We start from the raw sequence: 115,343 nt of genomic DNA, 5'->3' as shown, positions 1-115,343 counted from the left end.
CTCGGGCCCGTCTTCGGCCGGTGCGGCGTTGCAGCGGGCGGCGAGCAGCCTGCCTTCGGCGATCAGCGCCTCGGACTCGGCAGGTGCCCGGTCCGCCAGCGCGGAACCCAGCGCGGTCAGCGCCTGCGCCAGCACCAGCTCGTCGGTGCCCGTGCGCAGCACCTGCACGGATTCGCGCAGCAGCCGGACGCCGCGGGAACCGCCGGTGACCGTCGCGAGCACCCGCAGCGCCAGGCCGAGCTGGGCGGGCGCGCCCCACTGCCGGGCCCGCTCGAGTTCCTGCTCGGCCAGCCCCGCGGCGGCGTGCCGCGCGCCGAGCCGGTGGTGCAGCAGCGCGGCGGTCGGGCGCCACGAGTACATCGCGGTGCCGTGCCAGCCGGACTGCTCCAGCCGCCTGCCGCAGTCGAGCACGTGCGCCAGCGCCGACTGCGGCTGCCCGTTCTGCAGCGCCATCGCGGACTGCAGGAGCCGCCTGGTCGCGAACAACCGCAGGTCGTGCGCAGCGCCGGGCAGCTGCAGCACCCGATCGGCCAGCTCGGGGTCGCGAAGTCGCCGAGCGACCGTGCCCAGCGCGCACACCGGCAGCACCATCGCCTCGTTGCGCGCCGGATCGGCCAGCTCGAACGCGGTGAGCGCGACGCTGCGGGCTGGTGCGAGCTGCCCGGAGCTCATCAGCAGCAGGCTCCGCTCGGCCGCCACTACCGCCTCGGTGCCGGTGGCGCCGCGTTGCCGCGCGTTCTCGCCCGCCAGCCCCAGCCACGACTCCAGTCCTTCCGGCGCGCCCGCCGCCAGCAGCAGCGGCGGCAGGTAGGCCAGCATCGAGTGCACCGCGGTCGAGGCGTTCGCCGGTTCCTGTTCCAGCAGTTCCCGCGCCATGCCTGCGACTTCGGCCGCCGGTGCCCGCCCGGACAGCGTTACCGCGGACAGCAGCACCACGCGCAATTCGCGTTCCGCGGCACTGCCCGCACCGGCACCGAGTTCGCCGAGCCGGGCGGCGGCGGCCGGATGCGTGGCGGCGTCTTCCAGCTCCGCGTACCGCGTCCGCGCCTCCAAGCGCAGCGCGAGCTGGCCATCGGCGTCGGAGGGCGGGCCGAGTTCCCCTTGGACCCGCTGCACCAGCTCCGCGACCTGCGGCAGCGCCCCGGCGGCGGTCAGCGGCAGCTGCGCGACCACTTCGGCCCGTTCGCGCACCCCGGGCAGCCTGGGAACGGCTTGGGTGATGTGCCGGACCGCGGAGCCGACGTCGAACGCCAGCTCCACCGACCCGAGCTCGGCCAGCAACCGCGCGCGATCCGCACCAGCGGGGTCCAGGTCCAGCAGGGCTCGGCGCAGGTAGCGAGCGGCCGTCTCCGGAACGCGCGGCCGCACCGCGGCCGCGGCCTCCCGCAGCCGCAGCACGCCCCGGTCCGGCAGCGCGGAGTTGACCAGCAGCAGCTGGTCGGCGACCGCCTCCGGTGGGCGGCCGTGGCCGTGCAGCAGCTCGGCGGCGCGCAGGTGCAGGTCGTCCTCGGCATCGGCCTGCTCGTCCACGACCGCGAGCACGTCGTCGGCGACTTCCGGACTGATCGCGGCGATGCGGTCCACCCGCACCTCGAACCACGGTTCCAGCGCGCGCAGCGCGTCGTCGTAGCGCACCGGGTCCAATTCGGACAGTTGTTGGACCAGCGCCGGATCCGCGTGCTCGCCCAGCGCGACCACCGAGCGGGCCACCAGCGCGGCCGGTGCGGTCAACTCCTTCGCCAACCGCCGCCTGCGATCGTCGCCTGCGAGCTCGTGCAGCCACGCCACCTGATCGGGCTCGGTGTGCACCGCGTGCGCCACCGCTTGGTCGAGCAGGCGCACCAGGTCGCGCGGATTGCCGCCGGTGAGCTCGTGGCAGCAGGCGGCGAACTCCGCATCGACGTCGAGCCGCGCGCGCACCAGGTCGCCGGTCGCCGCCGCCGACAGCGGACCGGGGCGCAACCGGTGCCCGGCTGCCGCGGTGAACTCGTGCATCAGCGCCGCGCGGTCGCGCTCGGGTTCCCGTCCGGCGCCGAGCACCGCCGCGATCAGCACTCGCATCCCGCGCAACCGCGCCACCAGGTGCACGAGACAACGCAGCGACGCGTCGTCGGCGAAGTGCAGATCGTCCACCACCAGCACGACCGGCCGGACGGCGCTGGTGCGCACCAGCAGTGCGTGCAGCGAATGCAGCACCGAGATCGGGACGGTGCCCGCCTGCGAGTCCGCGTCCTCGCCGGCGGGCGGCAGCGCGTCGCGCGGTCTGTCCGCTGTGGATGAAGCAACCGGAACGTCCGGAGCGTCGCCCGTCGCGGAGTCGCCACCAGTGTCTATTGTGGATGGTCGAGTTGCCGCTTCGACGCGGGCGGCCTCCGAGAGCCCGCGCAGCAGGCGGCGCGCGAGCCCGAACCGGAAGGTCCGCTCGCTCGCGGCACCGCTCGCGCTCAGCACCAGCGCACCGCTGTCGTCCGCCAAGCCGCGCAACCGCTCCAGCAGCGCCGACCGGCCGCTTCCGGGCGTCCCCTCGATGTGCACCAGCGCACCGGATCCCGCCAGGACCGAGTCCACCGCCCGGCTCAACGCGGCCAGTTCGGCCTCGCGCTCGACCAGCATCCGATCAGCTCCGCCCGTCCAGTTCGGCGGGCAGCTGGGCACGCCGCTGCACGCCGAGCTTGCGGTAGACCTTGGTGAGCCGCAGCTCGACCGCCCGCACGGTGACGCCCAATTCCGCCGCGATGTCGCCATTGGACAGTCCCCGCACCGCGAGGGCGGCGGTCCGGCGTTCCGCCGTCGTCAACGCGGTCGGCGTGGCGGTTTCCGGAACCCGGCTCGGCCCGCTCGTCGTTGCGGCCGCCGGGGCGTGCTCGTGCGGCAGAAGACCCGGCGCAGTCCAGTTCTCGGCGATTTCCCGTTCCTCGACGCCGAGCGCCGCGGCCGCACCGGTGCGTCCGAGCACGCCTTGGGCCGCCGCTGCCGACCGCCGCCACGGCAGCACCGCCGGGTTCAGCCTGCTCTTGGCGCGCATGATCCGGCCGCACTCCTGGAAATACCCCAACGCGGTCGCAGCGTCCCCGGCTGCCAGCCGCAATTCGCCGCGAGCGTGCAGCAGGTAGCTGAACGCCATGCCGCGCTCCGCGCCCAACGGCAGCTCCACCGCAGCGGCCCGCTCCGCCGCGTCGAAGTTGCCGCGCCGCAGCGCCAGGGTGATCTCCGCGGCGACCTGGTGCGGCTGGCTCATCGGATGCCGGGCGTGCAGCGGAAGTTCCTCGGCGGCCGCGGCCAGATCGGCCTGCGCGTCGGTCCAGCGTTCGTCCGCTGTGGCCACGATCGCGCGCTGCACCAGTGCGTTCGCGGCGGCCGCGAGGCAACCTTCGCGGCGCGCGTCGGAGAGCACATCGGTCAGCCCCGCGGCCGCTTCGGCCAGGTCCGCGCGGCAGGCGAGCGCCCGCGCCGCCGCGATCCGCGGCGTCAACGGCGACCTCCGGTCAGCCAGCGCCGCCCGCGCCAGCGTCCGCACCAGATCCGGATGTCTCCCGGCGCAGGCCAGCCGCCAGGCCAGCACCCCGGCTTGGGCCGCGTCGCCGGGTTCCTCCGGCAGCGCGGGCACTTCCGGCGCGGCCGATGCCGGTTCAGGGCCGCACCCGTCCGCTGCCAGCAACGCCAGAGCCTGCAGCGCGGGCTCGGAGATCTGCCCGCACACCCGGGAAAGTTCCCGCCACGCGAGCTCCGCGTCGCCACGAGCCAGCAGCAGGTCCGCGGCGCGCACCAGCACCGCCGGGTCCGCGGTTTCCGGCGCATCCGCCAGCACCTGCCGCAACCCGCCATCACCTGCCGCGGGATCGTGCATGACCTGGGAAGCGGCGAGCACCGTCCGCAACTGCGCCCGGTACGAGTCCGCGACCGGCTCGCGCAACGCGCGGCGCAGCAACACCGCGGCCCGCTCGTCGCGACCCGCCATCCGGTGCCGCGCGGCCGACTGCACCAGCGTGTCGACCACCCACCGGCTGTGCAGCGGCGGAGCGTGCACCAGCAGTTCGGCGAGCACGTCCGGTTCGACCGCGGCGGCCCGGTTGCCGACCTCGGCGGCCCGCGCGTGCAGCTGCTCGCGCCGCGCCGGGTCCATCTCGGCGAGCACGGCCGAAGCCGTGGCAGCGCCCGGTTCGAGCAGTCCGTGCCCGGCCAACGCATCGCCGGCCGCGGCCGCGGCGCCGGGCTGCATCCCGGCGATCGCGCCGACCAGCTCGAAGTCGAACCGGCCCGCGCACACGGCGATCGCCTGCAACAGCCGGGCCTGCTCGGCGGGCAGGCCGCGCACGGTCCGCTCGGCCAGCTCGCCTTCCGCCTCGGCGGCCAGTTGCCGGAACCGCGCCAGGTTCCGCGGGTGCGGGCTCAGCCCCTCCGCGCGGTATTCGCGCAACGCCGCGCTGAGCACCGCCGGGTTGCCCGCGGTGCTTTCCGCGGCGGCCACGGCGAACTCGCGCGGCCCGCGTTCCGGCAACATCCCCTCGACGTCGTCGGCGGACAGCGGTCCGAGGTGGATTTCCCGCACCGGTACCGGAATCGCGCCGTCGAACCGGTCGGGCACCTCGGCGGAACCACCGCGCACCGCGCGCACCATCAGGACCGCGGATCCGTCGGAGTGCTGGGCCACTTCCCGCCACCAACGCCGCGACCACGGGTCGGTCCACTGGTCGTCGTCGACCGCCACCAGCAGCGGTTCCTCCCGCGCCAGCGCCAGGAAACGCCCGCACATCTTGGGTTCGCAGGTTTCGCCCGCGCCCATCCAGCTGATCCGCGCGAGCTGCTCCGGCGGCAGCAGCACGCCCGCGAGCTGCGCGACGGTGCTGTAGGGCAACTCGGTCTCGATCGGCGAGCTGCGGGCCACGGCGGTCCGCACCCCCGCCGCGCGCGCCTGCTCGACGACGGCGGTCAGCAGTGCGCTGCGCCCGGCGCCGGGCGGGCCGGTCACCGTCACCAGCGCGGAACGACCGGCGCGCAGTTCGCCGACCAGGTGGGCGAGCACGCCGAGTTCCGCATCCCGCCCTGCGAGACCGCACCCGGAGAATCGCTGGACCTCGTTCGCCATCAGCGGCCCCTGCGCCGACCGGAGAACCGCATCATCAGCGAGCGAATATGAAAATCACTCAGGAATAACCCGGCGGAGTCAGCACCGCGCATTCCCTCACGAAACGTGCTCAACGGCGCTTACTCACCCGCATTACCGGATAGCGGCCGGGGAGAGTCCGCATTCGCCGGAAGCCGCTCGGCCACCGAAACCTCCCATGGCTCGCAATGCCGAATGCGCCGGAACGCCGAACGGCCCGAAACGCCGAACGAGCCGGAACATTGGCGGGGCAGCACATCGTTTCAACAACTCACCGGCCGGGCAGCGCACCGGCTGCCGCAGCCGAGCGGATCATACCATCGCCATCGCCCGATTCCGGCGGCGTGGCAACGGATTCCTGGATCGTGGAAGCCACCCGGAATGATCAGTCAAGCTGATACCGCGGTCGGCGAATTCTTCCGGACTCCGGCGAAAAACCCGCTCAACCCGCCTGCTCCACGAGCGCCGCAGGCAATGCCGCCCGCCCGCGCACCCCGAGCTTGCGATAAGCGCTGGTCAAATGCAGTTCCACGGTGCGCACGGTGAGGAACAGCGACTCCGCGATCTCCCGGTTCGTCGCCCCCTCCGCGGCCCGGTCCGCGACCCGGCGCTCGCTGCCGCTTAGCGCGTCAGCGGGCGAGCCGGTGCCGCGGCGCAACCGCCCGCCCGCGGCCAGCAGCGCGGCCGAGGACAGCGCCACCTGCCTGCGGTCCCGCCGCAGCACCGACATGTCCAGCGAAGATCGCAGGTGCCCGCGCGCCCCTTCCGCATCACCTTCCGCCAGCAGCCGCCGCCCCAGCAGGTATTCGGCTTCGGCGTGCGCCAGCTTGCCGGGCGAGTCGGCCAGCGTCCGCACCGCCGAGGACAGCAACCGCAGCCCTTCCTCCCCGGGCGTGACGACGCCGCGCGCGGTCAGCGCCATGCCCCGCGCACGCGACGTGCCCCACCGCGCCGCCAGCTCCGCGCCGTGCTCGGCGATCCGCTGACCTTCTTCGTGGCGCCCGAGTGCGGCGAGGATCCGCGCCGCGTCGTACCACCACGCCGCGAACACCGGGTTCGTGATGCCCGCTTCGCTCAGGCTTTCCCCGCAGTGCAGCAGGATTTCCAGCGCACCTGCCGTGTCGCCGAGCGCTTCCCGCGCCCACGCCCGGGCCATCAGGTACGGGTGGTATTCGAAGGTGAACTCCTCGAAGCGGGCGCGGTCGATCGCGCGCAGCAGCTCGTCGGCCCGCGCCGCCTCGCCCTGCCGGATCAGCGCCATCGCCAGCGAGGTCTGCGGCATCGTCATCGCCCCGACCCAGGACTCCTGGACCAGCACGTCGTAGCAGGACTGCCCGTCGGCGAGCGCTTCGGCGAGGTCGCCGGTCCAGTGCCGCACGATCGCGCGGGTGCTGGTGGCCAGGCAGTAGGTCCACGCCTGCCCGGTGGCCTGCGCGTGCTCGATGAGCAGCCCCAGCGCGGCGAGCGCGGACTCGTTGTCGTCGGCCATGTACAGCGACAGCGCCGAGCCCATCAGCGCCCAGCCGCCGCTTTCCACGTCGCTGATCCGCAGCACCCGGCGCGCCTGCTCGGCGGGTTCCTCGGCGTGCCGGAAGGTGCGCAGCGTCCCCAGCGAGGACAGCAACGCCAGCAGCTGCCGCTCCTCGGCGGTGACCCCGGCGGGATCGGGCCTGCCGCGGAACCGCTCACCCGCGCTGCGCACCGTGGACTTCTCGTCCATCCCGGACAGCAGCACCACCGCCTCGATCGCGGTGCGCAACGCCAGATCGGCGCCCGCGGGCTCCGGCCCGACCAGCGCGTCGAGCTCGTCGAGCACCCCGGAGGTCAGTTCGTAGGCGCGCACCGAGTTCTGCGCGGTCAGCGAGATCAGCGCGTACTGCGCCGCGACCGGCACCCGGCTGCGCGGCTCGTCGAGCAGTTCCAGCGCGCGTTCCAGCTGGCGCAGCGCGGTCTCCGGTTCGAGCTGGCCGAGCATCCGCGCGCACTGCACCAGCACCGCGACGTCGTCGCCGTCGAACTCGAGGACCCGCCGCAGGTAGCGGGCCGCCATTCCCGGCGCGCCGCGGTGTTCCGCGCAACCGGCGGCTTCCCGCAGCACATCGGTCATCCACGGCCGCGGCGCCGCGGGCAGCAGCAACAGCGGCACCGCCACCTCTTCGGCCGGGCGGCCCACGTCGTTGAGCAGCGTCGCCGCGCGTTCCCGCAGCCGCCGCAGCACCTCGTCCGGACTGTCGCGCAGCACCGCCTGGCGGACCGAGTCGTGCACGAACTCCGCGCAGCCGTCGGCCGCTTCGGTGACCAGGTCGCGGCGGCCGAGTTCGCGCACCGCCGCGGAAACCGTGCGCTGGTGGGTCCGCGCCAGCGCCGCGATCAGTTCGGGCTGCTCGCCCGGCAGCACCGCGATCGCGCGCGCAACCGCGAGGACCCGCGCGGGCAGTCCCTCCACAAGGGACGGCGCGACCACGGTCCGCCCGAGCTCTTCGAGCACCACCGGGTCCCAGCCTTCGCCGGGATGCTCGCGCAACCGCGCCGCGACCATGCCGAGCAGGAACGGGTTTCCGCCGGTCAGCTGCGCGCAACGGGCCGCGAAGTGCTCGTCCGGAGCGCTGCCCGCCGAGGCGGCGAGCAGCTCACCCGTTGCTCGCGCACCGAGCGCGGGCAGGTCCACGGTGCGGCACAGCGGCATCTCGGCGATCTCCCCGAGCATTTCCGGCCCCGCGCCGCCGTCGCCGGTGCGCTGGGTCAGCAGCACCAGCAGCGGCAGGTCCTCCGCGCGCCGCAGCAGGAAAGCCAGCCACCGCAACGAATTCTCGTCGCACCACTGCACGTCGTCCACGGCCAGCACCAGCAACCCGTCGGCGGTGAGTCCTGCGACGAGCCAGTGCAGCCCGTGCAGCACGGCGTAGGTGCTGCTCGGCGCGGGGGCGAGGCCGTCCGGCTGCAGCGCGGGCAGCGCGAGCCGGGCGCTGCCCCGCAACGCATCCGGCCGGGGCGCATCGGGCTGCGTTGCCTCGAGCCGGGGTGCATCGGTCTGCAGTGCTTCGGGCCGCGATGCATCAGTCCGAGATGCATCCACGGAGTCTTCGGCCGCGGTGCCGAATCCCAACGGCTGGAACAAATCGCGCACCGCGCCGTAAGCTCCCGACCCCGCATCCGGGCAGCGGGCGCGCAACGTGCGCGCGGCGACCGGCGCCAGCCGTCCGAGCGCGGCGTGCAGCAGCCCGGTCTTGCCGATGCCCGCGGGCCCGCGCAGCAGAACCGCCCGGCCGGAACCGCTCCCGGCTTGCTCCGCGATCCCGGTCAGCAGCTCCAGCTCGTCGTCCCGGCCGAACAATTCGGCAGGCCCGGCCCGGTCCGCACGGGCTGGTCCCGGGATGTTCCGGTGCCGTTGCTCGGCGTACATCGCACTGCTCCTGATCTCGGTGCGGCGGGAGGTTACCGGCGGTACACAGCGCGGCACAACGACGACCGGACCGCGGCACCGGGAAGGCATGAATTTCCCCGGTATATTCCGAGATTCTTGCTGAATCCTTTCCGGTGATCTTTTCACGGTGCGCACACGTCCGATCACTTTCCGTATAGCATCGCCCGGTGCCCGGAGAGGAGATCCCGCCGGAATTCTGGCGTTGCCCGCAGGTCCGCGACGCCTTGGCGGCCCACGACATCGGCTCGGTCTACCGCGCGCTGCGCACGCACGGCGTGCCGCAGATCCGCATCGCGGCGCTGACCGGGCAAGCCCAGAGCGAAGTCAGCGAAGTGCTCAGCGGCCGCGCGGTGCGCAGCTACGACCTGTTGTCCCGCATCGCCGAGGGACTCGGCGTGCCGCGCGGCTGGATGGGCCTCGCCTACGCCGGAGGCGACGAGCAGGCACCCGACGCGGAAGAAGAGGAGGAACAGGTGAAACGACGGAGTTTCCTGTCCTACGCGGGCTCCGTGGTGGTCGGTGGGCAAACCGACGCCGGCCCGCCGGGCGTGCGCGACCTCAACGCGCACAGCGCTGCGCCGACCAGGGTGGGCGCTTCGGACCTCGCCGCGATGCAGCGGATGATCACCGAGCTGCGCACGCTGGATCAGCGCTACGGCGGCGTCGGCCAGTACGGCACGATCGCCGCGTCGGCCCGGCAGGCCGAGGCGATGCGCGAGGCGTGCATGTCCGAGCAGGTACGCGCGGAGCTGATGGCCATGCTGTGCAACCTGCACGCCACCGCGGGCTGGATCGCGGCGGAGAACGGGTTGTTGCAAGCCGCGCACGGGCACTACGGGCGCGCGTTGTCGTTCGGCCGGGAAGGCACGGATCCGCTGGCGATCTCCCGCGCGCTCTACGCCGCCGGGCGCACCGAGCTGCACTTCGGCGATGCCGAGTCGGCGTTGAAGCTGTTCCAGCTCGGTTCGCTGCGCACCGACTCGTCACCGCTGGTGAGTTCGGTGCTGCAGCTCAACTGCGCGTGGGCGGCCGCGTTCGGGCAGCGCAAGAACACCGTGCAGCGCGCGCTGGAGCAGGGCCGCAGCCAGCACGCGGCCGCGTCGATCGACGACGACTACCCGCTGCTGCGGTGGTTCCGCGAAGCCGACCTGCTGGGCATGACCGGGTCGGTGCAGCTGGCGATGGGTGATCACGAAGGCGCCGCCGGGAACCTCTCGCGCGCGGTGGCCGCCCGCGCTCCGGGCGAGGTGCGTTCCACCGTGTTCGAGCTGGCGAGCCTCGGGGAGGCCAAGTTCGCGCTCGGCGACCACGCCGCCGGTTTCCGGCACGGCCGCCGCGCGGTGCTGCTGGCCTCCCGGGTGCGCAGCGCGCGCCTGCGCGGCCGGCTTTCCGGGTTGCGCGCGTGGTCGGCGCAGCTGGCGGACCGGCAGCACGCGGCCCGCGATGACGCCGCGGAGCTACTCACCCGCATCGACCGGCTCGCCGGCGTGCAGGGCTAGCGCCTCCTCCGGCGTGATTTCGCCGGCGATCACCCGGCGTGCCAACGCGTAGCTGACCGGTCGCGCGGTTCCTGCTCGCTCGGTCAGCAGCCACACGACGCAATCCAGCATCGCCCGGAAGTAGCCTTTCGCCCGGTCCCGCCCGCCCGGCGCGGTGCCCAGCGCCGCCCCGCCGCGGGCGCGCTGCGCGAGTGCGGCGCGCGCACCGGCGACGGTTTCCTGCAGCGCGTCCACCGGCTCACCCGGTGGCGGTGATCCGGTCCGCGGGCGGCGGCACGATGCCCGGGTGCGCGCCGAGGTATCCCAGCAGCGCGTCCAGATCGACCGGGCCACCGGTCACGTCGGTGCCCTCGGTGAAGCCGCTGAAGCCGTCGCCGCCGCCCGCCAGGAAGTTGTTCACCGCGACGCGGTAGGTCGCGCCCGGATCAACGGGTTCGCCCGCGATGGCCAGATCGGACACCTTGGACCCGGCGGGCGCGGATTCCGAGTAGGCGTAGTGCAAAGTGGACGAAATCTGCAGCACCGTCGCGCCGTCGCCCTGCCACTGCTGCTCCAGCACGTTCTTCAACTGCGCGCCGGTGAGCGTCATGGTCTGCATGGTGTTGCCGAACGGCTGCACGGCGAACGCTTCGCCGTAGGTGATCACGCCGTCACCTTCGCCGTTCGCCGACGACCGGTGCGGCAGGTCGGCGCGGATTCCGCCGGGGTTGGTCAGCGCCACCTGCGCGCCGGTCCCCTTGGTGGCTTCCAGCTGGGCGTCGGCGATGACGTCGCCGAGCGTGGTTTCCCCGGACGGCGCGGGATCGCGGCTCAAGTCGCCGGTGGCGGTGCCCACTTCGCGGTTCGCGATCGGGGCGGCTTTGGTCTTGGCTTCGTCGACCAGCGCGGCGGTTTCCGGGTCGGGTGCGATGTCGCGGCTGACGATTTCGTTGCGCGCCTTGGTCTTGTCCCGCACGACGTCGCCGGTTCGGTGGTCGATGCTCAGGTCCATCGTGGACAGCAGCCGCCCGTAGGAAGCGCCTTGCACGACCGGGCGCGGATCGCCGGCCGGGTCGTCGACGGTGCAGTTGTACTGCTGGTGGCTGTGCGCGGTGAACAGCGCGTCGACCTTCGGCGAGGCGGCCGCCGCGACGCGAGTGGCCGGTCCTTCCGGGGCCACCGCACAGGAATCCGGCCCGCCGCCTGCGGCTTCGTCGCCCTGGTGCATCAGCACGACCTGCGCTTTGACCCCGAGTCGGTCGAGCGCTTCGGCGGTGCGGTCGATGGCGGCGACCTCGTCGCCGAACTCCAGGCCCGCCACCGCGTCCGGGCTCACCGACTGCGGCAGGTCGTGCAGCGTCACGCCGATGATCCCGATGGGCACCCCGCCGGAGCGCTGCACGGTGAACGGCAGCAGCGCGGGCCTACCGTCCGCAAAGGACACATTCGCACCCAGGGTCGGGAAATCGGAACCGTCGAAGGAATCCCGGAACGCGCAGCCGTCCTCGGGGTGGCACCCGCCGCGCTGCATCCGCTGCAGCTCGGGGTAGCCCTCGTCGAATTCGTGGTTGCCGACGACTTGGGCGCGCACGTCCTGCGAGTTGAGGAATTCGACGGTCGGTTCGTCGTGGAACAGCGCGGATTCCACCGGCGATGCGCCCACGCTGTCCCCGGCCGAGAGCACCAGCGAGTTCGGAACCTCCGCGCGCAGCCGGTCGATGTGCGCGGCGAGGTAGGCGGCACCGCCCGCCGGGACGCTCGTCCCGTCCGCCAGCTCGACCTCGCCGGATGATCCGGACGGCGCCGCGAGGTTGCCGTGCAGGTCGTTGAACGTGATCAACCGCACCTCGGTGTCGGCGGGCGCTGCCTGCGCGGGCAGCGCCGTTCCGAAGGTGACCAAGCACGCGGCGACCGCGACGGCGGCGCTGCGCACACGACATGCGCGCATCCGATTGTCCTCCCACCCACCAGTGATCCACCGGACATTCTGCCGCCACCCCTCCCCCGAAACCACCCTCTCTTCTCCGAGTGAACGGCCTGTTCGTCCCACTAGATTGGTCGAGCGGTCCGTTCACTCCTCGCGAACCCGGCAGTTGCCGCGCGCCCGACACGCCCGCACATCCCCATTCCGAGCAGCTTCGATCCGGGTGAACGACCTGTTGGTCCGGCTAGATTGGTCGAGCGGTCCGTTCACTCGGAGATGTGCGGCGGATGGCCGGGCGTGTCGGGCAGGGTGCGGGCACCGCCCGGAGCAGGGTGCGGTGACCGCCGGGGCGGGCTGCCGGTCATCGGCGGCGGGCGGCGACACGCGGAGTCTTGGGGTGCGGGAAAGGACTCGGCCCAACATGTAGTGTGGCCGCGCTGATGGTCACCGGGGTGCCCGGTGGGACAACAGGGAACCCGGTGCGAATCCGGGACTGCCCCGCAGCGGTGAACGGGAACGACCGCCGTCACCACCTCCCCGGGTGGTGCAGCACTGGACGCCCGAGGCGTCCGGGAAGCGACGGCCAGTAGGTCCGGCGCGACGACGCCGGCTGCTCGTGAGTCCGAAGACCTGCCATCGGTGCGCGCACGAGGGGTGCGCGCTGTCCGGGACCTCGCGGGCGGGTCGCGCGGACGTGCGGTGCTGCGCGCCGCTGTCCCCGCGCGCTCGTCGCCGGCCCCGGGCTGGTGTCCGAGCTTGCGAGGAGACAGCCAGTGACCCGATCACCCATCGCCCCAGCATCCACACAGCACGCAGCATCCGCGCAGGCGGCAGCACCCGCGCAGGCCCCGGAACGGACCGCCGCCGCGCCGCCCGACCTCGAAGTGACCGGCCCGGACGGCACCCGGCACCGGCTGGACTGGTCCCGGGTCAGCACCGTCGTGGAGCAAGCCTGCACGGGATTGTCCGATGTGGACTCCGCACGAGTGCTGCGCGAGGTCCGCCGCACGCTCTACGACGGGATGCGCGCGGCCGAACTGGCCGAGTCGCTCACCATGTCCGCCCGCACTCTGGTCGAGAGCGAACCGAACTATTCCCTGGTCACCGCACGCCTGCTGCTGGACGAGCTGCGCCGCGAGGCGCTCAGCGCGCTGCACGGCGCGCCCCGGCAGGCCGACCAGGTCCAGATGCGCGAGCACTACCCGTCCTACTTCGCCGCGTACGTCGGCCGCGGTGTCGAGCTGGGGCAGCTGGACCCCGAGCTGGCGCGCTTCGACCTGGACCGGCTCGGCGCGGCGCTGGACGCCGACCGGGACACCACGTTCGGTTTCCTGGGCCTGCGCACGCTTTACGACCGCTACCTGCTGCACGACGGCGGCGTCCGCTTCGAGCTGCCGCAGGCGTTCTTCATGCGCGTCGCGATGGGTCTGGCGCTGCAGGAAGACGATCGCGAGGCGCGCGCCATCGAGTTCTACGACCTGCTGTCGTCGTTCGACTTCATGTGCTCCACGCCGACGCTGTTCAACGCGGGAACCACCCGCCCGCAGCTGTCCTCCTGCTTCCTGACCACTGTGGACGATGACCTGCCGGGGATCTTCCACTCCGTGAGCAACAACGCGCTGCTGTCGAAGTACGCGGGCGGGCTGGGCAACGACTGGACCCCGGTGCGCGGAACCGGCGCGCACATCAGGGGGACCAACGGCAGCTCGCAGGGCGTCGTGCCGTTCCTGAAGATCGCCAACGACACGGCGGTAGCGGTCAACCAGGGCGGCAAGCGCAAGGGCGCCGTCTGCGCCTACCTGGAGACCTGGCACATCGACATCGAGGAATTCCTCGACCTGCGCAAGAACACCGGCGACGACCGCCGCCGCACGCACGACATGAACACCGCCAACTGGGTGCCGGACGAGTTCATGCGCCGCGTGCACGCCGACGGCACCTGGACGTTGTTCTCCCCGGACGAGGTCCCGGACCTGCACGACCTCTACGGCGCGGAGTTCGCGCAGCGCTACCGCCACTACGAGGCCGCCGCCGAGCGCGGCGAGCTGAAGGTCTTCCGGCAGGTCGGCGCCATGGACCTGTGGCGGCGGATGCTGACGATGCTGTTCGAGACCGGGCACCCGTGGATCACCTTCAAGGACCCGTGCAACCTGCGCTCCCCGCAGCGGCACGCCGGCGTCGTGCACTCCTCCAACCTGTGCACCGAGATCACGCTCAACACCAGCTCGGACGAGGTCGCGGTGTGCAACCTCGGCTCGATCAACCTGGCCCGCCACGTCACCCCGGACGGCATCGACCACGAGCGGCTGCGCGGCACCACGCGCACGGCGGTGCGGATGCTGGACAACGTGATCGACGTGAACTTCTACACGATCCCGGAGGCGCGCAACTCGAACCTGCGGCACCGCCCGGTAGGGCTGGGGCTGATGGGCTTCTCGGACGCCCTGTTCGCCCAACGCATCCCGATGGCTTCGCAGCGGGCGGTGGAGTTCGCCGACCGCAGCATGGAGGAGATCAGCTTCCACGCCATCGCCGCCTCGAACGAGCTCGCCGTCGAGCGCGGTCGCTACGAGTCCTTCGACGGTTCCCTCTGGAGCCAGGGCCTGCTGCCGATCGACTCCCTGCGGCTGCTCGCGGAGTCCCGCGGTGACGCCGATTTCGATCATTCGTCCACGATGGACTGGGACGCGTTGCGGGAACGCGTCCGCACCGGCGGGATGCGCAACTCCAACGTGATGGCCATCGCGCCGACGGCGACGATCTCGAACATCTGCGGCGTGGGCCAATCCATCGAACCGCTCTACCGCAACCTGTACGTCAAGTCCAACATGTCCGGCGACTTCACGGTGCTCAACGAGGACTTGGTGCGAGACCTGAAGACGGCCGGGTTGTGGGACGAGCAGATGGTGCGCGACCTGAAGTACTTCGACGGCGACCTCAGCCCCGTCGAACGCGTCCCCGCCGAATTGCGGGCGCTCTACGCCACCGCCTTCGAGATCGAGCCGCGCTGGCTGGTCTCGGCCGCCGCGCGCAGGCAGAAGTGGCTCGACCAGGCGCAATCGCTGAACCTCTACTTGGCCGAACCCAGCGGCCGCAAGCTCGACGAGCTCTACCGCAGCGCGTGGCGAGCGGGACTGAAGACCACCTACTACCTGCGGTCGGCCAGCGCCACGCACGTGGAGAAGAGCACCTTGCGAGGCACCGACGGCCGGCTCAACGCCGTCTCCCCCGCAGCCGCCGAAAGTCCACAGTGCTCAGTCGAAGACCCGGAATGCGAGGCGTGCCAGTAAGGCATCCGCACCCCTCACCGAGCTGAACTCCTGGAGTGAGCATGACCTCCCTGCGAACCGACACCACCGGCCTCGGCGAGATCGACCGCGCCGCAGGCCGCGTCGACGCCGACGACAAGTCGATGATCAACGCGCGCGCCGACGTCAACCAGCTGCTACCGATGAAATACGGCTGGGCGTGGGAGAAATACCTCGCCGGCTGCAACAACCACTGGATGCCGACCGAGGTGTCCATGCACGCCGACATCGCGCTGTGGCGCTCCCGCGACGGGCTCACCGACGACGAGCGGCTGATGCTCAAGCGCAACCTCGGCTTCTTCGCCACCGCCGAATCCTTAGTGGCCAACAACATCGTGCTCGCCGTGTACCGGCACATCACCAATCCGGAGTGCCGCCAATACCTGCTGCGCCAGGCCTTCGAGGAAGCGGTGCACACGCACACCTTCCAGTACATCTGCGAAAGCCTCGGCCTCGACGAGGGCGAGCTGTTCAACGCCTACCGCGAGATCCCGTCCATTTCGGACAAGGACGCCTGGGCGCTGCGCTACACCCAGCACTTGGAAGACCCGCAGTTCGCCACCGGCGGCCAGCAGCGCGATCAGGCGTTCCTGCGCGACCTGATCGCCTTCTACGTGATCTTCGAAGGCATGTGGTTCTACACCGGCTTCGCGCAGATCCTCGCGCTGGGCAGGCGGAACAAGATGGTCGGCATCGCCGAGCAGTACCAGTACATCCTGCGCGACGAGTCGATCCACCTGAACTTCGGCATCGACTGCATCAACCAGATCAAGCTGGAGAACCCGCAGCTGTGGGCACCCGAGTTCCAGGCAGAGGTGCGCGGGATGCTCACCGAGGCCTGCGAGCTGGAGGTCGCCTACGGCCGCGACACGATGCCGCGCGGCATCCTCGGCCTCAACGCCGAGCTCTGCGAGCAGTACATGCATTTCATCACCAACCGCCGCTGCGTCCAATTGGGACTGGATCCGGTTTTCCCCGCGGCGGAGAACCCGTTCCCGTGGATGTCCGAGGCGATGGACCTCAAGAAGGAGAAGAACTTCTTCGAAACCCGAGTCACCGAGTACCAGTCCGGCGCCTCCCTGAGCTGGGACTGACGGGCTCCCTTCGAGCGCGACCCCGTCCCCGCACCGCAGGGGACGGGGCGCTCAACCCGGTGCGGCAGCTTCGAGCTGGTCGGCGAGTCCGGTCATGATGCCCGCATAGCTCGCGTAGCTGCACGGCGCGACCGCGTGCCATTCGACGAACCGGTCGTGCGCGGCGGCTTCCTGCGCGGCGAACACCGGATTGCGCTTCATCTCCGACGGCGGCAACGAAGCCGGTCTGGTGTCCCACATCAGCACATCCCCGCGGTAGGACCCGGCGTTCTCCCAGGACAACCGCTCGAAGTACCCGCCACCGCCGGTGTCCGGACGCGCGGGCGCCTGGATCGGCAGTCGGAGCTCCCGCACGTAGTAGTCCAGATCGGGGTTGCGCGCTGGCACCACGACGAAGAATTCCTGCTTGGTGCCACCGATCGCGAGGATGCTGCGGTGCTGCTCCCGCATCCGCACCCCGATCCTGCGCAACCGTTGCGCGGCCGCGTGGAATCGGGCCTCGTCCGCGCGCATCCGCTCCGAGTCCACATTGGACCCGAGTGCGCGAGCGAGTTCGCGGTAGGCCCCGATCGTCTCCGGCAGCGACCTGCCGGACTGCTCGATGCCGACGGTCGCCGCGATCGACCGCGCCTGCCGCTCCTGCTCGACGGTCAGGTGCCACAACCCCTCGAACTCCGCGTACTTGCCGCTGACCAGCAGGTCCGGCCGCAGCGCCGCGGTGCGTTCCATGTCCAGCTCGCCGTATCCGGGTCCGGTGACATCGGTGACCCGGCGCGGGTCGATGCTGCCCGCCTCCGGCTCGGTGCTGCCGTCGTCGCGCACCAGCGGGCCGAAGGTGCCCACCACCGGCACGCCGAAGTCGTTCAGCGCGCCCGCCGCGGAGACCTGTGCGATGATCCGCCGCGGCACGGCGCCGCTGGTAGCCCGCACACCCCGGTCGTCCACGAAGGACCATCCGGGCGCGCTGCCGCCGTCCGGTGCGGAGCAACCCGCCAGCGCACCCAGGGACAGCCCCAGCCCGAGCACGCGCCGCCGACTCACCATCACGTCCTCCAACCGTTGAGGTTAGGCTAGCCTACGTAGGCCCCGATAGGCGAAGGGTTTCCGGCGATGGCCCGACGGCAGGACGTCCCCCGTCCGCAGTACGTGGTGTTCCAGGCGCGCGTGGCGCGCGTGCGACGACTCGGCCCGAGCTTCACCCGCATCACGTTCACCGGCGACGACCTGCACAGATTCGGCATCGGCGGACTCGACCAGCGGATCAAGCTGATGCTGCCGCAGCCCGGCCGCACCATCGCCGACCTGCCGGACGGACCGGACTGGTACCCGCGCTGGCAGGCGATGCCGGACGAGGTGCGCCCCACGCTGCGCACCTACACCGTGCGCGCGCACCGGCCGGAGGCCGCCGAGCTGGACATCGACTTCGTGCTGCACGGAGTCGACGCCGGCCACGGCGGACCGGCCTCGACCTGGGCGGCGACGGCCGCGCCGGGCGACGAGGCCGGCCTGCTCGGACCGGACCGGCCCGGCAGCGGACCCATGTGGGGCTGCGAATGGTCCCCGCCGCGCTCCGCCCATCGGCTGGTGCTCGCCGGGGACGAGACCGCGGTGCCCGCGATGGCGGCCATCGTGGAGTCGCTGCCCGCCGACGCCCGCGGCGTGGTCTGCGCCGAAGTGCCCACCGTGGACGACATCCAGACCTGGGAGGGCCCGCGGAACGTGGAGATCCGCTGGCTGGTGCGGCGGCGCCCGACCGGCTGGCTGCCGCACGGCGCGCTGCTGGAGGACTCGGTTTCGGCCGCGCTGTCCGAGTTCAGCGCCAGCGGCGGGGACTGCGCCACCGCGCTCGAAGACGTCGACGTCGACTCCGCGACGCTGTGGGATGTGCCGCAGGAGACGACCGCGGCGACCGCCCGGCTCTACGGCTGGCTGGCCGGCGAAGCCTCCGTGATCAAGCGGCTGCGGCGGCTGATGGTGCAGGACCACCAGGTACCGCGGGGCGCGGTGGCGTTCATGGGCTACTGGCGCGCGGGGCGCAGCTGAGCCCGCATCACAACGACGACCTCTTGGCAGCCTCACCGGACGCATGTCAGGATCTTCTTGGTTTTGGTAAGGCTAACCTAACCACGGAGGTTCGAGTGTCACCCGCGCAGCAACCGGTCCGCAGTGATTTCGCCGGCCGCCTCCGGTCGGAGACCCGCACCGACCACGAACACGTCCAAACCCTGCCCTTCCTGCGCGCCCTGATCGCCGGCGAGCTGGAAGCCGACGCCTACGCGGTGATGCTCGCCCAGCACTACTTCGCCTACCAGGTCCTGGAATCGGCGGCCGACGTGATGCGCAGCGACGTCGTCGCCGGGCCGTTCGTCAGCGACCGGCTGCGCAGGCTGCCGCACCTGGAGACCGACCTGCACTACTACCTCGGCCCGGACTGGCGCGATGTGATCAGCGCCAGCGAGGCCACCGAGCGCTACTGCGAGCGGCTGCGCGAGGTGTGCTTCGACTGGCCCGGCGGGTTCGTGGCGCACCACTACACCCGTTGCCTGGCCGATCTCTCCGGCGGCGCCGTGATCCGCTCGGCGATGCAGCGCAGCCTGAACCCGCCGGACGGGCAGGGCTTCGCGTTCCTCACCTTCGACGACGTGCCCAGCCGCCCCCGGGTGCGCAACGCCTACCGGCTGCTGCTGGACACCGCAGGCTGGGACTCGCGGGAGCAGAAGCGGATCACCGCCGAGGTCCGGCTGGCGTACCACTTGAACACCGAGGTCTTCACCGACCTGGGACGCAGGCTGCCACCGCGGATCCCGCGGCAGCGCGGTGCGTGACCCGGGGTGCCGCAGCACGACGAGTGGTCCGGGGATGCGGGGAGCAACCCCGCGCGGGGGCCGGGGCGATGCGGGAGGCGAATCGGCATCGCCCCGGCCGGGGCCGGCGCCACGCGGGGACGGGGACGCGACGCAGGCCCGTCTTCGGACCGCCCGGCCGGGGAGGTCGGCCGGGTCACATCAGCCGGGCACCTCGGCAGGAGCCCGGTCGGAACCGGGTCGGAACGAGCCACGCGGGCGGCCGGGCCGGTTCATGCCGCCTCGCCGGTATGCCTTCCGGGTTCGGCGGAATTGTCCGGAAGACCGTTCCGGCCCGGCGGATTCCGCGGATCCTCCGGGTCGGCATCCGGCCACTCCGGTTGCCCCGGCCCGGTCGGCAGTTGCCCGGAGAAATACCCGCCACCGGAGTACGGCGCGCGCAATTCCCGGGTGCCGCGGAATGTGGCGAGAACAGCGGCGCACGCCGCGCAGGGAATTCGCCCGTCATCCGGCAGCGGGCCGATGAGCCTGCGGTGCACCGGTCCGCCGATGCGGTGCCCGCAAGCGGCGGCGGGCGCGGTCCCGCGCGCGGACACGGCCACCTTGTGCCAAGTCGCGGCGAACGCGGATGCCATCCAGGCGTGCGCGCTCACCGGACGCCTCCCGACCCCGCCGGCTCCCGGCCCGAGCCGGGTTTTTCCCCGCACGAGGCCGAATCCGCGCCGGACGCCGTGCGTCCGGGGTCCGCCCGGCCGACGGGGTCCTCCGCACCGCGCACCATTCCCCCTTCCAAATCAGAAACCGATTCACTTCATTCGATTCGCAGCATCGCTCCGCCCGGAACACCGGAGCACTTTTCGGTACCCGCACCCGCGGCCGCACCGGACGCCGCGCCGGTTCGCATCGGACCGGCCGTTCACCGCCGAGCGCGCCGCCGTCCGCGCGGAAATACCGGAAACAGGATGTCGGGTTCCGAGACCTATTGACAATAGCTCGTTCGGATGATCGCCGATCTTGTTGCAAATGACTAACATTCCTTCCATGAACGGAACCACTCCCCGGCCCCGCGCCTATGTGCTGGGCGCCGAAATGCGCGACGCACGCCAGAAAAGCGGTCTCGCGCTGCGCAGGCTGGCCGCGATCCTGGACGTCTCGCACTCGGTGCTGGTGCGCTGGGAGCGCGGGGACCGGGTGCCGTCGGCCGAGTCGGTCTCCGCGGTCTGCGCGGTGCTCGGCAGCAGCGCCACCGCGCGCAACCGGATGCTGAAGCTGGCCCGCGAGGCGGCCGCCGAGCCGCCACCGAGCACCCCGATAGGCGTTCCCGGGCAGTCCGACCAGCTCGCAACCCTGCTGGAGTTCGAGCGGACCGCCACCAGGATCACCGACGTGGCGACCAACGTGGTGCCCGGCCTGCTGCAGGCACCGGAGTACGCCCGCGCGATCATCCACGCGGGCGAGGCGGAGAACGCGGACAAGCGGGTCGCGCTGCGCCTCGGCCGCCGCGAGATCATCACCCGCCGCAGGTCACCGGTGCACTACCGCGCGCTCATCCTGGAAACGGCGCTGCACCAGCCGATCGGCGACCCGGGCACGCTGCTGGAGCAGCTGCGGCTGCTGCTGGAGCTGGGCGCGCAGGACACCGTCGAGATCCGGGTGATCCCGAACAGCGCGGGGTGGACTCCCGCGCACTCCGGGGATTTCTTCCTGCTGGAGTTCTCCAAGGCGGCGCCGGTGGTGCACCTCGAACACCACCGCGGTTCGGTTTTCCTGCAGTCCGAGTCGGACGTCGCGGCGTTCGTGCGAGCCCGGGACGAGGTCGAACGCGTGGCCATGAGCTGCGCCGACTCGGCCGAGCTGATCACCGGGATCATCGCGCGGGCGCGGGCGGCCTGAGTTCGCAGCCGTGCCATCTTCGGCCGGTACGACGCCGCGCACTTCGGCCACGCACGCTTGCTCCTTCGCGAGTCCGGCTCCGGGCGTCAGCGTTTTCGCGGCTCGGCGCGGATCACGCAGATTTCCGCATCAGCGCAGGCGACGTGGAACCCGGAGATCATCCGGGTAGCCACGGGGCATGCACACCGACGACACCAGCGGCACCGTGCGGAGCACGAACAGCGATACCGCGCGGAGCACGGAGCCTGGCACCGTGCGGAGCACGAACCCTGGCACCGTGCAGACCTTCCCGTTCCGGTTCTGGCGGCGGTACCAGGTGCTGGGCCTGCCGTTCGGCATCGCGCCGCCGACGGCGTGGGTGCGGGTCAGCGCGGCCGAGCTCGTCGTGCGGTTCGGGCCGTGGTGCGTGCGCAGCCCGCGCTCGAACATCGCCTCGACCACCGTCACCGGCCCGTACTGGCTGGTGAAGACGGCCGGTCCTGCGCACCTGTCGCTGGCCGACGGCGGGATCACCTGCGCGACCAACGGCGAGCGAGGGCTGTGCGTGCGGTTCGCCGAGCCGGTGCCGGGCATCGAGCCGCTGGGCGTGCTGCGGCATCCGGCGGTGACCGTCACCGTCGACGACTGCCCTCGGCTGGCGGCTCTGCTCGCCCAGCCCCCGGAGCGAACCGAGCCGGACCGGGACCGCCCGCAGCGGGCTGCCCGCGCGACGGGCCGGGCAGCGGCGGGCCGTTCCTCGCCGGATCGCTCAGCGCGGCCATCCGCAGGCAGGCGCCGCGGATGAAGCGCAGCTGGGTGCTCCGCCCGAACAGCTCGAATCCCAGCCGCACCACCGGGTTCGCGATCGGCGCCGCCCGCGAGTACGCCTGCACGCGGAATTCGACCGCGCCGCTGGTGAGGTCCTTGCGCACCGAGAAGCCCATCTGCCCCTGTTCCAGATGTCCTTGCAAGGTGCGGTAATTCCACCCCCACCGGCGCACCCCGGACGCGGTGTCGTCGACGACCTCGCCCACCCGGCACGGCAACCGGAAGGTTAGGCCGTAGAAGCGGGTCACCAGCAGCAGGTCCGATTCCGCGAGGGTGTCCGACGAGTGGTGCACGCGCTGCACCAGCGTGGGGTCGGCGAACTCGTAGTGCCGCACCAGCGAGCAGGCGACTTCCCAGGTGCCGCCGGGCAGCGGCTCGCCCGGCGGTTCGGCGCGCAGCTGCTGGCGGAAGTCGTCGATGTGCCAGTCCGCTGCTGCGGGGTTCTGGGGCACGTCGAAGTTCAACGGCAACTCGGCAAGCCGCTGCACTTGCTCGGCTCCTCGCCGGGGGAACACGCCCACCTCCTCGTTGTTGACGTCCCTTGCAAAGCCTGGAATGGAGAGCCTCATCCTTCCCGTCCGGTGTAGATCTCCACGCCTTGGACCATCTGCCCGCCTGCGGCGGCGCAAACCCGCGCGCAGCAGTGCACCCAGAGGTACGCCTGCATGAACTTGGACAGCTGGAGCCGGTCGTAGAGCAGATCGGCGGCCCAGCTGCCGCTGCGCGCCCAGGATTCGATCTCGAAGACCAGCTCCGTGCCGCGGTCTTCGGCGCGGAACTCGATCTGCCCGGCTTCCAGGTGCCCGCGCCGGGTGGCGAGCCGGAACGAGCGCGGGGTCTGCGCGACCACGCGCACCGGGCCGTTCCACGGGCCCGGCATCCGCACCACCAGGTCGTCGCCGAGCCGCAGGTCGCGGTGATCGCCTTCGGGCTCGAACCGCGCCACCTCGCTCGGGACCATCGAGTCCGGCGCCGCCATGAACGACGCCATCACCGTCTCGGCCTCCCGCAGGTGCACGTGCACGCGCACGCCGTAGCGGCGGTGGAACAGCGGACCGACTCCGTCTTCGATGCGTTGCAGGTCCGCTCCGGTGGCCAGTTCCGGCGAGCGCACCTGTTCGGCCTGTTCCACCTGGTGCACCGGGATGCCGGTGGTGAGGTGCCGCAGCGCGGCGAACGCGAGTCCGGGCGGCCAACGCCACAGCCAGGCGCCGATCACTCCGCGCCACCCTCCAGCTTCCGGCGGGCCCTGGCGCGTTCGGCGGCTCGGCGGCGGGCCTGATCGCGCATCACCAGCTGGGTCTGCTCCGGAGTGGGGTGGCCCTCGCCCATCGCCATCTCCGCCTCGCGGTACTGCTGTTGCTGCGCATCGGTTTCGCTCGCCTCGAAGTCGAGCTGTTCCTCCGGGTGCGGGCGGTTCTTGCGCATCGGGTGTTCCCGGCGATACGGGTTGTCCGGTGGCAACCCGCCGGACATCCGCCCGTAGAGCCCGGTGAACAGCAGGATCATCCCCACGATCAAGCTGAAGAACACGTTCGGCAGCCGGAACGCCAGGATGTTCAGGGAGGTGTGCAGGATCGCCAGGTGCACCAGCCCGGAAAGCAGGAAAACCCCGCCGAACCCGGTGGTGACGGTGGACGCCTGCCAACCGCCCCAGGCCGCGCAGCCGATCAGGATCACGCCCGCCACCAGGGAGATGATCGAGAGCAGGCCGTTGCTGGACAGTCCGAGGACCGGCTGACCGCTGGTGCTGAAGAACTGCAATCCGCGCGCCAGCCCGAGGATCGCGAAGACCAGCAGGAGCACGCCGAGCAGGACTGCGCCGATGCGGTGAACCGTGTGCACCGGATGAGGAGGAACCGGTTTACCGCGCGTCATCACCGACCTCCGGATCGAGTCGCACGCCTACGCATTCCGAATACCCGTCCGCCGGGCGCACTACACCGCGGACCCGCGCAGGTCGCCCGGTCGCCGGGTACCGGCCGGTGATCACGAGCCCTAAAGTTGGTGCGCACCGCGCCGGGGGACCCGGCGAGCACGTCGCCGTCGATGCGGGGATCTGGTGATGAGCCGCGACAACAAGATCCTGCTGGCCGCGCTGGCCGGCGGTTCCGTGCTGGTTCCTGCCGTGCTCGGCCTGGGCCTGTCCTGGCCGCCTTGGGCGTGGGGCCTGTTCGCCGCGCTGCTGCTGGCCGCGGTCGCCGCGTACGGCAGGCACGTGCTGCAGCGGCAGCGGCAAGATGCGTTGCACGAGGCGTTGCTGGCGCAGCGCCGGGCACCGGCCGCGCCGGAACCCGAGCCGGAGCCGTTCCAGCCGCGCCAGGTCCGGGACGTTCCGCTGCCCAGTTCCGAGGCCGACTACCGCTTCGTGTTCAGCGCGACGGTGTGGTGGCGCCGCCCGGCCGACGCGGTCGGCGTCGGGCACGAGAACCCGGCGGAGTTGGCGGTGGAGACGGTGCTCTCCCGCGCCCGGCTCATCACCGCGGGCGAGCACCCCGCCGGACGCGGCGCGATCGAGCACCGGCTCGCGGCCGCGCTGGGCGCGGTGACCCGCGACGAGCACCGGCACATCGAGGCGTGGGCCGCGGACTTGGCGCTGACCTTGCCGGAGGTCGACGCCGACCGGCTCCGCAGGCTCGCCGAGGTCCGCAAGGACGAGCAGGTCTGGCAGCTGGAACGCGACCACGAGCGCAACAAGCGCGCCTACCTCGCCGACGAGGTGCTGCGCGACACCGGCAGCGCCGTCGTGTGGTGGCTGGCGCGCCACGACGACGAAGTGGAACGCGCCGCCGAACTGATCGGCACGCTCGCGCAGCTGTCCGCGGCCGCGAACGGAACCGAGATCGCCGAGCAGTTCCGGCACCTGGTGCCCGCTTCGCGGCAGGCACCGTTCCAGAACGGGCGGCCGCTGCGCGCGGAGTCGCTGTCGTTCACCGGCTCGCTGGAGGGCGGGAGCTCGTACCTGTCCTACGGGGAACTCTCGGCAGGCGGGGAACTCTCGGCAGGCGCGTTGGCCCCCGGCGAGCCGACCGGCGACGCCGAGCGTGCCGCGATCGAGCAAGTCGACGGCCTGCTCCGCGAGCTCGACCCGGAAACGGCCGAACGGTCGGGGCTCGCGGACCGGCTGGCGGCGCTGTTCGACTCGGCCGGGCAGCACGAGTTCGCCGACTCGATCCGGCAGCGGTACGGCGATCCCGCGAACCCCGGAACCGCGGACGCCGACCAGCCGTGGGCCGACGTGCCCCCTCAGCCCAACCGTTCGTCCACGTAGCACCAGGACCACGACTCGCCCGGCTCGAACGAGCGGATCACCGGATGCCCGGTGTCGCGGTGGTGCCCGGTGGCGTGCCGGTCCGGGCTGGAATCGCAGCAGCCGACGTGCCCGCACTCGGTGCACAGCCGCAGGTGCGCCCACACCTGAAGGCCCTTGGCCAGGCAGTCCTCGCAGCCCCCGGGGGAACTCGGCACCGGCGACAGCGCGGCGGCGACCTCCAGGTGATCACATCCGGGCACGACTGCCCCCTTCCGGAACGCGCTGCTCGGGCGCTGTCCACCCTAGGGCCTCGCGAACGCTGCGCGGCCGGGTCGTTGTTCCCGGACGGCCCCGACCTGCGCGGTACGAGCGCGCAACGGGTACGACAGGGCGCATGCACGAGTTCCCGCAAGTGATGTTGCTGCTGGCAGGCGCGCTGGCGGTCACGGCGCTGGCCCGCCGCTGGGGGTTGTCGGAGCCGCTGGCGCTGGTGCTGGCCGGGCTGGCGGTGTCGTTCGTGCCCGGCGTGCCGGATTACGCGATCAACCCGGAAGTGATCCTGGTGCTGGTGCTGCCGCCGCTGCTGTACTCGGCGGCGCTGACCAGTTCCGCGCTGGGCCTGCGCGCGAACCTGCGGCCGATCGGTTCGCTCGCGGTCGGTGCCGTGCTGGTGACGACGGTCGCGGTGGGTTTCGCGGCGTGGGCGCTGGTGCCCGGGATGCCGCTCGGGCCCGCGCTGGTGCTGGGCGCGGTGGTGGCTCCGCCGGACGCGGTGGCGGCGACCTCGATCGGTCGCCGACTGGGGTTGCCGCGCAAGGTGATGACGATCCTGTCCGGGGAGAGCCTGGTCAACGACGCTTCGGCGCTGACGGTCTACCGCGTCGCCGTCGCCGGTGTGGTCGGCGCCGGTTACACGCTGCTGCAGGGCGTCGGCGTGTTCGTGCTCGCGGCCGCGGGCGGGCTGGTCGTCGGCTGCGCGGTGGGCTGGGCGGTGCACCGCCTCCGGCTGGCGCTGGCCGACGGGGTGTTGGAGAGCGCCGTGGGCCTGCTGGTCCCGTTCGCGACCTACCTGCTGGCCGAGGCGATCCACGCCTCCGGAGTGCTCGCCGTGGTCGTGGCGGGGCTGTACCTGGCGCAGCGGGCGCCTTCGGGCACCGCGGCACGGCGGCTGCAGGACCGCGCGGTGTGGCGCTCGGCGGACACGCTGCTGGAAGCGGTGGTGTTCGCGCTGATCGGGTTGCAGCTGCGCAGCGTCACCGAAGGCGTCGCCGGACGGCTTTGGCCGCTCGTGCTGGCCGGGCTCGCGCTGACCGCCGCGGTGGTGCTGGTGCGCGCGGTCTGGGTGTTCGGCACGTTGCTGCTGCCCGATCGGATCGCTCGCGGAGCGGATGCGGCGCCGTGGCAGCACGGCTTGGTGGTGGCCTGGGCGGGAATGCGCGGTGTGGTCTCGCTGGCCGCGGCCGCCGCGATCCCGGTGCTGGCGTTCCCGAACCGCGCGGAAGTCGTGTTCCTGGCGTTCTTCGTCACGCTGGGCACGTTGCTGCTGCACGGCGCGACGCTGCCGTGGGTGATCCGGTGGCTCGGAGTGCGCGGCCGGGAGAACTACACCGACGCGCTCGCCGAGGCCGAGGCCGCGCACAACGCCGCGCTCGCCGCCCGCGGGCGGCTGGACGCGCTCACCGCTGAGGCGGAACCACCCGCCGAGGTCGCCGAGCAGCTGCGTCGCGCGGCCGAACGCCGCAGCCACCGCGCGTGGGAACGGCTCGGCCGCCCCGATGCCGACTTGGGCGAAAGCCCCACCACCGCCTACCGGCGGCTGCGCATCGAAATGCTGGCCGCCGAGCGCGAGGTGTTCGTGCGTTTCCGCGACGAAGGCCGCATCGACGACGAGGTGCTGCGCCGGGTCTTGCACGAGCTAGACCTGGAAGACGTCATGCTGCAACGCGACTGATCGGCGTTTCACTACGGTTCTTGATCTTTGTCTTGTCAGCGGCGTAGCCGCTGAGCAGTGGCCATGCAAGCAACCGGCACCGCCGCGGGTTCTCAGCGGCTTCCTCGCGAGGACAGCGATTTCGCCGCGTATGGGCATACGTCAGAAATCGATCCCGGAGCGAGGAAGCCGCTGAGGTTCCGCTACCGGCACCGCCACGCAAATCATTCTGAAAAAGTCAGGTTTCCAGGAATCCCAGCTGCGCGGAGAGTTCTTTCGCCGCTACCGTCATCGCACCGATCACTTCGCGCATCCGCTTGCGGGAGAACCGGTACGACGGCCCGGAGGCGCTGAGCGCGGCCACCACCTCGCCGTCGTGCCGGTGCACCGCCACCGCCGCGGCGTTGAGCCCGAGCTCGAGCTCCTCGTAGCTGGTGGCGTACCCGTCCCGCACGATCAGGTCGAAGCCGTCGCGCAGTTCCCCGGGGTCGATGACGGTCCGCGTGGTGTACTGCGCCAGCTCCCCCGCCAGCAGCGCTTCCTGGTCGTCGTCGGGTGCGTGCGCCAGCAGCACCTTCCCGCTGGAAGTGGCGTGCAGCGGGGTGCGCTGGCCGACCCAGTTGTGCGCGGTCACCGACGCGGTGCCGCGGGCCTGGCTGATGTTGATCGCGACGTCCTCGTCGCGGACCGCGATGTTCACGGTCTCGCCGAGGTCGGCCGCCAGCGACTCGCAGTACGGGCCGCCCAGCCGGGGCAGGTCCAGCCGGTCGGTGGCCGCCCCGGCCAGCCGCACCACACCGAACCCGATCATGTACTTGCCGCGTTCGCCGAGCTGCTCCACCAGCCCGCGCGAGACCAGGACGCTGACCAGCCGGGAAGCGGTGGATTTGTGCACGCCGAGTTCCCCGGCGATTTCGGTGATGCCCGCTTCGCCGTTGCGGGCCAGCAGTTCCAGCACGCTCACCGCCCGGTCCACGGACTGCACGAGTGCGCCGGGCTTTTCGCGTTCGGCCGGTTGAGGAGCGTTGACCACGGTTGGACCCGAATCCCGTCGCTGGTGGTTTTCCTAGCGACCATACCCGGCGTTCCGCATCGCGCAACAGTGTCGAAGGGCGATTTCGCTGCGGACGATACCTCCCCGATCCCCGTCACCGGGCCGGGAACACGCCGCGCAGGCAGCAGCCGTTGCTCGGCGCCACGATCTTGAACGCAGCGCCCTAATCAGGCAGGCCCGCGCAGCGCGTCCAGCAGAAGATCGGCCAGGTAGCCGGCGAACGAATTCCGCACCAGGATCCGGTAGTCCGGCTCCGGTCCGAGCTGCCAGAGCACGGCCTGGGTGCGGCCGAGCAAGGTCTGCGCGCAGTACCCCGCGGCGAACGCGCGCGGGTGCAGGTCCAGCGAGCACACCTTCTCCAGCACGTCCCGGGCGGACCCGCCGCTGAGCCGCAGCGTGGTGCGGTTCGCGGACAGGTCGACGACCGACGCGGCACCGGCGGAACCGAGCGCGTCGCGCAGCGATGCGGCCTCGCCGTCCGGCGCCATCAGCAGCCATTCGTCCGGGCCGAGCCACAGCGCCGCCCGCTGGGCGTCGCCGCCCACGCGGTTCGCCTTGCGCGGCAACGGGATTCCCGCCGCGTTGCCGAGCCGCGCGAGCTGTTCGGGCGCGGCCCGCAGGTTCACCTGGGTCAGGAACGGTTCCTCGGCGAGCCGGGTGCCGCGCGGCCCCGCGGCCGCGGCCAGTTCGGCGGCGCGGTCGGCGAGCGGGCTGCGGCGCAGCCGTTCGACGCCTGCCGGGCCGGTGGTGCCGGGTTCAACCGGGCTGATGACCGTCACGGCGCGCTCCTTCCGGGTCGTAGAAGACGGGTTCGGTGACCTCGGCGGAAATGGCGGTGCCGCCGAGCGGGGCGTGCAGCACCTCGCCGACCCGGCCGCGTCCGCCGCGGATCAGCGCCAGGGCGAACGTCCGCCCCAGCGCGGCGCTGCGGTAGCTGGAGGTCACGTGCCCCAGCATCGGCACCGGCGGAGTCAGCGGCGTGCCCGGTTCGATGAGCTGGGCGCCTTCCGGCAACAACGCGTCGGAGTCCACCGGCAGCAGCCCGACCAGCTGCTTGCGATCGGAACGCGCGGTGTCCGGCCGGGCGAACGAGCGCTTGCCGATGCAGTCCTTGCGCTTGGAGACGACCCAGTCCATGCCGAGGTCCAGCGGGGTGACCGTGCCGTCGGTGTCCTGGCCGACGATGACGAACCCCTTCTCCGCGCGCAGCACGTGCATCGTCTCGGTGCCGTAGGGCGTGATCCCGAGATCCGCGCCGTCCTCGGTGACCGCGTCCCACGCCGCCTGGCCGTACCAGGACTCGACGTTGATCTCGAAGGCCAGCTCGCCGGAGAACGAGATCCGGCAGATCCGGGCCGGAATCCCGTTGCGCAGCAACGCTTCCCGGACCTCCATGAACCCGAAGCCGGCGGCCGAGACGTCCAGCTCCGGTGCGACGCGCGCCAGCACCGCGCGGGAATCCGGGCCTGCCACGGCGATCGTGGCCCACTGCTCGGTCACCGAGGTGCAGCGCACGTCCAGCTGCGGCCACTCGGTCTGCAGCCACTCCTCCAGCCAGTCCAGCACCGCGGCCGCGTTGCCGGTGGTGGTGCTCATCAGGTAGCGGTCCGCGGCCAGCCGCATCGTGACGCCGTCGTCGAAGACCATGCCGTCGGCGGTGCACATCATGCCGTAGCGGGCCTTGCCCACGGCGAGCTTCGCGAAACCGTTGGTGTAGACGCGGTTGAGGAATTCCGGCGCGTCCGGGCCGACCACTTCGATCTTGCCGAGGGTGCTGGCGTCCATCATCGCCACCCCGGTGCGCGCGGCCGCGCATTCGCGCAGCACCGCGGTTTCCATGTCCTCGCCCGGCTGCGGGTAGTACCAGGGACGCTTCCACTGGCCGACGTTCTCGAACTCCGCGCCCGCGCGGACGTGCCAGGCGTGCATCGGCGTGGTGCGCACCGGATCGTGCAGCTCGCCGCGGTCCCTACCGGCCATCAGCTCGAACCGCACCGGGCGCGTCGGCGGCCGCGCACCGGTCGGTCCCAGCGCCGCTGGCGAGTCCATCCCGAGCAGGGTCGCCAGCACGCCGAGCGCGACGATGCCGGAGGTCGCGCCCTGATCGCTGCCGGTGCCGATCGTGGTGTAGCGCTTCACGTGCTCCGGCGAGCTCAGACCGGCTTCGACCGCGCGGCGGACGTCGGCGACCGTCGCGTCCCGCGCCTGGTCGACGAAGATCTCCCGCTCGTCGCCATCGACCAGCCACAGCGGCCGGGGACGCGCGCACGTCAGGTCACCGCGCACCGCGGGCACCGGCGGCGGCACCACGCGGAACCCGCTCGCGGTCGCGGACGCGGCTCCGGCGGCGAACCCCTGCGCCAAGCAGCCGGCAAGGTCGTACGTGCCGCGCGCGGCACCGACGATCCGCCCGTCCTTGTCCGGATCAGCCTGCTCCGGGTCCGGAACGAATCCGGCCACCACGGGATCCCACCGCAACGCGCCGGAGGAACCGGCCAGTTCGGTCGCCGGGTTCCAGCCGCCGCACACCGCGAGCAGGTCGCAGCCGAACTCCTCCGGTTCCCCGATCGGCCTGCCCCGCTCGTCCAGATCCCGCACGCGAACACCCGAAACCCGTTGTGCGCCAACGGTTTGCACCACGGCAGAGCCGATCCGCACCGGGATGCCCGCTTCGCGCGCCCGCGCGGCGAGCCGAGCGGGCGGGTCGTTCCGGCTGTCCACCAGCACCGGTACCCGAGCCCCGGCCGCGACGAGGTCCAGCGCCGTCGCATAAGCACTGTCCGAAGTGGTGCACACGACCACCTCCCGCCCCGGCAGCACCGCGAACCGGCGCACGTACCGGCGGACCGCGGAAGCGAGCACGACCCCGGGCCGGTCGTTGCCCGCGAACGCGATCGGCCGCTCCCGCGCACCCGCCGCGAGCACCACCTGCTGGGTCCGCAGGTGCCACAGGCGGTGCTGCCCCGGGTGCTTGCCAGGTCCGGGATGTTCGGCCACGAGCAGGTATCCGTGGTCGTAGTGGCCGACCGCGGTAGCGCGGGTCAGCACCCGCGTCTCGGGCAGTTCGACGAGTTCCCGCACCGCCCGCCGCACCCACTCCGGACCGGGCAGGCCGTCGACCACCTCGTCGCCGTCCAGCAGCGCGCCGCCGAGTTCCCGATTGCGCTCCACCAGGATCACCCGCGCGCCGCTGCGACCGGCCGCGAGGGCGGCGGCGATCCCGGCGGGGCCGGCTCCGATCACGACCACGTCGGCGTGCCGGTACTTCTTGTCGCAGCGGGACTCCTCGCCCGCTTCGGCCCAGCCGACGCCGGAGAGCCTCGCCACTTCCAGGCCGTCGCGCAGCTCCACTTCGGTCGCGGGCACCATCGGCTCGGGCTCGTCGAGCACCTGGACCATCGCGTTCGGCTCGCTCGCGTCGGCGGTGAGGATTCCGCGCGGGCGGCCGAGATATGGCGACGGCGCGGCCTCGATCTCGCCCGCGGCCAGCAGCGCCGAAGCAAGCGTGTCGCCGGGATGCCCGAGCATCGGCACGCCGTCCACGGTGAACCGGACCGTGCGGCTGCGGTCGATGCGGCCGCCGCTGCCGAGCCGGGTCATGACGTGATCTCGTTCGTCGCGGTGTCCCGGACCAGGTCGAACCAGCGCCTGCACCCCGCGGTGTGCACCCAGCGCTCGGCGAGGCTGCCACTCGGATTTCCCCGCACGAACAGGTATTCCGCCCAGGCGGCGTCGTCCAGCCCGGCCGGGTCGGCCGGGTATCGGACGTGCGCCTGACCGCCGTAGCGGAACTCCACCTCGTCCCGCTCACCGCACCAGGGGCAAGGGATGCGCAACATCACGTCCCTCCACTTCGGATCATTTGGGCTCTTGTCTTCGAGCGGCGCGGCTGCGCCTTTTGCGTGGCGGCACGCTCTTGTGTTCGGCCTTGGAAGCGGCGCAGCCGCTTGCGGCGGACCACCTGAGCAACCGGCACCGCCGCGGGTTCTCAGGCGTCGTCTCGCGAGGACAGCTCAGCCGCCGAGTAGGGCGCTACTTCAGGACGAGATCCCGCAGCGAGACGGCGTCTGAGGTTCCGCTAAGCGACCCACTACGCAAACCACCTTTCAAACATTCTTCAGTGCGCCACGGCAGCGGCGCCGTGTTCGTCGATGAGGGCCCCGGTGCGGAACCGCTCCAGCCCGTAGGGCTCGTTGAGCGGATGCGGCGCACCAGTGGCAACGGTGTGCGCGAACACCCGGCCGACGGCCGGAGTCGCCTTGAACCCGCCGGTGCCCCATCCGCAATTGACGAACAGGCCCTCCACCGGCGTGGGCCCGATGATCGGCGAGGCGTCCGGCGTGACGTCCACGACGCCCGCCCAAGTCCGGATCACGTGCGCCCGCGCGAACATCGGGAACAGCTCCACCGCCGCGGCGAGCTGCTGCTCCAGCACGTGCACCGACCCGCGCTGCCCGTAGCCGTTGTAGGTGTCGATCCCCGCGCCGAGGACCAATTCCCCCTTGTGCGCCTGGCTGCAGTAGACGTGCACGTGGTTCGACATCACCACGCACGGGTGCACCTGCTCCAGCAGCTCGGAGACCATGGCCTGCAACGGATGGCTCTGCAGCGGCAACCGCAGCCCGAGGGTCTCGGTGAGCGCGCTGGTCCGCCCGGCGGCGGCGAGCCCGACCCGGCCGGCGGCGATGTCCCCGCGCGAGGTCCGCACTCCCGCGACCCGCGCACCGTCCATGACGAACCCGGTGACTTCGCAGTTCTCGATCAGATCGACGCCGAGCTGGTCGGCGCGCCGCGCCAGCGCCCACGCGACGTGGTCGTGCTTGGCGATCCCGGCCCGCGGCTGCCAAGTGGCGCCGCGGACCGGATATCGCTTGTGCGGCGAGACATCCAGCACCGGGCACAGTTCGGCGATCTCCTCCGGACCGACGAACTCGGCGTCGATTCCGTTGAGGCCGTTGGCGAACACCCGCCGCCGCGCGTCCCGGATCTCCTGCTCGGTGTGCACCAGGTTGAGCACCCCGCGCTGGCTGAGCAGGAAGTCGTGGTCCAGTTCGGCCGGCCACCGCTCCCACAGGTCCAGGGCGTGCCCGTAGAGCGCGGCGCTCTCGTCGAGCAGGTAGTTGGAGCGGATGATCGTGGTGTTGCGGGCCATGTTCCCGCCCGCGAGCCAGCCGCGTTCCAATACCGCGACGTCCCGGATCCCGTGTTCCTGGGCCAAGTAGTAGGCGGTCGCCAGTCCGTGCCCGCCCGCGCCGACGATCACCACGTCGTAGCCGCGCTTGGGCTCGGCCGGACGCCACAGGCGCGCGGGAGGTTCCGGGAGTTCCGGAGCTTGTGGAGGGCGGGATCGCATCTGATCACCCACTCGGCGAGAACGCCAGATGTCCTTGTGCGGCAGAGGTTAGCCACGCCGGGACACCGCGACAAGCGGGATCGCCTCAGTGGCCCAGCGATGTCGATCAAGCGCTCCGATCGAGCCGCGGAAAGCCGATCATGCCAACGAAAATTCGCCCCTCCGTGTCCTTGACGCCCGCCCTGATCCAGGCGCACTGTTGCTCATAACGCAGCCAGTTGTGAGGAGCGCAACACCTCCGAAAGTCCCTCCGGAGGTGTTCCGCAGGCACCCGGACCGGTCGCGCGAGAGCGAATCTGCGTCAACCAAGCCGAAATCTTCCCGGAGTCCAGCACCGGTGCTCCGGAAACCAGATTCGTGAGCCAGGGGGCTGCACATGGACACCAGTGCGCGGATCATGATCGTGGGGGCGGGCGTCGTCGGCTGCTCCACGGCGTACCACCTCGCGCGCGCCGGGGTCACCGACGTTCTCGTCGTGGACCAAGGACCCTTGTTCGCCACCGGTGGTTCCTCTTCGCACGCACCGGGATTGGTGTTCCAGACCAACGCTTCGGAGTTGTTGACCAAACTGGCCGCCTACACCGTCGAGCGGTTCAGCGCCGAGGAACTCGACGGGCGCCGGTGCTTCCACCAGGTCGGCGGCATCGAGGTCGCGGCCACCGAAGCCCGCTGGGACGACCTGGAGCGCAAGCGCGGACTCGCCGCCGCGTGGGGCGTGCCCGCGGAACTGATCGGGCCGAACGAGGTGCACGACCGCATCCCGCAGCTCGACCCGTCCCGCATTCACGGTGGGTTGTACGTGCCCACCGACGGCATCGCGAAACCGGTGCGCGCGGCCGAGGCGATGGCCCGCGAGGCCACTCGCCGTGGCGTCCGGTTCCGGGGAAACACCGAGGTGATCGGGTTCGACGTGACCGGCGGCAGGGTCCGCGCGGTGCGCACGACCGACGGCTCGGTGGAGGTGGAGACGGTGCTGTGCTGCGCGGGGATCTGGGGGCCGAAGATCGGCTCGCTGGCCGGGGTGTCCATCCCGGTGCAACCGGTCGCGCACCAGTACGCGGTCACCGGCCCGATCGCCGATCTCGGCGCCAGCAAGGCCGCCGGCGGGGACGAGGTGACCCAGCCGCTGCTGCGCCACCAGGACTGCTCGATGTACTTCCGGCAGATCCACGACCGCTGGGGCATCGGTTCCTACCAGCACCGCGTGCTTCCCGTGCAGGCCGCGGACCTGGCGCCGAGCGCTCCGCGGGGCGGCGGCGCGGAGGCTCCGTCCGACGGCGGCGCGTGGAAGGGCATGTCCTCCGTGCACCCGTTCACGCCGCAGGACTTCAAGCAGCCCTGGGACGACGCCTGCGAGCTGCTGCCCGCGCTCGGCCGCGCGGAGATCGCGGAGGGCATGAACGGGCTGATGCTGTTCACCGCGGACGGGATGCCGGTGCTCGGCCCGTCCCGGGAGATCGACAACTTCTGGGTCGCCGAGGCGGTGTGGATCACCCACTCCGCGGGCGTCGGCCGGGCGATGTCGGAGTGGCTGACCGAAGGCTCGCCGCGGCTGGACCTGCGCGCGGCGGATCTGCGCCGGTTCGAGGAGTTCGCGCACAGCTCGTCCTACGTGGCCGAACGCAGCGCGCAGAGCTTCCGCGAGGTCTACGACGTGATCCACCCGCAGCAGCCGCCCGCGCGCCCCCGGCCGCTGCGCACCACCCCGTTCCACGAGCGGGAGGAACAGCTCGGCGCGGTGTTCCTGGAAGCCAACGGCTGGGAGCGGCCGCACTGGTACGACTGCAACGAACATCTCGTGGCCGGCCGGGAAATCGTCGCCCCCGGCGAGTGGGCGGGCCGCTACTTCTCGCCGATCGTGGCCGCCGAGCACCTGGCCGCGCGGGAGCGGGTCGCGATGTTCGACATGACCTCGCTGGCGCGCGCGGAAGTCAGCGGCCGCGGCGCGCTGGAACTGCTGCAGCGGCTGACCACCAACCAGCTCGACCGCAAACCCGGCTACGTGACCTACACGCTGATGTTGGAGCACACCGGCGGAATCCGCGCCGACATCACCGTCGCGCGGCTGTCCGAGACCGAGTTCCAGGTCGGCTGCAACGGACCCCGCGACATCGCCTGGCTGCGCAGGCACGCCGACGAGACCACGGCGGTCCGCGACATCACCGGCGGCACCTGCTGCATCGGCCTGTGGGGGCCGAAGGCGCGCGAAGTGCTCGCACCGCTGGCCGACGAGGACGTCTCGCACGAGGCGTTCCGGTTCTTCCGCGCCAAGCGGCTGCACGTCGGCGAGGTGCCGGTGACCGCGCTTCGACTGTCCTATGTGGGCGAAATGGGCTGGGAGCTGTACACCTCGGCGGAGTTCGGCAGGCGGCTGTGGGACCTGCTGGCCGCCCAGGGCACCGAGCACGGGATCTTCCCCGCCGGGCGCGGCGCGTTCAACGGGATGCGGCTGGAGAAGGGCTACCGCGCCTGGGGCGGCGACATGTCCAGCGAGCACGACCCCGACGAGGCCGGGCTGGCGTTCGCGGTGAAGCCGGACAAGGGCGATTTCGTCGGGCGCGACGCGCTGCTGCGGCGCCGGGAGCAACCCGTGCGGCGGCGGCTGTGCTGCCTGCGCATCGACGACGGCACGGTGCTGATGGGCTCCGAGCCGGTGTTCGCCGGCTCCGGGCGCACCGCGGCCGGGTTCACCACCAGCGCGGGCTACGGGCATTCCGCGGGCGCGAGCCTGGCCTACGCCTGGATCCCCGCGGAACTCGCCGAACCCGGCACCGAACTGCGGGTGTCCTACTTCGACCGGCGACATCCGGCAACGGTCGTCGCCGACCCGGTGTTCGACCCGGACATGTCCCGGATGCGCTGCTGAACCAGCCCGGCAACGGATCCGCCTGCCGAGAAACGCACAACCACCCGGTGATTCCGCCGAGGTGCGGCTCCCGCATCCCTCGCCGAGGCCGGGAAATCAACCCACTCGCCGCTAAGGAGCATCAGCACACTTCTTTTTGATCTTTGTGAGGTTCCGCTACCGGCACCGCCACGCAAACCCACTCTGAAAGAACTTTCTAAGGAGCATCAGCCCATGGCCGTCAACCCGAATCCGGGCATCCTGCAGTACTCCCGGCTGCGCAAATCGCCGTTCTTCCACGCATCGAGGCAGCACGGCGTGGGCCTCTACAGCGTCTACAACCACACGTACCACCCCCGGCACTACGGTGACCCGGTCGCTGAGTACTGGGCGCTGCTGGAGGGGGTGACGCTCTGGGATGTCGGGGTGGAACGGCAGGTCGAGATCACCGGCCCGGACGCCTTCGAGTTCACCAACATGCTGGTGCCGCGCGACCTGAACAAGTGCCGCGTCGGGCAGTGCAAGTACGTGTTCGTCACCGCCGAGGACGGCGGCATCATCAACGACCCGGTGCTGCTGCGGCTGGGCGAGAACCACTTCTGGCTGTCGCTGGCCGACAGCGACGTGCTGCTGTGGGCGAAGGGCCTGGCGCACAACCTCGGCATGGACGTGCAGATCCGCGAGCCCGATGTCGGGCCGGTGCAGGTGCAGGGGCCGAAGTCGCGCGACGTGATGGTCGACCTGTTCGGCGAGTCCATTTTGGACGTTCCGTACTACTACGCGGTGGACCGCGAGCTGAACGGGATGCAGGTCGTGGTCTCCCGCACCGGCTACACCGCGGAACTGGGCTACGAGATCTACCTGCACCACGCCAGCCGCGACGGCGTGAAGCTGTGGGAGACGATCTGGGAGGCCGGCGAGCCGCACGGGATGACCGTGATCGGCCCGTGCCACATCCGCCGCATCGAGGCCGGGATCCTGTCCTGGGGTTGCGACATCACCTATGACACCAACCCGTTCGAGGCGGGCTACGGCTTCGAGAAGACCTGGATGGTCGACCTGAACCAGGAATCCGACTTCATCGGCAAGGAAGCCCTGACCCGGATCAAGTCCGAAGGGGTGGCCCGCAAACTGGTCGGCGTGCGGATCGGCGGGCCCTCGATCGGTTCGTTCAACGACGGCAACATGATCGAGCCGTTCGACGTGCACGACCCGCACGGGCTGCGCATCGGCGAGGTCACCTCGGCCTGCCACTCGCCGCGGGTGGAGGGCAACATCGGCTTCGCCATGGTCCCGGTGGCCTACCAGGAGTTCGGCACCGAGCTCGTGGTGCACACCCAGCACGGCCCGCAGCAGGCCGAGGTGGTCGAAAAGCCCTTCCTGGACCCGCAGAAGGACATCCCGAAGACCGCGCAGCGCGCGGCCACGGCGTAGCTGGGCGGGCCATCATGGACACCGGATTCCAGCGACTCGAGGAATTGCTGTGCAGCGCCCGGTTCGAGGTGCTGCCGGTGCGCGGAGCGGTGCAGCGCTGCGAGCAGCTGCCCGCGGGCACCACGGTCACGGTCACGTCCTCGGCGGCCAAGGGGCCCGAGGCGACGCTGGCCACCGGGGCGCAACTGGCCGCGGTGGGGATGCGGGTCGTGCCGCACCTGGCGGCCCGGTCCATCAAGGACTCCGCGCACTTGTCCGGCCTGCTGGACCGGGCGGAGGCGCTGGGCAGCGGCGAGGTGTTCGTGATCGCGGGTGACTCCCCGGCGCCCGCCGGGGAATTCCCGGACGCGCTGGCGCTGCTGCGCAGGATGGACGAGCTCGGCCGCAGGCCGGGGCGGGTCGGCATCAGCGGCTACCCGGAGCGGCACGCCTTCCTGTCCGACGAGGCCACCGTGCGGGCCATGACCGACAAGGCCGGTTACGCCGACTACGCGGTCTCGCAGATCTGCTACGACCCGCAGCGCATCGCGGCCTGGCTCGGCGAGGTCCGCGCCCGCGGCGTGCTGCTTCCGATCCACATCGGACTCCCGGGAGCGGTGGACGTGACCAAGCTGCTTCGGGTGTCGATGAAGATCGGGCTCGGCGAGTCGCTGCGGTTCCTGCGCAAGCAGCACGGCATGGTCAGCAAACTGCTGGCGCCCTACAACCCGGACTCCCTCGTGGACGGCCTGTGGCCGTACCTGGACGAACCCGCACCGGGGATCGCGGGCTGGCACCTGTACACGTTCAACGAAATCACCCGGACCGCCCAGTGGCGCGATGCGGCGCTCGCCCGGATCCAGGAGGTTCCCGCATGAGCATTCCGTCCGATCTGGACATCTCCCGCGCGAGCACGCTGCGTCCGATCGACGAGGTGGCCGCGCAGCTCGGACTCGGCCCGCACCTGCTGGAACCGTACGGCAGCCAGGTGGCGAAGGTGTCGTTGGACGCGGCCGAGGAACTCGCCGACCGACCGCCCGCCCGCTACGTGGTCGTCTCCGCGGTCACCCCGACACCGCTCGGCGAGGGCAAGACGACCACCACCGTGGGACTCGGGCAGGGGCTGCGGTACCTGGGGCACAACTCGGCGGTGGCGGTCCGCCAGCCGTCGATGGGCCCCACGTTCGGCATCAAGGGCGGCGCCGCCGGCGGCGGCTACAGCCAAGTGGTGCCGATGGAGTCGCTGAACCTGCACCTGACCGGCGACATGCACGCGGTCACCGCCGCGCACAACCTGCTCTCCGCGATGCTGGACAACCACCTGCACCGGGGCAACGAGCTGGGCATCGACCCGCACCGGATCACCTGGCGGCGGGTGCTCGACGTCAACGACCGGGACCTGCGCTCGATCGTGACCGGGCTGGGCGGGAGCGCGGACGGCACGCCGCGGCAGACCGGGTTCGACATCACCGCGGCCAGCGAGGTGATGGCGGTGCTCGCGCTGTCGAACTCGCTGCACGACATGCGGCGCAGGCTGGGCCACATCGTCGTCGCCTACACCTCCGAGGGAACCCCGGTCACCGCCGAGCAGCTGCGCGCGGCCGGGGCGATGACGGTGCTGATGCGCGAGGCGATCAAGCCGAACCTGATGCAGACCACGGAGAACACTCCGGTTTTCGTGCACGCGGGACCGTTCGGCAACATCGCGCACGGCAACTCCTCGGTGGTGGCCGACCGGATCGCGATGCGCTGCGCCGACTACGTGGTGACCGAGGCCGGGTTCGGCGCGGACATGGGCGCGGAGCGGTTCTTCAACATCAAGTGCCGGGCTTCCGGCCTGCGCCCGGACGCGGCGGTGCTGGTGGCCACGGTGCGGGCGTTGAAGGCGCACTCCGGCAACTACCGGATCGTCGCGGGCCGGCCGCTGCCGCCGGAACTGCTCGCGGAGAACCCGGACGACGTGCTGGCCGGGGCGGCCAACCTGCGCAAGCAGATCGAGAACATCCGGATGCACGGGGTCTCGCCGGTGGTGGCGGTGAACGCCTTCCCCAGCGACCACCCCTCGGAGCACGCCGCGATCCGGGAGGTCGCCGAAGCCGCGGGTGCCCGCGTCGCGATCAGCAGCCACTTCCTCGACGGCGGGAAGGGCGCGAAGGACCTGGCCGAGGCGGTGGTGGAGGCCGCCGAGGAGCCCAGCAGCTTCGAGCCGCTCTACCCGGATTCGGCGAGCCTGCGGGAGAAGATCGACGTGATCGCCCGCCGGGTGTACGGGGCGGACGGCGTCAGCTACACGCCGGCCGCGGCCCGCTCGTTGCGGGACTACGAGGCGAACGGTTTCGGCGCCTTGCCGGTGTGCATCGCCAAGACGCACCTGTCGCTGAGTTCGGACCCGACGCTGCTGGGCGCCCCCACCGGCTGGACGCTGCCGGTGCGGGAGGTCCGGGCCTCGGTCGGCGCCGGCTTCGTGTACCCGATCTGCGGGGACATGCGCACGATGCCCGGGCTCGGTTCGCATCCGGCGGCCGAGCAGATCGACATCGACGAGCACGGCCAGGTCGTGGGGCTGAGTTGACCGATCTCGACGCGAGCGTGCGGGATTTCCTGGACGAGGTGGCCGCGCCGACTCCGTCCGCCACCGGCGGCGTGGTCGGCGCGGTCACCGTCGCATCGGCGGCCGGGCTGGCGGCGATGACGGCGCGGCTGATCCGTTCGTCCTCCCGGGCGGCTCGGGCGGAGGCGTTGCGGCAGCGGGCGACCGAGCTCGCGGTGGCCGATTCCGAGGCGTACCAAGCGGTGCTGGCCGCGCAGCGGCGCAGCGGCGAGGATCCCGCGCGGGCCGAGGCGGTGCGGGAGGCGCTGGCCGGGGCGGCGGGACCGCCCGCGAAACTGGCCGAGGTGGCCGCCGAGGTCGCGGCGCTGGCGGCCGAACTCGCCGGCGATGCCACTCCCGCGCTGCGCGGGGATGCGCGCACCGCCGCCACGCTGGCCGCGGCTTGCGCCCGATCGGCGGCCGAGCTGGCGCGGATCAACCTCACGTCCGCGGGCGCCGACCTCGCCGCCGCCGATGAGGCCGATCGGCACGCCACTGAGGCCGCCGGGCACGCCCGCTGAATCCTGCGGTTCCTAATGGGCCGGTCCAACGACCACGACCGAGCGCACCGAGGCGCGCGTTCCGGTTCGTCGCGATCGGCCCGCGGCCGGTGCGGTCGTCAACCGGTTGAGGTTTCTTCTCGGAACCCCTCGAAGCTCCGGACGGCGTGCTGCGCCAGGGGACGGGCACGGGGATCTTGCGCTCGCGCGCAAGTAAGCTCCGCGGCGTGCAGGTTCTGCGTTCGGTCGTGCTCTTCGTGCTGGCCGCGTTCGCCGAGATCGGCGGCGCGTGGCTGGTGTGGCAGGGCGTGCGGGAGCACAAGGGTCTGCTGTGGATGGGCGCGGGAGTGATCGCGCTCGGTGTCTACGGGTTGGTGGCGACGTTGCAGCCCGATGCGCACTTCGGCCGCATCCTCGCCGCCTACGGCGGGGTGTTCGTCGCGGGCTCGCTGCTGTGGGGTGTGCTGGTCGACGGGTTCCGGCCGGACCGCTGGGACCTCATCGGCGCGGCGCTGTGCCTGGCGGGCGTCGGCGTGATCATGTACGCGCCGCGGTGATCCCGGTCAGTCCGAGACGCCCAGCCGCAGGTGCTCGATGTGGTAAACGGCCTCGTCCAGCAGCTGCGCGACGTGGTTGTCGTAGAGCGAGTACACGACGCTGCGGCCGGACCGGTTCCCGCTGACCAGGCCCAGCGAGCGCAGCAGCCGCAGCTGGTGGGACACCGCGGAGGGTTCCATGCCCACGGCTTCGGCGAGTTCGCCGACCGGCCGGGCGCCCTGGCGCAGTTCGCTCAGGATCAACAGCCGCGAGGGCGTGGCCAGCGCTTGCAGCGTCTCGGCCACCGAGGACGCGGATGCCGCGTCCAGCTTCGCGGCGGGCGTCGCCCTGGCCTCGACTCCGTGACCCATGGGCGCAGTGTATCGGCAGGGGTTCGATGCCCCGTCCGATGATTTGCGGCCGATGATTACGGTCTGAACGATTGAACACCTGAGCAGTCATTCATGTATCTTGGCGGCGTCCGCACAGCAGAGGAGCCGCGATGCCGACCACGCTCACCCGCCCGGCCGCCGCCGGGGAGTCCGCGCCCGCGAGCAAGCGCGGCCTGTTCGCGCTCGCCGAGGCCCGCTGGGCGGGCGCCGCGCTGGCCGCCTACCTGCTCGGCTTGGCCGCGGACCTGGGCGGCGGCCCGTTGTGGCTGAGCTGGGCGCTGTACCTGACCTGCTACGTCACCGGCGGGTGGGAGCCGGCCTGGGCCGGGCTGCAGGCGTTGCGGGACAAGACGCTCGACGTGGACCTGCTGATGATCGTGGCCGCGATCGGTGCGGCGGCGATCGGGCAGGTCTCCGACGGCGGGCTGCTCATCGTCATCTTCGCCACCTCCGGTGCGCTGGAGGCCTTCGCGACCGCGCGCACCGAGGACTCCGTGCGCGGGCTGCTCGACCTCGCACCGGACACGGCGGTGCTGCTGCGCGACGGCGAAGAACGCACCGTGCGCACCGAAGACCTGGACGTCGGCGACGAGATCCTGGTCCGCCCCGGCGAGCGGATCGGCGCGGACGGCGAGGTCGTCGCGGGCGGCAGCGAGGTCGACCAGTCCAGCATCACCGGTGAACCGGTGCCCGCCGCCAAGACCGGCGGCGACGAGGTGTTCGCGGGCACGCTCAACGGTTCCGGGGCGCTGCGGGTGCGGGTGAGCCGGGACGCCTCGGAGTCGGTGATCGCGCGCATCGTGGCGATGGTCGCCGAGGCGGGCGCGACGAAGGCGCCGACGCAGCTGTTCATCGAGAAGGTGGAGCAGCGCTACTCGGTCGGCGTGGTCGTGGCGACCTTGGCGGTGTTCGGGATTCCGCTGCTGTTCGGCGAGGCGCTGGAAGGCGCGCTGCTGCGGGCGATGACCTTCATGATCGTCGCCTCGCCGTGCGCGGTGGTGCTGGCGACGATGCCGCCGTTGCTGTCCGCGATCGCCAACGCGGGCAGGCACGGCGTGCTGGTCAAGTCGGCGGTGGTGATGGAGCGGCTGGCCGACGCCGGGCGGGTCGCGCTGGACAAGACCGGCACGCTCACCGAAGGCGTGCCGCGTGTTGCCGAGCTGCGGGCCGAACCTGGGCACAACGAGCAGCGCGCGCTCGAGCTGGCCGCGGCTGCGGAGCTCTACAGCGAACATCCGCTGGGCAGGGCCGTGGTCTCCGCGGCACGGGAACGCGGTCTCGACGTGCTGGAGGCGACGGATTTCCAGGCGCTGCCCGGCCGGGGTGTCGCCGCCACGGTTTCCGGGCACCGCGTCGAAGTGCGCAGGCCGGACGAGTCCACCGGGCGGGTCGCCGAGGTCACCGCCTCCGGGCGCACCGCCGTAGTGGTCGTCGTCGATGGTGCGCAGGCCGCGGTGCTCGGGCTCACCGACCGGTTGCGCCCGGACGCGGCGGCCGCGGTGCGCGGGTTCCGATCCCTGACCGGAACCGGGCCGACGCTGCTGACCGGCGACAACGCGCCCGCTGCCGAGCGGATCGCCGCGGAGGCCGGGATCGACGACGTGCGCGCGGACCTGCTGCCGGACCAGAAGGTCGAGGCGGTGCGCGGGCTCGGCGAGCCCGCGCTGGCCGTCGGCGACGGCATCAACGACGCGCCCGCGCTGGCGGCCGCGCACGTCGGTGTGGCGATGGGCCGCGCCGGGTCGGACCTGACGCTGCGGACCGCGGACGCGGTGGTGGTCCGCGACGAACTCGCGGCGGTGCCGAAGGTCGCCGGACTGGCACGGCGTGCTCGGCGGCTGGTGCGGCAGAACCTGGTCATCGCCGGTTCGTTCATCGCCGTGCTGGTGGTGTGGGATCTCGTCGGCGAGTTGCCGTTGCCACTGGGCGTGGCCGGGCACGAGGGTTCCACCGTGCTGGTCGGGCTCAACGGGTTGCGGCTGCTGCGCGCCGCGGCGTGGCGGTGAGCTTCTTGCCCGCGCGGCGTCCTTTGCGACCATGATCGGATGGGATCGACCGTGGCCGTGGCGGTGCACGACGGGTACTTCGGGTGCGGGACCGGCGCGGGCGCGGCCAACCGCGCGTTCTTGAGCGTGCTGGCCGAGGTGTTGCCGCCACAGGTGCGCTTGGTTGTGCTGCCGGTCCGGCTGGACCCGGCAGGCGCCGAGTACCACGCGGAGTGGCACGCCGAAACCCGGGCGATGCTGCGCCGGGCCGAGGTTCATCCGGTCGGGAACGGCACCTGCGGCGCTGATCGATTCGGGACTCTGCCGGATTTCCGCCACCTTGCCCGGGAAACCTCGCGTGTTCTGCGGGAACGCGTTGTGCGGCAAGGGGATTCCGTGCTGTGCGTCGCTTTCGACGTGCCGTTCCTGGGATTGGCGGAGGCGGTACCGCCCGAGGTCCGGCTGGTGCTCGTGCCGCGTTCCACCGGCCTGCTGCACCAACCGCACGACACCGAACGGGTGCAGTGGGAACGCCGATGCCTGCGGGCCGCGGCGCGTCGCGGCGCGCGGATCGGCTGGATCTCCCGGTTCATGGCCGAGCATCTGCGCCGGGATCACGGAGTTCCGGACTCGGCGCTGGTGCCGCTGCCGGACGGGCTGCTCGACTCCGAGCGGCCACCGGTGGCGGACGTTCCCGTTGCGGCGCAACGAGGTTTCGTGCTCGCTTTCGGCAGGGCCGAGCCGTACAAGGGATTCGGCGACTTCATCGAGGCGCTGCGGCTGCTGGGTGCCGATGCCCGGCCGCACGTCGTGCTGGCCGCCGTCAGCGAAACCCCTGGGCGAACCGCCTACCAGCGGGAACTCGCCGCGGCGCTGCACGGGCTCCCGGTGACTTTCCTGGCCGACTTCGACCCGGCGGTGCGGGGAATGCTCGGTCATCCCGCGTTGCGCGCGGTGGTGGTGCCGTCCCGCAGCGAACCGTTCGGCCGCGTCCCGCTGGAGGCGTACGCGGCGGGTGCCGCACCGGTCGTGGCGACGCGGACCGGCGGGTTGACCGAGCAGGTCACCGACGGGGTCACCGGATTCCTCGCCGAACCCGGCGACCCCGCGGAACTGGCCCGAGCGCTGCGGAGGGCGTTGCGCTGCACGCCGGAACAACGCGCGATGATCCGGCGGCGGGCGACCGACGTGCTGGCGCGGCACGACTACCGGGAGTCGATCATCCGATTCCTGCGCGCGAACGGCTACCGTGTGCCCATGCTGGCGAGGAGCGCAGGTTGAGCGACGGGCTGGTGCGCACGATCGGGACGCAAGCCGCGCGCTGGCGAACCGTTGCGCCGCAACGGACTGTGCTCGTCGTCGTGCACAACGTCACGGCGATGACGCGGCTGCTGGACGTGCTCGCGCTGTTCGAAGGCGACTTCCGGGTCCAGCTCAGCTACACGTGGAACGGTTCGGATCCGTTCCCGGACGGACTGCACCGCATGCTCGCCGACCGCGGAATCCCGCTCGTGCCGTGGAATCAGGCGCTGCTGACCCGGTTCGACCTGGCGATCGCCGCCAACCTGGGCGGGCTGGTGGAGGTCGAGGCACCGATTCTCTCGATACCGCACGGAATTCGCTACACTAAAGTTTTGCCGCGGAGACCGGAGACCGGAGACCGGAGACCGGAGACCAGAGACGGGCGGCGGGCGTTCGGCCTCGACCCGCAGTGGGTGCTCTACGAAGGACGTCCCATCGCCTCGGCGCTGGTGCTTTCCCATGAGCAGCAACGGATCCAGCTCGCCGAGGCGGTCCCGGAGGCAGCCGGCAGCGCTGTGGTCGCGGGCGACGCCTGCTACGACCGGTTGCGCGCGAGCCTGCCGTGGCGCCCGGCCTACCGGCGCGCGCTCGGTGCGGACGGGCGCACCCTGCTGGTGGTCAGTTCGACCTGGTGGACCGAGTCGGTGCTGGGGCGCGCTCCGCAGCTGTTCGCCGAGCTGCTCGCCGAGTTCCCGGCCGACGAGTTCCGGATCGCCGCGATCCTGCACCCGAACATCTGGTACGGGCACGGCAGCAGCGAGGTCCACCGGATGCTGGCGCCGCACGAGCGTTCCGGGCTGGTCGTGGTGCCACCGGAATTCGGTTGGCGCGCGGCGCTGATCGCCGCGGACTACGTGCTCGGCGACCACGGCTCGGTGACCACTTACGGCGCAGCGCTGGGAAAACCGACGCTGCTGGCCGCCTTCCCGGAGTCCGAGGTCGCACCGGGGTCCATAGTGGACATTGTCGGGCGAACCGCCCCTCGCTTGTCCGGCGGCGAACCGGTCCGGCCCAGGCTGGACGATGCGGCCAGGACGGCCGGGAAGTTCGGCGCCATCAACGAACTCGTGACGTCCTGCCCGGACGAGGCGGCCGATCGGCTGCGCCGGTTGTGCTACGAGATGCTGCGGCTTCCCGAACCCGCGACCGAACCGCCGGTGCCGCCGGACGACCTCACCGGGCTGCCCGCGCGACCGTGGAGCTGGCGCCCGACGGCGGCCTACGCGCAAGCCGAGGTGCTTGCGGACGGTTCGCTGCGCGTGCGGCGGTTCGCGGCGGAAATGCTGCGCGCCGGGGAGTCTCCCGCGGACAGTCACTTGGTGGTCACCGCGAACCATCCCGGCCGGCGGCTGCGCGGAATCGCCGACGTGGTGGTGCTCACCGAGGACTGGCCGGATGTCGAGCAGTGCCTCGCCGAAGCGCTGGCCGGGCGGCCCGGTGCGCGCGTCGCTGCGGCGGTGGCCGGCGACTCGTGCCTGGTAAGGACCAGCACGGGCGAGACGGTGCGGATCACCGCTGCACGGCCGGGCTCGTGCGACCCGGCGTGCTTCGCCTCCGCTGTGCACGGATGGCTCGCAGCGGGCAACCGCCTCGGCGAGCTCGCTCAGCAGACCGCGGTCAACGGCGTGCCCGTGACCGTGTCCTATGTGGTCGCCGACCGGTACCGCAACGGCACTTGATCGGTCCGATGATCAAGCAGGTAGGTGGTGCGGCGGTCGCCGTCCAGAGCAGTGCCGCGTTCGAGAGCGAGGGCGTTGCCGACCTACTGTCGCAGGCAAGTCGAAGCTGTCCTGTACGGTCGATTTGTGCTGCCGCCCGCCACCAGGGCGGATGCGGTGCGGGCGGACGGGGAGAGAGGCCACGAGCATGATCGTTGTCACCGGCGCCACCGGTGGGCTGGGCAGCGCCACCGTCGAGAACCTCCTCGATCGCGTGCCCGCCGATCACATCGGCGTAAGCGTCCGCGACGTCGCCAAGGCGCAGCACTTCGCCGATCGCGGCGTCCGCGTGCGGCAGGGCTCCTACGAAGATCCGGCCGCGCTGCGCAACTCGTTCGCCGGTGCCGAGCAGGTGCTCCTGGTATCGGGCAACGATCCGGCGGCCGACGTGGTCGGCCTGCACCGCAACGCCATCGAGGCCGCCGTCGCGGCCGGTGCCCGGCGGATCCTCTACACGAGCCAGCAGGCCGCGGTGCCCGGCAACCCGTATCTGCCGTCCGAATTGCACATCGCCACCGAGTCGATCCTCGCGACGTCCCCGGTCGCTTGGACCGCACTGCGCAACGGCGCCTACGGCCCCCTCGACCAGGTACTCGGCCCGTGGCAGCAGACTGGTGAGATCGCCCGACCGCAAGACGGTCCCGTCCCGTACACCGACCGCGCGGACGTGGCCGAGGCCACCGCGGTCGTCCTCGCCGGCGACCGCGCCTTCGACGGCCCGATCACGCTCACCGCGCCGAGGGCCGTCACCTTCGACGATCTCGCGGCGATCGCCTCCGACCTGACCGGGCGCACCATCGAGCGCACCGTCCTGGACGACGAACAGTGGGTCGCCGAGGAGATCACGAACGGCGTGCCGGAACAGGCGGCCCGCCTCATGCTCACCTGGTACCAGGCCGGCCGCGACGGCTACTTCGCAACGGCCGATCCGCTGATGACCGAGCTCCTCGGTCGCGAGCCCAGCAGCGCCACCGACCGGCTCGCGGCCGACATCGCCGCCTGAAGCTCTAAGAAATTCTTTCAGAATGATTTGCGTAGCGGTGCCGGTAGCGGAACCTCAGCGGCTCCGCCGCTGACAAGACAAGACCGAAAATCATACTGAAACGACTCCTAAGACCGCGACGGACCGTCCTGCTCGGCGCGGTCCCACAGCGCTTGCGCGCGCTGCTGGCCGAGCACGGTCGCGACTTCAGCGGCTTCCCGCGCGCACGTGCTCGCCGCTTCCCGATCGCCGAGCCGTTCGTGGATCTCGCCGAGCAGCTCCAGCGCATCGACCCGCCAATCGGGAATCCGCAGCCGCACGAAGGAATCCAGCGCGAGCCGAGCCTGCTCCAACGCGGCCGCGGGCTCCGCCGTGCGCAGCTGCGCCTGTGCCAGCGGCAGCAGCACCTTGGCCACGTTCCCGGGCTCACCGAGGTCTTCGAAGACCTCGGCGGCGTCCCGCAACAACTCCTGCGCCTCCGCGAACCGGCCGAGCCGCACCAGGACCCGGCCCGCGTGCATCCTGTGGAGCGCAAGCGGGCGCCGCCGGCGCTGCGCCGGGAACCGCTCCGACACGATCGCCTTGGAGCGGTCGAAGCATTCCAGCGCGGCTTCGAGCGAACCCGTCCGTTCCAGCACGAACCCGGCCCACTCGGTGGCGCTCTGCTCGCCCCACGCATCTCCGTGCGCCACCGCGAGCGCACGCGCCCGCTCGAACTGCTCCGCGGCGGCGGAATCCTCGTGCACCGCGAACAACGCGGCGCCGTACTGCCAGCGCATCCGAGCTTGCGCCGCCGGGTCGGCGATCTCCTCCGCGGCGGAAACGCCGAGTTCGTGGCTGTCCAGCCAATCCCCGTACAGCGCGCGGTCCGAGTAGTACGGGTGCAGGCTTTCGCACAGCTGCCACACCTGTTCCCACATCGCGAGGTCGGCGGCGGTGCGCACCGCGGCGAGCAGGTTCGGCCGTTCCTCGGCGAGGTCCCGCAGCGCCTCCCCGCGCGCGTCCGGTCCACTGTGGGCAGTGGGCACCGCGGCGTAGCGCTGCTCGCTGATCCGGCGCCGCCCGGACAGCACCTTGTCCCGCCCGATCGCGAATTCGTGGTAGTCCACGACCATCCTGCTCAGCGCCGCGGCGAGCTCGCCGGCGTCACCCGCTTCGCGGCCGTGGTCGGCGACGTACAGCCGGGTGAGCGCGTGGAACCGGTAGCGCCCGCCCGCCCTGCTCAACAACCGCAGGCGCTGCAGGTCGTCCAGCAGTTCGGTGGTCTCGAACTCCGGCAGGTCGAGCATCGCGGCGGCCGTGCGCGCCGAGAACGTGGCACCGGGATGCGCCCCCAGCAGCCGGAAAGCGCGTTCTTGCGCGGCGGACAACTCCTCGTGCACCGCTTTGAACGCGACCTCGGAGAGCTCGGCCCCGTCGTCGAACCGCAGCCGCGGCAGCAGCCCGCGGGACAGGATTCCGTCCACATAGGAGGCGAGCGGTACCCGCCCGGCGAGCTTGCCGCGCAGCAGATCCAGCGCCAGCGGGTGGCCACCGCAGGCGTTGACCACCTTGCGCAGCGCCGCGCGGTCGTCGTCCGAAACCGGTTCGCCGAGATCGCGCCCGGCCAGCGCCTCCGCGTGCTCCGAGCCGAACGGTTCGACCGGCACCGAAACCGCGTCCAGCCCGAGGGTTTTGCGCGTGGTCACCAGGACGCAGCTGCGTTCCGACGCGGGCATGACCTCGGTTACCTGCGCGGTGCTGGCCGCGTCGTCGAGCACCACCAGCATCCTGCGGCCGCTGGTCAGGTTGCGGAAGACCGCCTGGCGATCGGCCGTCCGCACCGGAGTCATCGCGGGCGGAACACCCAGCTGGGCCAGGAACCCGCCGAGCAACTCGTCGGCACCGGCAGGGCCGCCCGGAGCGGAAGCCGCCAGGTCGGCGAACAGCGCTCCGTCCGGGAACAGGTGCTTGTTCGACCGGCCCCAGTGCACCGCCAGCGTCGTCTTGCCGACCCCCTGCATCCCGGGCAGCAGCGCAAGCAGCTGGGTTCCGGCGGCCTCGGCCGCGCGCAGGAGCTCGTCGAGCTTGCCGGACTCGTGCTCGCGGTCGAGGAATCCGGTGGGTTTCGCGGGCAGCGTGTCCGGTATCGCCGGGCCCGCGTGCTCGGACGACCCGAAGATGATCCGCTCGGCGTTGATCACGCCCGCCTGCACGAAATTTCCGTGCACCTGCGAGTTGTTGGAGTTGTGCCAGGCAGGATCGCCCATCGCCGCCCCCGGGAGGTCGTTGATCTTCTCCGGGTGCGACCTTACCGCGGGCGAAACGCGCACGGTGATCGATCGATCACCCGCGTTTGCCGCTGTCGCGAGTGGATACCCCGGGGCCGGTGCACCGGCACGGGCACCGCAGCTGCCGGGCGGGCGGCAACCGACCAGGAGCAGGAGGAATCCAGCGAATGAGCGCTGCGCAGCAGCCCGGTGAACCGCGGGACGACGCGAGCCCCGACGAGCACGACGGTTCGTCCGGCCCGGAAACCGATCGGGATCGGCGAACAGCTGACTCGAGTTCGGCGGGCTCGAACTCGGCGAACCGGGATGCGTCGGACGACGCGGCGGGCGAGAACGCAGCGGACCCGGGCGCAGCCGACGAAGACGCCGCCGACCAGGACACCGCGGCTCCGGACACCGCGAACCAGGGCGAAGCGGGCCGAGACCGGACGGCCCCGGACGAAGCGCAGCAGGAGCAGGACGAGACGGCCGGAGGCTCGGCCGGCACCGATCGCGACGAGATCGACCACCGCAGCAGCGAGGAGTCGCAGCGAGAAGCATCGGAAACCGGCGAGCCGGACCGCACGCTGGGCCTGGTCGCCGACCCGGACATGCCGGAGCGGGTGGCCCGCTACCTCGCCGAGGAACTGCCGGAGCTGCTGGGCGACACGCACACCTGGCGCGTCGAGGTCGATGTGGACCCGGTGACCGCCGGCCGCCGCAACACCCGGGACATCCTGCGCTCCACCCGGGAGCGGATGGACCAGCACGACTGGGACTACGCGATCTGCCTGACCGACCTGCCGGTGCGGGCGAACCGCAGACCGGTCGTGGCGGACGCGAACATCGACGAGCGCGTGGGCGTGGTCTCGCTGCCCACGCTCGGCGGCACCCAGCCGTACCGCCGGTCCCGGCAGGTCGTGCTGCAGCTGATGGACGAGCTCAACTGCGACGACGACGGCGGGGAGAACCGGCACGGGCTGGACAGCAAGCTCACCGAGCTGGTCGCCCCGATCCACCGGGAAAGCCGGGACCAGGACGGCGAGGTCGACGTGCGCTACTCCGCCACGCGAACGCGCGGGCGGGCGCGGCTGCTCAGCGGGATGGTGCGCACCAACCAGCCATGGCGACTGGTCTTCGGGCTGCGCAGCGCGCTCGCCGCGGCGTTGGCGACCAGCGCGTTCGGGCTCTCGTCCAGCACCATCTGGCAGATCGGCGACCTGCTCGGCACGACCCGGCAGGTGATCGCCTCGCTGGCTTCGATCGCGGTGCTGGTGTTCTGGCTGATCACCGCGCACGGGCTCTGGGAGCGGCGGCAGCGCAACAGCGAGCGCGACCGCGAGCAGGTGCTGCTCTACAACACCTCCACCGTGCTCACGCTGACGATCGGGGTCAGCACGATGTACGCCGGGCTGTTCGTGGTCAACCTGCTCGTGGCGCTGTTCCTGGTGCCGACGAATCTGTTGACCAGCACGCTCGGGCACGCGGAGTTCAGCGTCTACGTGTCGCTGGCCTGGGGATTCACCACCATGGGCGTGGTCGCCGGTGCGCTCGGATCGAGCCTGGAATCGGATCAGGCGGTGCGGCAGGCCGCTTACGGCTATCGCGAGGAGCAGCGCCGCGGAGAACGCAGGCGGGAAGGCTGAGAGGACTCCGCTCGGAAAACGACCGCGATCGACCGGTTGACGCGTTTCCTGCTGCACGCTCAATATTTGCATTGAGTTCAGACGGATCACCGCGATCAGTCGATCTTGCACCGGACTTGGGCGGTGACCTGCACGGATGCGATTCGTCCCAATTAGCCGGAAGCCGAACACGTCACAACATAGTTGCGTGTCGCAACCTTTCGGTTAGCCTCGTCGGCAACGAATGTGAAAGGCATACGGAAAGGTGCACTCGTGACCGTTCACGAGCAATGGGACATCGTCTCCAGCGTCGGCTTCACCGCGCTGGCCGTCGCCGAAGGCCGCGCGATCGAATCCCGCCAGGAGAACCGGCTGATCAACGATCCCTACGCCGCCGACCTGGCCGCGGCCGCGGATGCGCCGCAGTTCAAAGGACCCGAAGCGGCCGAGATCCTGCAGCAGTTCGCGGGCGGCTACCTCGGCGTGCGGACCCGCTACTTCGACGAGTTCTTCCTGCGCGCCGCCGCGAGCGGGGCCCGCCAGGCCGTCATCCTCGCCTCCGGCCTGGACACCCGCGCGCACCGGCTGAACTGGCCGGACGGGATGCGCGTGTTCGAGATCGACCAGCAGAAGGTCATCGACTTCAAGGTCGACACCCTGCGGCAGCTCGGCGCGCAGCCCACCGCCGAATGGCACCCGATCCCGGTCGACCTGCGCGACGACTGGGCGACCGCGCTCAAGGACGCCGGTTTCGACACCGGCGTTCCCACCGCGTGGCTCGCCGAAGGGCTGCTGCCCTACCTGCCCGCGGCGGCCGAAGCGCAACTGCTGCAGACCGTGACCCAGTTCTCCGCGCCGGGCAGCCGTGTCTCCATCGAGCACTTCGCGGGCAACATCGCCGCGGCGCTGCAGAACGAGCAGCTCATCGAGATGGCCAAGGAATGGGGCATGGACCTGCCCTCGCTGTTCAGCGGCGAAGAGCGGCCCGACGCCGATGACGAGCTGCGCAAGCTCGGCTGGACCGTGCGCCACGACCCGGCGCTGGAAGTCGCCGCGAGCTACGGCCGCACCTTCAGCGAGTTCGAGGAGCAGATGCAGGCCGGTCAGTTCCTCACCGCGCACCTGGACGGCTGAACCCGGTCACCGGATCCGACGCGCGATCGCCCCTGTTCTCGGCGGGAACAGGGGCGATCGGCGGCGGTTCGCCGCAGCGGTGCGCTCAGCGCAAACCGGCGGTGCTACCGCACGGCTCAGATTTCGGTGCTACCGCACGGCTCAGATTTCGGTGCTACCGCACGGCGCAAATTTCGGTGCTACCGCACCACGAGAACCGGGCAACGGGCGTGGTGCACGAGCTTCAACGCCACCGAGCCCACCATCATGCCGGTGAACGCACCGTGCCCCTTGTTGCCCAGCACCATCATGTCCGCCTGCGGCGACAACCCCACCAGCTCGTCCACCACGTGCCCGCGGATCAGCCGCTCGCGGATGTCGACGGACGGGAACTCCGCGCGCACCGCCTCGGCCACCTTGTCGAGCTGCTGCCGGGCGCGCTGCTCCAGCTCGGAATCCGAGGTGGGCAGCCGGTAGCCGAACTGCACCGGCTGGTGCCACACCGAAACGGCGTGCACCAGACCTCCCACCTTCTGCACGTACTCCGCGGCCCAGCGCAGCGCCCGCTGCGACTCGTCGGACCCATCAATGCCTGCGACAACGGTCTGCGGCATGTCGCTCCTTCCGATCGCGGCCGAAAGTAGATCTTATGGGCGAAATCGGACGGAGGCCACCAGCACACGCCGTTACTGCGGACCGACCGACTTCACCTTCACCTCGGCGTGCCCCTGTTCGTCGGTCGCGGCCAGGTCGACTTCGGCGCTGATGCCCCAGTCGTGATCGCCTTCCGGGTCGGCGAAGATCTGCCGCACCAGCCAGCGCCCGGCCTCCTCGCTGATCATGAGCAGCGCGGGGCCCCGCGCGTCGGCGTCGATGCCGATCTCGTCGTACTCCGCGAAGTAGCCCTCCAGCGCCTCGTCCCAGGCCTGCGCGCCGAACTCCGGATCCAGCTCGCCGAGCTGATCGGTCCAGCGCCGCGCGGCCAGCTCCACGCGGCGGAACATCGCGTTGCGCACCTGCACCCGCAGCGCCCGCTTGTTCTGCGAGAGCTTCGCGGGCCCCTGCTCGGCCGGCGCCTCCGCGGTGACCTCGGCACCGGGATTGCGCAGCCTCTCCCACTCGTCGAGCAGGCTCGAGTCGACCTGCCGCACCAACTCGCCGAGCCATTCGATGATGTCGGTGAGCTCTTCGGTCTTGGCGTCATCGGGCACCGTGTGCCGCAGCGCCTTGTAGACGTCGGCGAGGTAGCGCAGCACCAGCCCTTCCGAGCGGGCCAGCCCGTAGTGGTTGACGAACTCCACGAAGTTCATCGCGCGCTCGTACATGTCCCGGGCCACCGACTTGGGCGACAGCTCGTGCTCGGCGACCCACGGGTGGCCCTTGCGGTAGGTCTCGTAGGCGGCTTCGAGGACGTCTTCGAGCGGCTTCGGGTAGGTGATGTCCTCGAGCAGTTCCATCCGCTCGTCGTATTCGATCCCGTCGGCCTTCATCCGCGCCACGGCCTCACCGCGGGCCTTGAACTGCTGCGCCGAGAGCACCTGCCGCGGATCGTCCAACGTGGACTCGATGATGGACAGCACGTCCAGCGCGTAAGTCGGCGAGTCGGTCGCCAGCAGCTCGATCGCGGCCAGCGCGAACGGGGACAACGGCTGGTTGAGCGCGAAGTCGAACTGCAGGTCCACCGTCACCCGCACCCGGCGGCCCTGCTCGTCGGGCTCGGCCAGCTCCTCGACGACCCCGGCGGCCAGCAGCGCCCGGTAGATCGCGATGGCGCGCAGGATGTGCCTGCGCTGCGCCGGGCGGTCCTCGTGGTTGTCGGTGAGCAGGTGCTTCATCGCGGCGAACGCGTCGCCGGGGCGGTTGATCACGTTCAGCAGCATCGAGTGGCTGACCCCGAAGCTGGACACCAGCGGTTCCGGCTCGGCTTCGACGAGCTTGTCGAAGGTCTTCTCGCTCCAGGACACGAAACCCTCGGGCGCCTTCTTGCGCACCACCTTGCGCCGCTTCTTCGGGTCGTCGCCCGCTTTGGCCAGCGCCTTGGCGTTCTCGATCTCGTGCTCGGGAGCCTGCACCACGACGTAACCCGCGGTGTCGTAGCCCGCCCGGCCCGCGCGCCCGGCGATCTGGTGGAACTCGCGGGCCTTGAGGTGCCGGGTTCGGGTCCCGTCGAACTTGGTCAGCCCGGTCAGCAGCACCGTGCGGATCGGCACGTTGATGCCGACGCCGAGCGTGTCGGTGCCGCAGATGACCTTCAGCAGGCCCGCCTGCGCCAGCTGCTCCACCAGCCGCCGGTACTTCGGCAGCATCCCCGCGTGGTGCACGCCGATGCCGTGGCGCACCAGCCGGGACAGCGTCTTGCCGAACCCGGCGGTGAACCGGAAGCCGCCGATCATCTCCGCGATCCGGTCCCGCTGCTCGCGGCTGGCGACGTTGACGCTCATCAGGCCTTGCGCCTGCTCCAGCGCGGAGGCCTGGTTGAAGTACACGATGTAGACAGGTGCCTGGTTGCCGCCGAGCAGCTCCTCGATCGTCTCGTGCAGCGGCGTCATCGCGTAGCGGAACGTCAGCGGGATCGGGCGTTCGGCGGAGCTGACCACCGCGGTCTCCCGGCCGGTGCGGCGGGTGAGGTCCCGCTCGAACCGGGTGACGTCGCCGAGCGTGGCCGACATCAGCACGAACTGGGCCTGCGGGAGCTCCAGCAGCGGCACCTGCCACGCCCAGCCGCGTTCCGGCTCCGCGTAGAAGTGGAACTCGTCCATCACCACCTGGCGCACGTCGGCGCGTTCGCCGTCCCGCAGCGCGATGTTCGCCAGGATCTCCGCGGTGCAGCAGATGATCGGCGCGTCCGCGTTGACGCTGCTGTCGCCGGTCATCATGCCGACGTTGTCCGGGCCGAAGACGTCGACGAGCGCGAAGAACTTCTCCGAGACCAGTGCCTTGATCGGCGCGGTGTAGAAGCTGCGCGCGCCCGCGGCCAGCGCGGTGAAGTGCGCTCCGGTGGCGACCAGGCTCTTGCCGGACCCGGTCGGGGTGCTGAGGATGACGTTCGCGCCGGTGACCACCTCCATCAGCGCCTCTTCCTGCGCCGGGTACAGCTCGATGCCGTGCCCGGAAGTCCAGGTGGTGAACGCCTCGAGCAGGCCGTCGGGGTCAGGGGCGCCGGGCAGGTGGTCCGTCAGATTCATGGCCCCCGAATCGTCCCCGCCCGCCTTCGGCGCACCGCAGCCGGGGTCGCGCGCGCAACGGCCCGCGCGGTTTCTCACCCGATCGGGTAGCCGGTCGCTGTTCGGGGGTGGATCGCCGCGGCGCGGAACGCGGAGACTCGGGGCATGCCGGAACGACAGGTGCGGTTCATCGGCGGGCCGCTGGACGGGCGCGAGCAGGAGCTGCGCGAATCGGAGGCGGTGCACGGGCGCCTGCTCCGGCACATCCACCTGCACGAGGGGCCGAAGATCGTCACCCGGTACCGGCTGCACTACAGCAACGACGCGGGCTGGGAGTACCACACCGAGCACTGAGGCGGGGGCACTGAGGCGGGCTCCGTTCCAGGGCGCAGGGCCGGTTCCCGGGCGCCGTGGCCGAGATCCACCCGGTTCAGCGATGCGAACGTGCGTTCGGATCAGGATGATGAAGTCATGAACCTGATGACCACGCCGCGTGCGACCGGAATCCCCGCGACCGGAATCCCGGCGACCGGCTCCCCGGCGACCGGAACCCGGGCGGCCGGATCTCCGGGGACCGGCTCCCGGAGCTTCGCGCCCGGTCGGGCCGAGCGCGCGCATGCCGGAGCCGTGCGGGCGGCGCAGGAATCTTGGGACGTGAGTCACAGGTCAGCGCCCGTTCCGCCGCCTGCGCGAGTCCTACCATCGGGCTCCATGGCGCCCTCAGACCGGCTCTCAACGCCGAGCAGCCCCCGCCCCGGGCTTCGCCTGGGCGGTGAGTTCCCGCAGCCCACCTACCAGGAATGGCAGGCGCAGGTGGAGAAGATCCTGCGCCGCACCGGCCGGATCGCCGAGGGCGAGCCCGCGCCGGACGATCCCGCCGCACTGCTGAACTCCACCACCTACGACGAGATCACCGTGCGGCCGCTGTACGCCTCCGCGGCCGGTGACTCCGGTCTGCCCGGCTTCGCGCCCTACGTGCGCGGCAGCAGCCCGGAGGGATCCGCGCCGGAGGGCTGGGACGTGCGGCAGGAGCACGCGGACCCGGATGCGGCACGGACGAACCAGGAGGTGCTCGCCGACCTCAACGGCGGGGCCACCTCCCTGACGCTGCGGCTCGGCGCGGGCGGGATCGCCGTCGACGACCTCGCCGACGCGCTGCACGGCGTGCACCTGGACATGATCGGGGTGGTGCTGGACGCGGGTGCGCAGGCCCCGCAGGCCGCGGCGAAGCTGCTGGAGATCGCCGCGGATCAGCAGGTCGCGCCCAGCGCGCTGCGCGGCAACCTCGGTGCCGACCCGCTCGGCGTCGAGGCGCGCACCGGCCGCGAGGCCGGGCCGGCGGAGGCCGTGCAACTGGCGCGGCAGTGCGCCGCGGAGCTGCCGGGAATGCGGGCGATCACCGTGGACGCTCAGCCGTACCACGAGGCGGGCGGCTCGGACGGCGAAGAACTCGGTGCCTCGCTGGCGGCGGGCGTGACCTATCTGCGCTGGCTGACGGCGCCACCACCGGACGGCGCGGGGCTGGACGTCGGTACCGCCTGCGGGTTGCTGGAGTTCCGCTACGCCGCGACCGCCGACCAATTCCTCAGCATCGCGAAGCTGCGTGCCGCGCGGCGGCTGTGGGAGCAGGTCGCCCGGCAGTCCGGCGCGCCCGCGTCCGCGCGGGCGCAGCGCCAGCACGCAGTGACCTCCGCGGCGATGCTGACCCGCCGCGACCCGTGGGTGAACATGCTGCGTTCGACGATCGCCACCTTCGCCGCCGGCGTCGGCGGGGCGCAGGCGATCACGGTGCGGCCGTTCGACGCCGCGATCGGGCTTCCGGACCCGTTCGCCCGCCGCGTCGCCCGGAACACGCAGGCACTGCTGCTGGACGAGTCGCACCTGGCGCAGGTGATCGATCCGGCGGGCGGGTCCTGGTACGTCGAGACGCTGACCGACGAGCTGGCCGACGCCGCCTGGGGCTGGTTCCGCGAGATCGAAGGCGCCGGCGGACTGCCCGCTGCGCTGCGTTCCGGGATGGTCGCCGATCGGCTGTCGGCGACCTGGCAGCGCCGCCGGACCGCGCTGGCGCACCGCGACGACCCGATCACCGGCGTCAGCGAGTTCCCGAACCTCGACGAACGAACCCTGGATCGCGAGCCCGTCCCGGCCGAACCGTCCGGCGGACTGCCGAAGGTGCGCTACGCCCAGGACTTCGAGCAGCTGCGCGACGCCGCGGACGCGCAGGCCGAGCGGACCGGCGAGCGACCCGCCGTCTTCCTCGCCACGCTCGGGCCGCTGGCGACCTACAACGCACGCTCCGGTTTCGCCCGGAACCTGTTCGCCGCCGGTGGGCTGGCGACGCCCGAAGCAGGCCCCACAGAATCCACGCAGGAGGTCCTGCGGGCTTACGCCGAGCAGCCCAGCCCGGTGGTGTGCCTGTGCTCGGCGGACCAGATCTACGCCGAGCGCGCCACCGAAACGGCCAGGGCGTTGCAGGAAGCCGGCGCCGAATCCGTGCTGCTGGCCGGAAAACCGAAGGACCGACCGGACGATGTGGACGGTTTCGTGCACACCGGCTGCGACGCGGTCGAGGTCCTGCGCACCGCGCACCGCACGTTGGGAGTCGAGTGATGAGCATCCCGAACTTCGCGGACATTCCGCGGGACGAGGCGCCGTCCGCTGCCGGCGGGCCTGCCGGGAACGGGAACTCCGGCGATTGGGACTCCGCGGTGCTCTCGGCCACCGGCAAGGAGGCCGACGCCCTGGTGTGGGAGGCGCCGGAGGGCATCGGCATCAAACCGCTCTACACCGAGGCCGACACCGCCGAGCTGGATTTTCTGGGCACCTACCCGGGAATCGCGCCGTTCCTGCGCGGGCCGTACCCGACGATGTACGTGAACCAGCCGTGGACGGTGCGCCAGTACGCCGGGTTCTCCACCGCGGCGGCGTCGAACGCCTTCTACCGCCGCAACCTCGCGGCCGGGCAGAAGGGGCTGTCGGTGGCGTTCGACCTGGCCACCCACCGCGGCTACGACTCCGATCACCCGCGCGTGGGCGGTGACGTCGGCATGGCCGGGGTGGCGATCGACTCGATCTACGACATGCGCCAGCTCTTCGACGGCATCCCGCTGGACAGGATGAGCGTGTCGATGACGATGAACGGCGCGGTGCTGCCGGTGATGGCGCTCTACATCGTCGCCGCGGAAGAACAGGGCGTGCCGCCGGAAAAGCTCGCGGGGACCATTCAGAACGACATCCTCAAGGAGTTCATGGTCCGCAACACCTACATCTACCCGCCGCAGCCGTCGATGCGGATCATCTCGGACATCTTCGCCTACACCTCGCAGCGGATGCCGAAGTTCAATTCGATCTCCATCTCCGGTTACCACATCCAGGAGGCCGGGGCCACGGCCGACCTGGAGCTGGCCTACACCCTCGCGGACGGCGTGGAGTACCTGCGCGCGGGCAAGCAGGCCGGCCTGGACATCGACGCGTTCGCGCCCCGGCTGTCGTTCTTCTGGGGCATCGGGATGAACTTCGCGATGGAGGTCGCGAAGCTGCGCGCCGCCCGCCTGCTGTGGGCGAAGCTGGTCAAGGAATTCGGCGCGCAGAACCCGAAATCGCTGTCGCTGCGCACCCATTCGCAGACTTCCGGCTGGTCGCTGACCGCGGCGGACGTCTACAACAACGTCGCGCGCACCTGCGTGGAGGCGATGGCCGCCACCCAGGGCCACACCCAGTCCCTGCACACCAACGCGCTCGACGAGGCGCTGGCGCTGCCGACGGACTTCTCCGCGCGCATCGCGCGCAACACCCAGCTGGTGCTGCAGCAGGAATCCGGCACCACCCGGGTCGTCGACCCGTGGGGCGGCAGCCACTACATCGAGCGGTTGACCCAGGACCTCGCCGACCGGGCGTGGGCGCACATCACCGAGGTCGAGGGCGCGGGCGGGATGGCCCAGGCCATCGACGCGGGCATCCCGAAGCTGCGGGTCGAGGAGGCGGCCGCGCGCACCCAGGCGCGCATCGACTCCGGGCGGCAGCCGCTGATCGGCATCAACAAGTACCGCTTCGACGGCGACGAGCAGATCGACGTGCTCAAGGTGGACAACGCCGAGGTCCGCGCCGAGCAGTTGGACAAGCTGCGCAGGCTGCGCGAGGAACGCGACGACGCCGCGTGCGAGGACGCGTTGCGCAAGCTCACCGGCGCGGCCGAAGCCGCGATGTCCGACGAGCGGCCGAACGACCTGGACCACAACCTGCTCACCCTCGCCGTCGACGCGGCCCGCGCGAAGGCCACCGTCGGTGAGATCTCCGAGGCCATGGAGAAGGTGTTCGGCCGCCACTCCGGCCAGATCCGCACCATCTCCGGGGTGTACCGGGACGAGTCCGGTCCGTCCGAGTCGCTGGAACGCGCCCGCGGAGTCGTCGAGGAGTTCGCCGAGGCCGAGGGGCGGCGGCCGCGCCTGCTGGTCGCGAAGATGGGCCAGGACGGGCACGACCGCGGTCAGAAGGTGATCGCCACCGCCTTCGCCGACCTCGGTTTCGACGTGGACGTGGGCCCGCTGTTCCAGACCCCGGCCGAGGTGGCGCGCCAGGCCGCGGAGTCCGATGTGCACATCGTCGGGGTGTCCTCGTTGGCGGCCGGGCACCTGACGCTGGTGCCCGCCCTGCGCGACGAACTCGCCGAGGTGGGCCGCGAAGACATCATGATCGTGGTCGGCGGGGTGATCCCGCCCGCGGACTTCGAGGCGCTGCACGACGCGGGCGCGAACGCGATCTTCCCGCCCGGCACCGTCATCGCCGAGGCCGCGCTCGGCGTGCTGGCGGACCTGCGGACCCGTCTCGACCTCGACTGAGGTTTCGCTACCCGACCCACTGAGCAGATCCATTCCGCAAGGACCCGTGATGCCGCGCGAGATCAACGTCGAGGATTACGCCAAGGGCGTGCTGGAAGGTTCCCGCACGAAACTGGCGCAGGCGATCACGCTGGTCGAGTCGACCAAACCGGCGCACCGGGCCAAAGCGCAGGAATTGCTGGTGCAGCTGCTGCCGCACAGCGGCGGGGCGCACCGGGTGGGGATCACCGGGGTGCCCGGCGTCGGCAAGTCGACGTTCATCGAATCGCTGGGGACGTCGCTGACCGCGGCCGGGCACCGGGTCGCGGTGCTCGCGGTCGACCCGTCGTCCACCCGCAGCGGCGGCAGCATCCTCGGCGACAAGACCCGGATGGGGACGCTGGCGGCGGATCCGGCCGCGTTCGTGCGCCCCTCCCCCTCGGCCGGAACGCTCGGCGGGGTCGCGCGCGCCACCCGCGAGACGATCGTGCTGATGGAAGCCGCGGGCTTCGACGTGGTGCTGGTGGAAACGGTCGGCGTCGGGCAATCCGAGGTGACCGTGGCCGGGATGGTGGACTGCTTCCTGCTGCTGACCCTGGCCCGCACCGGCGACCAGTTGCAGGGCATCAAGAAGGGCGTGCTGGAACTCGCCGACCTGGTCGCGGTGAACAAGGCCGACGGTCCACATGAGACGGACGCGCGGAAGGCGGCGCGCGAGCTGCGCAGCGCGCTGCGGCTGCTCACCCCGGTCAGCGCCTCGTGGAAACCACCGGTGCTGACCTGCAGCGGACTGACCGCGGCGGGGCTGGATTCGCTGTGGGAGCAGGTCGAGCAGCACCGCGCCACGCTCGCCGAAACCGGCGAGCTGGCGCAGAAGCGCAGCCGCCAGCAGGTCGAGTGGACGTGGTCGCTGGTGCGCGACCAGCTGATGGCCGAGCTCACCGCCCATCCCGGCGTCCGAGCCATCGTCGAAGATGTCGAAACCCGCGTCAGCCGGGGCGATCTCACCGCGAGCCTGGCGGCCCAGCAACTCCTGCAAGCCTTCGACCGCGAATGACGATTCCCCCGGCCGCCCGCCCGCGCGCGGCGAAACCCACCACTGCGCGGAGTTGAATCCGTCCCGGCGTTCGCTGTTCCGGTTGCAGCCTCCCGCTGCACACTGCGTCCCTCGCGCAAGATCTCCGGCCCCGGCGGGATTCGTCCGGCCGGGTGCGGACGTTCGGGTGGCGGCATTGGCCCGTACGGTCGTTTTTCCGGAAATTCCGGGAAGTTCCGCGCCGGCGGTCCGCGGCGGAGGGCGATCATGCGAGGTGTTCGCTGCCTTTCGGTTGGGGGTCGGCATGGGCGACGGGGCCTCGAACGTCTTCTCCGGGAATGCGCGCAACGTGGTGCAGGCGCAGCACATCTACGGCGGTGTGCACCTGCACCAGCCGGAAGTCCCGGTGCCGCGGCAACTTCCGCAGCGCGTCACGCACTTCACCGACCGCGAGGCGAGCCTGACCGCGCTGGACTCCTGGCTGGCCGAACCGTCCGACTCCGCCGCACCGACCTGGTTGATCGTCGGTTCCGGAGGCGTCGGCAAGACCTCGCTGGCCGCGTTCTGGGCGCACCGGGTGCGGGACAGCTTCCCCGACGGCGACCTCTACGTGGACTTGCGCGGCTACCACGTCAACCGCAGGCGCGACGCGGACGAGGCGCTCGACGAGGTGCTGCGCGCGCTGGGCGTGCCGAGCGAACGATTACCCGTCGACGCGGCCGCGAAGGCCACGATGTACCGGACCATGCTGCACGGTCGCCGTATGCTGATCGTGCTCGACAACGCTGCCGCCGCCGAGCAGATCCGCCCGTTGCTGCCCGGTTCTCCGGACTGCCGGGTGCTGGTCACCAGCCGCAGCCACTTGACGAGCCTGACGACCAGGGAAGGAGCCGGCCGGATGTCGCTGGACGTGCTGCCCCCGGACCGCGCGGTCGAGCTGCTGCGCAGGACCGCCGGAGCCGACCGGGTCGACGCCGAGCCGGACGCGACCGCCGAGCTCGCCCACTACTGCGGATACCTGCCGCTGGCGCTGCGCATCGCCGCCGAACGGCTGGTGGCCGGCGCACAGCTGCGGATCGCCGATCTCGTCGCGGAACTGGCCGACGAACGAGAACGGCTCGACGCGCTGGCCATCGACGAGGACGAATTCACCACTGTGCGCGCGGTTTTCTCCTGGTCGTACCGTTCGCTCGCGCCGGAGGCGGCACGGCTGTTCCGGCTGCTCGGTCTCGCCGAGGGCGCCGACATCGGGTTGGACGCCGCAGCCGCGCTGGCCAACATCTCCCGACCCAAGTCCCGCAGGCTGCTGGAATCCCTGACCGGTGCTCACCTGCTCGACGAGCACCAGCCGCAGCGCTACCGCTTCCACGACCTCGTCGGCCTCTACGCCGCGGAATGCGCGCAGTACGACGAGAGCGCCGAGGAACGCGACGCGGCCGTCCGCCGCCTGCTGTCCTGGTACCTGCACGCGACGATCGGCGCGTCCTGGAAGGCCGAGCCGAGCTTCACCCGCCTCCCGATGCAGCTGCCGGATTCCCCGGGATCGGTGCCGGAATTCACCGATCGGCCGACGGCTTTGCACTTCTACGACGCCGAACGCGCGAACCTGCTGGCCGCGGTCCGGCAGGCCGCGGACCGCGGCGAGCACGTTTTCGCCTGGCAGCTGCCGGTGGCGATGTTCGCCTTCATGCTGGCCCGCAGGCCGGTGGCCTACTGGCTGGAATCGCATCGCATCGGGCTGGCCTCGGCCGCCGCGCTCGGCGATGAGCTGGCCGAGGCGTGGCTGCTGACCAGTGACTCCATCCCGCGCAGCACGCTGCAGCAGCACCAGGTGGCGCTGGCGGAACTGCAGCGCGCGGTGCCGCTGTGGCAGCGGTCCGGCCCGGAGTGGGCGCAGGCGTGGGCGTTGCGCGACCTCGGCGGCGCGTACTACGCGCTGGGGCGCGACGAGGAGGCGAACGAGGCGCTGGAACGCTCGCTGAGCATGCACGTCGAGCTGGGTGACGAGTGGGGCGAGGCGACCACGTTGAGCGCGCTGGCCAAGGCCGAGCACCGCCTGCACCAGTACGACGAGGCGATCCGGCACCTGCAACGGACCATCGAGATCCGCCGCTCGCACGGCGACCGCCGCCTCGAGGGCAGCTGCCTGAGCGAGATCGGCCTGGTGCTCGGCGCCACCGGCCGCACCGGGGAAGCCGTCGAGCACTTGGAGCTGGCGCTGCAGCTGCACCGGGACGTGGAGTACAGCTACGGCGAGGCGCTGGACCGCGAGCGGCTCGCCGACATCTGGGACACCACCGGGCGTCCCGTGCAGGCCCGCGAGCAGCGCGGGCTGGCCGCGCAGCTCTACGACGAGCTCGGAGTCCCGCACGAACTCGCCGGTTGAGCCGCACCGGCGCGCGCGTTGCCGCGGTGCGACCGGTTCGACGGACTTGTTGCCACAATGGCTCCATGTTGGACCTGAGCGTGGAACCGGATTCCGGGGTTGCGCCGTTCGAGCAGGTGCGTTCCGGGATCGCCGAGCGGATCAACTCGGGTGCGCTGCCGGTCGGCGGCAAGCTCCCGACCGTGCGGGCGCTGGCCGCGGATCTGGGCATCGCGGCGAACACCGCGGCCAAGGCGTACCGCGAGCTGGAGCAGGCCGGGCTGATCGAGACCCGCGGCCGCGCGGGCACGTTCGTCAGCTCCACCGGTGACCGCAGCAGCAGGCGCGCCGCCGAAGCCGCCGCCGAGTACGCCCGCACCGTGCACGCTTTGGGCATCCCGCCCGCGGAAGCCTTGGCGATGGTCCGCGCCGCCCTCGACGCCCCGGCTTGACCCCGTTCCTCCAGGAGTGAACGGCCCGTTCGCCCAATCTAGCCGGGCGAACAGGTCGTTCACTCGGATCGCCGGGGGCGGGGCGAGTCGGCGAGACGCGAGCCGGCGCGTCACTCCGGCAGGTTCGCGACGAGTTCGCGCAGCGGTTCGGCGAGATCCGGGTGATCGCCCATGTCGACGCGGTGCAGGATGCGCGCCGCCGCGTAGCGCAGCGCGGTGCGGCCGTGCGGAGCCTCCAGCACGTCGGCGAAGGTTTCCCAGACCTGCGCGGCGGTGCCCGGCGTGAGCAGACTGTAGCAGTACAGCGAAGCCGCGTCCGTGCCCGCCGGGCCGCGCCCCCACAGCTCCCAGTCCAGCAGCCCGAACCGCGGCCGCAGCAGGTTCGCCCAGTGCAGGTCGCCGTGCACGGTTTCCCAGTGCTCGATGCGCAGGTCGATGCCGAGCGCGTCGTGCACGGCCCGCCGCATCGCCGGTTCGTCGTCGCGCATCCGCTCGGTCGCCACCTCGCGGACCGCGTCGATGGTGCCGCGCAACTGCTCCCACCACTCGGCGGGCAGGTCCAGTTCGGCGCGCAGCACATCGGTGTCCGAGCACCGCTGCCCGGGCACGAACGTCATCAGCTCACCGCGTTGCCGCCGCGCCTGCTCGACGTCCCATTGCACGAGGCCGAGCACCTTGGGCTTGCGCACGCCGGTGATCGCGTTCGAGTCGGCGTTGCCGGTCCACCAGTCCCCGTCGGCCCATTCGACCTGCTCGGACACGACGCGCAGCCACCTCGGACCTGAGGTGCTGCGCACGGCCGCGCTGATGGAGCGCAGCCGCCAGCCGAACACCGGCTCGCCGACCACCGCCACCTCGAAGTGCTCGGCGGCGCGGTCCAGGTTCTGCCGCATCCACTCGCCGAAAATCTCGTCGGCTTCTTCGCTGGGGGTGTCGTCCACGGCCATCACCCGATGATGTGGCATCGCGCTCGCGCGGGCGGGGCGGGGTGCGGATCAGTGCCCGTCCAGCAGCCGCCGCATCGCGGCGATCTCGTCGGTCTGGGTGGCCAGGACGTCCTGCGCCATCTCGTGCAGCTGCTCGTCGTGGCCGGTGGTGAGCAGGTCGGTGGCCATCCGCAGCGCGCCCTCGTGGTGCGTGGCCATCAGCCGCAGGAACAGCTCGTCGAAGTCGGCGCCGCGCGAATCCGCGAGTTCCCGCAACTGCTCCGGAGTGGCCATGCCGGGCATTCCGCCGTGTGCCGCGTGATTCCCGTGCCCGCCAGCGCCGTGCGTGCTCAGCCACCCTTGCATCGCACCGATTTCCGCGGGCTGCGCGGCGCCGATGCGTTCGGCCAGCGCGCGCACCCGCGGGTCCGCGGCCCGCGTCGCGGCGAGTTCGGTCATCCGCACCGCCTGCCGGTGGTGCTCGATCATCGAACCGGCGTAGGAGACTTCCGCGGCCATCGGCCCGTCATCCGCGCGGGCCTCGACCGAGCGCACGACGCGCGGTTCATCTCCAGGCGCACCGGGCAGCACCACTGGCGGCGAGGCCGAGGAAGTTTCCGGCTGCTGCGCCGAACAGCCGCTCACCACCCCGGTCAGCAGCAGGAAGGCGGCGAACACCGCGCGACGATCGGACACCGCGTCCCCCTGAAGACATCCGCCCGGCCTATTGGTCGAACCGCGGATTCCGAACATACTGATCGAATGCGGCGAGGGGTAGCCGCTGATCGAGGAAGTGGGGTGATGGTGTTGAGCTCCAAGCAACCGACCGGCCGCCGGTTCCGCGCGCTCGGCTCACTGGCCGCCGCCGTGCCGCTGCTGCTCGGCGTCCTGTTCGCGGCGCCGTCGTCGGCGACTCCGCCGAGCGAGCACCCCGAGCAGAACACCGCAGCGGCTTCGCGGGCACAGCCCGCCGATCCGGACCACAGCCCGAACATCGCGCACTTGGCGAATCTTCCGAAGCAGCCGCCGTTCGACAACATCGACGCCTACGGCACGGACATCGCGTTCCAGGGGGACCACGCCTTCGTCGGCAACTACGACGGGCTCGTCGTCTACGACGTCTCCGAGCCGCAGCGGCCGCAGATCGTTTCGCAGGTCTCCTGCCCCGGCGGCCAGGGCGACGTGTCCATTTCCGGGAACCTGCTGTTCGTCTCCACCGACTACCCGCGCAGCAACGACACCTGCAGCAGCGAGGAGACCGACGCCGCCGACCCGAACGGCTGGGAAGGCATGAAGGTCTTCGACGTCAGCGACCCGGCCGAGCCGCGCTACGTCTCCGCGATCCCGACCGACTGCGGCTCGCACACGCACACCCTGGTGCCGGACAAGGCCGGGGAGTCGGTGTTCCTCTACATCTCCTCCTACGGCCCGGCGCCGGAGTTCCCGCAGTGCAAGCCGCCGCACGACAAGATCTCCATCGTCGAGGTCCCGCTGGACGACCCGGCGCATCCCGCGCTCGTCGACGCACCGGTGCTGTTCCCGGACGGCGGCAACCCGGGCGCCGAGGGCGGCATCAGCGAAACCACGGGGTGCCACGACATCACGGTGTTCCCGGACAAGGACCTGGCCGCCGGAGCCTGCATGGGTGACGGAGTGCTGCTGGACATCTCCGACCGGGCGGCACCGAAGGTCACCGAACGGGTCCGCGACGACGAGAACTTCGCGTTCTGGCACAGCGCCACTTTCAACAATGCGGGCACGAAGGTCGTGTTCACCGACGAACTCGGCGGCGGCGCGGCCGCGACCTGCAACCCGGCCACCGGACCGCACCGCGGCGCGGACGGCGTCTACGACATCGTGGGCTCCGGGCCGGACGCGCAACTGGAGTTCCGCAGCTTCTACAAGCTGCCGCGGGCGCAGGCCGACACGGAGAACTGCGTGGCGCACAACGGTTCGCTGATCCCGGTTCCGGGTCGCGACATCATGGTGCAGGCGTGGTACCAGGGCGGTGTTTCGGTGTGGGACTTCACCGATTCCGCGCGACCGCACGAGATCGCGCACTTCGACCGCCCGCCGTTCGACCCGGGCGAGCTGCAAACGGCCGGTTCCTGGTCGGCGTACTACTACAACGGGCACATCTACTCCAGCGGCATCCAGGAAGGGCTGGACGTGCTGAAGATCCGCGATCCGCGCACCGACCCCGCCGAGCAGGTCCGGTTCGAGGAGTTCAACCCGCAGACCCAACCGGTCCACGCCGGCTAGTCCGAAGTGGACAGATGACGCGGGCAGCCGGCTCCCCGGCCGGCGGTCCGCTCATGTGCGCCTGCGGCGAACTCCTTCCGGAACGCGGCGGCGTTCACTCCCCGTCGGAGCCGGTGTGCGGCGCCTGGGGCGGGCCGAACGTTTCCAGCACTGCGGCGAATTCGCCCGCGGTCAGCGCTTCTCCGTAGCGCGGGCCGACGGCGAAGTCGCAGCCGAGCTGCTGCCACCACCGCGCCTGCTCCTCGTCGTGCACATCGCCCACGCACACCCGCACGTCGCTGTCCCGCAGCAGCCCAACGAGCTGGCGCACCGCGCGCACCTCCGGCTCGTCGTCGGCGCAGCGCCCGTTCACCAGCTCCACCAGTTCCACCGCGAGCCGCACACCCCGCACCGGAAGTTCCCGCAGCACCCGGAGTTCCTGCGGTGCGCCGCGGAACGAGTGCAGCATCGTGCGCACGCCCATCGACCGCAGCACCCGGATGTTCTCGCGGATCTCCTCCGGCGAGTTCATCACCGCGTCGGTCGGCATGCACAGGTGCAGCCAGCTCGCGTCCAGCTCGTCACCGGCTCCGAGCACGCCGCGCACCAGCGCCACCAGGTCGGGGTCCCGCGACTGGTTCGTGCTCAGCTCGATCAGCACGCAGGTGTCGTGCCCGGCGCGGCTCCACTCCGCGAGCTGCTCCCACACGCAGCGCAGCATCCAGTCCCGCAGTTCGAGCGTGACCCCGGAACCTTCCGCGAGCCGCAGGATCTCGGCGTGCTCCAGCGGTTCGTGCCCGTCCGGCTGCCAAGCCAGCTGCGCCTCGACCGACACCAGCGCACCGCTGCCGGTATCGGCGACCGGGCGGTAGCGCACGTCGAACCCGCCCAGTTCCAGCGCGCCAGGCATGATCGCGGCCAGCTTCGCCTCGGTGCGCTCGTCCGGGGCCACGTCCGGGTCGAACAGCGCCCACTGCCGCTTGCCGGCGATCTCGGCGCGGCGCAGCGCGACGTCGGCCTCCCAGATCATGCTCGTCGGGTCGCCGTCGGCGACGCTGCGGCGCACCACGCCGATGCTGGCCGAGGTGGCGATGCCGTGCTCGCCGATGTAGATCGGCTCGGAGAGCTCCTCGTTGATCAGTGCGGCGAACTCCGGGATCTGCGCGGTGCGCGGGGATTCCGCGACCAGGATGGCGAACTCGGTGCCGCCGAACCGGGCCACCAGCGCCTGTTCGCCTTCCACCAGTTGTTCCAGGCGGCGCGCGACCGCGCGGATGATGCTGTCGCCGACCTCGTAGCCGAGCCCGTCGTTGATCAGCTCGAACCCGTCCAGGCCCAGGTGGTAGAGGGTGAGCACGTCGTCCGGCGCGAGGTTGCCGAGCGCGGCTTCCAGCCGGGTGCGGAAGAACTGCCGGTTCGCCAGGCCGGTCATCGCGTCGTGCAGCGCCTGGTACTGGAACCGCTCCTGCAGCAGGTGCAGTTCGCTGATGTCCTCGACCATCGTGACGAAGTGCTTCGGTTCGTCCTCGGCGTCGCGCAGCAGCGACACCGCCAGGTACGTCCAAGCCTGCTCCCCGTCGGCGCGCAGCAGCCTGCGCCGCTCGCGCAGCCGTTGCGCCGGTCCGCCCTCGGCGAGTTCGGCGTAGGCGGCGGTGAGGTAGGCGGCCTCCTCCGGGTGGAACAGGTCGTGGATCGTCATCGAGAGCAGATCGGATTCGCGATGCCCGAGGGTTTCCGCCAGCGCCGGGTTCACCTCGACGAACCGGCCGTCCAGCGAGCAGATCGCCACGCCGACCGGGGTGCTGGTGAACACTTCGCGGAACCGCTCGTCGCTGGCGTCGCGTTCCCGGTCGGCGCGCAGCTTCGAGTGCAGCAGCGCCCGGGTGGTGAACTCCTCGCGCGCCACCGAGCGTTCGCGTTCGGCCGTGGCGAAACCCGCGGTGATCGCGGTGAGCAAGTGCATCAGGTGGCCCACCGCGCCGACGCTGGACTCGCCGACCACGTAGTCCCGGATGAGTTCGAGCGTGCGCGGCAACGCGCCTTCGCCGGTGGCGTGCAGGTCCACCAGCCGTTCGCCGACGGCATGGCCGGCTGCTTCGACCTTGCCGGGGTCTTGCAGCGCTTCGGCGAGCACGTCGACGAGTTCGGACAGCTGCCGCTGCAGCTCGTCCGGGGGCAGCGCGATGTCCGAGGTGTCCACCAGGCGCTTGGCCCACCGCAGCGTGAAGGTCCTGCGCCAGCCGGTGCTGTCCGGGCGCACGGCCGGCTCGGCCGCGGTCCCGCGCACCGGGGTCGGATCTCCCATGCTCAGCTCACCCGTCCATCGACCACCTGCCGGCTGATCGCGCACCGGCCGAGGCGGAGCGTTCCCGCCTCGAACATCGCCACCCCGAACATCGCCGACGTGTCGGCCAGACTACTGGGTGACGTCCAGCTCGCGGCGCGAAGTCGACCTCGCCCGAATGCCGGATCGGCCGTGCCACGTTCGTGATCATCATGCCCCGGATGGCCGGGAGATGATCACAGGGGCCGCTCGGCCGTCGTGCCCTCAGCGACCAGATCGTCCAGCTCCTGCACGTCCGCCTCACCCAGCTTCACCTGATCGGCCGCGCAGTTGCTCTCCAGGTGTTCGATCGAGGACGTGCCGGGGATCAGCAGCGTGTTCGGCGCGCGGTGCAGCAGCCAAGCCAGCGACACCTGGGCGGGTACCACCCCGAGCCGCTCGGCCACGCCGCGCACCACCTGATCGCCGAGCGCGCGGCTGTTCGGCTGGAACGCCGAGCCCAGCGGGAAGAACGGCACGAACGGAACCCCGAGCGCCGCGGTCCGGTCCAGCAGGTCCGCGGCGGCGCGGTCGACCACGTTGTAGGAGTTCTGCACCGCCGAGATCGGCGCGATCGCCCGTGCCTGCTCGAACTGCGCGAGGTCGACGTTGGACAGCCCGATGCTGCGCACCAGGCCCGCTTCGCGTAGTTCGGCCAGCGCGCCGACCTGGTCCTCCCACGGGATGCCTGGCTGTTCGGCGCTGTGCCGCAGGTAGACCAGGTCCAGCGCCTCCAGGTGCAGGCGGCGGAGGTTGTCGTGCACCTGCGCCCGCAGCGCGTCCGGGTGCACCAGTGGCGGCCAGCCGCCGCGGTGGTCCCGGTACGCGCCGATCTTGGTGGCCAGCAGCAGGTTCTGCGGGTAGGGCCGCAGCACTTCCGCGATCAGCTCGTTGACCACCCACGGCCCGTAGAAGTCCGAGGTGTCGATGTGGTCGATGCCCAGTTCCGCGGCTCGGCGCAGCACCCGCGCGGCGCGGTCCCGGTCGCCGGGCGGCCCAAACACGCCCGGCCCGGCCAGTTGCATGGCGCCGAAGCCGATGCGGTGCACCGGGCCGGCTCCGGGAACGTCAACAACGTCGTTCGTCACGCTGAAATGCTGCGGCACGCCTACCACGCGGAGCAAGAGCCGAGTTGACCACAATGGACTCCTCGGTGCTGCTGGGCTTGTTCGCGCAGGTGGCGGGGCTGCGGGCCAGGTGGCTTCGCTCGTCTCGGCGCCGCCGCTGAGCAGCCGACCGCGCAAGCAACCGGCACCGCCGCGCAAACCTTCCTGGACGGGCCCCTCAGAGCTGCGGGATCAGCAACAGCCAGCGGCCGCCGATCACCAACGCGGCGATGCCGATCAGGAACCAAACGCCGAGCCACGCCCCGGCGGGGACGCGGGTCAGCCGGGCGAGCTGGTCGGCGTCCGAGCTGGGCGCCCTGCCGCGATTGCGCTTGCCGCGCAGCTCAGCGATCGGGCGCAGTCCGCCGAGCAGCAGGAACCAGCTCACCAGCACGCAGCACACCGCCTGCCATGCGGGCGCGGCGAACCAGGACACCGCGAACAGCGCGCCGCCGGTGAGCACCACCGACAGCACCCCGTAGGCGTTGCGGATGGCCAGCAGCATGATCACCAGCAGCCCGATCGCCACCCACAGCGCTTGGCGGGCCAGGTCGAACCCGACCATGGCCGCACCGCCCAGGCCGAGCAGCGACACCGCCGGGTAGCCGGCGAACAGGGTGAACACCATGCCGGGGCCGCTGGGCCTGCCGGTGGACAGCGTCAGCCCAGAGGTGTCGGAGTGCAGCCGGATGCCGTTGAGGGTTCGGCCGCTGAGCAGCGCGACCACGGCGTGCCCGCCTTCATGGGCGATGGTGACCACGTTGCGCAGCAGCCGCCACGTGCCGTGGTTGCTGATCAGGCCGAGCGCCACCAGACCGAGCAGGAGGGTCAGCGCGCTGCCGGAGTCCAGCAGTTGCGCGGTCCAGCGCTGTACTAATTCGTCCACAGTAGACACACCTGGTCGGGGTTCGGGGCCGCGCCGATCCTACGCAGCGCCCGCGGAGGTTCCGCGCGGCCACCACACGCACCGTTCCGGGGCCGAGCTGGGCGACGGAGTCCATCACTCCGGGCCGGCGCGCTGCGGCCTCAGTCGAAGAAGGCCGGGACGTCCACGGAGCCGCCCGCGGACTCGAACTCCGCGTGCACGGCGCTGCGCAGGCGGTCGTCCGCGAGGTAGTCCAGCGCGGTCAGCGCCAGCCCGACCGCGCCGTCGAGGACCGCCCGATCCCCCGCCGCCGAGCCCGCGGCAGTGGCGAACCGGGCGGTGTGCAGCGAAAGTCCCGGGTCTTCGAGACCGATCATCGGATGCATCGCGGGCATCCGGAAGCTCAGGTTGCCCAGGTCGGTGGAGCCGGTCAGGTACTCCGGCACCACCCCGCGCGGCAGCGCGTTGCGGCCGCGCCGCCCCTGGTGCTGCGCCCACCGCGCGGACAGCGCCTGGTTGTGCCGGATCGGCAGGTACGGCACCTGCCGGTCCCAGAGCAGTTCCACTCCGCAGCCGGTCATCTCCGCGGCACCGCGCGCGATCGCTTCGATGCGCCCCGCCACGTCCCGCAGCGAACCGGCGTCGGCCGAGCGCACGTAGAACTGGGCGGCGGCCCGCTCCGGCACCACGTTCGGGCGCGCCCCGCCGTCGGTGATGATCCCGTGCACCCGGTCTCCGGACGGCATGTGCTGGCGCAGCGCGGCCACGCCTTGGTAAGTCGCCACGACCGCGTCCAGCGCGTTGCGGCCCATGAACGGCTGTGCGGAGGCGTGCGCGGCGATGCCGTGGAAGGTCACGTCCAGCTGCCTGCGGCCGAGGAACGGGTGCGCGGCGATGTCGTGCGAGAACGGGTGCAGCATCAGCACCGCGTCGACGTCGTCGAACAGGCCCGCGCGGGCGAGGATCTCCTTGCCGCCGCCGCCTTCCTCGGCGGGCGTGCCGAACAGGCTCAGCCGCCCCCTGGTCTGCTCCAGCGCGGCCGCCGCACCGAGGAAACCGCCGGTCGCCGAGGTGCAGATGATGTTGTGCCCGCAGGCGTGCCCGATGCCGGGCAGCGCGTCGTACTCGGCCAGCACCGCCACGTGCGGTCCGTCCCCGCCGCCGCGCGCGACCAGCGCGGTTTCCAGGCCGCCGGCTCCGACCTGCACGTCGAAGCCCTGTGCGCGCAACAGCTCCGCCACGCCCGCCACCGCGCGGTGCTCGCCGAAGCCCTCCTCGGGGTGGGCGTGCAGGTCGTGGCTGAGCTCCAGCAGCGGCTCGGCCAGTTCGCCGATGCGGCTCTCCGCGCGGGCGCGCAACGGCTCGGGCGCGCCGTCGAACTCGGAGCGGATCGGCTCGGCCGAGGCCACCGCGCGTTCGGTCGCCTCGGCGACCGCGCGCAGGTAGGAGTCGTCCGGTGCGGTGGGTTCAGCGTCAGCGGTCATTCCCGCACCCTAGGCGTCCGTGCCCGCGTTCCGGGCACGCCGCGTTCCGGCGCATGGAGCAGTGGACACCCGCCGGTACCGCGCGCCGCGGTCCGCGGGTCCTGTCAGCGGCGGAGCCGATGAGGTTCCGCCACCCGATCCGCTACGCAAACTGTTAGACGGTCTCCACGCCGTCCTCGAACCGGTGCGCCAGCAGCGTGCCGCCGACCACGGCGGACGGGATCACCACCAGCTGCAGCACCGGGATCAGGCACAGCAGGTAGGCGGGCAGCCCGAACCCGAGGGTCGCCGCCTTGTTCGCCCACAGCGACCGGTGCCGATCGCGCAGCGTGCGCCCGCGCCGCTGGAACACCAGCCCCACCATCTCCAGCGCCACCATCCAGGCACCGAACATCGCGCCCAGCACCGGGATCACGGTCTGTCCGAGCACCGGCACGAACCCGAACCCGAACAGCACGACCGCGCCGAGGGCGGCCACCGCCACGAGCTTGACCGAATCCCGGATGCCGCGGCCGAGTTGCCTGGCGAACCCCGCCCCGTCGGCGCGGTCGTCCAGCCCGAGCCGCTGCTCGGTGCGTTCGGCGATGTACTCGTAGAACGGGCCGCCGATCAGCAGCGTTAGCGCGATGAACGTGATCGAGGCCAGCAGCGCGGCGGCGCCGACGAGCACCACGCCGAGCAGCACCCGCACCGCCCGGCGCAGACCTTCGGCCCAGCCGTCCGCGAACGGGGTCATCCAGCCGACCAGATCACCGCTGAAGTACACCAGCGAACCCAGCGCGCCGACCAGCAGCACCGCGCTGATCAGCGCCGGGATCGCGCCGATCACCAGCAGCTTCGGCGAACGCAGGAGCACGCGGAAGCCGGTGCCGAGCGTGCGGGCACCGGTGAGGAAGTTCTGCACTGGTTCTCCTGGGACTGCTGTGCCGGAGCCCCCACGCTATCCGGTCCTCCTGGAGTGAACGGACCGTTCGTCCGAACCACTGGGGCGAACAGTCCGTTCACTGAGATCCGACCGCGGCGACCGGGCCGACCGGACCAACTCCTTACCCCGGCCGGGTGATCCACTGCACTATGCCGTAACACTGGTCGGCCAGCGGGTATCGGACTCCGCACGACTCGCGACGCACCGGCGCCGCCCGAGCCGAGAAGGGGCAACCGTGTTGGGACAGCAGCCGACGATCCTCGACCGCATCCGGCACGGTCAGCCGCGCAACCGGCACCTGCGGGGGCTGTGGCGGCTCACCAAGAAGACGGTGGCCGCCAGCTCCCGGCACCGGCTCACCGGACTGGCCGGGGAGGCCGCGTTCTTCACCCTCATCTCGCTGCCGCCGGTGCTGCTGGGGCTGGTCGGCACGCTCGGCTACCTGGCGGGCGTGCTCGGTGGTGGCACCGTCGCGGCGGTGCGGAACTCGCTGGTGCACGGCGCGTCCGCGGTGCTGTCCCAGCAGGCCATCGACCAGATGATGCAGCCGGTGCTGGACGAGGTGCTCAGCACCGGGCGGGCCGGGATCATCTCGCTCGGGTTCGTGCTGGCGCTGTGGTCCGGTTCGGCGGCGCTGAACGTCTACATCGACACGATCTCGGTGGTCTACGGGCTCGGCGGGCAGCGCAATCTGGTGCGGCAGCGGCTGATGTCGGTGGGGCTGTACACGGCCGCGCTGTTCGGCGGGATCGTGCTGCTGCCGCTGCTGGCGGTGGGGCCGTCGGTGATCGCCGGGTGGTTCCCGCAGGCCGCGGTCGTGGTGTACGCGCTGTACTGGCCGCTGATCGTGGTCGGTTCGATCGCGTCGCTGAGCACGCTGTACGTGCTGTCCGTCCCGCTGCGCACGCCTTGGCTGGAGCACGTGCCGGGGGCCGCGCTGGCGTTGCTGGTGTGGCTGGGGGGCAGTTTCGGGCTGCGGATCTACCTGGACGTGACCATCGAGCACTCCCCGGTCTACGGCGCGCTGGCGGCTCCGATGGGCGTGCTGCTGTGGCTCTACGTCACCGCGTTCGCGGTGCTGCTCGGCGCCACGATCAATGCGGAGTTGGACAGCGTTCAGCCGTCCCGTGCCACGGCGCGGGCCCGCCGCGCGCTCGAACTCCCCGGTTCTCCGGAAGCCCCGGAATCCCCGGATTCCTGAGCGCCCGGCGCGAAAACGACGCACAAGTCACAGCGCAGAGATCCGCTCATTTGTTAGGTTAGCCTTCCTTGTCGACTTGGAGGGAAGCGCGATGACCTCTGCCCGAACCCCGCACGCCCGGTTCGGCCGCCGTGCGTTCCTCGCCGGTGCCACCGGCCTCGCCGCCGCCGGACTGTCCGCCTGCGCCGGTGGTTCCCCCGCCGGCCGAGCGGCACCGGCGGCGCGGATCCCCAACAAGTTCGGCACCGCGGAGGTTCCCGCCGCGCCCGGCAACATCGTCACGCTGGGCATCACCGACCACGACGCGGCGCTGCCGCTGGGCGTGGTGCCCGCCGGGCTGACCCAGTGGGGACCGTGGCAGTCCGGCGTCGGCCCGTGGGTGGAGCCGATGCTGCGCGGGCAGCACCCGAAGCTGCTGGGCAGCGAGGTCGACGTGGAGCAGGTCATCGCGCTGGCGCCGGAGGTGATCGTCGGGCTGCAGAGCGCGCTCACGCAGGACCAGTACAACCGGCTCTCCGCGTTCGCCCCGGTCGTGGCGCAGCCGCCCGGCTCGATCGACTACGGCGTGAACTGGCGGGTGCAGGCCGAGACGATGGGCCGCGCGCTGGGCAAGAAGGCCGAGGCGGACAGGCTGATCGCGGACACCCAAACCCGCATCGACCGCACCCGGCAGGCCAACCCGCAGTTCGAGGGCCGCACGCACGTGACGGTGCGCACCGACTCCGCGGGCACCTACGCCGCCTACACCAAGCAGGACGCGCGGACCGCGCTGCTCGAGCAGCTCGGCCTGAAGCTGGCCCCCTCGATCGACGACCTGGACGACGGCGGCAAGTTCAACGTGAAGGTCAGCAAGGAGCAGGTGTCGCTGCTGGACGCGGACGTGGTCATCGTGACCACCGCCAAACCGTCCGACGTGGCGACGGTGCGGGCCGATCCGCTGCTGAACAACCTGCCAGCGGCCAAGCGCGGTTCGCTGCTGCTGCTGGACGACTACGACGTGACGATGGCGCTCGGGTCGGCGACGGTCACCAGCATCCCGTTCGCGCTGCAGCGGTTGACGCCGATGATCACGCAGGCGTTGCAGCGGGCCTGATCTCCACCGCTCACGCAGGAGTCCGGGCGGTGTAGGCGCGCTGCGTCGGTTGGTCCTCCAACGCCCGCCGGTCCCAGCCGCCGTTCTCGGCAGCGGCTTCGTAGCTGGTCCGCAGGAACCGCAGCAGCGTGCCGTCCGGGTCTTCGGCAGTGCGCACCGCGTCGTAGGGCAGTACGAACTCGCCGAGTTCCGGGTGGTAAGCGGCTTCGCCCGGCTGCACCGGATGATCCTGGAAACCGGCCGGTTCCGGGTAGGCGTAGGCGTAGAACAAGCCCTCGCCCGCACCGCCGGGCCAGAAGCCGCAGCTGCTGAGCTCGTGCGAGTACCCCTCCACCATGACCCGGTCCGGGCAGTTCGGCGCCCCGCCCGGATGCCGCGGCGCCGGGCGCCCGGAGAACCGGGTCACCGCGAGGTCCATCGCGCCCCAGAAGAAGTGCACCGGGCTGACCTTGCCGGTGAATTCGGCGCGGAACCGGCTCAGCACGCGGTGCGCGGCCACCAGCTGGCGCCACCACAGGTGCGCGGCAGCGGGATCGTAGGAGGCGTGCAGGGTGTCCTCGGCGAACGGCACGGCTTCTTCGATCTCGTTGGGCACCGCCTGGATCGAGGTGTGCAGGCCCAGCGCGTCCAGCCCGGCCATCGTCTCCTCGTAGAACAGCGCCACCGGTTTCGGTTCCAGCCCGACCCGCCGCTCGTCCCCGGTGGACGAGCGGATGCGCAGCACGTGCTCGCAGAAGTCGAACTCGGCGTCGAACACGCCGGTTTCGGAGGGCACCGCCGAGGTGGTCAGCCCGCGCGGGGTCACGTACAACGCCACCTGCCACCAGTGGTTCACCAGCGGTGCGTGCGCCAACCGGACCTTGCCGACGATCTGCGTCCACATGTGCAGCGTTTCCCGCGTTTCCGCCCAGTCGGCGACCCGCAGGCTCGGCCATTGCTCCATCGCGGCCTCCTTCCCCGGAGACCAATGGTGAGTCCGCGTTCAGCTGAACGCAGCCGTCACACCGGCGGCCGGACACCGGGCAGCTTGCCCGCGCCGTTGCAGTGCGGGCAGGTCCGCCACTCGCCCATCGTCATGCCGGTCTGGGTGTCGGTGGTCGCCTGGATCAGGTAGAGCCGCGGCTCGCTCAGCTTGCGGAACCCGGCGCAGCCGAAGCACACCGTGTTCGGTCCTTCTTCGAAGCCGGGTCCGTCTTGCTCGTCGCGGTCGTTCATGCGCCCATCGTCGCGCACTCGGGTGCGCGGGGCGCAGCCCCTCGCCGCGCTCGCGCCACCGCGGGCGGCCGAATCAACTTTCCGGAAATTGCGCGATCCATTTTCCGCTAGCAAATTTCCTGCGGAAAAGACCGCCGATCGGCGGATAAACCTACCCGGTTTCGATCCGATACAACCAGGAAAGGACCGAAAACCAGGAGGCGACGAATGGGCAAACGAGACTCCGACCGGGACGGGCAGGGAAAACCGCAACCGGACAAGTGGGAGACCTGGCAAAGCGACGACGACGGCAACAAGCACGAACGCCCCGGCGGCGAGAAGAAGTAGGCAGCGGTGCCGGATTGGCGCGAGCGGCTCGCGGTGCCGCGTGCCGCCTTCATCCCCGCGGTGATCTGGGACTACGAGCCGGAGACCGACGAGTTCACCAGGATCAGCAGGGATTCCGACCCCGCGCGGTGGCACGGGATGGTGGCCGCCGACCAGCCGATCACCACGCAACTGGACGACGGGCAGCCCGACGACGGGCAGCCGCACGACCGCACCCGCGTCCCGAGCAGTTCGTGCAGCCAGCCGTCGCTGGTCGCGGACATGCTCGACGCACTGGACGTGCGTCCAGGGCACCGAGTGCTGGAAATCGGCACCGGAACCGGCTGGAACGCGGCTTTGCTCTGCGAACGGGTCGGCGGAACCGGGCAGGTGGTCTCGGTCGAGATCGACCCGGTCGTCGCGGACAACGCCCGGCGCGCGCTGGCGGCCTCCGGCCAAGCACCGCTGGTGATCACGGCCGATGGGGCGGCGGGATACCCGCCCGGTGCCCCGTACGACCGCGTGCTCGCAACCGCCTCGGTCCGCGCGATCGCGCGCACGTGGATCGAGCAATCCCGCCCGGGCGGGCGGATTCTTGCGCCGTGGGGCACCGACTACGGCGAAGACGCGCTGACCGCGCTGGAAGTGCACGCGGACGGTTCGGCTTCCGGGAGTTTCGGGCAGCGCCTCGCTTTCATGCGGATGCGCGGGCAGCGCCGCGGATTCCTCGACCCGGCGGCGGACGAGCTCGACGATGCCGAACGCAGCAGCACCGCACGCGAACCGCTGGAGTTGTTCGAGATGGTGGATTTCTCCGCGGCTTCGTTCACCATCGGCCTCCGGGTGCCGGACTGCTACCTCACCGTGGAGGACACCGACGACGCTCACCGGCTGATCGAGCTGCACGACATCCGGTCGCATTCCTGGGCGCGGGTCACCATGGTGCGCGGAGAACATCCGTGGACGGTGCACCAGCTGGGTCCGCGGCGGCTCTGGGACGAGGCCGACACGGCGTATTCGTGGTGGCAGGACGCCGGAAAACCCGCACCGGACCAGTACGAGCTGACGATCGCCGCGGACGGCGCGCACTCGGTGCGCCTGCCAGGGCGGCACTGGCGCCTCCCGCTCCGACCCGGGTCGTAGTGCGAGTGATGGGCCCCTTCGCTCGATCTTGCGAGGCGAAGGGGCCCATCACCGGCGAGAGCAGCAGCTCGTCAGTCCAGCTTCAGCGTCGGCTTGCGCAGGTCGTACCAGGCCGCGATGTCCAGGGCTCGTTCGATTCCGTTGCGCTGCGCGGTCGTGACCGCATCACCGGTGGTCTCGGTGGCGGTCTTGAGCGAGTCGCGGTCGAAGAACTCCAGGACTTCGTGGTTGGCCGAGAACAGCTCGCGGGCCTGCGACTGGATCGCCGCGAGGTAGTTCGGGTCGAAGCTGCCGGGGTAGCCGCTCTTCTTGCGGTCGGCGACCGAGGCGGGCAGCACGTCGCGGGTGGCCGCCCGCAGGATGCTCTTCTCCCGCCCGTCGAAGGTCTTCAACGACCACGGCGTGTTGAACACGTACTGCACGAGGCGGTGGTCGCAGAACGGCACCCGCACTTCCAGCCCGACGGCCATGCTCAGCCGGTCCTTGCGGTCGAGCAGCGTCTGCACCATGCGGGTCAGGTGCAGGTAGCAGACCTGCCGCATGCGCTTTTCCAGTCCGGTTTCGGAGTCCTTGAGCGGGGCCTCGCGCAGCGCGGACCGGTAGTGATCGGCGATGTAGGCGGGCAGGTCGAGTTTGCGCCGGGTCTGCTCGTCGAGCACCTCCATCGAGAACAGCGGCGAATCGACCAGCCACGGGAACGTGTCGGCGTAGCGCTGCCGGTCGTTGTGGAACCAGGGGTAGCCGCCGAAGATCTCGTCGGCCGACTCGCCGGACAGCGCCACCGTCGACTGCTCCCGGATCGCCCGGAACAGCAGGTACAGCGAGTTGTCCCGATCTCCCATGCCGACGGGGAAATCCCGGGAGGCCACCGCTGCCCGCCGCACGGCCGGGTCGGCCAGCGACGCCCCGTCGAGCATGATGTCGGAGTGGTCGCTGGCGACGTGTTCGGCGACCGCGTGCACGTACGGCGTGTCCTGCGTGGGGGCCACCTCGATGGCCTGGAAGTTCTCGGCCTGCTCGGGGAAGTCGACCGCGAAGCTGCGCACGGTCTCGCCCTTCGCACCGAGCTGCTGGGCGGCCAGCGCGGTCATCGCCGAGGAGTCCAGCCCGCCGGAGAGCAACGCGCAGCGCGGCACGTCGGCGACCAGCTGCCTGCCGATGATGTCGTCGAGCAGCTCGCGCACGTGCGCGGCGGTGGCCTGCTCGTCGTCGGTGTGCTCGGAGACCTCCAGCCGCCAGTAGCACCGCTCGCGCAGCCCGTTGCGGTCGACCACGGCCAGGTGCCCGGGCTGCAGCTCGCGCATCCCTTCCCAGATGGCGAATCCGGGAGTCTTGGCCGATGCGAAGATCTCCCGCATCCCGTCCGAGCCCACCACGGCCTCGGCCAGCGGGTTGGCCAGGATCGCCTTCGGCTCGGAGCCGAACAGCACGCCGTCGTCGGTCTCGTAGTAGTAGAACGGCTTGATGCCCATCCGGTCGCGGATCATCACGAGCTTTTCGGTCCGGGAGTCCCAGATCGCGAACGCGTACATCCCGTTGAGCCGGTCGGCCACCGCTTCGCCCCACTCGACGTAGCCGCGCAGCACTACTTCGGTGTCCGAGTCGGTGTCGAACCGGTGCCCGCGCTGGCGCAGCTCGGCGCGCAGTTCGGTGTAGTTGTAAGCCTCTCCGGAGTAGACCATCGCGACCGGCCCGTCCGGAGTGTCGACCTGCATCGGCTGGGTGCCGCCAGGCAGGTCGATCACCGCGAGCCGCCGGTGTCCCAGCGCGGCGTGGTGCGCGGTCCAGACGCCCTGATCATCCGGTCCGCGGCAGGACATGGTCTCGGTCATCTCTCGCAGAATCCGGTCCTGAGCTGTCATGTCCCGCTGGTAGGACACCCAACCCGTGATGCCGCACATGAGGCCACCTCTCCGCAAGCTTTTACTTAGGCGAGCTAACTACACCTTGTTACGGCCTCGTTGCACGAGCAATACGGCTCCGGTGTGAGATCTCGGACACATCTTCGGCCCGCCTCGAATCAGCGGTGGCCGGGCGGTGCGGGAGTGTTCGCACCGCCCGGCCGGTCGGCGCCCGGGGAGGGAGTTCGGACGCCGGCTGGATGCCCCGCCGGTCACTCGTGGTCGGGGGAGGCACGAGCGGGACCGGCGGGGCGCGGCCCACCGCAGGGGAGGCTTGCGGCGGCGGACCGGGTTTCGGGGCTATTCCGGGAGGATCAGAGTTCGGCGATCAGCGCGACGCAGGACGCGCACGTCGTGCGCTGCTCGTCATCGGACACGGGCCGGTCGAGCAACCGGTGCACGCGCCCGGAAATCGGGTGGCCGCAGATGCCGACCAGCACCGGGCCGATCGCATCGCGCGCCACGGCGTGCCAGGTCGAGGACCACTCGGAGCTGACCCACGCGATCACCCCGCTTCGAGCTGCGGCCATTCCCGCTCAGGCCGTTCCTGTGATCGCAGCGCCAACACCCGCGTGCACACCATGCACGGCATCCCCAGCAGGTCGGAGACCTCCTCGGCCTCCGCGGCAGGCAACCGCAACTCGCACAACGCCAGAAAATCCCCGCACGCCAACGGCATCGCGATGTGCACGACGCGCTGCCTCTCCCCCACCAGGCCCGCGCGGTAGCGGACGCGCCTTGGGTAGTCGGCGGAGACAGGAGCTTGCTCATCCATGTGCCACCTCTGATCAACGTCCTAACGAGATGCTGTTCGCACCCTGCAACCTCACTTGATGCATGCATCAAGGATTGCTGCATGCTGATCGTTGAGCAAGATCCACCTTCGAGTGACGACCTTGGATAGCTCGGTGACGACATACGATGTGGCGCATGGTCAGCAGCGCAGACACACCGCGAGCGCGTGCTCTCGGCGCCGAGCTCCGACAAGCACGCCAACGCAGCGGCATGACCACTCGGGAACTCGCCGAGTCGGTCGATCGCAGCAGCTCGCACGTATCGCGTTGGGAAAACGGAAAGCTAACGCCGAGCGAAACTGACACGGCAACGATACTCGCCGTCCTTGGAGTCAACGGCGCGGATCGTGAGCGAATGCTCGAATTGGCACGAGACGCTCTCGAACCGAACTGGGTTGCCCCCGGCACGGACAAACAGTTAGCGGCATTGACCGACTACGAACGAACCGCTACGACAATCATCAACGTGGAACCGCTGATGATTCCCGGACTGCTGCAGACCTATGACTACGCACGACACATCATCGCCGAGTTCGGAGCATCCGGCCGCAGCGAAGCCGACCAGCGCGCGCAGCTTCGAGTCGGGCGTCAGCACGTCCTTACCGGCAGCTCCCCGAAGCAGCTCATCGCGATCATAGGCGAGGCAGCATTGCGCTATCCGCCGTGCCCAGCCGAGGTAATGGCCGGACAGCTCCACGAACTGCAACGGTGGGGCGCACGGGACCACATCGACATTCGAGTTCTCCCGATCGATCGCCCGGCCGGTCCGGCCATGAGCGGTTCCTGGGCACTGATCGAGTTCGCTGATACCAGACCAGTGGTGCAGCTCGAACATTACGACACCTCCACGACCATCACCGACGTGAGAGCGGTCGGCCGCTACCGAAACGCCGCCGACATGCTCTGCGAAGTAGCAATGAATGCGATCGAGTCGGCTGAACTCATCGCAGAAATTTTAGGAGGCAAGGAGAAGTCATGCTGACTCAACACTCAGCAGGACACTGGCGCACGTCGAGCTACAGCGGCGGGAACAACTGCGTTGAGGTCGGCGGAGTCGCCGGTTGCGCCAGAGTGCGCGACACGAAAAACCGTTCCGCGGGCTACTTCACCATCAGCTCGCAGCAGTGGTCCAGCTTCGTCTCAGCGATCAAGATGGGCCGCTACGACATCTGCGCATGATCCGCAGCACGAGTGATCGGGATGGACGAAATGAACAGCGACCAGCATCCGACAGCATGGCGCAAGAGCAGTCGCAGTAGCGGCGGCGCGAGCAACTGCGTCGAGGTCGGCCGTATCTCCGGCGGCGCCGCCGTCCGCGACACCAAGGACCGCGCGGCAGGTCACTTCGCCGCCACTGCCGACCAGTGGGCCACCTTCCTCACCGTGATCAAGTCCGGGCGCTTCGAGGTGTGACCGACCACCCGTCCGGCGGTCCGCTGGCTGCCGCGGACGTCGCCGGAGTGCTCAGCAGCACGGACTCCGAGCGGATTTCCCTTGCCCTGCACGGAAGAATGCGCCCGGACGGTGCGGCACTGATCGCGTTGGAAGGCGCGCTGGCCGGCGCTCGACGGCTGGAGGATCGGACTTCGGCGGCGGCGGTGTTGCCGGCAGTGGCAGGGCAGCGGGACGTGCTCGAGCGACTGGCGGGCGCTGCGCGCGGTGTGCGGAGTGCGGCCGTCGGGCTGGTTTCGGAGATCTACCAGTACCTCGGTTGGCTGCACCTGCCACAGGACGACTTCGCGGGAGCTCTGCATCACCTGAAGCGGGCAGCGCTGCTCGCGCTGGAAGCCGATGACCCAGTGCGGTTGGCGACGGCTCTGAGCTTCCGGGCTTACGCGCACCAGCGTTCCGGTGACTCGCGGCAGGCCGCAACGCTGGCGACTGCTGCCGCACGGAACGAGCGGATCTACCCCGGTCTCCGGACGTACCTGCACTTCCAGCGCGCCGAAATCCTTGCGTGCCAAGGTGAGAGGCGGCAGGCGTCGCAGCTGCTGGTGCAGGCGGACCGGCTCGTGGCGCGGCTTCCGCAAGCCGACGAGCTGCCGGAGAGCGGCTATTGGTACGTGCCCGCGTTCTTCCTCGGCGAGCGCGCATTCGTACTCGACGCGCTCGGCGAAACGACCGCGGCACGCGAGTCCGCAACCGCGTGCCTATCCGAGCTACCCACCGAGTGGCGCGACACCGAATGGGCATCCGAACGCCGCGCACTGGCCGAGAAAGACCCGCAACGGTGAAGCGGGGATCGAGGGATGGGGACCTTCGCCCCGCTAGATCGGACGAAGAGGTCCTTCACTCCGGAAAGGTGCGCGGAAGCGGCGACGGCCGCTCGGCTTGACTTGGAGTCTTGTCCAAGTCTTAGCTTCGCGGGGTGTTCAGCGAAGAGGAACTCGAGTATCTGACGGGGCAGTGGGTCGGGCGGTTGTCCACCAGCCAGCCGGACGGGACGTTGCAGGTGAATCCGGTGGGGTTCGGGGTCAACCGGGCGCTGGGGAGCATCGACATCGGCGGCTACGACATGAGCCGCAGCCGCAAGTACCGCAACGTGCTCGACAACGGGCGGGCCGCGTTCGTGGTGGACGACGTGTACTCGGTCGATCCGTGGCGGGTGCGCTTCCTGGAGATCCGGGGGCACGCCGAGGCGATCGGCGAGCCGGCCGACGCGCAGGACCAGGCCCGGTTCGGGCCGATCATCCGGGTGCACCCGGAACGCATCCTCAGCCTCGGGTTGCATCCCGGCGATCTCGACGATTCCCCGCACGCGGTCGGAATCCGCAGTCGCCGAGCCGGCTGAGCGCTTGTCCGAGCCGACGGTCGGGGTCGCTCTGGGGCTCGGTCCGGATCGACCATCCGGACGGAGTTCTCCAGTGCTTCGCCCGGCGACTCCTCCCACAGCTCGTAGCAGGACACCGGCCACACCGCGCTGATCGCGGGTCAGTCGAAGTCGACGTGCACCTGCACCTTGCCGTCCTCGTCACGGACCGCGAGGGCCTGACCGGTGCGCCGTTCACCCGCGGCTTCGAGAGTGATCGGGCTGCGCTGTCCCAGGAAATTGCGCCACCAGCGCTTCTGGTCCGGCAGCATCACGTCGATGGTGGCGCCGGATTCGGTGCGGCGGACGGCGACGACCAGTGCGACCTCGCGTCCCGAACGTCGCCCCCGGTAGGAAACGTTCACCATGCCCGTACCGCCGACCTCCGAGGGCCACCGCGAAAACCTCCGCACGCACGGCGCGACGAGCTTGTTCAAATAACGACCCGCGACGGTAACGGCACTCATGCGGAACTCCTCCTTGTTCCGGCGACGGCGCACCCGCCTCGCCCTTCGGAACGACGGCCAACGGCCATGCCGCGACCGTCGATCCCTCGATCATCGACGATCTTGACCGAGCGTACTCGCAACCGCGGCACCGGCGCGTTCAATCGCGGCCCGCACGAGCGCGTCGCTCACTCCGCGGCGGCGACGGTTCGCAGAACCCAAGGAATCCCAGGAATCACGTACCGGACGGACGGTCCGTCCACCCCGGATTCGCGGGGTGAACGGACCGCTCGAATGCTGCTGTCTCAGGCGATGATGCGGAGGGGATCTTCCAGCAGAGCTGTGAGCTGCTGCAAGAAGGCCGCGCCGACGGCGCCGTCGATGGCGCGGTGGTCCGCCGAGAGCGTCACTCGCAGGATCTTGCGGGCCACCACTTCCCCATCGACCAGTTGCAGCTCCTCCTTGGCGGCGCCGACCGCGAGGATCGCCGCCTCCGGCGGGTTGATCACCGCGGAGAACTGCTCGATGCCGAACATGCCCAGGTTCGAGATGGTGAACGTGCCGCCGGACATCTCGTCGAGCTTCAGCTTGCCCTCGCGAGCGCGCCCGGCCTTCTCGCGGCCCTCGGTGGCGATCTCCGAAACGCTCTTGCGGTCGGTGTCCCGGATGACCGGCACCACCAGACCGTCGTCGATCGCGACCGCCACGCCCAAGTGAATCCGCTTGTGCTGCAACAGCTTGTCGCCGCCGAAGGAGACGTTGACCGAGGGGTTCGCGCGCAGCGCGGTCGCCACCGCCTTGACCACCAGGTCGTTGAGGCTGACCTTCGGACCGCCCGCGGCCTGCAAGCGCTCGTTGAGGTTGCCGCGGAACGCCACCAGGTCGGTCACGTCGATCGCGCTGGTCAGGTAGAAGTGCGGGGCCTGCTGCTTGCTCTCGGCGAGCCGCTTGGCGGTGACCTTGCGGACGTTGCTCAGCGGCAGCTCCTCGACGTCCTCGCCAGCGCCGGAAACCGGGGCCGTCGCGGGCTGGGCGGGCGCGGCCGGAGCCGGAGCGGGCTCGGCCGCGGACCGAGCGGCAGCCGGTTCGGCGGCCGCGGCGTCGATGTCGGCGCGGATGATGCGCCCGCCCGGACCGGTTCCGGTGACCCCGGCCAAGTCCACACCGCGGTCCTTGGCCACCGCCTTCGCCAGCGGCGACGCCTTCGGCTTCGACGGCGCGCTGCCGTTCACCGGCTCCGGCGCAGAAGCAGGCGCAGGCTCCGCGGCAGGGCCCGACTCCCCGGCAGGCGCTGCCGCCTCCGCCGAAGCATCCGCAGGCGCACCGGCAGGCGCGGCAGGCTCAGCCGCCTCGGCGACCGCCCCGGACCCGTCCCCGACCAGCGCGATCGGCGTGCCGATCGGAACCGTCGTGCCCTCGCCGACGAGCACCTTCTCCAGCACCCCGTCGTCGTAGGCCTCCAGCTCCATGATCGCCTTGTCGGTCTCGATCTCGGCGACGACCTCGCCGCGCTTGATCTGATCGCCGACCTTCTTCTGCCAGCCGGCGATCACGCCTTCCTCCATCGTGTCGGAAAGGCGCGGCATCTGGATCTCAGTCATCAGCAATTCCTCGGGAAGTCTCAGCGGCGAGCGCCGACGGCGTCCAAGGTTTCCCGGACGGCGGTGGTCAACGACTCGGCCGACGGCAACGCGGCCTTCTCCAGCGGCTTGGCGTAGGGCAGCGGCACCTCGGCGGCCGCCACCCGGCGCACCGGCGCGTCCAGGTAGTCGAACGCACCGTCCGAAATGGACGCGGCGATCTCCGCGCCGATGCCGTAGGTCAGCCAGTCGTCCTCGGCCACCACCGCGCACCCGGTCTTGCGCACCGAGTTCACCACGGTCTCCCGGTCCAGCGGGCGCAGGCTGCGCAGGTCCACGACCTCGGCGTCGATGCCTTCCTCGTCGTGCAGCTTCGCGGCCACCTGCCCGGCGATCCCGGCCATCCGGGAGTAGCCGATGATCGTCACGTCCGAGCCCTCGCGGGTCACCGCGGCCTTGCCGATCTCCGCGGGCGCGACGTCGTCCGGCACCTCGCCCTTGGTGTTGTAAAGCGCCAGGTTCTCCAGGAACAGCACCGGATCGTCGTCCCGCAGCGACGCCAGCAGCAGCGCCTTCGCGTCCGCGGGCGTGCTCGGGGCGACGACCTTCAAGCCCGGCACGAACGCGTAGTACAACTCGATGTTCTGCGAGTGCGTCGCGCCCAGCTGCTGACCGCCGCCACCGGGCGTGCGCAGCACCATCGGCACGCTGGTCTGCCCGCCGAACATGCCGTAGATCTTGGCCGCGTGGTTGACGATCTGGTCCAGCGCGATCAGCGAGAAGTTGATCGTCATGAGCTCCACGACCGGGCGCAGCCCCAGCATCGCCGCACCGACCGCTGCGCCGACGAAGCCCTCCTCGGCGATCGGGGTGTCGCGCACCCGCTTCTCGCCGAACTCTTCCAGCAGCCCGGCGGTGATCTTGTAAGAGCCCTCGAAGACACCGATCTCCTCACCGATGAGGAACACGTCTTCGTCGCGGTGCATCTCGTCGCGCAGCGTGTCGTGCAACGCCTGGCGGTAAGTCATGACGGCCAAGGGAACTAACTCCTGAGACTTCGGATCCGCGCCTCGGCGGCACCCGGCGATCGAGCCGAGTGCCGCGCGGGAGCGGGTGGCGGGGTGTGCGGTGAGCGGCTCAGAACACCGGGTCGGCGGGCAGGCGCCGGGAATCGTTCGCCACCGGGGTGGCGTAGGTGTAGTCGAACAGCGTGGACACCTCGGGGTGCGGGCTGTCGTCGGCGAAGGCGACCGCGGCGTCGGCGTCGGCCTGCGCCTGCTTCTCGATCTCCGCGGCGGCGTCCTCGTCGAGCACGCCTGCATCGATCAGCTTCGCCCGGAAGTTCACCACCGGGTCGTTCGCGCGGGCCTGCTGCACCGAGTCCTCGCTGCGGTACTTGCCCGGGTCCACCACCGAGTGGCCCTTGAGCCGGTCGCTGACCGCCTCCAGCAGCGCGGGCGTGCCGGACTCGCGGGCCTGCTCGACCAGCTTCGTGGCCGCGTCGCGGACCTCGAGCACGTTGTTGCCGTCCACCCGCTCGCCGTGCATCCGGTAAGCCGCGGCGCGCTTGTACAGGTCCGACTCCGCCGAAGCCTTGTCCACCGTGGTGCCCATGCCCATGTGGTTGTTCACCACCACGAACACCACCGGGAGGTTCCACAGCGCGGCGATGTTCAGCGCCTCGTGGAACGCGCCGATGTTGGTGGTGCCATCGCCCATCTGGCACATCACGACCTGGTCGCCACCGCGGTAGTCGACGGCCATCGCGGCACCCGTGGCCAGCGGGATCTGCCCGCCGACGATGCCGTAGCCGCCGAGCAGCCCGGCGTCGGAGTCGAACATGTGCATCGAACCGCCCCAGCCCTTGGAAGTGCCGGTGCTGCGGCCGTAGAGCTCGGCCATCACCCGGCCCGGCTCGATGCCCTTGGCGATCGCGTAGCCGTGCTCGCGGTAGTTGGTGAACAGCAGGTCGGTCTTGCGCAGCGCCGACATCAGGCCGACGACGGTGGCCTCCTCACCCAGGTTTAGGTGGCAGTAGCCGCCGATCTTGGCCTGGGTGTAGCCCTGCGCGGCGCGCTCCTCGAAGCGGCGGATCAGCGTCATCTGCTGGAAGTAGCCGCGCAGCAGCTCGTGCGACTCCCCGCCGAACGGGCCGCTCTTGGCGGCGCGTGCGGGCGTGCGGCCGGACTTGGTGCGGGTCGCGGGCTTGCTGCGGGTCGCGGTCTGCGCCATCACGGAACCCTTTCGAAAATCGTGCGGGACTGGAGCCGGACTAGGGCGTTGTAAGCGGCGGAAGCCGCTCGCGGTGCGGGACTCGGGCCGTCCTTAGCGCTTCTTCGGCGGAGCCGTGTGGACCGGCAAACCGAGGGCGGACATCGCCGCCTCCATGCCGACCTCGCCGAGCGTCGGGTGCGCGTGGACGGTTTCGGCGAGCTCGTCGAGCGTCGCCTCCAGCGTCATCGCCAGCGCGCCCTCGGTGATCAGGTCGCTGGCCGACGGGCCGAACACGTGCACGCCCAGCACCTCGCCGTACTGCTTGCCCGCGACGACCTTCATGAAGCCCTCGGTGTCGCCGTAGGTCTGCGCGCGGCCCAGCGCGGCGAACGGGAACTTCGCGGCGACGACCTCGTGCCCCGCTTCAGCGGCCTGCGCCTCGGTGAGCCCGACGCTGGCGATCTCGGGGTGGGTGAACGTCGCGGCCGGGATGACGTCGTAGTCGATGTGCGACTCGTGGCCCGCGATCGTCTCGGCGGCCACGATCCCCTGGTGCGAGGCGACGTGCGCGAGCAGCGCCTTGCCGGTGACGTCGCCGATCGCGTGCACGTGCTCGACGCTGGTGCGCAGCTTGTCGTCGACCTGCACGAACCCGCGCGGGTCCAGCGCCACACCGGCGCGGTCCAAGTCCAGCGCGGCGGTGTTCGGCTTGCGGCCGACGCCGAACAGCACGACGTCGGCTTCGATCTCCTGGGGCTTGGCGCCGTCCACGGTGACCTTCAGCGCGGAGTTCTTGCCGCGCCCGGAACGTTCGATCTTCGAGACGGTGGCGCCGGTGAGCACGTTGATGCCGCGCTTGCCGAACGAGCGGCCCAGCGCCTTGCCGACCTCGGCGTCCTCGGCCGGGACCAGCGTGGACTGCATCTCGACGATGCTGACCTCGCTGCCCAGCGAGCCGAACAGGCTGGCCCACTCCGCACCGACCGCGCTGCCGCCGATGACCAGCAGCCGCCCGGGCACCTCGGTCAGGCCGAACGCGCCGTCCGAGGTGATCACGCCGGGCAGGTCGGCGCCGGGCAGCGGCAGCTGCACCGGGACCGAACCGGTCGCGATGATCACGTCCTTCGCGCGGACCTGGTCGATGGGCGCATCGCCGACCGGGTCGGCGGCGTAGCGGGGTCCGTTCGCGCCGAGCTCGGACTCACCGGTGGCGTAGACGTCCACGGTGGTCGGGCCGGTGAACCGGGCGTGCCCGATGAGCACGCTGACGCCGTTGGCCTTGAGCAGGCCCGCGACCCCGTCGGTCAGCCCCTTGACCACGCTGTCCTTGCGGCGGCTGACGGTGTCGTAGTCCAGCGCGACGTTCTCGGCGCGCACGCCGTACTCGGCGGCGTGCAGGACGGTCTCGTAGACCTCGGCGGAGCGCAGCATCGCCTTGGTCGGGATGCAGCCCCAGTTCAGGCACACCCCGCCGGGCTTCTCCTTCTCCACCACGGCCACGGACAGGCCGCGCTGCGCGGCCCGGATCGCGGCGACGTACCCGCCGGGGCCGCCGCCCACCACAAGGAGGTCGTATTCCTGCACTTCGCTGTGCTCCTTCGAGCCGCACGGACCAGCGCGGAGCCCGTCTCGATGCAGGTGCTTCGCCGCTGGGTGAATCCCGGATGTTGCACCGCGAGTCTCGTGAGCGCGGACACTCGCGCGCCATGCTCGACCGCCCAGACTTCGGAACCGGCCGATGTGCACAGCGCACATTTCGGCCCGGTTTGATCACACAAGGTCGCGATTCGGCACCGACGGTGACGATCAGGGCGGTTCACGGCGGAGAAATCAGAAAGTCAACACCGATAGCGGAAAAACGCCAAAAGTTGCCCCGGAGGCTCAGTCGCGGAGCCCATCCCGCAGGTGTAGTGCCGACAACGCCAGCGACAGCGACACGTACGCCGCCCGCCCGTGCAGCGGCCGGTCGATCAGCGCGCCGATCCGGTGCAGCCGGTTGAGCACCGTGTTGCGGTGGCAGTGCAGCCGCACCGCGGCGTTGGCCGTCGAGCAGTTCTCCTCCAGCCACGCCGACAGCGTCTCCAGCAGCATGTCGCGCTCCTTGACCGGCAGCTCCAGCACCGGCCCCAGCTGCGAATCCAGCAGCCGCTGCGCCAGGTCGGGCGACTGCACCAGCAGCGCCTCCGGGTAGCGCTGCTCCAGCGACACCAGCTGCGGCGTGTTGTAAGAGGCGGTGCCCAGCGCGGTGAGCGCGAGCTGGTGCGCCAGACCCACCTCGGCCAGGCCTTTCACCGGCGGTGACGCCGCCACCCGGCCGCGGGCCAGCGGGCGCAGCACCTCCAGCGCGCCCGGCTCAGCGCGCTGCTCCAGGGCGACGAGCCCGACGAGTGTGTCCGCGCGCACTTGCCACACCGAGCGGATGTGCACACCGCCCAACGCTTCGCTCTGCCCGGCCAGCGCGAAGCTGCCATCGGCGCGCATCTCGGCGACCACCACCAGGTAGCGGCCGCCGGTCGGCAGGTCGAGTTCCTTCGCGGTGCGTTGCGCGAACGCGGTGTCCCGCGCGCGGCCGCTGAGCAGGTCCTCCACCAGGGCGTGCCTGCGCTGGTCGTCGCGGCGCAACCGCTCCAGCTCGGTGTTGCGGTAGGAGGTCGACAGCGTCGAGGACAACCCGTCGATCACCGTCCACATCGAGGTGGCCGCGCCCAGCACCACGTCCGGGTCGGCGCGGTCGGCGTGCGCCTGCTCGACCAGCGCCTCCCACACGATGCGCCCGCCGAGCCGGAAGGTGCGCAGCATGACCTCCAGCGGCACGCCCTGCTCGGCGCGGCGGCGCCCGATCGCGGCGGCGACGTCGTCGCCGTCCGGGCCGCCGACCTCGCCGCTGAGAATCTGCAGCACCCGCTCCAGGTAGCGCTTGCAGCCGTCGTAGAGGTCCTCCCGCGGGACCGGGCGGTAGTCGGTCCACTCCGGGTTGTCGGTGAAGATCGCCCCCATCAACCGCCGGGCGAGCCGCTCGGCATCCCCGAGCCGGGCCGCGGCGAGCGAATGCGTGATCGCCGCGACGTGCCCCGGATCGGGCAGCGGGCGGGCGGGATCTGCGGCCACGCCCTGCGACGATACCCGCGCGCGACGATCGACGTCCGCGCCGCTTCGCCGGCTCCGCGGGCCGGCTGCCGCGGCCGGGTTCGGCACCGGCCGGTCCGGTCGGGCCCACCTGGTATCAAGTTCGCGGTGACCGGTGCCACACGACCACCGGTCATGCACGGTGAACGGCCTGACCGCCAGAACCCGGCCCCGAGCAACCGGCCCCAGGAAATCAGCCGACGCGGCGGTCGGCGCAGGCGACGATCGAGAAAGCGAATGCCCCCAGCGCCCCACAGAGCACCCCGCCCGCAGCTGTCCGACGAAGTGGCCGTCCGGATCCGCGACCGGATCATGACGGGCAAGCTGCGCCGCGGCCAGCACCTGCCCCTGGAGCGCCTCGCGGAGGAGATCGGGGTCAGCGTGACCCCCGTGCGGGAGGCGCTGCTGGCGTTGCGCGGCGAAGGGTTCGTCGAGCTCGAACCTCGCCGCGGCTTCACCGTCGTGCCGCTGAACCGGCAGGACGTGGCCGACGCCAACCGGTTGCGGGCCGGGCTGGCGGGCGAGCTGGCCGCCCGCACCGCCGAGCGGATCAGCATCGCGCAGCTGGACGCGCTGGAGGCGGTGCAGGCGGAGCTGGAGCACGCCACCCGCTTCGGCATCGGCGACGCGGTGCAGCTCGACCAGCGGTTCCACACCGCGATCCACGACGTCGCGGAGTCCGCCAAGCTGGACTGGTTCCTGCGGCTGGCGTCCCGCTACGTGCCGCAGCGGATCGGCGCGGCCACGCCCGGACTGACCGAGCTGACCGAATCCGAGCACCGCGAGATCCTGCGCGCCTTGCGCAACCGGGACGCCGAAGCCGCGCGGTGGGCGATGCACGAGCACGCGATCAACACCGGGCGGGCGCTGCTTCGCTACCTCGACGAGCAGAAAATCTGGGATCAATGACCGAATCGTCGCGTTCGGTCGCGACCGGCGGCAGGGCTTTCGGCCGGGCTCACCCACACCGGTGGCATCGGAGCCCGAAAACCAAGATTGCGACCGCGTAACGTATCGTCGCCTGCGGACGACAGTCCTGGTGGCGGTCGGGTTCGCAGCAGTGTCCCCGGCGGTTCGTCCGGTTCCCCGAAGTACTTCCGGTCCCTCATCGGCTCGCCGGGCCGACGGGCGCGCCCGGAGCACGAGCAGACCGGTCGGCCGCCAAAGCATTGATCGGTTCCGGCGCGCCGCGTGGCAATCATTCCCTCCTCCCAAGAAAAGCGGGGCGCGAATCATGCAGAGCAGCAGCCGCACTTTCGTGTCGGTTGTCGGAACGGTGCTGATGGTCGTGACGACCGTTCTCCTGGCCGCATGGTCCCAACCTCAGCCCGCTGCCGGGCCGCCGGCGAACGCGGCGGTCAGCGTCGTGCGATGAGTGGGAACGGCGGTGCGCCGGCGACGATCAGTCCTCCCGGACGACGCTCGTCGCCGGCTTGTCCTCGCGCAGCCCGGTGAACCTCGGGTGCCGCAACCGCCCGTCCGCGGTCCATTCGGAGAAACCGATCTCCGCGACCATTTCCGGCGCCACCCAATGCACCTCCCGTTCCCCGATCCGATCGGCGAACGGTGATTCGGACTTCTCCAGCCTTTCCATTCGAGCCCGCAGATCGCGCAAGGTCTTCTCGTCGTATCCGGTCCCGACCTTGCCCGCGTAGCGCAGCTCGTCGCCTTGGAAATAGCCGACCAGCAGCGCGCCGAACCCGTGGCGCGCGCCTTTCGGCTCGGTGAAGCCGCCGATGACGAACTCCTGCCCGGAGACGCACTTGAACTTCAGCCACTCCCGGGAACGGCCGCCCCGGTAGGGCCGGTCCGCGCGCTTGGCGATCAGACCCTCCCAGCCGCGTTCGCACGCCTGCCGGAAGAACTCCTCCCCGTCGCCGCGGCGGTGCTCGCTGTAGCGCAGCGGGTCGTCGAAGCCGAAGCACTCGGACAACAGCCGCTTGCGGGTGCGCAGCGGCAGCCGGGTCACGTCCACGCCGCCGATCGCGATCAGGTCGAACAGGTAGTAGAACACCCGCACCCCGGTCCGCCGGGCCGCGCGCGGGTCGGTCAGGTGCATCCGGTTCTGCAGCTTGGCGAAGCTGGTGCGGTCGCCGTCGAAGGCCACCACCTCGCCGTCCACCACGAACCGCTCCCCCTGCCCGGCCAGCGCGTCCAGCAGCTCCGGGTAGGAGGCGTCGACCCGCTTGTGGTTGCGCGACCACAGCACCGGATCGCCCCCGTCGCGCCCGGCCAGCACCCGGGCGCCGTCGAGCTTGCGCTCGTAGAGCCAGTCCGGGTCGGAGAACCGGCTGTCGGTCAGGGTGGCCAGCTCGGGCTCCAGCCAGGTTCCAGACCAGGAGCGCAGCAGCGGCAGCTGGTCGGCGCCGAGCAGTTCGGTCGGATCGGGCTCGCTCACGGATGCGGTATACCCGGTAGGGGCGCCTTTCCCGACCACCCGCTTCCTCACACTTTCGTGTCAGTGGGTGAGACTGGATATCGACCTGCCGCAGATGCGGGGCAAGCCCAGCCCCGCGCCCGACCGCGAAGGTGCACGAAGCGATGCCGAAGACAACCAACCCGTTGCTGAAGAAGAGCGGGCCATCGACCAACGCGATCCTGAGCATCGTGGTGGTCGTGGCCGCAGTCGTGATCATCGGCGGGGTCCTGCTGTTCACCGCGGGCAAGGGGGACAACGCCGCAGGCGGCCAGTCCCCCGCGCCGGGTCAGGACATGAGCCAGGTGGTGAGCAAGCCGGACAGCCACAAGCTCACCGAAGCCCCCGACGCCAAGGTCACCGTGACCGAGTTCCTGGACTTCCAGTGCCCGTCCTGCTTCCAGTACTACAACGGGGTCACCAAGAACATCGAGCAGGAGTACAAGGGCCGCATCAACTTCGTGAACCGGATGTACCCGCTGACCAACGCCCACCCGCTGGCGATGGAAGCGGCCAAGTCCGCCGAGGCCGCGGCGATGCAGGGCAAGTACAAGGAGATGTACCACGCCATCTTCGACAACTACCGCGCATGGGCGGTCTCCCCGGACGGCCAGCAGGTCAGCGATGACACCGGCCGCGCCAACCAGATGTTCACCCAGTACGCCCAGCAGATCGGGCTGGACGTGAACAAGTTCAAGCAGGACAAGGAGTCCAAGGCGGCCAGCGACCGGATCGCTGCCGACCAGGCCGACGCGGAGAAGGCCGGCATCTCCGGCACCCCGTCGTTCTTCATCAACGGCCAGAAGTGGGAGGGCTCCGGCAAGTCCACCGCTGATGTCGCCCAGCAGCTGCGGGCCCGGATCGACCAGGAGCTGGCGCGATGACCGCCACGCAGCAGGCGCACCCGGCCGCGGCCGCCGCGGAGCCACCAACGCGGCAGGCCGGGCTGGGCTGGCTGTACCTGATCGGCGGCGCGATCGGCCTGGTGGCCTCGTTCGCGCTGACCGTCGAGAAGATCACCAAGCTGGGCAATCCGTCCTACATCCCGTCCTGCAGCATGAATCCGATCGTGTCCTGCGGCACGGTCATGGACAGCACCCAGGCCGCGCTGTTCGGGTTCCCGAACCCGCTGATCGGCCTGTTCACGTTCCCGGTGATGATCACCGCGGGGGTCGTGCTGCTGGCCGGGTTCGCCGCGCCACGGTGGTTCTGGATCGGCCTGCAGCTGGGCACCACGCTCGGCGTGGTGTTCGTGCACTGGCTGATCGTGCAGAGCCTGTACGACATCGGCGCGCTGTGCCCGTACTGCATGGTGGTGTGGGCCGTGGTGATCCCGATGTTCTGGTACACGACGCTGCACGCGCTGCGCGGCGGCCACCTGGGCGGGGGCACGTCCGCGGGCGCGGCGTTGTCCCGGTTCCACAGCCTCGTGCTGGTGGTCTGGTACCTGGCGATCGTGGTAATGGTGCTGCAAGCGTTCTGGAGCTTCTGGACCTCACTGTTCTGACGCCCACGTGAGCCTGGAACACCCGTTTGTCTGGCCAATGGCGCGGGTACCTGGCGACTGTGAGTGATGAAGTGCGCGACGTCCCGGCGGGCCGGCCGGGCGCACCCGCTGCCCGGGCGCCCCGGCCGGGACCACAGCCGCGGAGGCACAGGCCGGACGGCACGCCGGGAGGCGCGCCGGTACCAAGCGGACCGGCACCTGGCGTGCCGGGACGGCGCGGCACGGAACGAGGTGGCCGGCGATGAGGTCAGAACCCGACGCGCGGCGGGAGCCACCCGGCACCCGGCCATGGGTGCCGGAGACCGGTCCCCGAACGAGGACCCCGAGGTCGAATAGAGGTGTGCCAGTGTCAGCACCCGAGTCCGGACACGGCGAACGGACCGCGCAGGTCCCGGACTCCTCCGTGGTGGAGGTGCGGGTCGCCGCCGAGGCGTCCCAGCTGTCGGTGTTGCGCGCGGTGACCGGTGATCTGGCCATGCGAGCGGACTTCGACGTGGACTCGATCGCCGACCTGCGGCTGGCCGTGGACGAGGCGTGCTCGACCCTGGTGCGGCTCGCGGCCGGGTCCGCGCCGCTGGTCTGCCGGTTCGCGGGCCAGGACCACGAATTGACCGTCTCCGCGTCGGTGCGCAGTGATTCCGCTCAGGCACCGCGGCAGGACACGTTCAGTTGGCGCGTCCTGAGCGCACTCACCGACACTGTGTCAACCTCGGTGCAACCGGACGCGGACACCGACGGTGCCCACGTCGTTCGCATTGAGTTGACCAAGGGACGGACTCACGAGTGAAGCAGGCGGATTCCGATCACGCTGCGCACTCGCGACATCAACGGTACGACGAACTGGCGCCGCTGTTCGCCGAACTCGCGGGTGTGAGTAAGCAAGACCCCCGCTACGAACAACTGCGGGACCGGCTGGTCACCGAACATCTCCCGGTGGCCGAGCACATCGCGCGCCGGTTCAGCCACCGCGGCGAGTCCCAGGAGGACCTCACCCAGGTCGCCACCCTCGGTCTGATCAACGCGGTGGACCGGTTCGATCCCGAACGCGGCGTGGACTTCCTGTCCTACGCGGTTCCGACGATCATGGGTGAGGTCCGCAGGCACTTCCGGGACACCGGCTGGGCGGTGCGGATGCCGCGCAGGCTGCAGGAGCTGCACCTGTCGGTGTCCTCGGCGATCGCGCGGCAGTCCCAGGAACTCGGCCGCGCCCCCACGCCCAGCGAGCTGGCCGAGCACCTGGGCATCAGCAGGGACGACGTCTACCGGGGACTGGAGGCGGGCAACGCCTACCGCAGCGCTTCGCTGGACGAGCTGCTCACCGCCACCGACGAGATCCCGCTCGGGGACGCGATCGGCTCGGACGACGCCGAGCTGGCCGAGGTGGAGAACCGGGAGACGATCCGCCCGCTGCTGGCCGAGCTGGACGAGCGGGAGCGCCGGATCCTGGTGATGCGGTTCTTCCGCTCGATGACCCAGACCCAGATCGCCGAGCAGGTCGGCATCTCGCAGATGCACGTGTCCCGGCTGCTGTCCCGGACGCTCGTGTGGCTTCGCGAGCGGATGGAGAGCGAACGAACCCCCGCCGAGTCCGCACAGGACTGACGGGGGCTGTTCGCGCCTAGGCGGTTGGAAGGACCGTCCGGGGCCCGGCCGGGGGAAGGAGCTCGGACCTCGGACGGCCGGCTTGCGGGGTTCCGGGCCCGGCGGGCCCGGAACCGGGCATCACTTGACCGAGATGCCGTGCTGCTGCAGCCAGGGCTGCGGGTCGACCTTGGTGCCACCCTTCTGCACACCGAAGTGCAGGTGCGGGCCGGTGGACTTGCCCTTGTTGCCAAGAGTGGCGATCTTGTCGCCTGCGTTCACCTTTTGCCCGGTCTTCACGTCGATGGTGTTGATGTGGCCGTAGACGGTGATCGTGCCGTCGTTGTGCTGCACCCGCACCCACTGGCCGAAACCGCTGGCCGGACCGGCGCTGATGACCTTGCCGTCGGCGACGCTCTTGATCGGGGTGCCGATCTTGTTGGCGATGTCGATGCCCTTGTGCGAGCTGCCCCAGCGGGTGCCGAAGCCGGAGCTGAGGGTGCCTTCGGCGGGCTTGACGAAGTCCGCCTTCGCCGCGGCGGGCTTGGCCGGAGCTGCCGGCTTGGCCGCGGCCGCGGGTTGAGCCGCAGGCGCAGGGGCCTGGTTGGCCTGCTCCGCGGCGATCGCCTTGCTCTTGTCGAGCTGCTTGGCGGCGTCCTGCGCACCCGCGGCGGGCGCCGCGGGCAGGTGGACCGGGGCGGCCTGCTGCTCGGCGACCGGGCGCACGGCGTGCTCCTCGGCGCCTCCGGTCGCGTTCGCGGCCAGCGGCTGGCCGATCGCGGCGAAGGCACCGACCGCGACCGCGGCCGCGGCGATCTTGTTGCCGATGGGGAACTTGTTCCCGGGCCGGGGGCGGAACGAGTTCAGCAGGGACTCGCGGAGAGCCGGCTTCGGGGTCTGACCGGTCTCCTCGCTTTGCTTGGCCATTATCGCCTTTCCGTCTTCGGGGATGGTCCGGGCACTCCCGCCGGGGGACGCGGGTGACCTCTTCGGGGGCGAGATCTTTTCGTGACCGAACCGTGACGTTCCAGCGAAAAAGGTAGCTAAGCGTCACCAAGGGCGGCAATTCATCACCCTTCAGCAGGAAGTACGCCTGCCGCACGCGGCTCACACGAGCACATTTAGTGACAGGAAGAGATGACCTTCAGGTTACGCAGATGATCTAGCTTGAGGCGCTCCGGGAACCGGCCTCCGCGAGGGTCCGCCGAGATCGGCGACCGCGTGCACCCACCTGCCCGCGATCAGTGTTTTTCCCTGGTCAACGGCATAATGGGCGCTGCGGCCGAACGTTCGGCGAAGCCGCGCCCGACCGCGCGGGGCGGCGGGCGGACTCCGCCGGACTCGCCGGTGACCTGCGCATTCGATCAGGACGATGGATCTTGCGAGTGGGTCGTCGACCAAGGCGTCAGATCGGCGAAAGTGGTCTTGGGCACAAGACCGACACAACCCTCGATGAAGCCGCCGTGAGCGAGGCGGTGAGGAGCCGTCCACAGCCTGCACCGCGGGCTCCCGCAACGATCGCCTCCGACAGCGCTCGGCGCTGAACCGGGTGATCGAGATTCCGGCGTGTGCGAGCGCGGTGACCGAACGCCGCCGGACTCCCGGACTTTGGGACATGGCTGCCGCACGATGGGTCGATCTGGTTCACTGGCGGGCATGACGTGCGGTGACCAGTGGGGCGTGCTCGTGCAACGCCTGCATGTGGATCTGCTGCTCGTCTGTTCATCCGGGTGTCGTCGGCGCATCCTGAACCGTCCTGCGCTCGACCGGGTCCAGTAGCTCCCGAGTCCCAGGCCGTTCCTGCGCCCTGCCCGCGCCGCGCAGCGCCTGCCGCGTGCCGCGCCTGAACTCCACCGCGCGCCGGGCAGAGCCGCTGCGGAGGTCCGCGCCCGTCCCACCACGCCCCGAAAGATGCGTGCCGCGAAAGATCCGGCACTGCCGGGGCCTTCCCGAACGCCACCCCACGGAGAGATCGTGCAGACCTTCCTGATCTTCGCGCTCGGCGGGTTCATAGCCCAGCTCGTCGACGGTTCCCTCGGCATGGCCTACGGGGTGACCTCCACGACGATCCTGCTGACGGCGGGCCTGAGCCCGGCGCTGGCCTCGGCCTCGGTGCACCTGGCCGAGATCGGCACGTCGGTGGCCTCCGGGGTCTCGCACTGGCGGTTCGGCAACGTGGACTGGAAGGTCGTGCTGCAGCTCGGCGTGCCGGGCGCGGTCGGGGCGTTCCTCGGTGCCACCGCGCTGAGCAACATTTCGACCGAGGCGGCCGAGCCCTGGATGTCGACGATCCTGCTGGTGCTGGGCGCCTACGTGCTGCTGCGGTTCGCGCTGCGCCCGCTGCGCAAGCGCCAATTGACCGGGGTGAGCCCGAAACTGCTGGCGCCGCTGGGCCTGGTGGCGGGTTTCGTCGACGCCACCGGCGGCGGCGGTTGGGGCCCGGTGTCCACGCCGACGTTGCTGAGCACCGGCAAGGTCGAGCCGCGCAAGATCGTCGGTTCGGTGGACACCAGCGAGTTCCTGGTGGCGATGGCCGCCAGCGTCGGGTTCCTCACCTCGCTGGCCGGCGAACCGCTGTCCTGGATGACGGTGGGCGCGCTGCTGGTCGGTGGCGTGGTGGCCGCGCCGCTGGCGGCTTACCTGGTGCGGATCGTGCCGATGCGGATGATCGGCGTCGGTGCGGGCGGGCTGATCGTGCTCACCAACGCCCGCACGCTGATCAAGGCGTTCGAGCTGCCCGCGCCGTCGGTGATCTACGCGGTGATCGTGCTGGCCTGGGTGGCGGCGCTGGTGTTCACGGTGCGCCAGATCGTGCGGGACCGGCGCGAGGAGGTTCCGGACGAGGCCGGTGAGCCGGTCGGCTGAATCGGCAGGCGTCGCTGCGCCGAACGAGTGACCGGCCGGTCGAGTCGCTGGAGCGGCCGAGTGCGGCCGGTCGGCTCGCGGCATCCGCCGGGACCGGCGAGAAAGCCAGGACCGAAAAGCTGATCATAACGCACGCAGCGTCGGGAATTACCCACGTGCCGTATCGCGCGAATCATACGAAAGGGCTACGGTCTGTGGGCCGTGTGGAAGCCCCCCGACACGCGGTAGGCGCCCCGGGTGCGAACAGGTGCTAGTGCTCGCGCCCGGGACGCCGCTCCCCGTACCGCGGCCGTCGCACGGCCGCATCGTGTTTCCGCCCGCGATGGGCGAACCGCGGCTCGCTCGGTGCCACCTCGGCGACCCCGCACCGTTGGCAGCCGTTCCGGCGAGGCGCGTTGGTTCACAGTGTGCACGCCTAATTTGGAATATTCCAGCCCTTGGGGCGCACAGTTCGAGCACAGCACCGAATCGGCGGCGTGATCGCCGGCGACCGGGCCGGGCAAAAAGCCGGCGGGCGCCCGAAACGGGCACCCGCCGGATCCGCGGAACTTCGGTCCGCCGAGCCTGCGGCTCAGCTCTCCGAACGCAGCGGGCTGGAAGCCGTCCGCCACTGCACGGTCGGGCGCATCGCGCCCAGATCGACCCGGCCGACGTGCTGCTGGGCCACCCCGAACAGCGACTCGATCAGCGTGTTCGACAGCAGGTGCGGCTGCAGGCCCAGCTCGACCAGCCCGGTGTGCACCACGTTGTAGTGGTGCTCGGACTGCTCCACCCGCGGGTTGTCCAGGTACTCGACCTCGACCGCGCCGTCGAAGCTGTTGGCCACGACCTTGGCGATCTCCTCCACCGAGAAGCTCTCGGTCATCTGGTTGAACACCCGGAACTCGCCCGGCTCGGCCGGGTTCTCCGCGGCCAGCCGGATGCACTCCACGGTGTCCCGGATGTCGATCAGCCCGCGGGTCTGCCCGCCGCTGCCGTACACCGTCAGCGGGTGCCCCAGCACCGCCTGGATCACAAACCGGTTCAGCACCGTGCCGAACACCGCGTCGTAATCGAAACGGGTCGCCAGCCGCGGGTCGCGCAGGGTTTGCGGCGTCTCCTGGCCGTAGACCACGCCCTGGTTCAGGTCGGTCGCGCGAAGCCCCCAGATCCGGCAGGCGAACTCGATGTTGTGGCTGTCGTGCACCTTGCTGAGGTGGTAGAAGGAGCCCGGCTTCTTCGGGTACAGCATCCGGTCGGTCCGCCCCTTGTGCGTGACCTCCAGCCAGCCCTCTTCGATGTCGATGTTCGGCGTCCCGTACTCGCCCATCGTGCCCAGCTTCACCAGGTGGATCTCGGGGTCGATCTCCTGGATCGCGAACAGCACGTTGAGGTTGCCGACCACGTTGTTCTGCTGGGTGTAGACCGCGTGCTTGCGGTCGATCATCGAGTACGGCGCGGCGCGCTGCTCCGCGTAGTGCACGATGGTGTCCGGCCGGAAATCACGAACCATCTCGTAGGTGAAATCGGCATCGCACAGATCGCCGTAGTAGGACTTGATGGCTTTTCCGGATACCTCCCGCCAAGTGTCGACGCGGGACTGCATCGGCTCGATCGGTACCAGGCTCTGCACGCCCATCTCGTGGTCGTAGCCGCGCCTGGCGAAGTTGTCGGCCACCGCCACCTCGTGGCCGTGATCGGACAGGTGCAGAGCGGTCGGCCAGCCCAGGTAGCCATCGCCCCCGAGGACGAGGATTCGCACGCCTTGTTCTCCTCTACGTCATTGCGGGTGTGCCACCGGCGCCTGCGGTTCCGCCCCGGGAGCGCGAACACCGGCGGCCACGGTCACCGGAACCCGGACTCGGCGCCGGCGACGATCGGCACGGTAGGAAACATCCTGTCGGAACGAGGTGAAGGCGCTCGTGCGGCCCGGATCCCGCCCCGAAGACATCGAAATGGTCTCATCCTTCGGCGGCGTAGCGAAGAGTCGAACCTGCCGCGGATGAGAGAGCAACGGCACTTCGCGGCACCTCGCTATCGTGCGGACACGAACCGCACCGGCAACGGCGCGGTACTCGCCGGAAAGCTGTCTGGGAAGGACGGGAAAATGCAGGCCGCGGAAACCACGGAACCCTCCGGAATGACCGGGCGGGAGCGGCGCGGCCGCTACTGGCAGCTGGTGAGCCGGTTCGCGGCCGCGTCGGTCGTGGCGACCGGGATCAGCCAGGTCGTGTTCGTCGGCTCCTACGCGGTGGGCGCCCCGGCGGTGTTCTCGACGGTGCTGGCATGGCTGGCCGGTGCGGTGCCGAACTTCGTGCTCAACCGGCGCACCTGGGGCGGCGGCGGGCGCGCGGCGCTGCGCGGGGAGATCACCCGCTACGCGGTGATGTCGGTGGGAACCGCGCTGCTGGCCGCGCTCGCCACCAGCGGTGCCGAGCGGCTGGCGCTCGGGGCGTTCCCGCACGACCACGCCCCGCGGGTCGCGGTCGTGTGGGGTGCGTACGCGGCGACCTACCTGGTGATGTTCGTGGTGAAGTTCCTGATCATCGACCGGTTCATCTTCACCGCTCGCTCGCGGCCGCAACGGGCTCGCTGACCGGCTCCGGGGCCGTTGCCGCGACCGGGGCGCGGCGTTCGCGCAGCCAGGTGCCGATGACGACCTTGGCGTAGCGGTAGCCGTAGAGCACGTTGTTGCCCTTCTTGCTCTCGCCCGCGGTGCGGGCCAGCATCGTCATCGGCCGCTCCAGCACCCGGTAACCGCGGGCGAGCACGCCGACCAGCAGCTCGGAGGACTGGTACTGCTGCTGTTCCAGCCGCACCGAGTTCGGCACCTGCACCTTCATCGCGCGGAAGCCGAACGAGGTGTCGGTGATCCGCTGCCTGGTCATCGCGCTGACCATCCAGGCGAACACGTAGGTCCCGGCGCGGCGCACCAGGTCGGTGCTCTCGGTGCGGCCGAGGCGCCGCGAACCGGTGACGAAGTCCGCGCGGTCGTCGACCAGCGGCTGCAGCAGGTCCGGCAGCTCGGTGATGTCGTACTGGCCGTCGGCGTCTGTGGTGATCACGTAGCGCGCGCCGCGCTCGGCGGCCAACCGGTAGCCGAGGCGCAGCGCAGCGCCCTGCCCGCGGTTCTCGGGGGCGACGCAGGTCTGCGCGCCGTGGCGCAGCGCGACCTCGGCGGTGTCGTCGGTGGCCCCGTCCACGACGACGAGGGCGTCGACGTCCAATCCGCAGCTGTTCGCCGGGATGCCGTCGAGCACCGGGCCCAGCGCTTCCTGCTCGTTGTAGGCCGCGATCAGCACGACCACGGGTGCTAACCGGCGGTCGCCGTAGCGCTCGGCGTAGCCGTCCATGGCTGCCCGGTCGACCTCGTCGGGACAGGTCGTGGACATCTTCGTCTCCTTCGGGGTGGGCGGTCTCAAATAAGGCAGCGGTGGCGCGCCGGGCCGCCGCCCGATGATCGCGGTCACGGCGAGCCCGGCCGACAGCGGCAGCAGCACCAGGCCGGGCAGCTGGTAGCGCCAGGAGAATTCCATGGCCGCGGCGGTGCCCAGCACGGTGGTCGCCAGCCCTGCGGGCAGCAGTACGACCGCGCGCATCCCGCTGCGGCGGGCTCGGCCGACGCCGAGCACGGCCAGCGCCGAGACGGCGAGCATCCCGCCGAGCGCGGTGCCCGGCGTGTAGCCGCCGCCGAGCTGGTAGGAGCGCAGGAATCCGGCGATGCCGGGATCGACCGAGTAGGTGCCGTCGCCGTAGAGCTCGGTCCACTCGGTGACGTACCAGGCGTCGGCGTACAGCGGGTATTCGGTCTTGAACTGCCAGCGGTCCAGCGGCACGTCGCCGGGGCTTTGGGTTCGGGTCGGCGCGAATCCCTTGAAGAAGTCCTCCAGCACTCCGCCGACGACGTCGAACGGCTGGTGCAGCAGCACCTTGCGGGCCATGCCGCTCTGCGCCGCCTCCACATCGACGCCCGGCGGCAACGTGTTCTTGCCCTGCGGGGTGTGGTAGCGGTGGATGTAGAAGTCGATGCCGGTCGCCTTGCGCGCTTCGACCGGGTCGCGCGGGCAGACCAGTTCTTCCTGCGGCGTGAGGTCGAGTTCGCCGCACTGCGCGACGACGGCGGTGCGCCCATAGACGACGCTGCCGGTCGAGCCGCCCAGCGCGGGCACGCCGGTCCAGATCATGTGGTACATCGCGTAGAGGAACAGCGCACCGGCGAAGGCCCCGGCCAGCGCGCCTGCCGAGCGCAACCGCCGCCGCCAGCCGTCCCGCGGCCGGATCCCCGCGGCCAGCAGCACGAACACCACGGCCGGAAGCACCAGCGTCAGCCCGACGATGCGCACCAGCACCGACACCGCCAGCAGCAGCCCGCCGATCGCGGCGGTGCGCGGCCCGGGTGCTCCGCGCCAGGTCAGCACCAGGATCGCCGCCAGCAGCATGACCTGGAACAGCACGTCGGACATGATGTTGTGCTCGATCTGCACCTGGTAGGCGTCCAGCAGCACCGGCGCGGTCGCCAGCGCGGCGATCCAGTACCGCGCGCCGAAGCGCACCAGCAGCGCGTAGCTCGCGACGCCGAGCGCGAGGCCGATCAGGTGCTGCACCGCGGCCACGAACGCCAGGTTCCCCACCAGCAGCAGCGGGCCGAGCAGCAGCAGCCCGTAACCGATGGGGTTGATCCCGCCCGGGTAGAAGATGCCGAGGTCGTCGAGGTAGCGGAACGAGTCGATGTAGAGCAGTGCCGGCTGGTAGGCCAGCTGCGCCAGGACGCGCAGCACGGCTCCGCACAGCACCAGCAGCACGAGCAGCCAGTGCTTGCGGAGACTGCGCCCCAGCGCCGCGATCACGGCGCCTCGGCGGCGACCGCGCGGAAGTCCTCCCACACGGTCCGCAGGCCGTCGGTGAGCTCGACGGACGGGGTGTAGCCCAGTTCCCGACCGGCCTTGGCGACGTCCACGATCACCGCGGGCATTTCACCGTTCTTGGCGGGCACGTGGGTGATCGGCAGCGGTTCGCCGGTGGCGGCGCGGACCGCCTCGATCAGTTCGAGCACCGAGATGGACCGCCCGGAGCCGATGATCGCGGGACCGGTGTACTGCTTGTCCCACGCCGCGAGGATTCCCTGCACCACGTCGTCGACGTGCACGAAGTCGCGGCTCTGCGCGCCGTCGCCGTAGACCTCCACGCCGCCGCCGGACAGCGCGGCGCGCATCAGCCGCGGGATGAAGCTGTCCTTGTGGTTCATGCCGGGGCCGTAGATGTTGGTGAACCGCAGCGCGGTGGTGGCGATGCCGTAAGCGCCCGCGTAGCCGGACAGCAGCATCTCGCAGGCGGCCTTGGTGGCGCCGTAGGGCGTGAGGGGCTGCAGCGGCAACTGTTCGGAGATGGTGCCGCGGCCGATGTCGCCGACGACCGCGTTGGTGGAGGCCAGCACGAACTGCCCGGCGTGCCGCCGCCGCGCCAGCTCCAGCAGTTCGTGGGTGACCTCGACGTTGGCGCGGTAGGTCTCGTCGGGCCGGTCCACCGAGCGCAGCACCGAGGTGATCGCGGCCAGGTGCACGATGCCCGCGGTGCCTTCCGGCACGGCAGCTTCCCGCACCTGCGGGTCGGTGAGATCGCCCGCGACGTGCCGGACGAGGTCGCCGCGCAGCGACGCGGGCAGCGGCTGCTCGTCGGCGACGGTGACCGGGGTGCCGCGTTCGACGAAGGCCCGCACCACGGCCCGGCCGACGAAACCGGAGCCGCCGGTGACCACGACGCCGCCTGCGGAACCAAACTGATCACTCAGAGTTGCTGCGGACTCGGCGTTTTCGCCTCGATCGGGGGAAGTCTGGCTGCTTGGCACGCGCAGACTCTAACCGGCCGCTGCTACCCCTCGGCGCCTAACCCGCGTGGCACTTCGGCGCCATCCGTCCCGGTCCGCGGAACGGGCCGGTCACGACCTCGCCGGGCGCGCAGCAAGCGGACCGCTCGCCCGGTCCTGGCCGGTCGAGCGGTCCGTTCACCCGTTGAGCCGTGCGCGGCAAGACTCGGTTCTTCATCTTGAAGCGGCGAAGCCGCTCGCCGGCACTTCCCCGGCAGTCTTCAGGAGAAGCGCTCCACGAGTGCCTTGAGACCCGCCGCGTACACACCGCCGCCGAAGGTCTGCTCGAGCTTGCTCTCCTCGGCAGCCTCGGCGTCGTAGTCGCCGAACCACTCGACGAACGCCTGCCCCGTTGCGGTGATCGGGAAGACCGTGATGGTGCTGCGGTAGGTGCGGATCGGGAACGGGCCTTCGATCATGTCGTAGGTGTAGGAGCGGGCCGTGTCGTCCAGCGCCACCAGCCGCTCCCGGATCGCGCCGCCGCCGTCGGGGAGGCCGAGCAGCCGCACAGCGCCGATCTCGCCTGCCGACCGGCCGCTCTCGATCTCGCTGCTGGCGATCGCCGGGTGCCAGTCCGGCAACCCGTTGAACTCGCGCACCAGCTCCCAGACCTGTTCGGCCGGGGCCGGGATCACCGCACTCGCGTAGGCACGCGCCATCGCAGATTCCTCCTCGTTCTAGCCGGGTTCACCGCTTGAGGTTCTTGAACTCGCGGGTCCGCTCGGTGAGCGCCTGCTCGACCGGCAGGCGCTCCATGCTGCTGGCGCCGTAGAAGCCGTGGCAGCGCTTGGTGCGGCCGAGCACGTAGGCCGCGTCGTCCGGCGTGGCGATCGGGCCGCCGTGGCACAGCACCAGCACGTCCTCGCGCACTTCGGCGGCGGCCGCGGACCACTCGTCGATCAGGTTCACGCAGCCGTCCAGGTCGTTCGCGGTCTCCGCGCCGATCGAACCGCCGGTGGTCAGGCCCATGTGGCAGACGATGATGTCCGCACCGGCGCGGGTCATCGCGCGCGCGTCGGCGGCGGAGAACACGTACGGCGTGGTGAACAGGTCCGCCTCGTGCGCCTCGGCGATCAGCTCGACCTCCTGGCGGAAGCTCATCCCGGTCTCCTCCAGGTTGGCCCGGAAGTTGCCGTCGATGAGCCCGACCGTGGGGAAGTTCTGGATCCCGGCGAACCCGAGTTCGCGCAGCTTCGCCAGGAACGGCCCGGTCCGCAGGAACGGGTCGGTGCCGTTCACCCCGGCCAGCACCGGCGTGCGGCGCACCACCGGCAGCACCTCGCTCGCCATCTCCACGACGATGTCGTTGGCGTTGCCGTAGGCCAGCAGCCCGGCCAGCGAACCGCGTCCGGCCATCCGGTAGCGCCCGGAGTTGTACAGCACGATCAGGTCGATCCCGCCGGATTCCTCGCACTTGGCGGACAGGCCGGTGCCCGCGCCGCCGCCGATGATCGGCTCGCCGTGCTCGGCCATGTCGCGGAACCGGCGGCGCAGGGCCGCCCGGTCGAACTGCGTCATTCCCGCCCTCCTGTCTGCCTGCCCGCTGGCTGCCCAACCGCTGCTGCAGGACTGCCCGCTTCCCGCACGGCGTGGAACTCCCGCAGCAGCGCGTCGACGAACTCGGTGTCGTTGATGTTGTGCGGCAGCCGCAGCACCTGCCGGTCGGCGTGCTGCCGGACCTCGTTCTCCAGCGTCTCGAACAGCACCTCGTCGGCCGCGGGGTCGTGGAAGGGCTGGCCGGACGCGTCCAGCACCGACAGCCCGCCTTCGGGCAGCAGGAAGCGCACCGGACCGGAGCAGGCGTTGAGCTTCGCGGCCAGGAACTCACCGATGCGGCGGCATTCGTCCGCGGTGGTGCGCATCAGCGTGACCTGCGGGTTGTGCCGGTAGAGGTGCCGCTCGCGGTACTGCTCGGGGACGGTGTCGAAGGCACCGAAGTTGACCATGTCCAGTGCGCCGCAGGAGCCGACGTAGGGCACGCCGGTGCGGGCGATGGCGTCCAGGCGCTGCTCGCCCGCGCTCATCACTCCCCCGGCGATCAGGTCGCAGACCTCGGTGGTGGTGATGTCCAGGACGGTCGCGATCAGCCCGTCGTCGACCAGCTTCTCCATCGCCCGGCCACCGGTTCCGGTGGAGTGGAACACCAGCGGGTCGAACCCGGCACCGAGCCCGCGCGCGGTCGCGGTCACGCACGGCGTGGTCACGCCGAACATCGACAGCGCCACCGCGGGCAGGTCATCGGCCGGTGGGACGGGGTCGCGGACCGCGCCTGCGAGCGCGTGCGCGGCGTTGCCCAGCACCCGCCGGGAGATCCGGTTCAGCCCGGCCACGTCGGTGACCGACGGGAACATCGCGATGTCCGAGGCGTCGACGTAGCCGGACACGTCGCCCGCGGCCACGGTGGAGACCATCAGCTTCGGCACCCCGACCGGCAGCGCGCGCATCGCCGGGGTGATCAGCGCCGTGCCCCCGGAGCCACCCAGCCCCAGCACACCGGCGACGTCGTCGCGGGCGGTCAGCCAGTGCTCGAACGCCTCGGCCATCGCCGCGACGGCGGAACCGCGGTCGCCGGTGAACACGGCGCCGGCTCCGCGCGGGTGCGCGGCCGCGACCTCGGTGGCGGAGACGTCCACGTCGTCCGGGTGGTCGGCGGGATCGCCGGAGGTGCTCAGGTCGACGGTGCCGACCTGGACACCGACGGCCGCGGCCAGACCGGCCACGTACCGCAACTCCGCACCCTTGGTGTCGAACGTGCCCACCACGTACGCCCGGCCCATCGCACCGCCTTCGCCGTCGGGGTCCACCGGAGCCGAAGCCTACTTCGCGCAGCGGCGCGGGCACAGCCCGTTGATCACCAATCGGCGAGCGATCCCAGCAGCTCCGCGTCCTCGTCCAGGAACCGGCGAACTTCACGGGCGCGCAGCTCCTCGCGGTCTTCCCGCTCGGCGGCCTCGCGCGGCGGGTGCTCGTGCACCTCGTTCAACCTCAGAACCATCGTCACCACGCCAACCGCCTACTACCACGCGCTGCCGCTCATTTCCCGGGCGAGAGAACGGCCCCCGGACTTCGCCGGGGGCCGTCGCTTGCGGGCTCAGGTCACTGGCTCTTGCCCTTGCCCATGAAGCGGTTCTTGACCTGGTCGATCTTCGCCTTGTTCTTGGGGTCGGACGCGTAGCGCTTGGCCTGGTCGATCGCCTTCTTGCCCTGCGGGCTCTTGGCGAAGTCGGTCACCTTCTTGAACAGAGACATGGTCGCTCCCACTCGGACCGTTCGGGCACGGTTACCCACAGGGTACCGGCATTTCGGGCACCCGATCGAGCCCTGCAGCCCCGCGAACGCTCCTAGCCGAGCACACCGCTGACCGATGAGTGCCCCTTGAGCAGGTTGCGGGCGATGGTGCGGCGCTGGATCTCGTCGGTTCCCTCGAAGATGCGCAGCAGCCGGATGTCGCGGTACCAGCGCTCGATGGGCAGTTCGCGGGTGTAGCCCATGCCGCCGTGGATCTGCATCATCCGGTCCACGATCTCGTTGGCGCGGGTGCCGCCGTAGAGCTTGGCGATGCTCTGCGCGTGCCGCGAGTCCATGCCCTGGTCGGACTGCCACGCGGCCTGCAGCACCAGCCAGCGCAGCGATTCGATCTCCACCGCGGAGTCGGCGATCATCCACTGGATGGCCTGGCGATCGGCGATCGGCGCGCCGAAGGTCTTCCTGCTGCGCGCGTAATCCATGGACATCTCCATCATGCGTTCGCAGCCGCCGAGCGCGCGGGCGGGCAGCAGGTACCGGCCGCGGCCGATCCACTGCATGGCGAGCTTGAAGCCGCCGCCGACCTCGCCGAGCACGTTCTCCTCCGGCACCCGCACGCCGTCGAACTGCAGCGCGGCGGGCTGCCGGTCCCACTCGCCCATGATCTCGATCGGCTCGGACTTCCAGCCCGCGTCCCGGTCGGCGAGGAAGCAGGTGACTCCGCCGTCGGCGCCCTTGTCCTTGTCGGTGACGGCGAAGACCATCGTGAAGTCGGCGTCGATGCCGCCGGTGATGAACGTCTTCTCGCCGTCGATCACCCACTCCGAGCCCTCCTTGCGGGCGGTGGTGCGGATGTCCTTCGCGTCCGATCCGGCGCCGGGTTCGGTGATCGCGAAGCAGGACTTGCGCTCGCCTTCGATGGTGGGCAGCAGGTAGCGCCGCTGCTGGTCCTCGTTGGCGTGGTAGAGGATGTTGTCGGCGTAGCCGCCGAAGCTGAACGGCACGAACGTGCGGCCGAGCTCGATCTCGATCAGCGCGGTCAGCACCGCGGAAAGCCCCATCCCGCCGTACTCCTCCGGGGTCTGCACGCCCCAGAATCCGGCGTCGCGGGCCTTCTGCCGCAGCTGCCCGAGCTCTTGCTTGGTCAGCCCGCGCTCGTGGTTGCGCTCGCGGCGCAGCACCTCCTGCTCCAGCGGCATGAGTTCGCGCTGCACGAAGGTGCGCACCCAGTCGCGGATGTCCCGCTCTTCCTCGGTGAGCGAAAAGTCGACCATCAGTGCTGTTCCTTTCCGAATCCGGCCCGGGCTCAGCCGCGAGCGGCGGTGTTCGTCTCGGTGAGCTGCTCGCGCAGTTCGCGCTTGAGGACCTTGTGGCTGGGACCGAGCGGCAGTTCGTCGACGAACACGACGCGGCGCGGGTACTTGTGGTGCGCGGTCTGCTCGGCGGCCCACGCCCGGATCGCCCCGGACAGCGAATCGTCGGCGAGCTCGCCCGGTTCGGGGACCACGACCGCGCAGATCTCCTCGCCGCGTTCGGGGTCGGGCAGGCCGATCACCGCGCACTGCGCGACGGCCGGGTGCCGGATCAGCAGCTCCTCCACCTCGCGCGGGTAGATGTTGTAGCCGTTGCGGATGATCAGGTCCTTCTTGCGGTCCACGATGGACAGGTAGCCGTCGGCGTCCTTGCGGCCCATGTCGCCGGTGCGGAACCAGCCGTCGACCACCGCGGCGCGGGTGGCCGCGGGGTCGCCGAGGTAGCCGGCGAACACGTTGTGGCCGCGGATGACGATCTCGCCGGTCTGGCCGGTGGGCAGCAGCTCGATGCGGTCGTCGACGTCCGGGTCGGCGACCTCGGCGTCGACGCCCCACAGCGGGTGCCCCACGGTTCCGGCGCGCGCGCCGAACGCCGGCTGGTTCACGGTGGCGGTCGGCGAGGTCTCGGACAGCCCGTAGCCCTCGTGGATGGACGCGCCGAAGCGCCGCTCGAAGTTCTCCAGCACCGCAACCGGCAGCGCGGCGCCGCCGGAGACGCACAGCCGCAGGCTGGGCAGCGCTGTTTCCGGCCCGGCGGCTTCCAGCATCCGGATGTACATCGTCGGCACTCCGTTGAGCTGGGTGACTTCGTGCCGCCGGATCAGCTCGAGAGCTTCGCCGGGGTCGAACTTGGGTTGCAGCACCAGCGCGGCACCGGCGCGGAACGTGGTGTTCAGCGAGACGGTCTGGCCGAACACGTGGAACAGCGGCAGGCAGCCGAGCACCTTGTCGTCGCGCCGGGTGTCGTTCGCGTCGAAGGCGTTCACCACGGCGTTCATGACCAGGTTGAGGTGCGTGAGCACGGCGCCCTTGGGGCGTCCCGTGGTTCCGCTGGTGTAGAAGATGACCGCCGGGTCCTCGGGGGCGCGGGTCGCGAAGGACGCCACCGGTTCGGCGGCCGCGGCCAGTTCGGTCAGTGAGGTGGTTTCCGGCGAGGCCTCCGGATCGCCGCCGGGGCCGACGGTCAGCACCGGGACGCCGACGCGGCGCGCGGACTCCTCCGCCAGCGCGCGCTGCGAGGTGTGCCCGATGACGAGCTTGGCGCCCGAGTCGCGCAGCAGGTGCGCCGCTTCGTCCGGCACCAGCAGCAGCGGCACCGGCACCACGACGGCGCCCGCGGTGAGCACGGCGTAGTAGGCGCGCACGAAGTCGATGACGTTGGGTGCGACGATCGCGACCCGGTCGCCGGGCTGCACTCCCCGTCCGCGCAGCGCTGCGGCGTGCGCGCGGACCTGCTCCCACAGCTGCCCGTAGCCGACGTGCTGGTCGCCCTCGATGACCGCGGTCGCCGACGGCCGCAGGCGGGCCGGCTCGGCGAGCACGGACGCCAGGGACAGCGTCGTCGGCTGCGCAATCGAACTGTCGTCGTTGACCATCGGCGGCCTCCTCGCCGGACGCGCCGGGCGCTCCCGCGAGAAGTGGACACCCGGCAACTAACGTCGTTAGTTTTGGACTCTAGGACCACCCCGAGCGCTGCGGCAAGAGCGCAGCACCGGACACTGTCGGTGCCGGGAAGACCCCGGAGCGGAGCGTCGAACAGGGGGAAGCGCGGATGGGACGGCCGAAGAGCCCGCTGCTGACCTCCGAACGCATCCGCACCTGCGGGCTGGAGATCATCGACTCGCACGGCCTCGAAGCGCTGTCCATGCGCCGCCTCGCCGACGCGCTCGGCGTGCGCGCCGCCTCGCTGTACAACCACGTCGCCACCAAGGACGCGCTGCTGCACGAGATCGCCAACGGCGTGATGGCCAGCGTGGACACCAGCGGTTTCGGCACCGACTGGACCACCGGGCTGCTGCGCTGGGCCCGCTCCTACCGGGCCGCGCTGGCCGCGCATCCGAACCTGGTGCCGTTCATGGCCTCGGGACCGGCCCGGCGGGAGACCTCGCTCAGCCGCGCCGACGCCGTGCACGGCGGGCTGACCAGCGCGGGCTGGCCGCCGCGCTACGCCACCATGATCGGGGCCTCCACGAAGTACCTGGTGGTCGGCTCCGCCATGGGCTCGTTCGCGGGCGGGTTCCCGGACGACGCCGAGATCTACGACGACCGGTTCCCGCACCTGCGGCAGGCGCACAAGCTGCGCGAGCACGCCGCGGAGATCGACGACGACAGCTTCGAGCTGGCGCTGCGAGCGCTGGTGGATGGTCTGCGCGCGCAGTTCGAGCTGGTCGCAGCGAACACGTCGTGATTGATCATTAATACTGAATTTTCGATCTTCGCCTCGCCGGCGGCGCAGCCGCCGAGCAGCCGACCGTGCAAGCCACCGACACCGCTACGCAGCGAATCCGAAGAACACTATTCGTGACGGGACAGGGCTCACGTTCGGTTGACTGCGAAACGTGATCTCCGTAGCGTCAGCCAGCAACCGAAAGCCCAACTGAACAGCCGCCGACGACGTCGTGCGGGAGAGACTCCCCCCACCAGGAGCCCCTGGTATGCGGCCGTGGAGCGCCGAAGGAGCAATCCTCCCCACCAAACTCTCAGGCCCCGCACCGCACGACAGCAGGCGATCACGGAGAAAAGCAGGGATCCGCATCCCTCGCCCACGGTGCAAGCCGCACGAGCGCGGCGAAACTCTCAGGCTAATGACTCCGGGGAGGCCGGCCGGCGCCCACCGCGCCCGTCGCCGCCGAGGTGCTCGAGCTGCAGCTTCCGCTGGGGCTATGGTTTCCGCTGGAAGTGGCCGCAGCCGGTCCTCGGACGTGATCGGTGCCGATGAGGAGGAGTTCCGCACCATGACGTCGTCGCCGCCCTCCGCGCGTCAGACACCTCTCCACGAGGTGCACCGAGCGCTAGGCGCCCACTTCACCGAGTTCGCGGGCTGGCAGATGCCGGTGCGCTACTCCGGTGACACCGCCGAGCACCAAGCGGTGCGCAACACCGCGGGCCTGTTCGACCTCTCGCACATGGGCGAGATCCGGATCAGCGGCCCGCAGGCCGCCGAGGCGCTGGACTACGCGCTGGTGGCGAAGGCATCCGGCATAACGGCCGGGCGTGCCCGCTACACGATGCTCTGCGACGCCGACGGCGGCGTGCTCGACGACCTGATCGTCTACCGGCTGGCCGAGCAGGAATACCTGGTGGTCGCCAACGCCGCGAACGCCGACGTGGTCTCCGCCGAGCTGGAACGGCGCGTGCAGGGCTTCGACGCCGCGTACGAGGACGTTTCCGCGGACTACGCGCTGATCGCGGTACAGGGCCCGAAGGCCGTCGAGATCCTCGCGCCGCTGACCGACACGGACCTGTCCACGGTCAAGTACTTCGCCGGCTACCGCAGCACGGTCGCGGGCGCGCAGGTGATGCTGGCGCGCACCGGCTACACCGGTGAGGACGGCTTCGAGCTGTTCACCTCACCCGCCGACGCCCCGGCGGTCTGGCACGCGCTGGCCGAGTCCGGGCAGCAGCACGAGCTGGCCCCTGCCGGGCTGTCCTGCCGGGACACCTTGCGGTTGGAGGCGGGGATGCCGCTGCACGGCCACGAGCTCTCCACCGGCCTCACCCCGTTCCACGCGAACCTCGGGCGGGTGGTGAAGCTGGACAAGCCGGGTGACTTCGTCGGCAAGGCCGCGCTGGCCCGCGTCGCCGAGGAGCCCACCGAACGCACCCTGGTCGGGCTCAGCACCGATGCGCGCCGCGCGCCGCGGCACGGGTACCCGGTGCTGGACGCCGCGGGTGCCGAGGTCGGCGAGGTGACCAGCGGTGCGCCGTCGCCCACGCTGGGACATCCGATCGGGATGGCTTACGTGGACCGCGCGCACAGCGCGCCCGGCACCGAGCTGAAGATCGACATCCGCGGCAGGAGCATCGACGTGCAGGTCGTCGAGCTGCCGTTCTACCGACGGTCGAACTGACCACCCGCGGGCGAGATGCCCGCACGCCCACGCCGGCCGGAGGGCAGCGCGGCCCGCATCCGGCACGGCCCACATCACCATTCAGAGCCCATCGAGCACATTCAGAGCCCACGTGCAGGGCCCACATCGAGCACAGGAGGCAATGCGATGTCCGCACCGGACCTGTTCAACGATTCGCTGTCGGCGGTGGATCCGGAGGTGGCGGCCGCGGTCGGCGCTGAGTTGTCGCGGCAGCAGAACACGCTGGAGATGATCGCGTCGGAGAACTTCGCGTCGCAGGCGGTGTTGCAG

95 protein-coding genes, 1 pseudogene and 3 riboswitches (1 of these 99 running past the window's edge) are annotated in these 115,343 nt (G+C 70.9%); of the genes and pseudogenes, 45 read left to right on the top strand and 51 right to left on the bottom strand.

Annotation, left to right across the window (positions count from 1 at the left end):
* The 3 genes from INP57_RS20690 to INP57_RS20680 all read right to left on the bottom strand — a co-directional run.
* Nucleotides 1-2,613, bottom strand: partial view of an AAA family ATPase gene (locus INP57_RS20690; protein ID WP_200071944.1) — the 5' portion only. It extends 234 nt beyond the left edge of the window; only the first 2,613 of its 2,847 coding nucleotides appear in the window; it begins with the start codon at nucleotides 2,611-2,613; its stop codon lies beyond the left edge, outside the window.
* Between the two features lie 4 nt (nucleotides 2,614-2,617).
* Nucleotides 2,618-5,086, bottom strand: coding sequence for an AAA family ATPase (locus INP57_RS20685; protein ID WP_200071943.1), 2,469 nt, complete (start codon nucleotides 5,084-5,086; stop codon nucleotides 2,618-2,620).
* 460 nt (nucleotides 5,087-5,546) lie between these two features.
* Nucleotides 5,547-8,507, bottom strand: a complete 2,961-nt coding sequence (locus INP57_RS20680; RefSeq protein ID WP_200071942.1) for a helix-turn-helix transcriptional regulator — start codon at nucleotides 8,505-8,507, stop codon at nucleotides 5,547-5,549.
* Nucleotides 8,508-8,695: 188 nt separating this feature from the next.
* On the opposite strand from INP57_RS20680, the gene INP57_RS20675 reads away from it, so the two are divergent.
* Nucleotides 8,696-10,027: a helix-turn-helix domain-containing protein gene (locus INP57_RS20675; protein ID WP_200071941.1), complete on the top strand. Its 1,332-nt coding sequence runs from the start codon at nucleotides 8,696-8,698 to the stop codon at nucleotides 10,025-10,027.
* Here INP57_RS20675 and INP57_RS20670 read toward each other — a convergent pair.
* Together INP57_RS20670 and INP57_RS20665 are read right to left on the bottom strand one after the other, a co-directional pair.
* Nucleotides 9,986-10,261 carry a hypothetical protein gene (locus INP57_RS20670; protein ID WP_200071940.1) on the bottom strand — a complete coding sequence of 92 codons (276 nt, stop codon included), beginning with the start codon at nucleotides 10,259-10,261 and terminating at the stop codon, nucleotides 9,986-9,988. The two genes, INP57_RS20675 and INP57_RS20670, sit on opposite strands and share 42 nt — an antisense overlap.
* Nucleotides 10,262-10,265: 4 nt before the next feature.
* Entirely contained in the window at nucleotides 10,266-11,954 is a 1,689-nt protein-coding gene (locus INP57_RS20665) for a bifunctional metallophosphatase/5'-nucleotidase (protein ID WP_200071939.1), read from the bottom strand.
* Nucleotides 11,955-12,354: 400 nt separating this feature from the next.
* Nucleotides 12,355-12,582: riboswitch (cobalamin riboswitch) on the top strand.
* 121 nt (nucleotides 12,583-12,703) lie between these two features.
* On the opposite strand from INP57_RS20665, the gene INP57_RS20660 reads away from it, so the two are divergent.
* Nucleotides 12,704-15,220, top strand: coding sequence for a ribonucleoside-diphosphate reductase subunit alpha (locus INP57_RS20660; RefSeq protein WP_307850191.1), 2,517 nt, complete (start codon nucleotides 12,704-12,706; stop codon nucleotides 15,218-15,220).
* A gap of 41 nt (nucleotides 15,221-15,261) precedes the next feature.
* Nucleotides 15,262-16,332 (top strand): ribonucleotide-diphosphate reductase subunit beta, encoded by a 1,071-nt coding sequence (locus INP57_RS20655; RefSeq protein ID WP_200071938.1) that lies wholly within the window; start codon nucleotides 15,262-15,264, stop codon nucleotides 16,330-16,332.
* Nucleotides 16,333-16,383: 51 nt separating this feature from the next.
* On the opposite strand, the gene INP57_RS20650 is transcribed toward INP57_RS20655, so the two are convergent.
* Entirely contained in the window at nucleotides 16,384-17,373 is a 990-nt protein-coding gene (locus INP57_RS20650) for an ABC transporter substrate-binding protein (protein ID WP_307850190.1), read from the bottom strand.
* Between the two features lie 69 nt (nucleotides 17,374-17,442).
* On the opposite strand from INP57_RS20650, the gene INP57_RS20645 reads away from it, so the two are divergent.
* Complete coding sequence (locus INP57_RS20645) at nucleotides 17,443-18,375, top strand: siderophore-interacting protein (RefSeq protein ID WP_200071937.1); 933 nt, start codon at nucleotides 17,443-17,445, stop codon at nucleotides 18,373-18,375.
* Between the two features lie 95 nt (nucleotides 18,376-18,470).
* Nucleotides 18,471-19,157 carry a biliverdin-producing heme oxygenase gene (locus INP57_RS20640; protein WP_200071936.1) on the top strand — a complete coding sequence of 229 codons (687 nt, stop codon included), beginning with the start codon at nucleotides 18,471-18,473 and terminating at the stop codon, nucleotides 19,155-19,157.
* A 251-nt stretch (nucleotides 19,158-19,408) separates the two neighbouring features.
* On the opposite strand, the gene INP57_RS20635 is transcribed toward INP57_RS20640, so the two are convergent.
* On the bottom strand, nucleotides 19,409-19,789 hold the full coding sequence (locus INP57_RS20635; protein WP_200071935.1) for a hypothetical protein: 381 nt from the start codon (nucleotides 19,787-19,789) through the stop codon (nucleotides 19,409-19,411).
* A gap of 388 nt (nucleotides 19,790-20,177) precedes the next feature.
* Here INP57_RS20635 and INP57_RS20630 point away from each other — a divergent pair, with 388 nt between their 5' ends.
* Nucleotides 20,178-21,029, top strand: coding sequence for a helix-turn-helix domain-containing protein (locus tag INP57_RS20630; RefSeq protein WP_233627970.1), 852 nt, complete (start codon nucleotides 20,178-20,180; stop codon nucleotides 21,027-21,029).
* Nucleotides 21,030-21,158: 129 nt separating this feature from the next.
* Here INP57_RS20630 and INP57_RS20625 read toward each other — a convergent pair whose 3' ends face one another.
* The 4 genes from INP57_RS20625 to INP57_RS20610 form a co-directional block, all read right to left on the bottom strand.
* Entirely contained in the window at nucleotides 21,159-21,644 is a 486-nt protein-coding gene (locus INP57_RS20625) for a hypothetical protein (protein WP_200071933.1), read from the bottom strand.
* Nucleotides 21,641-22,324, bottom strand: a complete 684-nt coding sequence (locus INP57_RS20620; protein ID WP_200071932.1) for a DUF1990 family protein — start codon at nucleotides 22,322-22,324, stop codon at nucleotides 21,641-21,643. The genes INP57_RS20625 and INP57_RS20620 overlap by 4 nt, the downstream gene beginning before the upstream one ends.
* A gap of 77 nt (nucleotides 22,325-22,401) precedes the next feature.
* Complete coding sequence (locus tag INP57_RS30400; protein WP_200071931.1) at nucleotides 22,402-23,055, bottom strand: DUF1990 family protein; 654 nt, start codon at nucleotides 23,053-23,055, stop codon at nucleotides 22,402-22,404.
* Nucleotides 23,052-23,681: a DUF4383 domain-containing protein gene (locus INP57_RS20610; RefSeq protein ID WP_200071930.1), complete on the bottom strand. Its 630-nt coding sequence runs from the start codon at nucleotides 23,679-23,681 to the stop codon at nucleotides 23,052-23,054. The genes INP57_RS30400 and INP57_RS20610 overlap by 4 nt, the downstream gene beginning before the upstream one ends.
* Before the next feature lie 220 nt (nucleotides 23,682-23,901).
* On the opposite strand from INP57_RS20610, the gene INP57_RS20605 reads away from it, so the two are divergent.
* The gene (locus INP57_RS20605; protein ID WP_200071929.1) at nucleotides 23,902-25,107 is read left to right on the top strand and encodes a hypothetical protein; all 1,206 of its coding nucleotides are present in this window, start codon (nucleotides 23,902-23,904) and stop codon (nucleotides 25,105-25,107) included.
* Here the strand turns inward: INP57_RS20605 and INP57_RS20600 are convergent.
* On the bottom strand, nucleotides 25,083-25,349 hold the full coding sequence (locus tag INP57_RS20600; protein ID WP_200071928.1) for a UBP-type zinc finger domain-containing protein: 267 nt from the start codon (nucleotides 25,347-25,349) through the stop codon (nucleotides 25,083-25,085). The two genes, INP57_RS20605 and INP57_RS20600, sit on opposite strands and share 25 nt — an antisense overlap.
* 134 nt (nucleotides 25,350-25,483) lie before the next feature.
* Between INP57_RS20600 and INP57_RS20595 the strand changes: the two genes are divergently transcribed.
* Nucleotides 25,484-27,040, top strand: a complete 1,557-nt coding sequence (locus INP57_RS20595) for a Na+/H+ antiporter (RefSeq protein ID WP_200071927.1) — start codon at nucleotides 25,484-25,486, stop codon at nucleotides 27,038-27,040.
* A gap of 217 nt (nucleotides 27,041-27,257) precedes the next feature.
* On the opposite strand, the gene INP57_RS20590 is transcribed toward INP57_RS20595, so the two are convergent.
* The 5 genes from INP57_RS20590 to INP57_RS20570 all read right to left on the bottom strand — a co-directional run bounded on the left by INP57_RS20590 (nucleotide 27,258) and on the right by INP57_RS20570 (nucleotide 33,426).
* Nucleotides 27,258-28,004 carry an IclR family transcriptional regulator gene (locus INP57_RS20590; protein ID WP_200072132.1) on the bottom strand — a complete coding sequence of 249 codons (747 nt, stop codon included), beginning with the start codon at nucleotides 28,002-28,004 and terminating at the stop codon, nucleotides 27,258-27,260.
* 236 nt (nucleotides 28,005-28,240) lie between these two features.
* Nucleotides 28,241-28,852 (bottom strand): sarcosine oxidase subunit gamma, encoded by a 612-nt coding sequence (locus INP57_RS20585; protein WP_200071926.1) that lies wholly within the window; start codon nucleotides 28,850-28,852, stop codon nucleotides 28,241-28,243.
* Nucleotides 28,830-31,673 (bottom strand): 2Fe-2S iron-sulfur cluster-binding protein, encoded by a 2,844-nt coding sequence (locus INP57_RS20580; protein WP_200071925.1) that lies wholly within the window; start codon nucleotides 31,671-31,673, stop codon nucleotides 28,830-28,832. The genes INP57_RS20585 and INP57_RS20580 overlap by 23 nt, the downstream gene beginning before the upstream one ends.
* Nucleotides 31,670-31,912 (bottom strand): sarcosine oxidase subunit delta, encoded by a 243-nt coding sequence (locus INP57_RS20575; protein WP_200071924.1) that lies wholly within the window; start codon nucleotides 31,910-31,912, stop codon nucleotides 31,670-31,672. Before INP57_RS20575 ends, INP57_RS20580 begins: the two co-directional genes overlap by 4 nt.
* 278 nt (nucleotides 31,913-32,190) lie before the next feature.
* A complete protein-coding gene (locus tag INP57_RS20570; RefSeq protein ID WP_200071923.1) occupies nucleotides 32,191-33,426 on the bottom strand; it encodes a sarcosine oxidase subunit beta family protein in 1,236 nt (411 codons plus the stop codon).
* 376 nt (nucleotides 33,427-33,802) lie between these two features.
* On the opposite strand from INP57_RS20570, the gene INP57_RS20565 reads away from it, so the two are divergent.
* The 6 genes from INP57_RS20565 (at nucleotide 33,803) to INP57_RS20540 (ending at nucleotide 41,331) form a co-directional block, all read left to right on the top strand.
* A complete protein-coding gene (locus tag INP57_RS20565) occupies nucleotides 33,803-36,292 on the top strand; it encodes a GcvT family protein (RefSeq protein WP_200071922.1) in 2,490 nt (829 codons plus the stop codon).
* Between the two features lie 213 nt (nucleotides 36,293-36,505).
* Nucleotides 36,506-37,705: a glycine cleavage T C-terminal barrel domain-containing protein gene (locus INP57_RS20560; protein ID WP_200071921.1), complete on the top strand. Its 1,200-nt coding sequence runs from the start codon at nucleotides 36,506-36,508 to the stop codon at nucleotides 37,703-37,705.
* Between the two features lie 14 nt (nucleotides 37,706-37,719).
* Nucleotides 37,720-38,562: a methylenetetrahydrofolate reductase gene (locus tag INP57_RS20555; protein ID WP_200071920.1), complete on the top strand. Its 843-nt coding sequence runs from the start codon at nucleotides 37,720-37,722 to the stop codon at nucleotides 38,560-38,562.
* Entirely contained in the window at nucleotides 38,559-40,256 is a 1,698-nt protein-coding gene (locus INP57_RS20550; protein WP_200071919.1) for a formate--tetrahydrofolate ligase, read from the top strand. Before INP57_RS20555 ends, INP57_RS20550 begins: the two co-directional genes overlap by 4 nt.
* The gene (locus INP57_RS20545; RefSeq protein WP_200071918.1) at nucleotides 40,253-40,795 is read left to right on the top strand and encodes a cyclodeaminase/cyclohydrolase family protein; all 543 of its coding nucleotides are present in this window, start codon (nucleotides 40,253-40,255) and stop codon (nucleotides 40,793-40,795) included. The genes INP57_RS20550 and INP57_RS20545 overlap by 4 nt, the downstream gene beginning before the upstream one ends.
* Nucleotides 40,796-41,001: 206 nt before the next feature.
* Nucleotides 41,002-41,331: a YnfA family protein gene (locus tag INP57_RS20540; protein ID WP_200071917.1), complete on the top strand. Its 330-nt coding sequence runs from the start codon at nucleotides 41,002-41,004 to the stop codon at nucleotides 41,329-41,331.
* A gap of 6 nt (nucleotides 41,332-41,337) precedes the next feature.
* On the opposite strand, the gene INP57_RS20535 is transcribed toward INP57_RS20540, so the two are convergent.
* Nucleotides 41,338-41,682: an ArsR/SmtB family transcription factor gene (locus tag INP57_RS20535; RefSeq protein WP_200071916.1), complete on the bottom strand. Its 345-nt coding sequence runs from the start codon at nucleotides 41,680-41,682 to the stop codon at nucleotides 41,338-41,340.
* A gap of 131 nt (nucleotides 41,683-41,813) precedes the next feature.
* Between INP57_RS20535 and INP57_RS20530 the strand changes: the two genes are divergently transcribed.
* From INP57_RS20530 to INP57_RS20515, 4 genes are all read left to right on the top strand, one after another.
* On the top strand, nucleotides 41,814-43,709 hold the full coding sequence (locus INP57_RS20530) for a heavy metal translocating P-type ATPase (protein ID WP_200071915.1): 1,896 nt from the start codon (nucleotides 41,814-41,816) through the stop codon (nucleotides 43,707-43,709).
* Between the two features lie 39 nt (nucleotides 43,710-43,748).
* A complete protein-coding gene (locus INP57_RS20525) occupies nucleotides 43,749-44,969 on the top strand; it encodes a glycosyltransferase family 4 protein (RefSeq protein WP_200071914.1) in 1,221 nt (406 codons plus the stop codon).
* On the top strand, nucleotides 44,966-46,669 hold the full coding sequence (locus INP57_RS20520; protein WP_200071913.1) for a hypothetical protein: 1,704 nt from the start codon (nucleotides 44,966-44,968) through the stop codon (nucleotides 46,667-46,669). The genes INP57_RS20525 and INP57_RS20520 overlap by 4 nt, the downstream gene beginning before the upstream one ends.
* 187 nt (nucleotides 46,670-46,856) lie before the next feature.
* Nucleotides 46,857-47,711, top strand: a complete 855-nt coding sequence (locus INP57_RS20515; protein ID WP_200071912.1) for an NmrA family NAD(P)-binding protein — start codon at nucleotides 46,857-46,859, stop codon at nucleotides 47,709-47,711.
* Nucleotides 47,712-47,818: 107 nt separating this feature from the next.
* On the opposite strand, the gene INP57_RS20510 is transcribed toward INP57_RS20515, so the two are convergent.
* Nucleotides 47,819-49,939 (bottom strand): tetratricopeptide repeat protein, encoded by a 2,121-nt coding sequence (locus INP57_RS20510; protein ID WP_200071911.1) that lies wholly within the window; start codon nucleotides 49,937-49,939, stop codon nucleotides 47,819-47,821.
* 188 nt (nucleotides 49,940-50,127) lie between these two features.
* Here INP57_RS20510 and INP57_RS20505 point away from each other — a divergent pair, with 188 nt between their 5' ends.
* Both INP57_RS20505 and INP57_RS20500 read left to right on the top strand, forming a co-directional pair.
* A complete protein-coding gene (locus INP57_RS20505; RefSeq protein ID WP_233627966.1) occupies nucleotides 50,128-51,585 on the top strand; it encodes a 5,10-methylene-tetrahydrofolate dehydrogenase in 1,458 nt (485 codons plus the stop codon).
* A 252-nt stretch (nucleotides 51,586-51,837) separates the two neighbouring features.
* The gene (locus INP57_RS20500; RefSeq protein WP_200071910.1) at nucleotides 51,838-52,698 is read left to right on the top strand and encodes an SAM-dependent methyltransferase; all 861 of its coding nucleotides are present in this window, start codon (nucleotides 51,838-51,840) and stop codon (nucleotides 52,696-52,698) included.
* Between the two features lie 179 nt (nucleotides 52,699-52,877).
* Here the strand turns inward: INP57_RS20500 and INP57_RS20495 are convergent, their stop codons facing one another.
* Together INP57_RS20495 and INP57_RS20490 are read right to left on the bottom strand one after the other, a co-directional pair.
* The gene (locus INP57_RS20495; RefSeq protein WP_200071909.1) at nucleotides 52,878-53,291 is read right to left on the bottom strand and encodes a universal stress protein; all 414 of its coding nucleotides are present in this window, start codon (nucleotides 53,289-53,291) and stop codon (nucleotides 52,878-52,880) included.
* A gap of 72 nt (nucleotides 53,292-53,363) precedes the next feature.
* The gene (locus INP57_RS20490) at nucleotides 53,364-55,862 is read right to left on the bottom strand and encodes a DEAD/DEAH box helicase (protein WP_200071908.1); all 2,499 of its coding nucleotides are present in this window, start codon (nucleotides 55,860-55,862) and stop codon (nucleotides 53,364-53,366) included.
* Between the two features lie 144 nt (nucleotides 55,863-56,006).
* Here INP57_RS20490 and INP57_RS20485 point away from each other — a divergent pair, with 144 nt between their 5' ends.
* The 6 genes from INP57_RS20485 to INP57_RS20460 all read left to right on the top strand — a co-directional run bounded on the left by INP57_RS20485 (nucleotide 56,007) and on the right by INP57_RS20460 (nucleotide 64,514).
* The gene (locus INP57_RS20485) at nucleotides 56,007-56,195 is read left to right on the top strand and encodes a DUF8847 domain-containing protein (protein WP_200071907.1); all 189 of its coding nucleotides are present in this window, start codon (nucleotides 56,007-56,009) and stop codon (nucleotides 56,193-56,195) included.
* A gap of 357 nt (nucleotides 56,196-56,552) precedes the next feature.
* On the top strand, nucleotides 56,553-58,454 hold the full coding sequence (locus INP57_RS20480; protein WP_200071906.1) for a methylmalonyl-CoA mutase family protein: 1,902 nt from the start codon (nucleotides 56,553-56,555) through the stop codon (nucleotides 58,452-58,454).
* A complete protein-coding gene (gene scpA, locus INP57_RS20475; RefSeq protein WP_200071905.1) occupies nucleotides 58,454-60,682 on the top strand; it encodes a methylmalonyl-CoA mutase in 2,229 nt (742 codons plus the stop codon). Before INP57_RS20480 ends, scpA begins: the two co-directional genes overlap by 1 nt.
* Nucleotides 60,683-60,731: 49 nt before the next feature.
* Entirely contained in the window at nucleotides 60,732-61,718 is a 987-nt protein-coding gene (gene meaB, locus INP57_RS20470) for a methylmalonyl Co-A mutase-associated GTPase MeaB (RefSeq protein ID WP_200071904.1), read from the top strand.
* A gap of 283 nt (nucleotides 61,719-62,001) precedes the next feature.
* On the top strand, nucleotides 62,002-64,083 hold the full coding sequence (locus INP57_RS20465; protein WP_200071903.1) for an ATP-binding protein: 2,082 nt from the start codon (nucleotides 62,002-62,004) through the stop codon (nucleotides 64,081-64,083).
* A gap of 65 nt (nucleotides 64,084-64,148) precedes the next feature.
* Nucleotides 64,149-64,514 (top strand): GntR family transcriptional regulator, encoded by a 366-nt coding sequence (locus INP57_RS20460; protein WP_200071902.1) that lies wholly within the window; start codon nucleotides 64,149-64,151, stop codon nucleotides 64,512-64,514.
* A gap of 110 nt (nucleotides 64,515-64,624) precedes the next feature.
* Here INP57_RS20460 and INP57_RS20455 read toward each other — a convergent pair whose 3' ends face one another.
* Nucleotides 64,625-65,461: a phosphotransferase family protein gene (locus INP57_RS20455; protein WP_200071901.1), complete on the bottom strand. Its 837-nt coding sequence runs from the start codon at nucleotides 65,459-65,461 to the stop codon at nucleotides 64,625-64,627.
* A 48-nt stretch (nucleotides 65,462-65,509) separates the two neighbouring features.
* A complete protein-coding gene (locus tag INP57_RS20450; RefSeq protein ID WP_307850189.1) occupies nucleotides 65,510-66,136 on the bottom strand; it encodes a DUF305 domain-containing protein in 627 nt (208 codons plus the stop codon).
* 111 nt (nucleotides 66,137-66,247) lie between these two features.
* Between INP57_RS20450 and INP57_RS20445 the strand changes: the two genes are divergently transcribed.
* On the top strand, nucleotides 66,248-67,702 hold the full coding sequence (locus INP57_RS20445; protein WP_233627965.1) for an LVIVD repeat-containing protein: 1,455 nt from the start codon (nucleotides 66,248-66,250) through the stop codon (nucleotides 67,700-67,702).
* 94 nt (nucleotides 67,703-67,796) lie between these two features.
* Here INP57_RS20445 and INP57_RS20440 read toward each other — a convergent pair whose 3' ends face one another.
* The 5 genes from INP57_RS20440 to INP57_RS20420 form a co-directional block, all read right to left on the bottom strand.
* A complete protein-coding gene (locus INP57_RS20440; RefSeq protein WP_200071898.1) occupies nucleotides 67,797-69,986 on the bottom strand; it encodes a putative bifunctional diguanylate cyclase/phosphodiesterase in 2,190 nt (729 codons plus the stop codon).
* Between the two features lie 215 nt (nucleotides 69,987-70,201).
* Nucleotides 70,202-71,092 (bottom strand): oxidoreductase, encoded by an 891-nt coding sequence (locus INP57_RS20435; protein WP_307850188.1) that lies wholly within the window; start codon nucleotides 71,090-71,092, stop codon nucleotides 70,202-70,204.
* A gap of 196 nt (nucleotides 71,093-71,288) precedes the next feature.
* Nucleotides 71,289-71,996, bottom strand: a complete 708-nt coding sequence (locus INP57_RS20430; protein ID WP_200071897.1) for a M50 family metallopeptidase — start codon at nucleotides 71,994-71,996, stop codon at nucleotides 71,289-71,291.
* A 140-nt stretch (nucleotides 71,997-72,136) separates the two neighbouring features.
* Complete coding sequence (locus INP57_RS20425; protein WP_200071896.1) at nucleotides 72,137-73,459, bottom strand: M20 family metallopeptidase; 1,323 nt, start codon at nucleotides 73,457-73,459, stop codon at nucleotides 72,137-72,139.
* A gap of 154 nt (nucleotides 73,460-73,613) precedes the next feature.
* Nucleotides 73,614-74,363 (bottom strand): EI24 domain-containing protein, encoded by a 750-nt coding sequence (locus tag INP57_RS20420; protein ID WP_200071895.1) that lies wholly within the window; start codon nucleotides 74,361-74,363, stop codon nucleotides 73,614-73,616.
* A 256-nt stretch (nucleotides 74,364-74,619) separates the two neighbouring features.
* On the opposite strand from INP57_RS20420, the gene INP57_RS20415 reads away from it, so the two are divergent.
* Nucleotides 74,620-75,585, top strand: a complete 966-nt coding sequence (locus INP57_RS20415; RefSeq protein WP_295140811.1) for a YihY/virulence factor BrkB family protein — start codon at nucleotides 74,620-74,622, stop codon at nucleotides 75,583-75,585.
* A gap of 91 nt (nucleotides 75,586-75,676) precedes the next feature.
* The gene (locus INP57_RS20410) at nucleotides 75,677-76,678 is read left to right on the top strand and encodes an iron-siderophore ABC transporter substrate-binding protein (protein ID WP_200071894.1); all 1,002 of its coding nucleotides are present in this window, start codon (nucleotides 75,677-75,679) and stop codon (nucleotides 76,676-76,678) included.
* A gap of 10 nt (nucleotides 76,679-76,688) precedes the next feature.
* Here INP57_RS20410 and INP57_RS20405 read toward each other — a convergent pair whose 3' ends face one another.
* Entirely contained in the window at nucleotides 76,689-77,621 is a 933-nt protein-coding gene (locus tag INP57_RS20405) for a DUF5996 family protein (protein ID WP_200071893.1), read from the bottom strand.
* Between the two features lie 56 nt (nucleotides 77,622-77,677).
* Nucleotides 77,678-77,893, bottom strand: a complete 216-nt coding sequence (locus INP57_RS20400; RefSeq protein WP_200071892.1) for a hypothetical protein — start codon at nucleotides 77,891-77,893, stop codon at nucleotides 77,678-77,680.
* A gap of 333 nt (nucleotides 77,894-78,226) precedes the next feature.
* Between INP57_RS20400 and INP57_RS20395 the strand changes: the two genes are divergently transcribed.
* Nucleotides 78,227-79,342 (top strand): methyltransferase domain-containing protein, encoded by a 1,116-nt coding sequence (locus tag INP57_RS20395; RefSeq protein ID WP_200071891.1) that lies wholly within the window; start codon nucleotides 78,227-78,229, stop codon nucleotides 79,340-79,342.
* A gap of 71 nt (nucleotides 79,343-79,413) precedes the next feature.
* Here INP57_RS20395 and asnB read toward each other — a convergent pair whose 3' ends face one another.
* The 3 genes from asnB to INP57_RS20380 form a co-directional block, all read right to left on the bottom strand.
* Nucleotides 79,414-81,243 (bottom strand): asparagine synthase (glutamine-hydrolyzing), encoded by a 1,830-nt coding sequence (asnB, locus tag INP57_RS20390; protein WP_200071890.1) that lies wholly within the window; start codon nucleotides 81,241-81,243, stop codon nucleotides 79,414-79,416.
* A gap of 314 nt (nucleotides 81,244-81,557) precedes the next feature.
* Nucleotides 81,558-81,773 carry a hypothetical protein gene (locus INP57_RS20385; RefSeq protein WP_200071889.1) on the bottom strand — a complete coding sequence of 72 codons (216 nt, stop codon included), beginning with the start codon at nucleotides 81,771-81,773 and terminating at the stop codon, nucleotides 81,558-81,560.
* Nucleotides 81,749-82,018, bottom strand: a complete 270-nt coding sequence (locus INP57_RS20380) for a hypothetical protein (RefSeq protein ID WP_200071888.1) — start codon at nucleotides 82,016-82,018, stop codon at nucleotides 81,749-81,751. The genes INP57_RS20385 and INP57_RS20380 overlap by 25 nt, the downstream gene beginning before the upstream one ends.
* Nucleotides 82,019-82,173: 155 nt before the next feature.
* Here INP57_RS20380 and INP57_RS20375 point away from each other — a divergent pair, with 155 nt between their 5' ends.
* The 5 genes from INP57_RS20375 to INP57_RS20355 all read left to right on the top strand — a co-directional run bounded on the left by INP57_RS20375 (nucleotide 82,174) and on the right by INP57_RS20355 (nucleotide 84,828).
* Nucleotides 82,174-83,019 carry a helix-turn-helix domain-containing protein gene (locus INP57_RS20375; protein ID WP_200071887.1) on the top strand — a complete coding sequence of 282 codons (846 nt, stop codon included), beginning with the start codon at nucleotides 82,174-82,176 and terminating at the stop codon, nucleotides 83,017-83,019.
* Nucleotides 83,013-83,216, top strand: coding sequence for a DUF397 domain-containing protein (locus INP57_RS20370; protein WP_200071886.1), 204 nt, complete (start codon nucleotides 83,013-83,015; stop codon nucleotides 83,214-83,216). Before INP57_RS20375 ends, INP57_RS20370 begins: the two co-directional genes overlap by 7 nt.
* Before the next feature lie 21 nt (nucleotides 83,217-83,237).
* Nucleotides 83,238-83,450, top strand: coding sequence for a DUF397 domain-containing protein (locus INP57_RS20365; protein WP_374220959.1), 213 nt, complete (start codon nucleotides 83,238-83,240; stop codon nucleotides 83,448-83,450).
* The gene (locus INP57_RS20360; protein ID WP_200071885.1) at nucleotides 83,447-84,271 is read left to right on the top strand and encodes an NsdA family TPR-like regulatory protein; all 825 of its coding nucleotides are present in this window, start codon (nucleotides 83,447-83,449) and stop codon (nucleotides 84,269-84,271) included. Before INP57_RS20365 ends, INP57_RS20360 begins: the two co-directional genes overlap by 4 nt.
* A 134-nt stretch (nucleotides 84,272-84,405) precedes the next feature.
* Complete coding sequence (locus INP57_RS20355; RefSeq protein ID WP_200071884.1) at nucleotides 84,406-84,828, top strand: PPOX class F420-dependent oxidoreductase; 423 nt, start codon at nucleotides 84,406-84,408, stop codon at nucleotides 84,826-84,828.
* 140 nt (nucleotides 84,829-84,968) lie between these two features.
* On the opposite strand, the gene INP57_RS20350 is transcribed toward INP57_RS20355, so the two are convergent.
* From INP57_RS20350 to INP57_RS20325, 6 genes are all read right to left on the bottom strand, one after another.
* Complete coding sequence (locus INP57_RS20350; RefSeq protein WP_200071883.1) at nucleotides 84,969-85,313, bottom strand: hypothetical protein; 345 nt, start codon at nucleotides 85,311-85,313, stop codon at nucleotides 84,969-84,971.
* 284 nt (nucleotides 85,314-85,597) lie between these two features.
* Nucleotides 85,598-86,893, bottom strand: coding sequence for a dihydrolipoamide acetyltransferase family protein (locus tag INP57_RS20345; protein WP_233627964.1), 1,296 nt, complete (start codon nucleotides 86,891-86,893; stop codon nucleotides 85,598-85,600).
* A 20-nt stretch (nucleotides 86,894-86,913) separates the two neighbouring features.
* The gene (locus tag INP57_RS20340; protein WP_374220962.1) at nucleotides 86,914-87,900 is read right to left on the bottom strand and encodes an alpha-ketoacid dehydrogenase subunit beta; all 987 of its coding nucleotides are present in this window, start codon (nucleotides 87,898-87,900) and stop codon (nucleotides 86,914-86,916) included.
* Nucleotides 87,901-88,009: 109 nt separating this feature from the next.
* Nucleotides 88,010-89,104, bottom strand: coding sequence for a pyruvate dehydrogenase (acetyl-transferring) E1 component subunit alpha (gene pdhA, locus INP57_RS20335; protein ID WP_200071881.1), 1,095 nt, complete (start codon nucleotides 89,102-89,104; stop codon nucleotides 88,010-88,012).
* Between the two features lie 93 nt (nucleotides 89,105-89,197).
* The gene (gene lpdA / locus INP57_RS20330; RefSeq protein ID WP_200071880.1) at nucleotides 89,198-90,670 is read right to left on the bottom strand and encodes a dihydrolipoyl dehydrogenase; all 1,473 of its coding nucleotides are present in this window, start codon (nucleotides 90,668-90,670) and stop codon (nucleotides 89,198-89,200) included.
* Between the two features lie 297 nt (nucleotides 90,671-90,967).
* A complete protein-coding gene (locus tag INP57_RS20325) occupies nucleotides 90,968-92,194 on the bottom strand; it encodes a PucR family transcriptional regulator (protein WP_307850187.1) in 1,227 nt (408 codons plus the stop codon).
* Nucleotides 92,195-92,449: 255 nt separating this feature from the next.
* Here INP57_RS20325 and INP57_RS20320 point away from each other — a divergent pair, with 255 nt between their 5' ends.
* A complete protein-coding gene (locus INP57_RS20320; protein WP_200071879.1) occupies nucleotides 92,450-93,121 on the top strand; it encodes a GntR family transcriptional regulator in 672 nt (223 codons plus the stop codon).
* Between the two features lie 493 nt (nucleotides 93,122-93,614).
* Here the strand turns inward: INP57_RS20320 and ligD are convergent, their stop codons facing one another.
* On the bottom strand, nucleotides 93,615-94,559 hold the full coding sequence (gene ligD / locus INP57_RS20315) for a non-homologous end-joining DNA ligase (RefSeq protein WP_200072125.1): 945 nt from the start codon (nucleotides 94,557-94,559) through the stop codon (nucleotides 93,615-93,617).
* A gap of 194 nt (nucleotides 94,560-94,753) precedes the next feature.
* Here ligD and INP57_RS20310 point away from each other — a divergent pair, with 194 nt between their 5' ends.
* From INP57_RS20310 to INP57_RS20295, 4 genes are all read left to right on the top strand, one after another.
* Nucleotides 94,754-95,512 (top strand): DsbA family protein, encoded by a 759-nt coding sequence (locus tag INP57_RS20310; protein ID WP_200071878.1) that lies wholly within the window; start codon nucleotides 94,754-94,756, stop codon nucleotides 95,510-95,512.
* Nucleotides 95,509-96,135, top strand: a complete 627-nt coding sequence (locus INP57_RS20305; protein ID WP_200071877.1) for a vitamin K epoxide reductase family protein — start codon at nucleotides 95,509-95,511, stop codon at nucleotides 96,133-96,135. Before INP57_RS20310 ends, INP57_RS20305 begins: the two co-directional genes overlap by 4 nt.
* A 346-nt stretch (nucleotides 96,136-96,481) precedes the next feature.
* Nucleotides 96,482-96,922: an ATP-binding protein gene (locus tag INP57_RS20300; RefSeq protein WP_295149923.1), complete on the top strand. Its 441-nt coding sequence runs from the start codon at nucleotides 96,482-96,484 to the stop codon at nucleotides 96,920-96,922.
* Nucleotides 96,919-97,737, top strand: a complete 819-nt coding sequence (locus INP57_RS20295) for an RNA polymerase sigma factor SigF (protein ID WP_200071876.1) — start codon at nucleotides 96,919-96,921, stop codon at nucleotides 97,735-97,737. The genes INP57_RS20300 and INP57_RS20295 overlap by 4 nt, the downstream gene beginning before the upstream one ends.
* A 120-nt stretch (nucleotides 97,738-97,857) precedes the next feature.
* Here the strand turns inward: INP57_RS20295 and INP57_RS20290 are convergent, their stop codons facing one another.
* Nucleotides 97,858-98,643 (bottom strand): M23 family metallopeptidase, encoded by a 786-nt coding sequence (locus INP57_RS20290; protein ID WP_200071875.1) that lies wholly within the window; start codon nucleotides 98,641-98,643, stop codon nucleotides 97,858-97,860.
* A 1,047-nt stretch (nucleotides 98,644-99,690) separates the two neighbouring features.
* Here INP57_RS20290 and INP57_RS20285 point away from each other — a divergent pair.
* On the top strand, nucleotides 99,691-100,581 hold the full coding sequence (locus INP57_RS20285) for a sulfite exporter TauE/SafE family protein (protein ID WP_200071874.1): 891 nt from the start codon (nucleotides 99,691-99,693) through the stop codon (nucleotides 100,579-100,581).
* A gap of 571 nt (nucleotides 100,582-101,152) precedes the next feature.
* Here the strand turns inward: INP57_RS20285 and INP57_RS20280 are convergent.
* Nucleotides 101,153-102,322, bottom strand: coding sequence for an NAD-dependent epimerase/dehydratase family protein (locus INP57_RS20280; RefSeq protein ID WP_200071873.1), 1,170 nt, complete (start codon nucleotides 102,320-102,322; stop codon nucleotides 101,153-101,155).
* A gap of 345 nt (nucleotides 102,323-102,667) precedes the next feature.
* On the opposite strand from INP57_RS20280, the gene INP57_RS20275 reads away from it, so the two are divergent.
* Nucleotides 102,668-103,156 (top strand): GtrA family protein, encoded by a 489-nt coding sequence (locus INP57_RS20275; RefSeq protein WP_233627963.1) that lies wholly within the window; start codon nucleotides 102,668-102,670, stop codon nucleotides 103,154-103,156.
* Here the strand turns inward: INP57_RS20275 and INP57_RS20270 are convergent.
* From INP57_RS20270 to INP57_RS20230, 9 genes are all read right to left on the bottom strand, one after another.
* Nucleotides 103,122-105,407 (bottom strand): glycosyltransferase family 2 protein, encoded by a 2,286-nt coding sequence (locus INP57_RS20270; RefSeq protein ID WP_307850186.1) that lies wholly within the window; start codon nucleotides 105,405-105,407, stop codon nucleotides 103,122-103,124. The genes INP57_RS20275 and INP57_RS20270 overlap by 35 nt on opposite strands.
* A complete protein-coding gene (locus INP57_RS20265) occupies nucleotides 105,404-106,315 on the bottom strand; it encodes an NAD-dependent epimerase/dehydratase family protein (RefSeq protein ID WP_200071872.1) in 912 nt (303 codons plus the stop codon). The genes INP57_RS20270 and INP57_RS20265 overlap by 4 nt, the downstream gene beginning before the upstream one ends.
* A gap of 329 nt (nucleotides 106,316-106,644) precedes the next feature.
* Nucleotides 106,645-107,082, bottom strand: a complete 438-nt coding sequence (locus INP57_RS20260) for an SRPBCC family protein (RefSeq protein WP_200071871.1) — start codon at nucleotides 107,080-107,082, stop codon at nucleotides 106,645-106,647.
* Between the two features lie 28 nt (nucleotides 107,083-107,110).
* Nucleotides 107,111-107,941 (bottom strand): phosphoenolpyruvate hydrolase family protein, encoded by an 831-nt coding sequence (locus INP57_RS20255; protein WP_200071870.1) that lies wholly within the window; start codon nucleotides 107,939-107,941, stop codon nucleotides 107,111-107,113.
* On the bottom strand, nucleotides 107,938-109,200 hold the full coding sequence (locus INP57_RS20250; protein ID WP_200072121.1) for a Tm-1-like ATP-binding domain-containing protein: 1,263 nt from the start codon (nucleotides 109,198-109,200) through the stop codon (nucleotides 107,938-107,940). Before INP57_RS20250 ends, INP57_RS20255 begins: the two co-directional genes overlap by 4 nt.
* Before the next feature lie 74 nt (nucleotides 109,201-109,274).
* Nucleotides 109,275-109,418 carry a hypothetical protein gene (locus tag INP57_RS20245; RefSeq protein WP_200071869.1) on the bottom strand — a complete coding sequence of 48 codons (144 nt, stop codon included), beginning with the start codon at nucleotides 109,416-109,418 and terminating at the stop codon, nucleotides 109,275-109,277.
* A 101-nt stretch (nucleotides 109,419-109,519) separates the two neighbouring features.
* Nucleotides 109,520-109,672 (bottom strand): hypothetical protein, encoded by a 153-nt coding sequence (locus INP57_RS20240; RefSeq protein ID WP_200071868.1) that lies wholly within the window; start codon nucleotides 109,670-109,672, stop codon nucleotides 109,520-109,522.
* Nucleotides 109,673-109,764: 92 nt separating this feature from the next.
* Nucleotides 109,765-110,943, bottom strand: a complete 1,179-nt coding sequence (locus INP57_RS20235) for an acyl-CoA dehydrogenase family protein (RefSeq protein WP_200071867.1) — start codon at nucleotides 110,941-110,943, stop codon at nucleotides 109,765-109,767.
* Nucleotides 110,944-110,975: 32 nt separating this feature from the next.
* Nucleotides 110,976-112,577 (bottom strand): long-chain-fatty-acid--CoA ligase, encoded by a 1,602-nt coding sequence (locus INP57_RS20230; RefSeq protein ID WP_200071866.1) that lies wholly within the window; start codon nucleotides 112,575-112,577, stop codon nucleotides 110,976-110,978.
* A gap of 176 nt (nucleotides 112,578-112,753) precedes the next feature.
* Here INP57_RS20230 and INP57_RS20225 point away from each other — a divergent pair, with 176 nt between their 5' ends.
* From INP57_RS20225 to INP57_RS20215, 3 genes and pseudogenes are all read left to right on the top strand, one after another.
* On the top strand, nucleotides 112,754-113,389 hold the full coding sequence (locus INP57_RS20225; protein ID WP_200071865.1) for a TetR/AcrR family transcriptional regulator: 636 nt from the start codon (nucleotides 112,754-112,756) through the stop codon (nucleotides 113,387-113,389).
* A 204-nt stretch (nucleotides 113,390-113,593) separates the two neighbouring features.
* Nucleotides 113,594-113,706: riboswitch (glycine riboswitch) on the top strand.
* Nucleotides 113,707-113,803, top strand: a riboswitch (glycine riboswitch). It begins immediately after the preceding riboswitch.
* 133 nt (nucleotides 113,804-113,936) lie between these two features.
* Nucleotides 113,937-115,052 (top strand): glycine cleavage system aminomethyltransferase GcvT, encoded by a 1,116-nt coding sequence (gcvT, locus tag INP57_RS20220; protein WP_200071864.1) that lies wholly within the window; start codon nucleotides 113,937-113,939, stop codon nucleotides 115,050-115,052.
* Nucleotides 115,053-115,199: 147 nt separating this feature from the next.
* Nucleotides 115,200-115,343 (top strand): annotated as a pseudogene (locus tag INP57_RS20215) (serine hydroxymethyltransferase); the annotation flags it as partial.

Source organism: Saccharopolyspora galaxeae, from assembly GCF_016526145.1.
Lineage (GTDB): Bacteria > Actinomycetota > Actinomycetes > Mycobacteriales > Pseudonocardiaceae > Saccharopolyspora_C > Saccharopolyspora_C galaxeae.
Note: the sequence above shows the minus strand (reverse complement) of the source record. Positions and strands in the feature narration are given on the sequence as shown.

What these genes read in the sequence shown, in the direction of transcription:
- INP57_RS20685 (WP_200071943.1), bottom strand. Translation starts at nt 5,086, where the DNA reads ATGGCGAACGAGGTCCAGCGATTCTCCGGGTGCGGTCTCGCAGGGCGG.
- INP57_RS20680 (WP_200071942.1), bottom strand. Translation starts at nt 8,507, where the DNA reads ATGTACGCCGAGCAACGGCACCGGAACATCCCGGGACCAGCCCGTGCG.
- INP57_RS20665 (WP_200071939.1), bottom strand. Translation starts at nt 11,954, where the DNA reads ATGCGCGCATGTCGTGTGCGCAGCGCCGCCGTCGCGGTCGCCGCGTGC.
- INP57_RS20655 (WP_200071938.1), top strand. Translation starts at nt 15,262, where the DNA reads ATGACCTCCCTGCGAACCGACACCACCGGCCTCGGCGAGATCGACCGC.
- INP57_RS20645 (WP_200071937.1), top strand. Translation starts at nt 17,443, where the DNA reads ATGGCCCGACGGCAGGACGTCCCCCGTCCGCAGTACGTGGTGTTCCAG.
- INP57_RS20630 (WP_233627970.1), top strand. Translation starts at nt 20,178, where the DNA reads ATGAACGGAACCACTCCCCGGCCCCGCGCCTATGTGCTGGGCGCCGAA.
- INP57_RS20605 (WP_200071929.1), top strand. Translation starts at nt 23,902, where the DNA reads ATGAGCCGCGACAACAAGATCCTGCTGGCCGCGCTGGCCGGCGGTTCC.
- INP57_RS20595 (WP_200071927.1), top strand. Translation starts at nt 25,484, where the DNA reads ATGCACGAGTTCCCGCAAGTGATGTTGCTGCTGGCAGGCGCGCTGGCG.
- INP57_RS20580 (WP_200071925.1), bottom strand. Translation starts at nt 31,673, where the DNA reads ATGACCCGGCTCGGCAGCGGCGGCCGCATCGACCGCAGCCGCACGGTC.
- INP57_RS20575 (WP_200071924.1), bottom strand. Translation starts at nt 31,912, where the DNA reads ATGTTGCGCATCCCTTGCCCCTGGTGCGGTGAGCGGGACGAGGTGGAG.
- INP57_RS20570 (WP_200071923.1), bottom strand. Translation starts at nt 33,426, where the DNA reads ATGCGATCCCGCCCTCCACAAGCTCCGGAACTCCCGGAACCTCCCGCG.
- INP57_RS20565 (WP_200071922.1), top strand. Translation starts at nt 33,803, where the DNA reads ATGGACACCAGTGCGCGGATCATGATCGTGGGGGCGGGCGTCGTCGGC.
- INP57_RS20560 (WP_200071921.1), top strand. Translation starts at nt 36,506, where the DNA reads ATGGCCGTCAACCCGAATCCGGGCATCCTGCAGTACTCCCGGCTGCGC.
- INP57_RS20555 (WP_200071920.1), top strand. Translation starts at nt 37,720, where the DNA reads ATGGACACCGGATTCCAGCGACTCGAGGAATTGCTGTGCAGCGCCCGG.
- INP57_RS20550 (WP_200071919.1), top strand. Translation starts at nt 38,559, where the DNA reads ATGAGCATTCCGTCCGATCTGGACATCTCCCGCGCGAGCACGCTGCGT.
- INP57_RS20535 (WP_200071916.1), bottom strand. Translation starts at nt 41,682, where the DNA reads ATGGGTCACGGAGTCGAGGCCAGGGCGACGCCCGCCGCGAAGCTGGAC.
- INP57_RS20530 (WP_200071915.1), top strand. Translation starts at nt 41,814, where the DNA reads ATGCCGACCACGCTCACCCGCCCGGCCGCCGCCGGGGAGTCCGCGCCC.
- INP57_RS20525 (WP_200071914.1), top strand. Translation starts at nt 43,749, where the DNA reads ATGGGATCGACCGTGGCCGTGGCGGTGCACGACGGGTACTTCGGGTGC.
- INP57_RS20515 (WP_200071912.1), top strand. Translation starts at nt 46,857, where the DNA reads ATGATCGTTGTCACCGGCGCCACCGGTGGGCTGGGCAGCGCCACCGTC.
- INP57_RS20510 (WP_200071911.1), bottom strand. Translation starts at nt 49,939, where the DNA reads ATGGGCGATCCTGCCTGGCACAACTCCAACAACTCGCAGGTGCACGGA.
- INP57_RS20505 (WP_233627966.1), top strand. Translation starts at nt 50,128, where the DNA reads ATGAGCGCTGCGCAGCAGCCCGGTGAACCGCGGGACGACGCGAGCCCC.
- INP57_RS20495 (WP_200071909.1), bottom strand. Translation starts at nt 53,291, where the DNA reads ATGCCGCAGACCGTTGTCGCAGGCATTGATGGGTCCGACGAGTCGCAG.
- INP57_RS20490 (WP_200071908.1), bottom strand. Translation starts at nt 55,862, where the DNA reads ATGAATCTGACGGACCACCTGCCCGGCGCCCCTGACCCCGACGGCCTG.
- INP57_RS20485 (WP_200071907.1), top strand. Translation starts at nt 56,007, where the DNA reads ATGCCGGAACGACAGGTGCGGTTCATCGGCGGGCCGCTGGACGGGCGC.
- INP57_RS20480 (WP_200071906.1), top strand. Translation starts at nt 56,553, where the DNA reads ATGGCGCCCTCAGACCGGCTCTCAACGCCGAGCAGCCCCCGCCCCGGG.
- scpA (WP_200071905.1), top strand. Translation starts at nt 58,454, where the DNA reads ATGAGCATCCCGAACTTCGCGGACATTCCGCGGGACGAGGCGCCGTCC.
- meaB (WP_200071904.1), top strand. Translation starts at nt 60,732, where the DNA reads ATGCCGCGCGAGATCAACGTCGAGGATTACGCCAAGGGCGTGCTGGAA.
- INP57_RS20465 (WP_200071903.1), top strand. Translation starts at nt 62,002, where the DNA reads ATGGGCGACGGGGCCTCGAACGTCTTCTCCGGGAATGCGCGCAACGTG.
- INP57_RS20460 (WP_200071902.1), top strand. Translation starts at nt 64,149, where the DNA reads ATGTTGGACCTGAGCGTGGAACCGGATTCCGGGGTTGCGCCGTTCGAG.
- INP57_RS20455 (WP_200071901.1), bottom strand. Translation starts at nt 65,461, where the DNA reads ATGGCCGTGGACGACACCCCCAGCGAAGAAGCCGACGAGATTTTCGGC.
- INP57_RS20440 (WP_200071898.1), bottom strand. Translation starts at nt 69,986, where the DNA reads ATGGGAGATCCGACCCCGGTGCGCGGGACCGCGGCCGAGCCGGCCGTG.
- INP57_RS20425 (WP_200071896.1), bottom strand. Translation starts at nt 73,459, where the DNA reads ATGACCGCTGACGCTGAACCCACCGCACCGGACGACTCCTACCTGCGC.
- INP57_RS20410 (WP_200071894.1), top strand. Translation starts at nt 75,677, where the DNA reads ATGACCTCTGCCCGAACCCCGCACGCCCGGTTCGGCCGCCGTGCGTTC.
- INP57_RS20405 (WP_200071893.1), bottom strand. Translation starts at nt 77,621, where the DNA reads ATGGAGCAATGGCCGAGCCTGCGGGTCGCCGACTGGGCGGAAACGCGG.
- INP57_RS20400 (WP_200071892.1), bottom strand. Translation starts at nt 77,893, where the DNA reads ATGAACGACCGCGACGAGCAAGACGGACCCGGCTTCGAAGAAGGACCG.
- asnB (WP_200071890.1), bottom strand. Translation starts at nt 81,243, where the DNA reads ATGTGCGGCATCACGGGTTGGGTGTCCTACCAGCGGGACATGACAGCT.
- INP57_RS20385 (WP_200071889.1), bottom strand. Translation starts at nt 81,773, where the DNA reads ATGGCCGCAGCTCGAAGCGGGGTGATCGCGTGGGTCAGCTCCGAGTGG.
- INP57_RS20380 (WP_200071888.1), bottom strand. Translation starts at nt 82,018, where the DNA reads ATGGATGAGCAAGCTCCTGTCTCCGCCGACTACCCAAGGCGCGTCCGC.
- INP57_RS20375 (WP_200071887.1), top strand. Translation starts at nt 82,174, where the DNA reads ATGGTCAGCAGCGCAGACACACCGCGAGCGCGTGCTCTCGGCGCCGAG.
- INP57_RS20370 (WP_200071886.1), top strand. Translation starts at nt 83,013, where the DNA reads ATGCTGACTCAACACTCAGCAGGACACTGGCGCACGTCGAGCTACAGC.
- INP57_RS20365 (WP_374220959.1), top strand. Translation starts at nt 83,238, where the DNA reads ATGGACGAAATGAACAGCGACCAGCATCCGACAGCATGGCGCAAGAGC.
- INP57_RS20350 (WP_200071883.1), bottom strand. Translation starts at nt 85,313, where the DNA reads ATGAGTGCCGTTACCGTCGCGGGTCGTTATTTGAACAAGCTCGTCGCG.
- INP57_RS20345 (WP_233627964.1), bottom strand. Translation starts at nt 86,893, where the DNA reads ATGACTGAGATCCAGATGCCGCGCCTTTCCGACACGATGGAGGAAGGC.
- INP57_RS20340 (WP_374220962.1), bottom strand. Translation starts at nt 87,900, where the DNA reads ATGACTTACCGCCAGGCGTTGCACGACACGCTGCGCGACGAGATGCAC.
- pdhA (WP_200071881.1), bottom strand. Translation starts at nt 89,104, where the DNA reads ATGGCGCAGACCGCGACCCGCAGCAAGCCCGCGACCCGCACCAAGTCC.
- INP57_RS20320 (WP_200071879.1), top strand. Translation starts at nt 92,450, where the DNA reads ATGCCCCCAGCGCCCCACAGAGCACCCCGCCCGCAGCTGTCCGACGAA.
- INP57_RS20310 (WP_200071878.1), top strand. Translation starts at nt 94,754, where the DNA reads ATGCCGAAGACAACCAACCCGTTGCTGAAGAAGAGCGGGCCATCGACC.
- INP57_RS20305 (WP_200071877.1), top strand. Translation starts at nt 95,509, where the DNA reads ATGACCGCCACGCAGCAGGCGCACCCGGCCGCGGCCGCCGCGGAGCCA.
- INP57_RS20290 (WP_200071875.1), bottom strand. Translation starts at nt 98,643, where the DNA reads ATGGCCAAGCAAAGCGAGGAGACCGGTCAGACCCCGAAGCCGGCTCTC.
- INP57_RS20275 (WP_233627963.1), top strand. Translation starts at nt 102,668, where the DNA reads ATGCAGGCCGCGGAAACCACGGAACCCTCCGGAATGACCGGGCGGGAG.
- INP57_RS20260 (WP_200071871.1), bottom strand. Translation starts at nt 107,082, where the DNA reads ATGGCGCGTGCCTACGCGAGTGCGGTGATCCCGGCCCCGGCCGAACAG.
- INP57_RS20255 (WP_200071870.1), bottom strand. Translation starts at nt 107,941, where the DNA reads ATGACGCAGTTCGACCGGGCGGCCCTGCGCCGCCGGTTCCGCGACATG.
- INP57_RS20250 (WP_200072121.1), bottom strand. Translation starts at nt 109,200, where the DNA reads ATGGGCCGGGCGTACGTGGTGGGCACGTTCGACACCAAGGGTGCGGAG.
- INP57_RS20245 (WP_200071869.1), bottom strand. Translation starts at nt 109,418, where the DNA reads ATGGTTCTGAGGTTGAACGAGGTGCACGAGCACCCGCCGCGCGAGGCC.
- INP57_RS20240 (WP_200071868.1), bottom strand. Translation starts at nt 109,672, where the DNA reads ATGTCTCTGTTCAAGAAGGTGACCGACTTCGCCAAGAGCCCGCAGGGC.
- INP57_RS20235 (WP_200071867.1), bottom strand. Translation starts at nt 110,943, where the DNA reads ATGGTCGACTTTTCGCTCACCGAGGAAGAGCGGGACATCCGCGACTGG.
- INP57_RS20230 (WP_200071866.1), bottom strand. Translation starts at nt 112,577, where the DNA reads ATGGTCAACGACGACAGTTCGATTGCGCAGCCGACGACGCTGTCCCTG.
- INP57_RS20225 (WP_200071865.1), top strand. Translation starts at nt 112,754, where the DNA reads ATGGGACGGCCGAAGAGCCCGCTGCTGACCTCCGAACGCATCCGCACC.
- gcvT (WP_200071864.1), top strand. Translation starts at nt 113,937, where the DNA reads ATGACGTCGTCGCCGCCCTCCGCGCGTCAGACACCTCTCCACGAGGTG.